The sequence below is a fragment of the Streptomyces sp. Y2F8-2 genome, assembly GCF_014905555.1.
Taxonomy (GTDB): domain Bacteria; phylum Actinomycetota; class Actinomycetes; order Streptomycetales; family Streptomycetaceae; genus Streptomyces; species Streptomyces cynarae.
The window spans coordinates 281,464-394,944 of record NZ_BNGS01000005.1; the positions used below are offsets into that span (position 1 = coordinate 281,464).

Sequence of the window (113,481 nt, forward strand, 5' to 3'; positions counted from 1 at the left end):
CATCACCAACATCAACAGCGGCACGGTCCTCGACGACAAGAACTGCGGCATCAACAACGGCACCGCCGTGCAACTCTGGTCGTCACTCGGCAACACCTGCCAGGAGTGGGACGTCACCCCGGCCGGCAGCCACTACACGATCACCAACGTCAACAGCGGCATGACGCTGGACGTGGCGAACTGCGGCACGAGCAACGGCACGGCCGTCCGCCAGTGGGCGCAGCTGGACAACGGCTGCCAGCAGTGGGACATCGCACCCTGACCTAGCCGACCGCAGAACCGATGGCCCGCCGCCCCTCCCCCAGGCGGGCCATCGGCCTGTCCGACGGCACCGCACGGGGGCGGCAGGTCCGGAGCCCCAGCGGCAAGGACCAGCGGCGGGCGAGTGGGGCCGTACGCCCGGACAGCTCACCCGCGACGATCAGCCCCAGCACCCCACCGAGAACACGACGAAACCCCCGAACCCGCAGGTTCGAGGGTTTCCGATGTCCAGAGACATCACACTGTCGGGACGACAGGATTTGAACCTGCGACCCCTTGACCCCCAGTCAAGTGCGCTACCAAGCTGCGCCACGTCCCGGTGCGGCTCCCGCGGTGTCCCGCGTGATCACGCGGACAGAACTTTACCCCACGACGGGCCCTGCCCCGAAAGGGGTCGGCGAGGCGGGACAATCGGGGTATGAGCGACGCATCGGGAGTTCGGGCGGGCCGGGGGCGCGACCGGGACACGGAGGGGCGGGCCCGCAACGCGCGGCCGCGGGACGGGCTGGGACGGCCGCTGCCGTACGGGGCGGAGGGCGTGGCACGCCAGCCGGAGGGCGTCGTGCGCACCCCGGAGGAGACCGTCACCGAGGCGCAGGCGCTGCTGGACGCCGGAAAGCCGTTCCATGCGCACGAGGTCTTCGAGGACGCCTGGAAGTCGGGCCCCGAGGAGGAGCGGGCCCTGTGGCGCGGGCTCGCGCAACTGGCGGTCGGTCTCACGCACGCGGCCCGGGGCAATGTGACCGGGGGCGCCCGGCTGCTCCGGCGCGGCGCCGGGGCCGTCGAGGCGTGGGCGTCGGCAACGGGACGGGACCGGCCGTACGGGCTTGAGGTGACCGGGCTGGTCGGTTGGGCCCGGGAGTTGGCGGCGGCGGTGGAGCGGGACGCGGCGACCGTCGACGCGCGGGCGTGGGCGCCCCTGCTGCGTGGGGCGCGGTCGTAGGGGGGCGGGCCGCGGGGACTGTCGGTGGCGTACGGCAGACTCGGGGCGTGCGAAAGATTCATGTCATCGGCATCGGGGCGGGCGACCCCGACCAGCTGACCCTGCAGGCGGTCAAGGCGCTGAAGAGCACGGACGTGTTCTTCCTCCTCGACAAGGGCGAGGTGAAGTCCGACCTGGTGCAGCTGCGCCGTGACATCCTCGAGGCACACCTGCCCGAGGGGTCGTACCGCCTGGTCGAGGCGCGCGATCCCGAGCGGGACCGGGCCGCGGGCGGTGCCGCCTACTCCCCCGCGGTCGGCGACTGGCGCTCGGCGCGCGCCGGGATCTACGAGCGGCTCATCGCCGAGGAGCTGGGCGACGACGAGAGCGGCGCGTTCCTGGTGTGGGGCGACCCCGCGCTGTACGACAGCACCCTCGGGATCCTCCAGGAGGTCCTCGAGCGGGGCGCGGTGACGTTCTCGTACGAGGTCGTGCCGGGCGTCAGCAGCGTCTCGGCGCTGGTCGCGAAGCACCGCACGGGTCTGAACAGGGTCGCCGGTCCGGTGCAGATCACCACCGGCCGCCGCCTGGCGGAGGGCTTCCCGGAGGGGGTCGACGACGTGGTGGTGATGCTGGACGCACACCAGGCGTTCCGGAAGTACGCGGACCAGGACATCGACATCTACTGGGGCGCGTACATCGGCACGCCGGACGAGATACTCGTCTCCGGTCCCCTCGCTCAGACGGCCGAGCGCATCGAGCGGCTGCGCGCCGAGGCGCGGGAGCGCAAGGGCTGGATCATGGACACGTATCTGCTGCGCAGGCGTCCCCGGGAGTAGTGGGGCGGGTGGGCTGTGGACCGCGCGGAGACCCGGGTGCCGACCGTGCCCGCGCCGTCGTCAGGACCCGCTGAGCCCCAGCCGGGCCAGCACGCCCGCCACGTCGGGCACCGCCGTCACGCCCTGCGGCAGCGGGGGGCGGCGTACGACGACGACCGGCAGGCCGAGTTCCCGGGCGGCCGTCAGCTTCGCGGCGGTCGCCTCTCCCCCGCTGTCCTTGGTGACGAGCACGTCGATGCGGTGCTCGCGCAGGAGCACCGTCTCGTCCTCGACCGTGAACGGGCCGCGCGCCAGCAGTACCCGCGTGTGCGGTGGCACGGGCGGCTCGGGCGGGTCCACCGACCGCAGGAGGAAGTGCAGGTCGGTCAGGTGCGCGAAGGCGGCGAGGCCCCCTCGGCCGATGGTGAGGAAGACGCGCCGGCCGAGCCGCGGCAGACGGTCCGCCGCGCCGGTGAGCGAGGTCGCCTCGTGCCAGCGGTCGCCGGGGCCGGCGCTCCAGCCGGGTCTGCGGAGCACCACGGCGGGGACGCCGGTGGCCGCGGCGGCGCGTGCCGTGTTGGCCGTGATGCCCGCGGCGAACGGGTGCGTGGCGTCGACCACGGCGTCCACGCGGTGCTCACGCAGCCAGGCGGCCAGCCCCTCCGCGCCGCCGAAGCCCCCGACGCGTACGTCGCCGTCGACGGTCCCCGGCCGGGACACCCGTCCGGCCAGGGACGTGGTCACGCGGACGCCGGGACGGGACGCCAGCACCGCGGCGAGTTCGCGTGCCTCGGTGGTGCCGCCGAGGATCAGGACGTGCGGGGACATGACGACGAGGGTACGGCTGCCTCGGAGCACGGTGTGCAGGAACCTTCCCGCATGCCGTACGGCCACCCGGCACCGTGCTCGTTATCGTCCTGGCATGCCCGACATCGACGCAGTGCGTGCCGTCCTCATCGACATCGACGGGGTCCTCACCGTCTCGTGGCGGCCGCTGCCGGGCACGGTCGACGCGCTGCGGCACATCCGTGAGTCCGGATACGCGGTCGCCCTCGTCACCAACACGACGTCCCGCACCCGTGCCTCGATCGCCGAGACCCTGTCCGCGGCCGGCTTCCCCGTGGCCGCCGAGGACATCCTCACCGCGCCCGCCGTCACCGCCGCGTACCTCGCCGAGCACTGCCCCGGTGCGCGGTGCTCGCTGCTCACCAGCGGTGACATCCGGGAGGACCTGGCGGACGTCCTTCTCGTCGACGACGAGGACACCGTCCCGGACGTGGTGGTCCTCGGTGGCGCCGGTCCGGAGTTCGACTACGCGGCGCTCAACCGGGCCTTCGGCCACCTTCAGCAGGGCGCGCGGCTGGTCGCCATGCACCGCAACCTGTACTGGCGCACCGACCGGGGGCTGCAGCTGGACTCGGGGGCGTTCCTGCTCGGCCTGGAGAAGGCCGCGCACATGGAGGCCGAGGTCACCGGAAAGCCGTCGCCCGCCTTCTTCGAGGCCGCGCTGACCCGTCTCGGGGTGGCTGCCGGCCAGGCGCTCATGGTGGGCGACGACATCGAGTCCGATGTGCTCGCGGCCCAGCGCGCCGGGCTCACCGGAGTCCTCGTGAGGACCGGCAAGTATCTGCCGCAGACCCACCGGGACGCCGGCGGCGAGCCCCACCACGTCCTGGACTCCTTCGCGGACCTGCCCGCACTGCTCCGATAGCTCAAGCGCGGCAGGAGCTGGAGGGGCTCCGTCAGCTCAGCGCAGCAGGAGCTGGAGGGCGCCCACCACGGTCGCCGTGATCACCAGCTGCTCGAACAGGCGCTGGTTGATCCGGTTCACCGCCCACCTGCCGATGGCGGCGCCCGGCAGCACGAACACCGCGAGCGCCGCGTCCAGCAGCAGGGAGCGGCCGTCGATCAGGCCGAGGCCGGCGCTGAAGGGCACCTTGGAGACGTTGACGATCAGGAAGAAGAAGGCCGAGGTGCCGAGGAAGCCCAGTTTGCGGAAGCCGGCGGAGAGCAGGTACATCGACATCACGGGGCCGCCGGCGTTCGCCACCATCGTGGTGAAGCCGCCGAGCACACCGTAGGAGCGGGCCTTGATGCGGCCGGCGCGTGTGGTCACCGCGTCGGGTTCGTCGTCCCGGTCGGCATGTCGGCGGCGCCACACCGTGACCGCCGCCATCAGCAGCAGGATCGCGCCGATCGAGGTCCGTACGACCGCGTCGTCGGCCCACACCAGGAACAGCGTGCCGACGACGACGCCCGCGGCGACCGCCGGGAACAGGCGCCACAGGGTGGGCCAGTGGGCGTGGCGGCGGTAGGTGAGGACGGCGAGGACGTCACCGACGATCAGGATCGGCAGCAGGACGCCGGTCGAGGCCCGGGCGGGCAGGACGGCGGCGAACACGGCGAGGCTGACCGTGTTGGCGCCGCTCACGGCGGTCTTGGAGAAGCCGACGAGCAGCGCGGCGGCGGCCAGCGCGGCGAACCCCCACGGCGATATGTCCCAGAGCGTCATCGTGTTCATGCGGGGACCGATGCTATGCCCACGCATCTGGCCACGTCAGGGGCGTCTCGCCAGATGGGCCTCCGATGAGGCGGCGCCCTGAACAACCCTGCCCGCCCCCCCGCTTCTCCTACACAGGCGGACGCTCGACGAGCACCGCGCTGCCCTGCCCCACGCCCACGCACATCGTCGCGAGCCCTCGGGCGGCGCCGGTGCGGCGCATGCGGTGCAGGAGGGTGGTCAGGATGCGGGCGCCCGAGCAGCCGAGCGGGTGCCCGAGGGCGATGGCGCCGCCGGTCGGGTTGACCAGCTCCGGGTCGAGGCCGAGCCGGTCGGCGCAGGCGAGGGCCTGGGCGGCGAACGCCTCGTTGAGCTCGGCCTCCTGGACGTCGCCGATCGTCCAGCCCACCCGTGCCAGGGCCTTCTCGGTGGCGGGGACGGGGCCGATGCCCATGACGTCCGGGTGCACGCCGGCCGAGGCCCCGGCCACGTACCGGCCGAGGGAGTCGAGGCCCAGCTCGTCGAGGACCTCCTCGCTGACGAGGAGGAGGCCGGCGGCGCCGTCGTTCATGGGCGAGGCGTTGCCCGCGGTGACGGTGCCGCCCTCGCGGAACACCGGCTTGAGGCGGGCGAGTTTCTCGTACGACGTGTCCTCGCGGACGCCTTCGTCGGCGGTGACGACGACACCGTCGGGCCGGGTCACGGGCAGGAGTTCGGCGTCGAAGAGCCCGTTCTTGCGGGCCTCGGCCGCCCGCCGGTGGCTGCGCAGCGCGAAGTGGTCCTGGCGTTCGCGCGGGACGCCGTACCGCTCGGCGACCTCCTCGGCGGTCTCCCCCATGGAGAGCAGGCCGTGCAGGTCCTTCATCTCCGGGTTGACCAGCCGCCAGCCGAGGCGGGTGTCGGCGGTCTCGATGCGCTGCGGCAGCGCCTCGTCGGGGCGGGGCAGTACGAAGGGGGCGCGGCTCATGGATTCCGAGCCACCTGCGAGCACGATGTCGGCCTCGCCCGCGGCGATGGCGCGGGCGGCCGTCGTCACCGCCTCCAGGCCGGAGGCGCACAGCCGGTTGACCGTGGCTCCCGGGACGGACTCGGGCAGGCCGGCGAGGAGGGCGGCCATGCGGGCGACGTTGCGGTTGTCCTCGCCGGCCTGGTTGGCGGCGCCCCAGTAGACGTCGTCGATGCGGGCGGGGTCGAGCGCGGGCACGTCCGCGACCAGGCCGCGGATCACGGTGGCCGCGAGGTCGTCGGGCCGCACGGTGGACAGTGCGCCGCGCAGCCTGCCGATGGGGGTGCGGCGGGCTGCCGCGAAGTGGACGGTACGCACGACGGGACTCCTGATCGGCATCGGCGATGGAGCGGAGCAGTTAATTAGCATCGCTAGTTTTGCATCGCTGGTTTTGAACTATAGACCGCCGGACGATCGCCGGGAAGCTCACCGGTGGATGCAGGAAAGGGGGTGCGCTCCCGTCGGGTTTCACCTGATCGGTCCTGGGGACCCGGGCGCGCATGGAGTGGTTGCGGCAAGCGGCGTGCGTGGGCGAGGACCCCGAGCTGTTCTTCCCCGTCGGGACGGCGGGACCCGCCGTCGAGGAGACCGCCGCCGCCAAGCGCGTCTGCCGCCGCTGCCCCGTCATGGGCGAGTGCCTGGACTGGGCATTGGGCAGCGGGCAGACGACGGGCGTGTGGGGCGGCACCGGCGAGCAGGAGCGTGCCGAACTGCTCCGTGCCACAAGAGAGCGACCGACAAGGAGAAGCGCGCGATGACCGTGGTGCACAGCACGCTGCCCGAACCCGCACGCCGGGTCACCGGGGAGGCCCTGCAGGAGACCCTGGTGGATCTGCTCGGGCTGTCCCTGATCGGGAAGCAGGCCCACTGGAACATCGTCGGACCCAGGTTCCGTTCGATCCACCTCCAGCTCGACGAGGTGGTCGGCACGGCACGCTCGTACGCCGACACGGTGGCCGAGCGCGCGTCCGCGCTCGGCGTGCCGCCGGACGGCCGCCCGGAGACCATCGCGTCCGCCTACGGCCTGCCCGGCACGAAGGAGGGCTGGCTGCGGGACACCGAGGTCGTGGGCCTGATGGTGGAGTCGCTGGAAGCGGCGATCGGGCGGCTGCGCCAGCGGATCGACGCCACCGCGGAGGCGGATCCCGTCACCCAGGACCTGCTGATCGGGATCACCGCGGAGCTGGAGAAGCAGCGCTGGATGTTCGAGGCAGAGAACTGGCCGCGCGAGGAGTGAGACCGAACGGAACCCGACCGTCGAGGGTGGAGAGGAGTACGCCATGACCGACGCCCTGGAGATGGACGCGCTGTGGGAGGACTTCCACCGGGTGGTGAACATGACCTCCCAGGAACTGGCGGCCTGGCTGCGGGTCCGGGACGCCGACGAGGAGAGCGAGCCGCTGCCGGAGGAGGCGGGCACGCCCACCGGGCGGCACGTCCTGTCGATCCTGCAGAAGCGGCGCACCGATCTCACCGACGACGACGTCCGGGTGATGCGCAAGGTGGTGGACACGGTCACCTCCGAGGTGGACGTGGAGAACGAGCCGGAGGCCGAGGACGAGCACCGGCGCCACCGGCTCATGACGCTGGGGCACGACCCGCTCAAGGCGTCACGGTGAGGCCGCCATGGGCCGGGACGACAGAGCCGCCGAGGTGATCGGGGAACTCGTCGGCGAGCACGGGCAGACCTACGCCGAGGAGGCGGGGATCCGGCTCGAGGACGCCCCGCAGCCGCTGTACCGGCTGCTGTTGATGGCCCTGCTGCTCAGCGCCCGCATCCGCTCCTCGATCGCCCTGGCCACGGTGCGGGCGCTTCAGGAGGCGGGCCTGAAGGACCCGCGCCACATGGCGCAGGCCAACTGGCAGGAGCGGGTCGACGCGCTGGGGCGGGGCGGCTACCGGCGATACGACGAGCGGACGGCGACCCAACTGGGCGACGGTGCCGTGCTGCTGACGGAGCGTTGGGGCGGAGATTTGCGACGGCTGCGGAAAGAGGCCGACGGCGACGTCTCCGCCCTGCGCCGGCTGTTGCAGGAGGTACCGGGGATCGGACCGGCCGGCGCGGACATCTTCCTGCGCGAGGTGCAGCGCGTATGGCCCGAGGTGGCCCCCTACCTGGACGCGAAGGCACTGTCGGGTGCGGAGCGTCTGGGGCTGCCGAAGGACCCGGAGAAGCTGCTGGAGCTGGCGAAGGACACCGAACCGGCGGTCCTGGCAGCGGCGTTGGTACGCGCTGCGCTCGACAAGAAGCTGGCGGAAGAGGTGCGGGAGCACGCGGCGTGAGGGCGGGCTCGGGGCGGGCGCCCCGAGGACGCAGTACCGCCCGCCCCGCGCGCGCCGGCCGCGGGCCTTCCCGCACCGGACAGCGGCGCCTCGGCGTCACCGACACCGCGACGACCGGCAGGTGAAATCTTCACCGGGAGCGGAGAAAGCGCATTCCCCCACAGACTCGCCCCGGCTAGTTTTTGACATGCGCGCAACACTTCCTTCCGTCACCCCCCAGGAGCCGTTCCCCATGCGCAGACTCCTCGCCACCCTCGCGGCGGCCGCCGCGGCGCTCGGCGGACTCACGGTCACCGCGCCCGCCGCCGCGGCGGCCGACTCGGGCACGTTCCGCGTGCTCAGCTACAACGTCGCCGGTCTCCCCGAGGGCATCTCCAGCGCCCCGACACCGCGCCAGTCGAGCACCACGACGATCGGCTCACGCCTCGGCCCGTACGACGTCGTCCAGGTCCAGGAGGACTTCAACTACCACGCGTACCTGTACGCCGCGGACTCCCACCCGTACCGCACGCCCACCAGCGGCGGCGCCGGCGTCGGCAGCGGACTCAACACGCTGTCCGCAATCCCGTACGACACCGACGACTTCGAGCGCGTGCACTGGAACTCCTGCCAGTACGACTCGGGCGACTGCCTCACCCCCAAGGGATTCACGTTCATGCGGGAACGCCTGGCCGAGGGCGTCTACGTCGACTTCTACAACCTGCACACCAACGCCGGGACGAACGACGGCGATCTGGCCTCACGGGCGGACAACCTCAACCAGCTGACGGACTTCATCAGGACCCACTCCACGGGCAACGCGGTCGTCGTCATGGGCGACACCAACACCCGCTACACGCGCTCGGGTGACACGATCGCCGAGTTCGCCGCTGCGAACGGCCTCACCGACGCCTGGGTCAAGCTGGTGCGCGGCGGCACCCCGCCCGCCAAGGGCAGCGACCCGCTGCTCTGCGACGAGAACGCGGTCACCAACAGCTGCGAGGTCGTCGACAAGATCCTCTACCGGGGCAGCAAACTGGTCTCACTGGGCGCCACCGCGTACAACAACGAGCACGCCGGGTTCCTCACCGACGACGGCAGGATGCTCTCCGACCACGACCCGATCACCGCGACGTTCAGCTGGGCGCGCAACTCCGCCTTCCAGCTCAGCGACCAGTTCGGCGGGCCGCACGGCGACTACTACGACGACATCGACAGCGTCCCGGCAGGCGCCCGGGCGACCGGCATCTCGCTGCGCAGCGGCTCCCGTGTCGACCAGGTCGGCGTGACGCTGACGGGCGGCTCCACGCTCGCCCACGGCGGCATGGGCGGCACGGCGTCCTCGCTGACACTGGGCAGCGACGAGTACGTGACGAGCGCGCAGCTCTGCGAGGGCCAGTACGACGGCCACACGAGGATCTTCTCCGCGAAGTTCACGACGAACCTCGGCCGCAGCCTGGCGGGCGGCACCACGACGTCCGACTGCGTGACCCGTACGGCGCCCTCCGGCTGGCAGATCGCGGGGTTCCACGGGCGCTCAGGTGACGAGGTCGACAAGATCGGCTTCATCTACACCCGGCGCTGACGCGCCACGACGACACATCGAGGGCCGCTGACCGACCCGGCAGCGGCCCTCGCGTACGGCTGGTTGCCGTCCTCGGGTTAGTCTTGCCGCCGTACCGGACACGGGGTGCCCCGTCTGAGGGCTGAGATCACACCCGTCGAACCTGAACCAGTTCGTACTGGCGGAGGGATGTCTTTCATGCCATCGGCGCATGTCTCGGGCGGGCTGCCCACGGGCGGCCGGAGCACCGTCTTCGACGGGCGGATGCCCGCCGCTCCCGGCGACCTCAGGGTCGAGGGCCACGGCATCGAGCCGGTCCCCGAGACGAATCGTTACGGCGGGGCGGGCCGGCTGTTCACCGTGTGGTTCGCCCCCAATCTGACCATGACCGGCGTGTTCACCGGGACCATCGGCATCGCGCTCGGCCTGGACTTCACCACCGCGCTCGCCGCCGTCGTCCTCGGCATCGTGCTGGGCGCGGTGCCCACCGCGTACCTGAGCACCTGGGGCAGCCGCACCGGAGCCGGCCAGTTGCCGCTCGCCCGGCTGGCGTTCGGGCGCGCGGTGGTGCTGCCCGGGGTGCTGCAGTGGCTGTCCTCGATCGCCTGGGACGCGCTGATCGGGCTGTTCGGCGGCGATGCGCTGGCCCGGCTCGCCGGCTGGCCGTTCTGGCTGGGCGTCCTGGTCGTGATGCTCGCCCAAGGAGCCCTCGGGGTCCTCGGCTACGAGGCGATCCACCGGCTGCAGCTCGTCATGACGTTCGTGCTGGCGGCCGCCTTCGCACTGATCGCCCTGCGCATGGCGGGCAGCGTGCACCCCGCCTGGACGGGCACCGCGCACGGCGCCGACCGGGTGGGCGCCTTCGTGCTGACCAGCACCATCGCGCTCAGCCTGTCGCTGTCCTGGGCGCCGTACGCCAGCGACTTCAGCCGCTATCTGCCGCGCGGCACCTCCCGGTCCCGGATGTTCTGGTGCACGTTGCTCGGGCTCGTGGTGTCCTTCGTGGCCGTGCAGGTCCTCGGGCTGTGGGGCGCCTCGGTGCTGACCGACCAGACGGCCGCGGGCGTGGACCATGTGCTGGGCGGCGGCGCGGCCGGTGCCTTCGGGCTGCTGGCCGTGGCGCTGGCGGCGCTCGCCAGCAACGCGATGAACGACTACAGCGGCTCCTTGGCGTTGCAGACCGTCGGGGTGCGCCTGCCGCGTCCGCTGGCCGCCGCCCTCGCGGTGGTGCTGGGCTTCCCGCTGGTGCTGTGGATGCACGCGGCGAACACCACCGCCCGCTTCCAGAACGTGCTGCTGTTCGTGAGCTACTGGATCCCCGGGTTCGTGGCGATCGTGGTCGTCGACTGGCTCGCACGGCGCGGCACCGCGGTCGACCTCGCCGCCGGGACCACCTGGCCGCACCGCGTCTGGCCGCCGCTGCTGGCGTTCGTCGGCGCCTTCGCCGCGGCCGTGCCGTTCATGGACACCGGGCTGTACGTGGGCCCGGCCGCCCACGCGCTGCACGGCGCCGACGTCTCCTACTACGTGGCGTTCCTGGTCGCGCTCGCGCTCTACGCCCCGCTGCGCGTCCGAGAGGAGAGTCGCGTGCGCGTCCGAGAGGAGGGCCGCGCATGACCGCGCCGCCCCGCGTCCTGACCATCGCCGGCTCCGACTCCGGCGGCGGCGCCGGGATCCAGGCCGACCTGAAGACCATGCTGGCGCTCGGCGCCCACGGGATGAGCGTGATCACCGCGGTCACGGCGCAGAACTCCGTGGGAGTGCAGGGAGCGTGGGAGCTGCCCGTGGAGGCGGTGCGCGCCCAGTACCGCAGCGTCGTCGACGACATCGGCGTACAGGCGGTCAAGACGGGCATGCTCGCCTCGCCCGCGCTGGTCCAGACGGTGGCCGACCTGCTCACGGACGTGCCGGCACCGGTCGTCGTGGACCCGGTGAGCGTCTCCAAGCACGGCGACCGGCTGCTCGCCGACGACGCCCTGGACGCCGTACGGACCAGGCTGCTGCCGCTCGCCACGGTGACCACGCCGAACCTGGACGAGGTCGCGGAGCTGACCGGCATCACGGTGACCGACGAGGCGGGCATGCGCCGCGCGGCCGACCGCCTGCTGTCCTACGGACCCCGGTGGGTGCTCGTGAAGGGCGGGCATCTGCCCGGCGAGGCCACCGACCTGCTCACCGACGGCCGGCAGGAGCACTGGCTGCGCGCTCCGCGCCACGACAACCGCCACACCCACGGCACGGGCTGCACCCTCGCCTCGGCCGTCGCGGTCGGTCTGGCGCAGGGCCTCACCGTGCCGGAGGCGGTGCGGCAGGCCAAGGAGTACGTCACGGAGGCGATCGCGGCGGGCTTCGCGCTCGGCGCCGGCATCGGACCGGTGGACCACGGCTGGAGGCTGCGTGCGCGCACGTGACGGTGGCCGGGGAGGAGCCCGCCTGCACGGGGGTGCCTCGGGTCAAGGCGTCACAGGCGGATCTGATGTGATGGACGGGCACCGCCGATCCTTGCGCGGAAGGACCGAACCCTGAACACCCCGCTCGCCGAGGCTCTCTCCGTCGTCCTCCTCGTCGCCGTCCTGGCCGGCGCGGTGGTGCGTCCCTTCAAACTGCCGGAGGCCGTCTGGGCGGTCCCGGCCGCCGGGATCGCCATCCTGACCGGCGCCATCTCCCTGGACCACGCACGGGCCGAGGCCGAGCGCCTGGGCCCGGTGGTCGGCTTTCTGGCGGCCGTGCTGGTGCTGGCCCACTTCTGCGACGTCGAGGGGCTGTTCCAGGCCTGCGGCGCGTGGATGGCGCGCTGGGCGGCGGGCCGTCCCGGGCGGCTGCTGACCGCCGTGTTCGCCCTCGCCTCGCTGATCACCGCGGTGCTCAGTCTGGACGCCACCGTCGTGCTGCTCACGCCCGTCGTGTTCGCCACCGCGGCCCGCATGGGCGCCCGCCCGAAGCCGCATCTGTACGCCTGCACCCATCTGTCGAACACGGCCTCGCTGCTGCTGCCGGTCTCCAATCTCACCAACCTGCTCGCGTTCGGTGCGGCCGGGCTGAGCTTCACCCGTTTCGCCGCGCTGATGGTTCTGCCGTGGCTGGTGGCGGTGGCCGCCGAGTACGCCGTCTTCCGGCGTTTCTTCCGCCACGACCTGGGGGCGGGAGCCACCGACGAGGACCACGGTGAGCCGCCGAGGCTGCCGCTGTTCGCGCTGGTGACGGTCGCGTGCACGCTGGCGGGGTTCGTGGTGGCCTCCGCGTTCGGCGTTGACCCGGCGTGGTCGGCGGCGGCCGGGGCGCTGGTGCTGGCCGTGCGCGGACTCCTCCGGCGCCGGGCCACCCCGCTGACCGTGGTGCGTGCGGCGGCGCCGTCCTTCCTGGCGTTCGTCCTGGCGCTGGGCGTCGTGGTGCGCGCGGTCGTCGACAACGGCCTCGCGAGCGCTCTCGGCCAGGTGATCCCCGGTGGCACCGGCCTGCCCGCGCTGCTCGGGGTCGCGGCCCTGGCGGCCGTGCTGGCCAACCTGATCAACAATCTGCCGGCGGTGCTGGTGCTGCTGCCGCTGGCCGCCCCGTCCGGTCCCGGAGCGGTGCTCGCCGTCCTGCTCGGCGTGAACATCGGCCCCAACCTCACCTACGCCGGTTCGCTGGCCACGCTGCTGTGGCGCCGGATCGTCCACCAGCACGACCACGGCGTCGACCTCAAGGAGTTCACGCGCCTCGGCGCGATCGCCGTGCCGACCGCGCTGGCGGGCGCGGTGGTGGCGCTGTGGGCGTCCCTCCACGTCGTCGGGACGTGAGGCTGCTCCAGGTCCCGCGCGTTCCGGCTCCCGGGCGGTGAGCAACTCCCGCCCCGTCGTCCGTACATCGGTACGGCGGTACGAGCCGTACCGAGCGACATCCGCCGCGCCCGCCCACGTGCGGGGGCGGCGGATCCGGACCCAAGGAGCACAGCATGCAGGCGACCGCGCAGATCGGCGTCACCGGGCTCGCGGTGATGGGCCGCAACCTGGCCCGGAACTTCGCGCGCAACGGGTACACCGTCGCCGTGCACAACCGCACCCCGGCCAGGACGAAGGCGCTGATCGAGGACTTCGGGCACGAGGGCACGTTCGTGGCCGCCGAGACGGCCGAGGAGTTCGTGGCGGCGCTGGAGCGGCCCCGCCGCCTGATGATCATGGTGCAGGCGGGGGCGGCGACCGATGCCGTGATCGAGGAGTTCGCCCCGCTCCTGGAACCCGGCGACATGATCATCGACGGGGGCAACGCGCACTTCGCCGACACCCGGCGCCGTGAGCGGGCGCTGCGCGAGCGTGGCATCCACTTCGTCGGCGTGGGCGTCTCCGGCGGCGAGGAGGGGGCGCTCAACGGTCCGAGCATCATGCCCGGCGGCTCACCGGAGTCGTACGCCGCACTCGGCCCGATGTTCGAGAAGATCAGCGCCAAGGTGGACGGGGAACCGTGCGCGACCCATGTCGGCATCGACGGCGCCGGGCACTTCGTCAAGATGGTCCACAACGGCATCGAGTACGCCGACATGCAGCTGATCGGCGAGGCCTACGACCTGCTGCGCCAGGTGGCCGGCTTCTCCCCCGCCACGATCGCGGAGATCTTCCGCCAGTGGAACAAGGGGCGCCTGGACTCGTATCTGATCGGGATCACGGCGGAGGTGCTGTCCCATGTGGACGCGGCGACCGGCAGGCCGTTCGTCGACGTCGTCGCCGACGCGGCCGGGCAGAAGGGCACCGGGCGCTGGACCGTGCAGACCGCGCTGGAACTGGGCTCCCCGGTGACCGCGATCGCCCAGGCCACCTTCGCCCGCGCCGCCTCCGGCCAGTCCGCGCTGCGCGCCGCGTACCGGGGGTTGCCCGGCGGCACGAACTGGGACCTGACCCCGTACGAGGCCGAGCGCTTCACCGCGCAGGTGGAGCAGGCCCTGTACGCCTCCAAGCTGATCGCCTACGACCAGGGCTGGAAGATGATCCTGGACGCGGCCAAGGAGTTCGGCTGGAAGATCGACCTGGGAGCCGTCGCCAGGATCTGGCGCGGCGGCTGCATCATCCGCGCCGCCTTCCTGGACCGCATACGTGCCGCCTACGCGGCCGATCCGCGCCTGGTCAGCCTGCTGTCGGACGCCGGTTTCGCCTCGGAGATCGCCGAGGCGCAGGTGCCGTGGCGCGAGGTGATCGCCACCGCGGCCCGTCGGGGCGTGCCGGTGCCCGCGTTCTCCGCCGCGCTGTCGTACTACGACTCCCTGCGCGCCGACCGTCTGCCGGCCGCGCTCACCCAGGGCCAGCGTGACTACTTCGGCGCCCACACCTACCGGCGCGTCGACCGCGAGGGCAGCTACCACACCCTCTGGGGCACGCCGGGCCGCACGGAGACGGAGGTCATCTGAGACCGGCGCACCACCGGGCTCCCCCGGCGGGAGCCCGCCCCGGACACCGACATGCCGAACCGGCGGGCCCGGCCCGGGCCGGGCCAAGCCGTTGCGATCAAGCGGTCGAAAACATGATTGGCCGGTAAGGTCGATCCATGAACGCAGAGTTCGATGTCGTGGTCCTGGGGGCGGGTCCCGGCGGTTATGTGGCAGCCATTCGTGCCGCCCAACTGGGCCTGAGGACCGCCGTCGTCGAAGGACGGTTCTGGGGCGGCATCTGCCTGAACATCGGGTGCATCCCTGCGAAGGCGCTGTTGAGGAACGCGGAACTGGCTCACCTCGTCGTCCACGAAGCGGACGCCTACGGCCTGAAGTTCGACGGGCAGGTGGGCCTCGACTACCGGGCGGCGTACCTCAGGAGCCGCAAGGTGGCCGACGGGCGGGCCAAAGGCGTCGGCTACCTCATGCGCAAGAACGGCATCGCGCAGTTCGAGGGCCAGGGGTCGTTCATCGACCCGCACACGATGAACGTCCGGATGTCCGGTGAAGAGGCCACCCTCACCTTCGCCCACTGCATCATCGCCACCGGCTCGACCGTGAAGCTGCTGCCGGGCACACGTCTCGGCCAACGCATCGTGACCTACGAGGAGCAGATCCTCTCCGACAGCCTCCCGGCCAGCATCGTCATCGCGGGCGCCGGTGCCATCGGGGTGGAGTTCGCCTACCTGCTGCGGGCCTACGGCGTCCAGGTCACGCTGGTCGAGTTCCTCGACCGGGTCGCTCCCCTGGAGGACGAGGAGGTCTCGGCGGAGCTCGCCCGGCAGTTCCGCCGGCAGGGGATCACGGTCATGACCTCCACCCGCGTGGAGTCCATGGAGGAGACCGCGGACGGCGTACGCGTCGTCGTCTCGCAGGCCGGGCAGGAAAAGACACTGGAAGCGGAGAAGGTGCTCCAGGCCACGGGCTTTCAGCCCCGTACGGCCGGATACGGGCTGGCGAACGCGGGCGTCCGGCTCACGGATCGCGGCGCGATCGACGTCGATGGCCGGTGCCGCACCAGCCAGTCGCACATCTTCGCCATCGGGGACGTGACGGCGAAACTGATGCTCGCGCACACGGCGGAGGCCATGGGCGTCATCGCCGCGGAGACCATCGCGGGCGCCGAGACGATGGAACTCGACTACCGCATGATTCCCCGCGCCACCTTCTGCCGGCCCCAGATCGCGAGCTTCGGCTGGACCGAGGCGGAGGCCAGGAAGGAGGGGTTCGACGTCCGCGTCGCGAAGTTCCCCTTCACCGCGAACGCCAAGGCGCACGGATTCGGCGAAACGGCCGGCTTCGTGAAACTCATCAGCGATGCCCGCCACGGCGAACTCCTGGGGGGCCACCTGATCGGGCCGGACGTCACGGAACTGCTCCCGGAACTGACGCTCGCGCAGAAGTGGGACCTGACGGTGACCGAGCTCGTGCGCAACGTGCACGCGCATCCCACGCTGAGCGAGGCCGTCCAGGACGCGTTGCACGGCTTGGCCGGGCACATGATCAACCTGTGAGAGCACGGCCCGCAACACGACTCCGGGCGCCCGGCATGGCCTTTCCCGTCGAGGGCGGCCAGTAGACGGGTGGTCGTATACTCCGTGGTATGGGACGCGCCAGTGACGCCAAGGAGAAGATCCTCACAGCTGCGCAGTCGCTCCTCGAACTGCGGGGATATTCGGCATTGGGCGTGGCCGAGATCTGCAAGACGGCCGGGGTGCCCAAGGGCAGCTTCTACTACTTCTTCGAGTCCAAAGAGGCTCTGGCACTGGCCGTCCTCGATGAACACTGGGCCGCCCAGCAGCGTGACTGGGTCCGCATCCTGCGCAGCGGGGCCGAGCCCCTGAAGCGGCTCCGGCAGCTGTTCGAGGAGACCGAAGCGGCTCAGCGTGCCGGTCAGGCCAGTTGCGGCTCCGTCTCGGGGTGCATGTTCGGCAACCTCACCCTGGAGCTGAGCAACCAGACCGAGGCGATACGTGAGCGTCTGCAGCAGATCTTCGAGGCACAGGTCGCCCTGGTGGAGGCCGTCATCTCCGAGGCTCTCGCACGCGGAGAGGTCACCGTCGCCGACACCCACGAAGCCGCCCACTCGGTTGTCGCGCAACTCGAGGGCCAGGTGCTGTTCGCCAAGCTCTACAACAACACGTCCCAGCTCAGCGCCCTGTGGCTGAACTGCCTGGCCCTGCTGGGTGCTCGCGCATCCGAGGAGCCGCAGGTCGCTGTGTGACGCGCGCCCCGGGCCGGGGACCGAGCCCGGGCGCGCGGTGAGGCGGACGGAACAGAAGCGACTCCGGCTTTGACTTTTTGTCGACCGGTCGCCCCGACGGCTGGTCCATCAGCCGCTACCAGGTGACCAAGCTCGACTGAGGGGACGGCGAAGCAGTCGACCGCCGCCATCCGGAAATGAGTCGGAGGCCGTATCGGAATCCTCCGATACGGCCTCCGACCCGCTGTTTCGCAAGTCGGGACGACAGGATTTGAACCTGCGACCCCTTGACCCCCAGTCAAGTGCGCTACCAAGCTGCGCCACGTCCCGTTGCCCGTCTGACCTGGGGTTTCCCCTGGCCCAACGTGCACAGAAACAATACCGCACTCGGGGCCGTGGTCGCGCATCCCTTTATCCGGCGTTCACTCGCGGCGCCCCTCCCCTGCCGGGAGACCCAGGTCAGGATGGAGGTCGAGGAGGCGGGGCGGCGCCGCCTGGCGCCAGGAGTCGGCGAGGATGTCGTGCAGCTCGCTCTCGTCCTCCAGGACGGCCAGGCGCACCCGGATCCAGGCGAACTGTGCCTCGTGGTCGGCGACCCAGAACTTCCCGGGCTCCGCCAGGACCAGTTCGTCCCGCTCCTCCTTGGGGCACCGCACCGCCATGGACGACTCGTCCTCGGGCAGTGTGGCGAACATCTTCCCCGCGACCCGGAACGTGGGCATGCTCCAGGCGATCTTCTCCGTGCTGTCCGGCAGGGAGAGGGCGATACGGCGTACGTCTTCGGCGTCCGACATGTCTGGCACCGTAGCCAACTCCGCTGACAATGGCGCGGTCGGTCAACGAGAGAGCGGCGCCACCTGCTTGTAGAAGATCGTCGTGGGCTGCAGGACGCCCGCCGGGGTCGCCGCGAAGTCCGGTATCGAGCCGACGCTGGTCCAGCCCACGGAACGGTACAGCGACTCGGCGGGGCTGCCGGTCTCCGTGTCCAGGTGGAGCAGGGTGATCCCGGCCTCGGCGGCGGCCCGCTCCGCGGTGGCCAGGAGCCTGCGCGCGAGGCCCTTGCCGCGGGCCTCGCGGTGCACCATGAGTTTGACCAGCTCGGCCCGGTGGCGGGCGTTCGGCTTGTCCGGGAAGGCGAGGCTCACCGTGCCCGTCGCCCGGTCTCCTGCCCGAGCCGCCCACACCGCGAGGCCGCCCGCGTCGACCGCGTCCGCCCGCGCCTTCCACCAGGCCACGGCCGCTGCCCGGTCCAGCGGCGCGAGGAAGCCGATGGACGCTCCGCTGTGCACGGTGTCGGTCAGCAGATCGGCCAGTTCCTCGGAGCGTGCCCGCACCTCTTCCCCGCCGAGTCTGTCGATCACGGTCACGGGAGCACCACCACCAGCGTGTACCGCACATCGTCCGGTCCCGGGCAGCGGAATCGCGTCGGCCCCCAGACCCGCATCCGCAGGCAGTCGCCGGCGCCGAGGCGGTGTTCGACGTCCTGTGCGGTCACCTGCAGCGTTCCGTCGAGGACCCAGATGTGCTGTTCGAGCCCTGGCACGGGTGGCCGGTCGTAGGCGATGTCGGCTCCGGCCGTGAGCCGTCCCTCGACGAGTTCGCCGCGCAGTCCGGGGTGCGGAGGGGACACGGACCGTCGCACGAAGCCGGACGCCGCGTCCTGCCACACCAACTGGTCGGCGGCGCGCACCACCTGCGCGGGCTCCGCCTCCACCTCGCTGAGCAGCCGGGACATCGTGCGGCCGTAGACGGCGCACAGCCGGTTCAACAGCGCGGCGGTGGGGCTGGTCTCGGCGCGTTCGGCACGGGACAGGGTCGAGCGGCTGACGCCGCTGCGCTCGGACAGCTCGTCCAGCGACCAGCCGCGTTCGGCCCGTAGCGCGGCGAGACGGGCCGCCAGCCGGGCGTCGACGGAGTCGACGGAGTCGATGAGATCGTTCCCCATTTCCATATCTGGGATGTTATCCCAGATATGAGAGACGGAGGGTGTCGTGGGTGGCCGGCGATCTTCCAGATCTCCCGGAGACGGGCGGCGCCCGTCAGTCCGCCGTCGCCGCCTCCGTCAGCGCGTCCAGCACCGGGCGGATCAGGGGGTGCTCCTCCGCGCCCCGGCGCACGGCCGCGAAGACCCGGCGCGTGGGCGCGACACCGTCGACCGGACGCACCACCACGCCCGTGAGGTCCATGCCACGCAGGGCCGAGCGGGGCACCAGCGCCACCCCCGCGTCCGCCGAGGCGAGGACTACGACCGCCCGGAAGTCGTCCGAGGAGTGCTCGAGGCGGGGCTGGAACCCGGCGTGCTCGCAGGCCAGGACCACCACGTCATGGCAGGGGTTGCCGGGATAGGGGCCGATCCACGGATCCTTGGCCAGTTCGGCGAGCGGGACCTCGGGGGCGTCGGCCAGGCGGTGGGTGACCGGTACGACGGCGTCGAAGGGCTCGGCGTAGAGCGGGATGTGCGTCAGCCTGGGATCGTCGGCGTCCGGCGCGCCCCGGTACTCCACCGCGACCGCCACGTCGACCTGCCGGTCGAGGACCATCGGCAGACTCTCGTCGCCCTCCGCGTCCTGCACGCGGATGCGGATGCCGGGCGCGCTGCGGGCGAGCCTGGCCAGCGCGGGGGCGACGACCAGGCCGATCCCGGTGGCGAAGGAAGCCAGCGTCACCGTGCCCGCCGAGCCCGCGCCGTAGGCCGCCAGCTCGGCCTCGGCGCGCTCCAGCTGCGCCAGGACGGCATGGGTGTGGCTGAGCAGGATCTCGCCGGCCGGAGTGAGCCGTACGCCCTTGGCGCCACGCTCGACGAGCCGGTGGCCGGTCTCCTGTTCCAGCGCGGTGAGCTGCTGGGACACCGCGGAGGGGGTGAGGTAGAGCGCGGCGGCAGCGGCCGTCACCGTGCGGTGGTCGGCCACCGCACGGAGGATGTGCAGCCGCCGCGCTTCGATCATGCGAACGATTATCGCAAGAGGTCCGGGTCGCCTCAGACGTCCAGTTCCGCCCGGGCCGCCACAAAGGCGTCGACGGCGCGGTGGACGTCGTCCGTGGAGTGCGCTGCGGACAGCTGCACCCGGATCCGGGCCTGGCCCTGCGGGACCACCGGGTAGGAGAAGCCGATGACGTACACGCCCCGCTCCAGGAGCAGCTCGGCCATGCGTCCGGCCTTCGCGGCGTCACCGATCATGACCGGGGCGATCGGGTGGTCGCCCGGCAGGATGTCGAAGCCCTCCTCGGTCATCCGGCGGCGGAAGAGAGCGGTGTTCTCGTTCAGCTTCTCGCGCAGGTCGCCCGCGGACTCCAGCAGGTCGAGCACCTTGAGGGAGGCCGCGGCGATCACCGGGGCGAGGGTGTTGGAGAAGAGGTACGGCCGGGAGCGCTGGCGCAGCAGGGCGACGATCTCGGCGCGGGCGGCGACGTAACCGCCGGAGGCGCCGCCGAGCGCCTTGCCGAGGGTGCCCGTGACGATGTCGACGCGGTCCATGACGCCGTGCAGCTCGGGGGTGCCCCGGCCGCCCGGGCCGACGAAGCCGACGGCGTGCGAGTCGTCCACCATCACCATGGCGTCGTAGCGGTCCGCGAGGTCGCAGATCTCGCGCAGCGGGGCCACGTAGCCGTCCATGGAGAACACGCCGTCGGTGACGATCAGCTTGCGGCGGGCACCACCCTCGGTGGCCTCCTTCAACTGCCTTTCCAGATCGGCGAGATCGCGGTTGGCGTAGCGGAAGCGGCGGGCCTTGGACAGGCGGATGCCGTCGATGATCGAGGCGTGGTTGAGGGCGTCGGAGATGACCGCGTCCTGCTCGCCGAGAAGGGTCTCGAACACACCGCCGTTGGCGTCGAAGCAGGAGGAGTACAGGATGGTGTCCTCCTGGCCGAGGAAGGCCGAAAGGCGCGCCTCCAGCTCCTTGTGGACCTCCTGGGTGCCGCAGATGAAGCGCACCGACGCCATGCCGTAGCCCCAGCGGTCCAGCGCCGCGTGGGCGGCGGTGATCACCTCGGGGTGGTCGGCGAGCCCGAGGTAGTTGTTGGCGCAGAAGTTGAGCACCTCGCCGGGGCGGCCGCCCGCGGTGACGCCGACGGTCGCGGACTGCGGGGTGCCGATCACGCGCTCGGGCTTGTGCAGCCCGGCGGCGCGGATCTCGTCGAGGGTGGCGCGCAGGTCGTCGCGCACGGAGTCGAACATGGAGAGGCTCCTAGAAGTGCTTACGCCGGGAGGGAGTTACGCGGTCCAGTCGAGGATGATCTTGCCGCCGCGGCCGCTCGCCGCGTCGGCGAACGCGGCCTCGTGGTCGCGGTAGTCGTACCGGCCGGTGATCACAGGTGCCAGGTCGAGGCCGCCCTCCAGCAGGACGGACATCGCGTACCACGTCTCGAACATCTCGCGGCCGTAGATGCCCTTGATGGTGATCATCGAGGTGACGATGCGCGCCCAGTCGACGGGGAACTCCTGGGACGGCAGACCGAGCATCGCGATGCGGCCGCCGTGCGTCATGTTCGCGATCATGTCGCGCATCGCCTCGGGGCGGCCGGACATCTCCAGGCCGATGTCGAAGCCCTCGCGCAGGCCGAGTTCGCGCTGGCCGTCGGCGATGGACGCCTCGGAGACGTTCAGGGCGAGGCTGACGCCGATCTTGCGGGCGAGGTCCAGGCGCTCCTCGCTGACGTCGGTGATGACGACGTTGCGGGCGCCCGCATGCCGGGCCACGGCGGCGGCCATCAGGCCGATCGGGCCGGCACCGGTGATCAGGACGTCCTCGCCGACCAGCGGGAAGGACAGGGCCGTGTGCACGGCGTTGCCGAACGGGTCGAAGATCGCGGCGACATCGAGGTCGACGGGGACGCGGTGCACCCACACGTTCGTGGCGGGCAGCACCACGAACTCGGCGAACGCGCCGTCCCGCCCGACACCGAGCCCGACGGTCGCCCGGCACAGATGGCGGCGCCCGGCGAGGCAGTTGCGGCACTTCCCGCACACCAGGTGGCCCTCGCCGCTGACCCGGTCACCGACGCCCACATCGGTGACGTCCCGTCCGGTGGCGACGACCTCGCCCACGAACTCGTGCCCGACGACCAGGGGCGTGCGGATCGTCTGCCGCGCCCAGCCGTCCCACGCGCGGATGTGCAGGTCGGTTCCGCAGATCCCGGTCCGCAGCACCTTGATCAGTACGTCGCCCGGGCCGACGGCGGGCTCCGGAACGTCCATGAGCCGGAGCCCTGGTTCCGCCTTGTCCTTGACCAGCGCCTTCAACGCTACGGCTCCTGGGAGTGAGGCCGGCGCAGGGCATGCCGAAGCGGCCCGCGCCGGGGGGGAAGGATGTGAAGTCGCTCAGAAATCTGCCGCATCGGGGATCGGCGGTCCATCGAGGATTTCTTAAGCGCGACCGCAGCTTTCCTTCACGCCGCCCGCTGCTGACCCCTTTCCTTCACGTCTCGCGCTTGCGCACCGCCCGGGTCCTGCCGTCAGGCGCGCTCGGCATCACGGGTCTCCCTGGCGGTGATCCGCTCGGCGAGCTCCGCCGCCAGCGACTTGATGGTGTCCAGGCCCGCGCGGCCCCAGGGGCGCGGTCGCACATCGAGGGCGCAGACCGTGCCGAGAGCGATGCCCGTGCCGTCCATGAGCGGGGCGCCCAGGTAGGAACGGACGCCGGCTTCGTCGACGAGCGGATTGCCGGCGAAGCGAGGGTAGTCACGGACGTCTTCCAGGACCAGGGCCTTGCGCCGGACGACCACATGCGGGCAGAAGCCGTACTCTCGGCCCAGGTGGCGGGCCGGTTCGCCGGCCGCGCCGTCCGGGTCCGCGGGCGCGGTGAGGGGGCGGTCGTCGGGCTGGTGGAGTCCCGCGAAGTACTGACGGTGTTCCTGGACGAAGGTGACCATGGCGTACGGCACCTCGGCGAGCCCCGCAAGCCGGTCCGCGAAGGCGTCGAACTCCGGTTCCGCGCGCTCCCCGAGGCCGAGTCGGCGCAGCCTGCGGACGCGCTCGGGGGCGTCCACGTCCTGAGGGGTCAGGAGCAGTCGGCTCAGTCTCATGTGCGGGCTCCACGGCTCGTGGCGGGTGCCGGTGCCTGCGCGAGCAGGTGGCGGACGAGCGTGAGCAGGGTCTGAATCCCGGAGCTGGAGATCCGGGCGTCGCAGCGCACGACGGGGACCCCGGGGTCCAGGTCGAGGGCGGCGCGCACCTCCTCCGGGTCGTAGCGGTGGGCGCCGTCGAACTCGTTGACGGCGACGATGAATCCGAGGCCGCGGCGCTCGAAGAAGTCGACGGCCGCGAAGCAGTCCTCCAGGCGCCGGGTGTCGGCGATGATCACCGCGCCGAGCGCGCCCTCCGACAGCTCCTCCCACATGAACCAGAAGCGTTCCTGTCCGGGCGTCCCGAACAGGTACAGCACATGCTTCGGGTCCAGGGTGATCCTGCCGAAGTCCATCGCCACCGTCGTCTCGACCTTGCCCTCGATGCCGTCGAGGCGGTCGGTGGCGGCGCCGGCCGTGGTGAGCAGTTCCTCCGTGCTCAGCGGCGCGATCTCGCTCACCGCGCCCACGAAGGTCGTCTTGCCGACGCCGAACCCTCCCGCCACCAGGATCTTCAGCGCGGTGGGGAAGGGATCAGAGCTGTCGTCGTAGTCCATCGAGCACTGCCTCCAGAAGGGACCGGTCGGTGGGGTTGTGGTGGTGTGCGGGGGGCTTGGTGGTGAGCGCCCCGCAGTCGACGAGGTCGGACAGCAGCACCTTCGTGACCGCCGCCGGCAGCCTCAGGTGGGCGGCGACCTCGGCGACCGGGACGGGCGAACGGCACAGGCCGAGCGCCTGGGCGTGCTCCGGGCCGAGGGGGCCGAGGGGGGTCGATCCGGTGGCCCTCACCTGTGACAGGAGGTCGAGCGCGGCGGTCGGGCGGGTGCGGCCGTTGCTGATCGTGTAGGGCCGCACCAGCCGCCCGGCCGCATCGTCGAGCCAGGGGCCGTCACCGGCCATGGTGACGCTCAAGGCCGCATCGCCGTGGGCTGTTCGGCGCTTCGGCGGGGCGCGGTCGTCAGGTACGGTCGCACACTCTTGACGAGCATCGCCATCTCGTAGCCGAGGACCGCCGCGTCGGCCTCGCGGCCGGCCAGGACGGCGAGACAGGTGCCGGAGCCGGCGGTGGTGACGAACAGCAGGGTCGCGTCGAGTTCGACGACGACCTGCCGTACGTCACCGCCGTCCCCGAACCGGACGCCGGCGCTGCGGCCGAGGGCGTAGAGGCCGGAGGCGAGGGCGGCCATGTGGTCGGCGCCGTCGGGGTCGAGGCCGTGCGCGGCCTTCACCAGCCCGTCGCAGGAGAGGAGGACCGCGCTCGTGGTGTGCGGTACGCGCTGGACGAGGCCGCTCATCAGCCAGTCGAGGTCATGAGCCTGGGCGGTCGGCGCTTCGCTCGCCATGGTGGATCGACTCCTTGGGGTACGCGGTTCTGCGGAAGCGGGAGGGCTCGGGGCGGTCATCCGGCCGGAGCGCTCCCGTCGTGACGGTCTGTCAGGTCATGTTCGGGCGGGGTCGACTCGGGCAGGGCTTCCGCGAGGCCGATGCCCCGTCGGAACGCGGCCATCAGGCCGGGGTCGTGGCCGGTGTACCGGTCGGCGTCCTGGTGGACGGGCGGGGTGGGGCCGCCGCGGAGCTGGGGCGCGAGGTGTTCCTGGGCGCGGCGGCGCGGCAGCGAGGGTCTGCCCGGGGCCGCGCTCGCAGCGTCGGGGCGCGGCACCGTCGGTCTGGTCGCGTTCTCGGCGAGGGTCGCGCGGTCGGCGGGGCGGATGCCGGGCCGGGCCTCGGCGGGGGTGGGCCGTGGTGCGTCGGTGTCGCGCACGGGCAACGGGGTCCTGACGGGGTCGGCCGGGATGCCCTCGGGTGCCGTTCGGCGCGGTTCGTGGGGTTCGGGGTGTTCGGACGCCGGGGCGGAGGGATGGGAGATGGGACGGGTGTGCGGCGGGGCAGCGACGGCCGTGGTGTGCGGGTGGGCCGCGATGACCGTGGGCCATGGGTTCCCGGCATTGGCGGTGTCCCGGGGGCCGGTCGGGGTCGCCGCACTCCGGGAGCCGGATGCGCCTCCGGTGCTCCGGGCGCCCGTAGCGACCGAGGTGCCCTGCGGTGCCACCGGCGTCATCGTCGCGGCCGCGCCCGGCGCCGGGCCGAGCAGCCCCTGCGGCAGGACGAGCACGGCTTGGACACCGCCATAGATGTTGGTCTGCAACCGGACGTGGATGCCGTGCCGGCGGGCGAGTTGGGAGACCACGAACAGGCCGATGCGGCCGTCCGCCAGCAGACCGGCGACACTGAACCGGTCCGGGTCGGCGAGCAGGGCGTTCATCTTGTTCTGCTCGGCCTGGGGCATGCCGAGCCCGCGGTCCTCGACCTCCACGGCGAGTCCCGAGGTGACGAGGCTGGCACGCAGCACCACCTGGGTGTGGGGCGGCGAGAACACCGTGGCGTTCTCGACGAGTTCGGCCAACAGGTGGATCACGTCGGCCACCGCGTGTCCGCGCAGGCTGCCGTCGACCGGCGGCACGAGCCGGACCCGCGTGTACTGCTCGACCTCGGCGGTCGCGGAGCGCAGCACCTCGGTCATGGGGACCGGGTTGCTCCACTGCCGGCGGGAGACGGCGCCGCCGAGCACGGCGAGGTTCTCGGCGTGGCGCCGGATGCGGGTGGCGAGGTGGTCGATGTGGAAGAGGCCCTTGAGCAGGTCGGGGTCCTCGATGTCGTTCTCCAGCTCGTCCAGGATGGAGATCTCCCGGTGGACGAGCGACTGCAACCGTCGTGCGAGGTTCAGGAACACCTCGAGCTTCTGTTCGCTGTCCGCCCGGCTGGAGAGCTGTGCCGCCTGGACGACCGCGGCGACGGCGCCGTCGTGGGCGCGTGCCAGCTCCGCGGCGAGCTGTTCGAACTCGTCGGCGTCGGCGGCGGGTGTGCCGCGCGGCGCACGCACGGGCGGTGCCTCGCCGTGGCGCAGCGCTTCCACGAGGGCGCGCAGGTCGGCCTCGTCGCGTGCGCTCTCGCGGCGCAACGCGTCGAGCCGGCCGGTCACGGACCGGGCGGCGCGCTCGGCGGCCACGGCGGCGATCACGATGCCCACCACGGTGACTCCGAGGGAGCCCGCGAGCACGGCCCAGAGCGCGAAGGTGGGGCGAGCGCCGGTGGTACGAACCGCGAAGAGCACGGCGGCGCAGGCGGCGAGGGCCACGGCGAGCGGCGGCAGGACGGCCAGCCGCCACAGCTGGGGCCGTATCCGGATCCCCGGGTGCGGGAGGACCGCATGGGCGGCCGGCCGCCCGTGCCGCCCGCCCTGGCGGCGGTCTTCGCGTGCGGCGGGTGCGCGAAGGTGAGACATCGGCGTCCTCGTCCTGGGTGCGTCGGGGGCGTGGGGGCTCCCGCGGGTCTGCGCGACTCGCGCCCGCGCCATCGCGGCGCCGGTCGAGAGAGCCGACGTTCCGGCCCTGCGTCGCCCGACGGACACTCAGAGTAGTCGCCCTGGAGGCAGGTGGGGTGGGCTGTTGACAAAGTCCTCCGGAGAGCTTCCCGCTCTGGTATGACCTGTCGTACGACAGACCGATAATCGTGTCGGTCGCGCGTTCCCGCTTGCCATTGAAGCGATCAGGGCTGGTCAGAAGCGGTCACATACAAAAGGTCAGCCGCTGAGGAATTTCCCGCTCCACAGCCCTCGCCCCGCTCGAACGCCGATCGAAAAGTGAGCCGGCCCGAGGGTCTTCCGCTCCCCGGGGACCCCGGACGGGGCCCCGGGATCGTCACCCGGAGTGTCGGCGACCGTCTGCCGATCGGCGGCCGCTGGGCGGAGCTGATCGAGCCGGGGGACCAGTCGGCGTCCGAGATCGCCGATCATGACGGGTGCGCTTCAGCCGAGGACGACGGCACGGGTACTGTCGTTGCCGACGAGCAGGCCGCGGGGGCGGCCGGTCCCTCGGAGAACTGACAGCACCACGGGTGGCGCGGAGGAGGACGGCTCACTCACGCCACCCTCATGTGAGGGGATACGACCATGGCTGTGGCACGCCGGCCCACGCTCAGCGACGTGGCGGAGCAGGTCGGCGTCAGCGCCAAGACGGTGTCACGGGTGCTCAACGGTGACGGACCGGTCGCCGCCCAGACCCGTGAGCGGGTGATGGAGGCCGTGCAGCGGCTGGGCTTCCGACCCAATCTCATGGCCCGGCACATCCGCCTGGGCGGCAGCGACACCGCCATCGGGCTGGTCGTGCCGGACATGAGCAACCCGTTCTTCGCCACGGTGGTGAGCGGGATCGAGTCGGTGACGCACGACCGGGGCCTCACCCTGCTCGTCGGCTCCTCGGCACAGGACGCCGAGCGGGAACGCTCCCTGGTCGGGACGTTCCTGGCCCGGCGGGTCAGCGCCCTGCTCATGGCACCGACCGTGAAAGCGGACCACGGGTACCTGAAGGCGGAGCGCTCCGCGGGACTGCCGGTGGTCTTCCTCGACCGCCCCGGCACCGGGCTGGCCGCGGACAGCGTGCTCAGTTCCAACCGGCAGGGAGCACACGAGGGCACCGCGCACCTGATCGCGCACGGCCACCGCAGGATCGGCTTCATCGGCAACACGGCCACCCATCTCTACACCCGTCGCATGCGTCTGCAGGGCTACCGGGACGCCCTCACGGAAGCCGGGCTGCCGTACGACAGGGCACTGGTGGCCGGCGGCCACGACATGCAGTCGGCGGCCGCCGACACCGAGCGTCTGCTGGGCCTGGCAGACCCGCCGACGGCACTGTTCGCGGCGAACAACTTCGCGTCCATGGGAGCCGTACTGGGCCTCGCCCGGGCAGGCCGCAAGGATGTCGCGCTGGTCGGCTTCGACGACATACCGCTCGCCGAGGTCCTCGAGCCCGCCCTCACCGTCGTCGCCCAGGACCCGGCGGCCATGGGCGCCGCGGCCGCGACGATCGCGCTGGCCCGCCTCGACGGTGACGGCTCCCGAGCCCGCACCACGGAGATACCCACCCGGCTGATCCCCCGCGGCTCGGGGGAACTGCGCCCCCGCTGAAGCCACCGGCGCGCACAACCAAGGGCGCGGCACGGGGCGAGGCGCGGCCGAGATCGGCGTTCGCCTGCGACACCCGCCGTGCGTGACCCCGTCGAATGAATGGCCGGGGATCGACCTGTTCCCCCGATGGGCGGTTGCGTACGATGCGAGCGCTCCCGGCCTTCACAACTCGCTCATGGTTTCTCCACAGACCGGGAGCCCGCGCGGGCTTTGACGTGCCCATGACTAGCTCGCGTCGTGTCCACCCCCCACCGAACGAGGGAGAACCATGGCCGGCGGACTGCTTCTGAGCGGCGCGATCGCCGCTCTTCTCACCACGACGATTCCGGCGCAGCACAGCTCACCCGTCTTCAACGACCCGCCCCCGGACAAGATCGTCATCGATATCGCCACGGTCAACGGCTCCGGCTGTCCGCAGGGCACCACCGCCGTCGCCGTCTCGGAGGACAACACCGCCTTCACGGTGACCTACAGCGAGTACCTCGCCCAGGCGGGCGGGACCTCCGACCCCACCGCCTTCCGCAAGAACTGCCAGCTCAACCTGGTCGTGCACGTGCCGCAGGGCTTCACCTACGCCATCGCCAGCGTCGACTACCGCGGCTTCGCCTCGCTCCAGCAGGGCGCGAGCGGCACCCAGCGGGCCTCGTACTACTTCCAGGGCTCCTCGAACACGGCGTACCGCAGCCACCCGTTCAACGGCCCCTACAACGACAACTGGCAGGCCACCGACAGCACGGACTGGGCGCAGCTCGTCTGGGCGCCGTGCGGAGTGCAGCGCAACTTCAACATCAACACCGAACTGCGGGTCACCGCGGGCACGTCCGCGCCCGGCAAGGTCAGCTTCATGACCATGGACTCGACGGACGGAGACATCAGCACCGTGTACCACATGGCCTGGAAGGAGTGTCCGCGCTCCTGAACTGGAGCCGGCGGGCGGGTGGGCGCGCGCTGCCCGCCCGCCGACGGCGCCGCCGCAACTGCCGCTGCCCGAAGGACGGTGGTGCCGAGGTCGAGTTCCGGGGTCACCGTCACCGGGCGTGCGCCGGGCTTGGCCCACACGCGAACGTACGGAGCATTGACGGGAGTTCCGAGGAACCCCAGCCGGCACAGGGCTGGGGTTCCTCGACGTGGTGCGTATCGGTCAGTAGGTGAACTTGCCCACGCGGTGAACCGCTCGTCTACGGGCAGGCAGACCGCACCACATTGTGATCACCGTGGATCGGGCAGGTCAGTGCTGCAGGGTGAGGACACCCGGTCGCCACGGCAGTTGGTCGTAGGGGCCGCCCGCGTTGGGGGACTTGCCCTGGTAGAGGAACTGCAGGTTGCAGGGGTCGATGGTCATGGTCTGGTCGGGGTTGTTGCGGACCAGGTCACCGTGGCTGATGTCGTTGGTCCAGGTGGCACCGCTGTTGGCCTTGCCCGCGAAGGGGTTGCTCTCGCCGGCGGCCTGCGGGGTCCACGGACCGTTCAGGCTGGTGGCGGTGAACGAGCGGAAGTAGCGCTGCTCAGTCGCACCCCGAGCCTCGACAATCATGAGGTATTGGTTCTGGCCTTGAACCTTGTAGACCTGAGGCGCCTCGAACAGGTTCTTCACCGTGTCGCTCATGACCGTGGTGTACGAGGAGCCGAAGTTGCCCGGGAAGTTCCCGATCGGCATGGTCGACTTGTAGATGTTGCCGTTGTCACCGGCGAAGAACAGGTACATGTTCTGGTCATCGGCGATCAGGGTCTGGTCGATCGGGGCGGAGCCGGGGATGCTGCCGGTGAACAGCGGCTGCGGCGCGGACCAGCCGCCCGGGTTGGTGGGGTCGCTCGACGTGCGGTAGATGAAGGGCCACGCACCCCACTGGTACGCCAGCACCCAGATCTTCTTGGGCGCGAAGTAGAACAGCGTGGGCGCCACCGTGGACTGGCTCATCCCGGTCTGGCCGGCCGACGCCATGTCCGACCAGTTCGTAAAGGGACTGAACATCATCGAGCCGTACCCCGATCCCGACACGTTCGACGCGTAGACCAGGTGCTTGCCGTTGTACGTCACGTTGGTGAAGTCCTTCAGCGAGACCCACCCGTTCGCCGGCTGCGCCAGCGGACCCGTCGAGGTCCACCGGTACGTGGACGGAAGAGAACACGTGGTGCCCGTCCCGGACAGGCCGGTCCACTTCTGGTTGCCGGCGCCGGTGCAATTCCAGAGCTGCACCGCCGTGCCGTTGGCCGTACCGCCGCCCGAGACGTCCAGGCACAGCCCGGACTCCACGCCGACGACCGTGCCGTCGGAGTTCACCCGCCACTGCTGGTTCGCACCGCCGTTGCAGGACCAGATCTCCACCTTGGTCCCGGAAGTGGTGGCGTGGCCCGGGACGTCCAGGCACCTGTTGCCGTACACCGTCAACTGGTTGCCGTCCGTCAACGTCCACTGCTGGTTGGTCCCGCCCGTGCAGTCCCAGATCTGCAGGAACGTGCCATCGGTCTGACTGGCGCCCGGCACATCGAGACACCGGCCGGAACCAACGCCGCGCAAGGCGCCGCTGGTGGCCGCCTGAGCCGGGTTGGCGACGAGCAGCGCCGCCAACGCGACCAGGGCCGCAACCGCAGCGGCGAGTACCACAGACCGATGCCTGCGGCCGAAACTTCGTCCGCGCATGGGGACCTCGTATTCCTTGAGTAAGCGGTTCCGGTTGGCCCGCTCAGGGGCTGTCCGGACGGTCGATGTGGTGCTGTTCGCAGCCGTCCGATGGCACCGGGCTGACCCCTCGTGGCTTCCCGGTCCTGCGAGAGGCTTCGGCACAGTCCTTTCTGCCGTGGAGCCACGTGCCATCGACGGTTCGCTCGCACGCTCGTGCCAGCACGGTGCCGTGCCTGGCCCCGGCGTTTCAGTTCTCCAGGCGCCAGTGCTGGTTCGCACCGCCCGTGCAACTCCACAGCTGGACTTTCGTCCCGTTGGCGGTCCCCTGGCCGTTGGCGTCCAGGCAGAGCCCCGACTGCACCGCTGTGATGGTGCCGTCGGAATTGATGTTCCATTGCTGGTCTGCCTGTCCGCTGCAGTCCCAGATCGCCGCCGGGGCGCCGTTGCCCGCCGCCTGGCCGACGCCCAGGCACTTGTTGCCGTAGACCACCAGCTGCTTTCCGGCGGTGTAGGTCCACCGTTGGTTGGAGCCGCCGTTGCAGTCCCACAGTTGTGCCTGCGTGCCGTTGGCCGTGGTGGAGTTGTTGATGTCGAGGCAGCGCCCCGACTGCTGGCCGACGATCTTCTGGTTGCCGGAGGGCGGTGGCGGATTCGAGCCGAACTGTGTGAAGAACTGCCACACCGCCGCCGACGTCCAGGTGCGCCATCCGTCACCGGTGGAACCGTCTATGGGACCGGGGTCGTGGCCCGCTCCGTCGAACGCGGCCCAGACGACGGGGTATCCGGACCGGCACCCGGAGTAGGTGGTGATGATGTGCGTCAGGCTTCCGTAGGCCGGCTCGGGCGGGTTCTGCGGGGTGCAGCCGTTGTTCCGGACGAAGGTGTCGCGCAGTTCCCGTCCCAGCGAGATCGGCAGCACGTTGTCCCTGATGCCGTGCAGACCCATGTAGGCGATGGGCTGAGTCCCGCCGTTGCACCCGCTGAGGTTCGCTCCGGAGTAGACCGCGACCGCGCGGAAGACCGTTGCCCGGGAGCAGGCGAGGGCGTACGACATCGCGCCGCCGTAGCTGAAGCCGGCGGAGAAGACCTGAGTGGTGTCGACGCACAGACCTGATTCGATCTGGCTGACCATGGCGTCCACGAAGGCCACGTCCTGGCCACCGGAGTTGGCCCAGCCGTTGCCGATGCCCTGGGGAGCGACGAAGATCGTGCTGTTGTTCGCGCTGTCCGCCAGGCGCCTGAGGCCGTAGTAGGACCAGTTGTACCCGTCCGTTCCGCCCGAGTCGACGTCGTTGGCCGTGCCGCCCCGCCAGTGGAAACCGAAGATCAGCCGGTAGGGGTGGTTGCTGTCGTAGCCGGCAGGAACCCGCAGTATGTAACTGCGGGTCTGGCCGCCGCTCTGAATCGTGTGGGTACCACTCGTGAGCGTCGGGGCCTTGCCGCAGCCGGCGGTCGCCCGGACGGCTGCGGTCGTCGTAGCCGACGCGGGGGCGCCGAGGCCGCTGCCGAACGAGCTGCCCGCGGCTGCCAGGACGAGAAGTACCGCAGCCGCGATGGACATCAAGAGGGGTGTGCGTTTCATGCGTTCCTTCTTCCGAAGTCGAGGAACAGGCAGGAAGGGGCGGGGTTCAGACGGCGGTGATGGTCCATTCGTTGTTGGTGCTGGAGTTGGGCGTCCACATCACCGTCGTGGAACCGACCGTGGTGGTGCCGCTCCCGTCAAGAGCGGTTCCGGTGCCCCGATTGACGATCTGGTAGCGGTTGCCACCGAGACTGTTGAGTGACCACTGCTGGTTGCTGCCGCCGTTCCACGCCTCCTGGCGGGCGGGAGCGCCGTTGGCGGAGTTGCCCCAGCTGTCGGCGGCCATGCCGTTGGTGCGATTCATGATCCGGTGGTAGCCGTTGCCGAGGTCGATCAGCTGCCACTGCAGGTTGGTGCTCCCGTCGTAGTTCCACTGCTTGAGGTTGGAACCGGATGCGACGTTGCCCCCGCTGTCGAGCACGAGTCCGCTCGTCACGTTGGCGATCTTCACCCACGTGGTCGAGCCGCCTGGCGCACCCAGGACGGGGATCTCACCGGAGAAGGTGAGCTTGACCGTGTACGCCAGAGCGCTGAACGGCGGGTTGGACGAGGGCATCGCTATGTGCAGGCCGGAAGCATCCTGGGTCGGGGCGGGCAGGTTGATGTAGCTGCCCGCGGCGTTGTTCAGCAGTTGCGCGCCGGTCAGACTGCTGAGGTTGATCTGGTTCGAGTTCAGCGTGGTGATGGTCATCGTCGCACCCTGCCAGCCCAGCGCGGTGGCGTAGAGGACCTTGTTGTCCTGGCTGCGGGTGAAGCGGACGTCCTGGGCTTTGCCGGCGACCGGTCCGCTGAAGGAGCCTCCGCCCATCTTGGTGGGGCCCTCGCCGTAACTGGACCAGGAGCGGGTGCCGTAGACCGCCTCGCCGAAGCGCCCGAGCCAGTCCCCCATGCCGAGCAGGATCGACTGCTGTCCGGAGGGGATGGTGCCGTCGGCCGTCGGGGCGATGTTCAGCAGCATGGTGCCGCCCTTGCTGACCCGGTCGATCAGCGAGTGCAGCAGTGCCTGCGTCGAGTAGTAGCCGATGCCCACGGTGTAGCACCAGCTGGAGGAGGAGATGCTGTCGTCGGTCAGCCAGTACGGGGTGAGCAGCCCTGCCGGGCCGCCGCGCTCGAAGTCGAAGACCTCGCCCTTGTTGTCGAGGCCGTCCTTGTAGGTCGCGACCACGTCCTTGTTCCAGGCGACGGCCTGGTTGTAGTAGTGCGCGAGGAACTGTAGCCGGTAGGACTCCTCCACCAGGCCCAGGTCGAAGTCCTGCCAGAGCAGGTCCGGCTGGTAGCCGTCGATGACCTCGACCAGCTTGTCGTACCAGAGCTTGTTCTCAGCGGCCGAGCCCTGCTGGCCGAACAGGATGCGCAGCGTCGGGTCGGACTGGTTCGGCACGTGGTCGAAGTAGCCGTTGAAGTGGTAGGCGTGGTGCAGGGACGCCATGAACCTCAGGCCCTGCGCGCGGATGGCCCGCGCGTGCAGCCCGACGAGGTCGAGTCTGGGGCCGTGCTGGACGGAGTTCCAGGGATTGGCGCGGCTGTTCCACATGGAGAAGCCGTCGTGGTGCTCGGCGACCGGGCCGGCGAACCTGGCTCCCGCGGACTTGAACAGCCGGGCCCAGGCGTCCGGATCCCAGTTGCCTCCCTGGGAGGCGAGTTTCGGGGCGAACTGCACGAAGTTGCCGGCCTTGTCGCGGGCTCCGTCGATGAAGTTGTTGTACGGCCAGACCGAGGGGTCGCCGTAGGTGGCGATGTGGTGCTTGTTTTCGTTCGAGCCGCCGATGTACATGTTGCGCGGGTACCACTCGTTGCCGAACGCCGGGACGCTGAAGACGCCCCAGTGGTAGTAGATGCCGAACTTGGCGTCCTTGAACCAGGCGGGCGCCGGGGGGTGCTGGTCCACGGACGACCAGCTGGGGGTGTAGCTCGCCGGGCCTTCGGTCGCCGCGGCCTCCGGGGCGAACCGCAGCAGGCCGAGGGCCGTGACCGCGCCGGTCGCCGCCAGCAGGCGGCGCCGGCTGATCGGATGGGGGGTGGGCTTCATGCGGGGCCTCTCAACGTCTTGACGGGGTGGTCAGTTGCGCGTCCACTGCTGGTTGCTGCCGCCGTTGCAGGTCCACAGCTCCAGCAGGGTGCCGTTGGCCGTTCCCGCGCCGGTGGCGTCCAGGCACAGGCCGGACTGGGCTCCGGTGATGGTGCCGTCGGCGTTGAGCGTCCACTTCTGGTAGCCGCCGCCGTCGCAGGTGCGAATGTCGACCTTGGTGCCGGGGCTGGTGCCGCCGCCCGCGGCGTCGAGGCAGACGCTGCCGTAGACGCGCAGTTCACCGGCGGAGGTGCTCGTCCACTGCTGGTTGCTGCCGCCGTTGCAGTCCCACAGCTCCACCTGGGTGCCGGGCGTCTGCGACTGGTTCGGCACGTCCACGCACCGGCCCGAGCCGACGCCGACGATCGAGCCGGTCGTGCCGCCGCCGGTGCCGCCGCTGCCGGGGGTGAGGGACAGGTTGTCGAACTGTGCCGTCTCACCCTGGCCGGTCGCGTAGCCGGCCTGGCCCGCGGCCCAGGTGCGGTCGCTTACGGAGCCGACCGTCGAGCCGTCGACGACGGCGGTCAGCGTGCTGCCGGAGAACGTCAGCGCCAGGGTGTGCCAGCGGTTGGTGCCCAGCGCCGTGGTGGTGCCGTGGGCGAGGGTGGAGACACTGCCGTTGGTGTTGGAGCTGAGGATCGACCAGGCTCCGGTGTCGCTCACCCGCAGGTGGTAGGCGTTCAGTTGCCCGGTGCTGCCGTAGTCCTGCGTGTTCGCGCGGCCCATCAGCTCGGCGTATCCGGGCTGTTCGAGCAGCACGTCGGACGAGACGGTGTAGTTGCTCCAGCCGACGTCACCGAGCAGGGCGTGCGGATCGGACAGCGCGTCCCAGGTGATCGGTTTCTGCGGGCTCATCTGGCGCACGCACTTGCCGGTGCGGCCGCCGCCGCAGCCGACCACCTCGAAGGCGCCCTGCCAGTCCATGAGGTACTTCGCCTCGGTGCCCGTGGTGTAGCCGTCGAACGAGTCGCTGTACGGCAGGCTCATGACGCCCTGGGCGGGGCCGGTGGCAGTGCCCTTGCCCTGGCCGGTCGTGGTGGTCAGGGTGTAGACGTGATGGGGCTGCACGGTCAGGCTGAAGCCGCCACCGGACGGGGTGAGGTCCGTGGTGTGCACGAAGTAGTCGGCCGCGCTGCCGGAGTCGACGTCGGTCGACCAGACGTGGACGGTTCCGGTGGAAAGCCCTCCGGTGACGTTGAAGTTCAGGGTCTGGGCGCTACCGGCGTCCATGGTCTCGACGACGGTCGAGTAGTCCGAGTTGTCGGTGGACTTCAGCGAGACGTAGCTGCCGTTGTTCCGGTTGCCGCCGATGTAGCCGCTGGAGGAGTCGAGGTACCGCCAGCCGGGGGCGGTGAACTGCGTCGTGTGCGCCGTCACCCAGGTGTTCTTGCCGATCGAGTAGTGCCCGGACCACGGCTGGGAGGCGAGGGCGAGGCCCATCGTGGGGTAGGGCAGGTTCGGGGTGATCGCGGCGACCACAGGCCAGTTGAGGTAGGCGGTCATCCGGCCGTCGATGTATCCGCGGTTGATGCCGCGGGCCACGGCCGGAGCACCCGCGTTGTAGTCGTCCGAGCCGTTCTCGCTGGCCCACAGCTGCTTGCCGGACGACGTGGCGGCCGACGGCACCGAGCAGTTCGACTGGGAGGAGCGGTAGCCGCAGGGATAGTGCGTACCGATGATGTTCACCGCGGCGGCGAACGCCGGGTCGGAGTCGACGTCATTCGCGACGTTCCAGTCCGAGTCGGCGGCGACGATCTTGACGCTGCCGTAGCCGTTGGCGTTGAGCGCGCTGCGCAACTGCTCGTACCAGGAGACGTTGTAGCCTCGCTCGTTCCAGCCGCCGAGGTAGTCGATGCCGAGTCCGTGCTGTTTGGCGCAGCCCAGCCACGAGATCAGGTAGTTGACCATGTCGGTGGACCAGAAGTTGCCGCCACCGATCCAGCCGGGGGCGCCCCAGGCGAGCCCGTACAGTTTGATGTTCGGGTTGCGTGCCTTGGCCTGCTCCATCAGCCACCATTCGTAGCCCCGGTTGCAGTTGAGGTCGGAGCGGGTGTGCTGGTGACTCGGCTCGGCTCCCGAGGTGGAGTTGGTGTCCCCGCCGATCTCGGCCTTGAGGATCTGGAGGGAGGCGCCGTAGCCGGGCTTGAAGAGGTAGTCGAGGATCTGACCGCGTTCGGGCTCGGGATAGTCGATCAGGAGTCTGCTGTTGCCTCCTCCGCCGCTGATCGCGCCGACGCCGTCGAAGGTCCGTCCGCCGGATGTGCCGTTGATGGTGATGGGGGTGGCGGCCTGGGCCGGAGCGGCGGTCGCGCCCACGAGGCCGACGCAGGCCAGGACGAGGCTCGTGAGCACGCCCGTCGAGGCGCGCAGGCGCCCAAACAGCCGTCCGCATGCTGTCACGGTGTTTCCTTTCGCAGGTCGGGGTCCGCGGCCGGGGCGGTCAGCGGACGATGAAGTCCTGGTTGGTGCCCGGTGCGTTCTTGCACTGCCACTGGTCCAGTTGCCGGCCCGCGTTGCCGCCGGCGCCATAAACGTCCAGGCACAGGCCGCTGTTGCGGTTCTGGAAGGCGTACGAGCCGTCGGACTGACGTACGGGCAGCCAGAGAGCGTTGGCGGCCGTGCCGGGGGCCTGCTGGACGATGTCGGGGGTGCCCGCCGTCGTGGAGCTGCCGGCGACCGCCACGTCCAGGCCGGAGTGCTGGGCGCGCAGTTCGCCGTAGCCGCCCGAGGCCGGCACGAACCGGAACTGCTGGTTGCCCTGCCCGTTGCAGGTCCACTGGTCGATCGCGGCGCCCGCGCTGCCGGAGTTGCCGTAGACGTCCAGGCACAGGCTGTCGTTCGCGACGACGAGTTGGTGGTAGCCGTCGGGGAAGCCCTCGCCGCCGGAGGAGGCGGGGGTCAGACGGACGGCGAAGGCGTCGTGCGAGGCCTGGAAGGTGAACGGCACGGTGATCGAGCCGCCCGAGGCGCTCACGTCCTGGTCGTAGACGGTCTGTGGCGCCGTCAGGGGGGCCTGGTCCGGGATGCGGTGCACGGTGACGTGCACACTGCCGGCGTTCGTCAGCCAGGGCACGGACGACAGCCCGTCGAAAGTCACGGTCGCGGCGCCGGTGTATCCGTTCGAGTCGCCGATGACGGCCACCGCGCGTTCGGCGACGGAGTCCTCGGAGGCGGCGACGGCCGTCGAGCCGACCTGGCCGGAGGTGTCGACGAGGGTGCCGGTCATGTCGGCGTAGTCCCGCAGCGCCCACCAGTTGCCGGTCGGCTGCCAGCTGCCCCCGCTCTGGGTGAGGACACCCGTCAGGTTCGGGGTGACGCAGCAGACCCAGTTGCCGCGCATCGCGTTGGTGTACCCGGACTGCGCGAACCGCGCCAGGTACCAGGCCGTCACCCCTGCGGTCTGCCGGTCGGCCGGCTGGTACTCGTTCGAGGACAACGGCAACGGGCCGATGCCGGCCGAGCCGAGGGCGGCGCGGAGGCTCTGCGCTACGGTGACCGGGTCGTCGACGTCGCCCTCGTTGTGGTTGGTGATCATGTCGGGGACGGTGCCGGCGGCCTTCACGTGCGCGAGCCAGGTCTGCCATTCACCGGGGTTGCGCTGCGGGGTGAACGCGAGCGACGGTCCCACGATCTGCGCCCCGGGGGCGATGCGCCTGATCTCCCGGTAGGCGGTGTCCCACATCTGGAAGTACTGGGCGCTGTTCACTCCCCGCGTCCAGAAGACGGAGATGTCCGGCTCGTTCCAGATGTCGTAGGAGAACGTCAGCCCGGAAGCCTGGAGCGCTCCCACAGTGGAGTCGATGAAGCTGACCCAGTTGGAACAGTCGCCGTTGTCGCACGGGTACCTCGTGTTCGACGGCTGGCCGCCGTTCGCGCCGTAGATGTCGCTGACCAGGACCTGGTACTGCGCGTGGTAGGGCGGCCGGGTGAGCCGTTTCGCCTGGGCGACGATCGAGTCGACGTCGGCGCGGGTGGCCGATCCGTACTGGTAGCCGTCCCTGATCCAGCCGCCGGAGAACCATCCGCCGCCGCGGAACGCGTTGATGCCCAGCGGCTGGAGGAACTGGTCGGCGGGCCGGCTGCCGTCTTCGCTTATGCCGTAGAGGAACCCCTCCCCCACGCCGGTCGACGGCCCCCGGGCCGACGCCAGGTGCACGCTCAGCGACGTGCCCGAGGCGGCCAGGCTCGGGGCGGCCCGGCTCGGGGCCGTCGACAGCAGCGACAGCGCGAGTGCCAGGACGATGCCCGCCAGCAGTGACGGACGGCCGGGTCTCGCTCTCGTCCTCATCCGATCCTCCTGTGGTCGGCGCCGTCGCATCGCGGCGCGGCGACATGCCGGGGCGGCGTTCGGATGCCGCCCCGGAGCCGAACGGGGTGTCTCATCGCATCAGTTGTGCGACCACTGCTGGTTGGACTGGCCGTTGCAGGTCCACAGCTCCACGGGGGTGCCGTTGGCGGTGGCGGCACCGGTCACGTCCAGGCACAGCCCGGAAAGGGCGCTGGTGACGCTTCCGTTGGCGTTGAACGTCCACTGCTGGTTGCTCTGGCCGTTGCACGTCCAGGTGATGACCCTGGTACCGGGACTGGTGCCCTGCCCGGAGGCGTCCAGGCACAGCCGGCTGCCGCCGACGGAGACGGTCAGTTCGCGGGAGGCGGTCCGGGTCCAGCTCTGGTTCCCCGCCCCGGTGCAGTCCCGGATCTGCGTCTGCGTGCCCGGGGTGGTGGAACTGCCAGGCACCTCCAGGCACTTGCCCGCGCCCACCGCGTGCAGCGCACCCGTCGTGCCGTCCCCACCGCCTCCTGTCCCGTAGCCGGCGGCGGTGATGGCGGCCTGGACGGCGTTCTCGGTGGCGTCGGAGGGGTAGCCCGCGGTCATCGCGCCCTCGAAGAACTCGCCGACGCCTGAGACGCTGTTGTCTCCCCCGGTGCCGAGCAGGACCGAGCTGTCGACCTTCATCGGTGAGTAGCCGTTGGGGAGGGGGCCGGAGAAGGTCGTGGTCAGCCCACCGCTCGTGCCATTGCCGTATTTGAGAGTGAAGTTGCTGGTGCCGTTGTTCTTCAGCCATGCACTGACGAAGGGGAAATGCACGCCCTGGTTGTTCGGGTCCTTGTTGGAGCCGGTGTCGGTGTGGAACATGCCGTTCTCCAGGTCGGCCTCGACCCATGGGCCGCTGCCGGTGCAGCCGCCGAACCAGCAGGCGTTGCCCCAGTAGATGGCGTTCATGGTGGCGTTGCCGGTGTCGGTGTGGGAGTTCTCACCGCTGCCGTAGTCGAAGCAGCACCACTGGTTCGTGTAGTTCGACGACGTCACCATGTAGATGCCTTCGGGCTGCGATCCGGTGGCCACGCCGTTCGCGTGGTCGATCCGGTAGCCGACGCCCGGGGTGACCTTGACGCCGAAGACCTGGTGGCCGGCCACCGTGACCGGCAGGGCCATGGCGTCCGCCCCGACGTCTGATCCATTGGGGCCGGGGCCCTTCCAGTAGCCGCCCCAGGAGATCGGCAGGTCGTTGTGCTTGGTGGTCTGGTCGTAGATCTTCGTGATCGTGCACGACGTGCCCGCGCAGAACGACACCTGGGACGCCCCGTCGGCGTAGCCGCCCGCGCTGAGCACTCCGATGTCGCGGTAGCTGTGATCCGAGGCCCGCTGGATCTGGTACAGCGGCCCGTTGTACGACGCGAAAAGCGCCCTGGTCGTGGCGTGCGCCGTCACACACGGCGTACCGCCCGCGGCATAGATGTCGCACGGTAGCGAGCCGTCGGCCGCGGAGGCGCTCGCCGGAAGGGCCGCCGGGTGAACGGCGGCGGTAGTACCGTTGCGCGGGGACGTGGCGAACGCCGGTGCGCCGAACGCGGCCACGGCCATCACCAGGGCGATCAGGAGCACGGCCGGGAATCGCCTTAGCCGGTGATCGGTTGCTGATCCGAGCAAGGAGACCTCCTGAGTGGCGTTGCCGCCGCACGGCGGCACCGAAGCTGCCGGTGGCCGAGGGGAGCGGAGGCTCATCCCAGCGTCCACTGCTGGCCGCTGCCGCCGTTGCAGGTCCACAGCTCCGCGAGGGCTCCGTCGGTCGTGGCCCCTCCGGTGACGTCCAGGCACAGGCCGGACTGGACGCCGGTGATCGTTCCGTTGGCGTTCAGCGTCCACTGCTGGTTGGTCTGGCCGTTGCACGGCCAGATCTCCACCTTCGTCCCCGGGGTGGTCTGGTTGTTGTAGGCGTCCAGACACATCTGGGCGCTGCCGGCGTAGACGGTGAGCTGGTTGGAGGCGGAATGCGTCCATGTCTGGTTGGCCCCGCCGTTGCAGCTCCAGATCTCCACCTGGGTGCCGGCGGTCGTGGTCGAGTTCGGCACGTCCAGGCACTTGCCCGCGCCCACCGCGTGCAGCTCACCGGTCACGCTGGTGCCGCCGCCGCTGCTGGTGCCGCCCGCGACCCGGTACATCACCGTGCCGTGCGCCGGAACCGAGGCGCTGATGGTGCCCGAGGTGGTCGAGGACGCCCCCGACCACAGGTCGGTCAGGGTATACGTGGACGCCCCGGTCTTTCCGATCGCGGCCGCGGTGGTGGTGATGGTCGCCGTCGAACCCGTCTCGTTGAACAGCGCCACCGACACGTCTCCGTTGGCCAGCGGCTTGGCGAGCACGTCCAGGCCGCCCGAGGACGACACCATGGTGCCCTGTTTGCCCAGGGGGTCCTGGTCGACCGCGATCACCCGGGAGTTGGTCAGGACGGACAAGGTGCTCGCACTGGCCGAGGGTATGTTGGTGCCCGCGATCAGCGGCGCGGCCATCTCCGCCCACAGACTGAACTCGCTGCGGCTCTCGGTGGCCGTCAGCGAGCCGTTGCCGATCTCCAGCATGTCCGGGTCGTTCCAGTGGCCGGGGCCGGCGTACGAGGCCAGTCCGACGTTGCTGTGGAAGATCGACAGCATGCTGGAGTAGTCGGCGGTGATGTCCCCGGTGGTGCGCCAGCTGTTGCCCACGTCCGCGCCCCAGGTCCACACGTTCTCCTGGCCCCAGTTGCACAGGCTGAACAGGATCGGCCGGCCGGTGGCCGCCAGGGCGTCCCGCATCGCGGTGTACCGGGTCCGCGCCGGTACCCCGGTGTTGTTGCAGTTGTCGTACTTCAGGTAGTCCACGCCCCACGACGCGAACGACTGCGCGTCCGTGGTCTCGTGCCCGAGGCTGCCCGGATATCCCGCACAGGTCGCGGTGCCCGCGTCCTCGTAGATCCCCAGCTTCAGCCCCAGCGAGTGCACGTAGTCCGCGGTGCCCTTGATGCCGTCGGGGAACTTGGCCGGGTCCGGCACCAGGTGGCCGCCGGAATCGCGGCTGTGGGTCATCCAGCAGTCGTCGATGTTGACGTACGAGTAGCCCGCCGCCTGCATGCCGTTGGTGTGCATCGCCTGCGCGGTGGACTTGATCAACGACTCGGAGACGTTGCAGCCGTACGCGTTCCAGTCGTTGAAGCCCATCTGCGGGGTCAGCGCGAGCCTGTTGTCCAGTGCGGCGGCGGGCTGCGCCGTGCCGAGGGAGATGAGGGGGGCGGTCACGGCGAGCAACACGGCCGAGAACACGAGCGCCAAGGTCCGGCGCAGGGACGGCAGCGGGGGCAGCGGCCGAAGGCCCCTGGCTCTCGCAGTGGTCATGGGCATGGGTCATCGACTCCTGGTTGGAGGTGCGGAAGAGCAGGTGCAGGACGGGGGGACGGGTCGGGTTGCGGTCCTTCGGCACCTACGGGAGGACCACCGCCTCCCGCGGTGCTGGAGGGGGCTCAGCGGTAGCCGGCCGCGGTGACGTTGGCCTGCACCGCGTTGTCGGTCGCGTCGGAGGGATAGCCGGCGACGATGGCCCCTTCGTAGAAGGTGCCGGCGCTCAGATTGGCACCGCCGCCGGGCTTGCAGCAGTCGCCGCCGCTCCCCAGGACGATGGCTCCCTGCTTCTTCATGGGGCTGTATCCGCCGGGAAGCCCGCCGTCCCAGAGGGTGGTCAGGCCGCCGGACTGCGCGTTGCCGCCCTTGAGGGCGAACCTCGACGTGCCGTTGTTCTTCAGCATCGCGGTGACGAACTTGCTGGGGAACGCCCGCTGGTTGGTGTTCCAGGACTGGCTGCCGCCGGAGTAGAGGCCCCATTCGAGATCGGCCTGCACCCAGGGACCGCTGCCGGCGCAGCCGCCGAACCAGCACTGGGTCCCGAAGTTGATCGCGTCCATCGCCCCGGCCGCGTCGGCCTTCCGGGTCGTCTCGCTGTTGCCGTAGTCGAAGCAGCAGCCGCTGTTGACGTGGGTGCCGCTGGTCACCATGTACGCCCCTTCGGGTGCGGCACCGGTCGGCACGCCCGTCAGGTGACCGTCCCGCCAGTAACTGTTCCCGGGGTTGATGTACAGCGAGTACGCCCTGGTGCCCCCGATGGTCAGCGACTCCGAGGTCGCCTTCGCGGGGCTGCTCTGACTCGACCCCGGGACCTGGGCCGATCCCTGGTACCACAGGTCGTTGCCGTGCCCGGACTGGTCGCGGACGACCGTGATCACGCACGAGGTACCCGCGCAGAACGAGTCCTGGGCCGCCGCGTCGGCGAAGCCGCCGCGGGCCAGCACGCCGATGTCCCTGGTCGTGTTGTCCGAGGCGCGCCTGACCTGGTACAGGGAGCCGTTGTACGAACCGTAGAGTGCCCGCACCGTGCTGTGCGCGGCCACGCACGGCGTACCGCCGGCGGCGTAGATGTCGCACGGCCCCGATCCGCTGGGCGGAGGCGGCGGCGGAGGTGCCGGCGTGCTCCACTTCTGGTTGCTCTGGCCGTTGCAGGTCCACAGGATGACCGCAGTGCCGTTGGCCGTGGCCGCCCCGTTGACGTCCAGGCAGAATCCGGACGCGACACCGGTGACGGACCCGTCGGAGTTCTGTCGCCACACCTGGGTCGGCTGCCCGTCGCACGGTCGGATGACCACCGAGGCCCCGGGAGCCGTCCGGTTGTCGTAGGCGTCCACGCACCGGGTGCCGTTCATCGTCCTCAGCTCGCCCGCCGACGTGAACTCGAACGCCTGATTGGGCTGGTCGTTGCAGTCCCAGATCTGCAGCGCCGTGCCCGGCGTGTCGACGTTGCCCTTGACGTCCAGGCACCGCCCCGACGCGGAGCTCACCAGGGGTGCCGCCGGCGCCGGTGCCGACCATGTCGGCGCGGTCGCCAGCATCACGGTCAGCAGCGCCATCACGCATGCGGCGGCGGCCGCCGATAAGCGGGGTCTCCGGGCCGCAGGGGTCCGGGGCGAAACAGATGAAGGCTGCATGCTGGTCCTTGATGTGTGGGGGAAGGGGACAGAGATTGCCGTGCCTGTCCAAACGCGATCACAAGGACTTACAAGGTGCGTCGACCGCTCCCGTCAGAGTGCCCGAGAGCACCCACAGAGAACACTCAGACATCCCATGTCGCATAGTGATCCCATACGCCTGACACCCTGTCAATAGAGCTGTCAGGCCGAATCGGCTCCCCGATCCATCCCATGTCTTGCGCAGGTCAGCCCGCCATGACGGCATGCCGAAACCCGCGTCCGGCGACGGCCGCCGTGCCGGGCGCGGGTGTTGTGCGGCTACTTGGGCGAGATCCGGGGCGGGAGCGCGCGCTGGGCGTCGATCACCTCACCTGAGGTTCCAGTGCTGGTTGGCGCCGCCGCCCGAGTCCCAGACCTGGACCGGGGCCCCGTTGCCGGTCTGCCCGGCGGGAATCTCCAGCGCCCGGCCGGAAGCGACGTTGGTCAAGGTGTACGAACCGTCGCCGTTCCGACTCGCCCGCCAGTGCTGGTTCGCGCCACCGTTGGCATCCCAGATCTCCATCCGCGTGCCGTTGCCCGTCTGACCGCCCGGCTCGTCCAGAACCCGGCCACTGCCGACATTGGTCAGCGTGTACGAACCATCACTGTTCTGACTCGCCCGCCACTGCTGGTTCGCAGCACCACCGTTGGCGTCCCAGACCTGCAAAGGCGTGCCGTTCCCCGTCTGGCCGGCCGGAACGTCCAACACCCGGCCCGCAGCGACATCACTCAGCGAATACACCGTGCCCGAGACGATGCCTCCTGGGTCCCCCGGGTTCCCCGCACTGCCGCCCAGCGCGGTCAGGACCGCGTCGTAGGCCGGCTTCTTGTTGCCGTTGCGGTCGAACAGCAGCGGATTGTCCCCGCTGCGCCAGGAGTCGCTGTCGCGGATGCCCCACACGGTGATGCCGGTGCAGCGGGCGACGTTCATGCACGCCTGGACTGTGGCGGCGTATCCCGTCGGCGGCGCCTGGGCGATGTCGAGTTCGGTGATCTGGACGTCCACGCCGAGGGCGGCGAAGTTGGCCAGGGTGGTCCGGAAGCTCGACGGCGGGCCGCCGGCGCCGAAGTGGCTCTGGAAGCCGACGCAGTCGATGGGCACTCCGCGCGACTTGAAGTCGCGCACCATGTTGTAGACGCCCTGCGTCTTGGCGTCGGACCAGTTCTCGATGTTGTAGTCGTTGTAGCAGAGCTTGGCCGAGGGGTCGACGGACCTGGCGGTGCGGAAGGCCTCCTCGATGAAGCCGTTGCCGAGCACGTTCTGGAAGACCGAGCTGCGGTGCTGGCCGCTGCCACCGTCGGCGAAGGCTTCGTTGACCACGTCCCAGGCGTAGATCTTGCCCTTGTAGTGGGTCATCTCGGTGGTGATGTGGTTGTTCATCACGCTGCGCAGCGTGTTCGGGTCGGTGATGGAGCTGACCCAGCCGGGCAACTGCGAGTGCCACACCAGGGTGTGGCCGCGCATCCGCTGCCCGTGCGCGGTGGCGTGGCCGACGATCTGGTCGGCCGGGCCGAAGTTGAAGTTGCCGCGGGACGGTTCGGTGGTGTCCCACTTCATCTCGTTCTCCGGGGTGATCATGTTGAACTCCCGGTCGAGAATCGTGGAGTACGTCGAGTCGCCGAGCCTTCCGGCAGCCACGGCCGTGCCGAAATAGCGGCCGCTGCCGGCCGCGGCCGCGCCCAGCGTGCCGGAAGCCGCGTGGGCGGCTGGGGACGCTGTCCCGGCCAGGGCCAGTACCGTGCCGGCTGTCAGTCCGGTGGCCAAGGCCATGGCTTTGCGGAGGCGGGGCTCCTCGTTGATCCAGAACATGAAGGATCAGTCTCCTTGTGTGTGTGGGGGGGTGGGGCACCGATCACGAGTCGGTGCTGCGGTGGGGTCGGGTCAAGGGGCCGAGGTGACCGGCAGAGCGGTCCACTGCTGGTTGGCGCCGCCGTTGCAGTCCCACAGGACCAGTTGGGTACCGTCGGTGGTGGACGCGTTGGGGTCGTCGAGGCAGCGGCCCGAGACCGGGTTGCGGTAACCGCCGTTGTACGGCTGCCACTGCTGGTTGGCGCCGCCGTTGCAGTCCCAGATCTCGATCTTGGTGCCGTTGGCGGTACCGCGGCCGGTGGCGTCGAGGCACTTGCCGAGCGCCCGCAGGGTGCCGTCGGAACGCGCGGACCACTGCTGTGCGTCGGAGCCGTTGCAGGCCCGGATGTCCGCGGCGGTACCGTTGGCGCTGCTGCCGCCTCCCACGTCGAGGCACTTCCCCGCGATTCCGGAGCGCACCTGACCGCCCACGGAAACCGGCGACTTGATCCAGCCTGCCGCGTCCGCGGCCTGGACCCCGGCGTTGAAGGCGTCCGCCATCTTGCGGTAGCCGTTGTCGTTGGGGTGCAGGGAGTCGGCCAGATCCGCGGTGGTCAGAGCGCTCATGTCCACCAGGCGCACATGCTTGCCCACAGCTTGTTCGGCCTGCACGATTCCTGGGAGCTTGGCGTTGAACGCGGGCCGGCTGGCCTCCTCGGTGCCGCTGGTGGAGACGATCAGGGTGCCGACGAGGACGGTCGCGTCGGGGGCGTCTCGCGTGATCTGGTCGATGAGCGCACGCAGCCGGTCGGTGGCCGTCGGAACCTGGTAGTTGCCGTTCAGGTCGTTGGTACCGATCTCCAGGGTGACCACGTTCGGCCGGTACCGGGCCAGCACGTTGTCCGCGATGCCGGCTATCTGGTCGATCCGCCAGCCGGAGTGGCCTTCGTTGTCCGGGTCTGACATGGTGCCGCCCCGGCCCGAGCCGACGAAGTCCAGGGCGTGCCCCTCGGCCGACAGCTGGTTCCACAGAAAGCTCCGGTAGCCGTTCCCGGACGGACTGCCGACGCCCCAGGTGATCGAGTCGCCCAACGGCATCAGCCGCAGGGGGGCGGGCGCGGCGGCCCGCACGGCGGAGGGCGGCGCCTCGGTGCCGGTGGCGGCCGCCGCGGGCAATGCGGCGCCCACACCGAGCGCGGCCGTCAGCGCGGCGGCCAAGGGTGCGCGGTACTTCTTCATCAGCGTTCCTCACTGGTGCGGGACAGTGGGTGGGGTGAACGGGCCCGCGAGCGGTCAGCGCGGGGTGAAGTCCTGGTTGCTGCCTTGCGTGTTCTTGCAGGGCCACTGGTCGAGCTGCTGGCCGAGGTTGCTGCCGCCGCCGAAGACGTCCAGGCACAGGCCGCTGTTCTTGTTCTGGAAGGAGTAGGAGCCGTCGGACTGCCGCACCGGCAGCCACAGAGTGCCGGCAGCTCCGTCCGGGGCCTGCTGCACGATGTCGGGAGTGCCGGCGGCCGTGGAACCGCCCGCCACCGCCACGACCTGCCCGGAGTTCTGCGCCCGTAGCTGCCCGTAGCCGCTGGAGACCGGCACGAACTCGAACTGTTGGTTGCTTTGCCCGTTGCAGGTCCACTGGTCGATCGCGGCGCCCGCGGCGGCGGAGTTGCCGTACACGTCCAAGCACAGACTGTCGCTGCCGATCACCATCTGGTGGTAGCCGCTGGGGAAGCCGTCGCCACCGCCGCCCGACGGCTGGATGCCTGCCTGCTGGATGACCTGCCTGGCGCCCTGCGGCCAGTTGGTGCCGCTGACCTGGACGTTGCCGGTGAGGACGTTGTTGTGCGGAGGGCCGGTGGCCACGTACGTGTTGCCGCCGTTGTACCAGTTGCCGGAGAAGGTGCTGTCGTCGGTGTGGTTGTTCCCGTTGGCATTGGTCAGCGCCCAGTTACCGGCGTCCTGCACCACGTTGTGGGACACCGTCAGGTACCGGGAACCCTCGTCGAGGTACAGCGCGGTGGTGTGCCTGTTGTCGTACATGTAGTTGTCGGAGATCACCGAGCCGGGGTTCGCGGACAGGCTGTAGATGCTGCCGCCGTCGAACATCGCGTTCTTGGTGTCGAAGACCAGGTTGTGGGAGACGGTGTTGTTCTTCAGCGTCGTGGGGGTGCTGTAGACGGGCTGGTAGGTGTACGTGCCCCGGTTGACGTAGTCCTGGCTGCCGCCCGGGTCGTTGATGCCCCACCCCCACCCGATGTCGATCCCGTCGTAGGGCAGGTGGTCGCACTGGTTGTGGGTGATCGTCGCGTTCGTGACGTAGGTGGACAGGATGGCGGCGGTCTCTTTGTAGTCGGTGCCCACGCCGCTGACCCGGTTGTTGCTGATGACGATGTTCTGGTTGGTCATCTGCGGGTTGCTCGGGTGGTGCGCGTCCGGCTGGATGCCGCCGACCTGAATGCCGCTGCCGGCGATGTCGGTGAACGTGTTGCCGGTGACGGTGACGCCGCCCGCCCCGAGTCCGGTGCCGGAGGCCGTGGCGACACCGTCGTTCCCCAAGCCCAGTCCGGCCTGCCCGAGTTCGGAGAACGTGTCGCCGGAGAACGTGATGCCGACGGCGGCGGAGACCTGCACGGCCGCGGGCATCTGCGCCCAGTGGTTACGGGTGGCCTCGAACTGCGTGCACCCCGACTTGCAGGTGCTCAGCCAGTTGGCGGGCATCGCGTAGGCTCCGGTGATGTGGGCGCCGCTCTGCTGGTCCGCGTAGCCGTCGGGTCCGCTCGGGCCGAGCCAGGAGGTTCCCGTGAACCGGATGCCGGTGAACGCGAGGCCGGTCGCCGGTGAGCCGTAGCTGCCGCTGATGTCGAGCAGGCTCTGCAGCCGGGGCAGTTCGATGTCGAGGCTGTTGGGGTTCTGCCCGGGCTGGGCCCGGTAGTAGAGGTCGCCGGTGGACGAGTCGAGGTACCACTGTCCGGCCTGCTTGAGGAACGCGTAGTTGTTCTCGAGGTACATCGTCCCGCCGGCGAACGGCGCGTTGATGGTGTCGTATCCCCAGGAGTTGTTGTTCCACGCGGGCTGCTGCATGGTGATGGTTCTGCCGCTGATCGACTGGATCGGCGCGTAGCGGTCGGTGAAGGAGTTGACGCTCTCGACTTCCATGTGGTTCTGGTCCGAGAGGCCGGCCAGGTAGTCGAGGGATGAGTCGGTGATGGTCAGGCCGGTCTCGGTGAAGACGAATCCGGAACGGGGCACCTGGATCGCCGCCCGCGGTGCCTCCTTGCCGTTCACGTACAACTGGCGCGTGTTCACGCCCGGGCCGACGTGGACCGACCAGATGTCGTTCGACTGATCATGCACCTGCCAACCATTGATCCGCTGGGCGCCGGTCACGACCGGCTGCTGCCCCGGCATGGCCTGGTAGGTGATGGTGTGGCCGTTCTGGCCGCCGTCGCCGGAACCGAATGCCAGCGGCTTGGACAGCCGGTAGGTGCCACCGGCCAGGTTGACCACGACGTCAGAATCGGCCGAGAGCCGGTGCGCGGGCTGCTGCGCCTGGTCGATGGTGGCGAACGGCTCCCCGGCGGTGCCGTTCCCGCCGGGAGCCGCATCCGGCGCCACGTACAGGACGGCGGCCGCCGTTTGGTGCTCGGCCGGTATCGCGTAGGCGGCCCCCGTCGTGGCCGGGCTGCCCGCCAGCAGGGCGAGCAGAGCCACGGGGGCGGCCCACAGACCGCGGAGCGTTCTGGCTCTGGACATGGTCATCCTCCGGTGGTGGCACGTGTGAGCCGGTGGTGTCGGGGCCGTGCGGCGTTTGTTGTCGACTGTCGCCTGCCTGCCCCGTCCGCCCGGTGCGGCGATGCCTGCATGGGGTGGTGACTGGCCCCTGGCCGACGCTGATCCGGTCAGGGGCCGGAGCCGTTCAGGTCAGTTGAGGCTCCACCGCTGGTTCGATCCACCGTTGCACGGCCAGAGTTCGGCCAGGGCGCCGTTGGCCGTGGAGGCGCCGGTGACGTCGAGGCAGAGCCCGGACTGGGTGCCGGTGACGGTGCCGTCCGAGTTCAGCTGCCACTGCTGGTTGGCGCCGCCGTTGCACGGCCAGGTCTCCACCTTGGTGCCGGCGGAGGTCTGGTTGTTGTACGCGTCGAGGCACATCTGGCTGCTGCCGCTGTAGACGGTCAGCTGGCCCGAGGCCGTACGGGTCCAGGTCTGGTTGGCCCCGCCGCTGCAGTCCCAGATCTGCAGCTGTGTGCCGGCCGTGGTGGACGAGTTCGGCACGTCCAGGCACTTGCCCGCGCCCACCGCGTGCAACGCACCGGTGCTCGTCCCGCCGCCGGAGGAATTGCTGTATCCGGCCGCGGTGATGTTGGCCTGGACGGCGTTCTCGGTGGCGTCCGACGGGTAGCCGGAGGTCATCACACCCTCGTAGAAGGTGCCTTGGGCGCCCTTGCTGTTGTCGCCGCCGATGCCCAGGATGATGGCGCCCTGCTTCCGCATCGGGTTGTAACCCGGGACGCCTGGACGCGGTCCGTCGTAGAAGGTGGACAGGCCGCCGGACTGCGCGTTGCCGCCACGGATCGCCCAGTGGTTCGGTCCGCCCTTGATGATGGCGGTCGTGTACCGGTAGTTGATGGTGGGGTCGTTCGCGTTGTAGTGCTGGTTCACCCCGGAGAACAGGCCGTTCTCCAGATCGGCCATGATCCAGGGGCCGTTGCCCGCACCGTAGCCCCAGACCTTGATGTTGCCGAAGTAGATGGCCTCCATGGTGCCGTTGCCGTCGTCGTTGCTGTCCGTCTCGGCGTTGCCGTAGTCGAAGCAGCAGCCACCGTTGTAGTGCGTGCCGTCGAAGATCGCGTACATGCCCTCGGGGTTGTCCCCGGTCGCGATGCCGTTGGTGTGGTTGTTGCGGTAGCCCGTGCCGGGCGCCACGAACACACCGTAGGCCTTGTGACCGCCCACCATGGTGGGCGCGGCGGTCGCGTTCGCGAGGTTGTCGGGGCCGCCCGCGGCACCGCCCCCGGGCGCCTGGGTGAGGTTGTTGCCGCGGCCCGACTGGTCGTAGATGGTCGTGATCAGGCAGGTCGTTCCCGAGCAGAACGAGTCCTGGGCGGCGGCGTCGGCGTACCCGCCCGCGCTCAGGACGCCGATGTTCCGGGTGGTGTTGTCCGAGGCGCGCCGGACCTGGTAGAGCGGCCCGTTGTACGAGGCGTACAGCGCTCGGGTCGTGCTGTGCGCCGCCACACAGGGCGTGCCGCCTGCCGCATAGATGTCGCACGGCCCGGACGCGGCCGCCCGGGCCGTGCCCGCCGTGGCCGTGGCGCCGGCCAGTGCCCCGGCGACGAGTGCGGCTGCGACCCCCGCCCGGGCGAACGTTTTCGACCGAGAGCGGGGCGAGCGCGCCGGCGGCGGAACGTGCGCCTGGTCCGGTACGCTCCGCGGCCCGCCACGGTGCCGTACCGCCGCGAATAATCGCCGGAGGCCACCGCGCCCGGACGGCAGGTGGCGTCCTGTACGTATGGTTCTCATCCGATCTCCCTACCGTGCCGACGCAACCCGGCCGGGCCGCGTTGGTGGCGCTGACAATCCGGAAGCGCTTCGAGGTGCCGTTTCGCAGCGAGATTACAGAGAGGTTTCGGGGGGAGACGGTGCTCCCGCTTTCCCTGGGCTGTCAAGGGTGTGGAGCCCACTGTTGCAAAGGTCGTCGCGGAATCGATTCGAAGGCTGATTTCTGCGGTTCCGAAGCTCTCGGCGCGGTCGAAGAGTCGCGGCGCGGCGGCAGGCGGACGCCGGCGTGACCGTCCGTTGCGCCGGCATGGAGGGCCGCACAGGTGTGCGGCGACCAGGTCAGGAGCATTGGGCTGATCGCCCGCCATGTCGGTGAGCAGGGACGCAGCCGCCGACCCGGGCGACGGGGACCGGTTCGCAGGGCAGGGGCCCAAGCGGCGGAGCCTCGGCTCGCGCGCCGGCTCCGCATTCCCCTCGCGGCACGCCATTGACCCCTCACACCGCCGGTCGTACCATCCCGTCGAAGCGCTTGCGTGGAATCGATTCGCTCCGCGCCTTCCGGGAATGCGTGAGACGCGGAACGTATGACGGTTCCGGCAGCCCCGCGCCGTTCCTCGCGGACTCACGGCCCTCGGGCACCCTGCGTCCTTCGTCCGCCCGGGCCCGCCACGGCGCAGCCGTCTGCGTGGCGCCGCCGGGCACCTGGCGCTCGTCCAGCACCGTCCACGACGAGTCCCTCGGGGCGTCACCCGTCAGTATCCTTGCGGCCTGGGTGCGGTCTTGAGGAGCTGCATGAACATCGGGGAGATAGCTCGACGCGCGGGGGTGTCACGGAGCACGGTGTCGTACGCGCTCAGCGGCAAACGACCCGTCGCCGCCGGCACTCGCAGACGTATCGAAGACGTGATCAACGAATTGGGATACCGCCCCAATGCGACCGCGAGGGCCCTCAAGGAGGGCCGGACCCGGACCATCGGTCTCGTCGTCCCGCCGGCCGGCAACAGGCTCACACACATGCAACTGGACTTCGTCGCCAGCGTGGTCGACGCCGCCGCCCGGGTCGACCTCGATGTGCTGCTGTCCCCTTCCGGCGGGGATCACGAGCGTTCCTTCGAGCGGTTGGTCTCGGAGAGTCGCGTGGACGGCGTCATTCTGATGGAGATCCGCCTGGTGGACCCTCGTGTGGGGCGCCTGCAGGAAGCCGGGCTGCCCTTCGTCGGGATCGGGCGCACGGCCGGCGACCACCAGATGTCCTGGATCGACGTCGATTACGCCGGCCTGGTCCAGCACTGCGTGCGGCACCTGGCCGATCTCGGGCACCGCCGGGTGGCCCTGGTCACTCGGTCCCGGGAGCTCATCTCGGCCGGCTACGGCCCCGCGCACAGGGCCAGAGAGGGTTTCGAGGCGGCCCTGGCGGAACGCGGCCTCGACGGCGTCGAAGTGCCGTGCGGGGACGATGCCCGCTCCGGTCAGGAATGCGTCGAGGCGCTCCTGCGCAGCCATCCGGACGTCACCGCTGTCACCACCATCAACGAGGCCGCCCTGCCCGGCGTCCAGCGCGCGCTGGCGGACGCCGGTCTCGAAGTGCCGTACGACTTCTCCATCACCGGTGTGGCGGCCAGGACGTGGGCCGAGGACTTCCGTCCGCCGCTCACGGCAGCGGACGTACCCGCTCTGGAAATGGGCGAGAAGGCCGTTTCCCTGCTCGTGGAACGCATCGCCGCGCCGGACACACCGCCTCGGCACATCCTGTTGACTCCCCCGATCTCGTTGCGTTCCAGCACAGCCCCCGTACCCACCGGCGGGCCGGCAGGGGCCAACGGCGCGGCGCGCTGAGCCGCGCGTACGGCAATCACGTCCGCACGACACCCCGACGCAGCAGCGCGACCCGGGCGTCCCTCTGGCGGCGTGTCGATGTGCGGCGGCGGTACGGGGCACGGCCGTCAGGCGCTGGAGCGGGTGACCAGGCGGGTGGGCAGGATCAGCGGGGTGGGGTCCTGTCCATTGATGAGCGCCACGAGCATGCGCGCCATCTCCCGTCCGAAAGCCTTTATGGGCTGATGGACGGTGGTGAGCGGCGGATCGGCGATCTGGGCGACGGTCAGGTCGTCGAAGCCGACCACGGCGACATCGGCGGGGACCGATCGGCCGGCCTCGCGCAAAGTGCGCAGCGCTCCCGCCCCCATGTTGTCGTTGGCGGCGAACACCCCGTTCACCTCGGGGTGGTTCGCCAGCAGGGCGGCCATGGCGGCGGCTCCACCGGGCTCGGTGAAGTCCCCCTCCTGCGGCGGGTACGGGTCAAGGCCGGCTGCCAGCATGGCGTCCCGGTAGCCGCGGTACCGGGCGAGCCCGACCTCGGTGTCCAGACGCCCGCAGATCGTGGCCACACGGGTCCGGCCACGGGAGAGCAGGTACTCGGTGGCCTCGCGCGCTCCGCCGGCGTTGTCGACGTCCACATACCACCGGGGAGCCGAACCGACCGGGCGGCCGCCGAACACGACGGGCATCTCCGCGTCCTGAGCCACACGGGCCAGCGGATCGCCCTCGCGCAGCGCCATCAGCATGACGCCGTCGGCGCCCCTGGACCGAAGGAGCTCCTCCACCCGCTTGCGGCCCCGGTCGGAGGCGGCCAGACACAGCATCAGATGCAGGTCGGCCTCCTCCAGGGCGGCCGAGGCTCCCACGATCACCTGGGCGAAGAACGGGTCCGCGAAGATGGACGGATCCTCTCCCGCGACGACCAGTGCCGCCGCTCCCGTCTGGCGGGTGGCCAGAGCGCGTGCAGTCGGGTTGGGGACGTAACCCAGCTGTTGGACGGCCCGCTCGACCGCCTCGCGCTTGGCGCGGCTGACGTGCGGGGCGTTGTTGAGGACGCGGGAGGCCACCGAGCGGGAGACGCCGGCGCGTTCGGCCACCTCGTCGAGCGTCGACTGCCGGCGCGGCGCATTCTCTCTCATGGACCATGAGCCTTTCCCACTCGGCCTCGCCGAAAGCGTCTCGCCCCCGACCCGGTTTCGCTGCCATCCAGCCGGTGGGCGACGGAGGGCAGATACGGGTCCTTGAGAGCCCGGGGCTGGTAGCGCTTCCAGTTCCAGGACTGCAGAGCCTTGTTCTCTTCATGTGAAGTGCAGGTTGTGCATCGCCTCTTGACAGCTTCACCAGAGCGCAACACGATACCGGCCACACACCAAAAGTCCTCCGTCCTTTTGGAAGCGCTTCCAATGGGAGCGCTCCCAAAGCCAGCCTCCGGCTCTTCGGGGCGCGCCCCCGCCCCAGCCCTTCGGTCCAAGGGGCCTCGTACCACCGCACTTCCTCAGCGCGCCGCACGCTCGGGACGAGAGCGTGCGACGCATCCCTGCCAGGAAACCGAGGTAAGTCATGCGCCGCAGACTCCGCGCCCTCGTGGCAGCGTTCTCCGCTCTGCCGCTGGCGCTCGCCCTCGCACCGTCCGCCCACGCTGCCGACCCGACCACCATGACCAGCGGGTTCTACGTGGACCCCGACTCCAGCGTGAAGCGGTGGGTCGCCGCCAACCCCGGCGACGGCCGGGCGCCCGCGATCAACGCCTCCATCGCCAACACCTCGATGGCCCACTGGTTCGGCTCCTGGAGCGGCACCATCGGCACCGCCACGGGTGCGTACGCGGGCGCCGCGGACGGTCAGGACAAGCTGCCCATTCTCGTCGCGTACAACATCTACAACCGCGACTACTGCGGCGGGCACTCCGCCGGCGGAGCCGCATCGCCGTCCGCCTACGCGAGCTGGATCGCCCAGTTCGCCGGCGGTATCGCGGGCCGCCCGGCCATCGTCCTCCTCGAACCGGACTCCCTCGCCGACTACGGCTGCATGACCCAGGCTCAGATCGCCGAACGCCAAGGCATGATCACCGGTGCCCTTGCGCAGTTCAACCGCCAGGCACCCAACACCTGGGTCTATCTGGACGCCGGCAACCCGAACTGGGCGAGCCCGGCGACCATGGCCCAGCGCCTCCATGAAGCCGGCCTCCGACAGGCCCACGGCTTCTCGCTCAACATCTCCAACTACTACACCACGGCCGAGAACATCGCCTACGGCAATGCCGTCAACAGCGAACTGGGCGCCCGCTACGGCTACACCAAGCCGTTCGTCGTGGACACCAGCCGCAACGGCAACGGCTCCAACGGCCAGTGGTGCAACCCCTCAGGCCGCCGCATCGGCGCCCCCACCCAGAAGGGCGGAGGCGCCGAGATGCTTCTGTGGGTCAAGACCCCGGGCGAGTCCGACGGCAACTGCGGCGTCGGATCCGGCTCATCGGCCGGTCAGTTCCTCCCCGAGGTCGCCTACAAGATGATCTACGGCTACTGACCCCGGACCGCCGTGACCCGGTACGTCCCTGTCCCGCGACCGGGCCACGGGCACCGTCCGCCGCAGCCCGTCCGGGTCCGCCGCTCACCCTTTCCGCCCCAGGCGGTCGACAGCCCGCCTCGGCGGCAGACGCTCCCCCGTCAATCCACCCCAGGAGCAGCAATGAAGCCACGCAGCCCACGGCGCCGCGCCGCTGCCGTCATTGCGGCGCTCACCGCCTGCGCCGCCCTCACCGCGACGCAGGCGCAGGCCACACCCGCGCAGGACGTGATCACTCCGGCCACGAAGTTCTACGTGGACCCGCACAGCAAGGCCGCGCGACAGGCCCTCGTCGACTTCCGGAACGGAGACATCGAGAACGCCGCGAACATGGCCGGACTCGCGAGCTGGCCGCAAGCCGAATGGTTCACCGAGGGCACCCCCGACGAGGTGCGCGTCAAGGTGAACAGGCTTGTCCGCCGAGCGCGGGCCGTGGACCGGACCCCCGTCCTGGTCGCTTACGACGTACCCGGCCGGGACTGCTCCCAGTACTCCAGCGGCGGAGCCGCATCCTCCGCCGCCTACCGCAAGTGGATCGACGCCTTCGCCGCCGGCGTCGGCGACGACAAGGCGGTGGTCGTCGTCGAACCCGACGGCCTGGCCAACCTTCCCAGGGACTGCGGGCCCACCACCGACCCGACCGGCGAACTCACGGCCGCCCGCGTCGCCGACCTCGCCTACGCTGTGAAGACCCTGAAGGCCCGGTCCCGCACCGCGGTCTACCTGGACGCCGGCAACGTACAGTGGCGGGCCGTCGGCGACATCGCGCAGCGACTGCTTGATGCCGGGGTCCAGTACGGCGACGGCTTCGCCCTGAACGTGTCCAACAACCACCCCACCGACCACAACGCCAGATACGGCACCTGGATCGCCAAGTGCATATGGTTCGCCACCAAGGGCCCTGGGCAGGCACGCGGCCACACCGACTGGTGCGCCAGCCAGTACTACTCGTCCGCCGCCCCCAACGACGGCGCCCCCGGTCATGCCGTCTCTCCCACGGACCCCGCCACCTGGCGGTGGACCGACGCCTGGTTCGACCAGAACGTGGGCACCCCGCCGGCCGACGACCTGGATCACTTCGTGATCGACACCAGCCGCAACGGTCGGGGCGCCTGGACCCCGGCGCCGGGCAAGTACAGCGGGGACCCGGAGATCTGGTGCAACGCGCCCGGCCGCGGTCTCGGACCGCGCCCCACCGCCGACACCGGTGTCCCGCTCGTCGACGCCTACCTGTGGATAAAGATCCCCGGTGAGTCCGACGGCAGCTGCACGCGCAGCACCGGCGGCACGATCGACCCCGAGTACGGCATCGTCGACCCTCCCGCCGGCACCTGGTGGCCCGACCAGGCCCACGCACTGGCCCGCAACGCGGTACCCCGCCTGACGTTCAACCGCTGAGTCCGGCGGACGTCTCCGTACGCGCCCGGACACACACACGACCTGCGCCGGGTGCACTGGCGCACCATCGGCTCGCCGTAGCGCGCTCGTCCACGGTCAGCCCTCGCCCACGAGGTCGAGGTCGTCACGGGATGCCACCGGGGTGATCTCCGGAACGGGCCACTTGCGGTGCAGCGGCGGGGACACCTCCCGCCACCAGGGGTGCGTAGGGAGGTCGCCGGCGGGCTCGAAGGGCCGGCCCGGAACCGGGACCGCGACCGCCTGCCCGACTGCGTCGGCCGCGGCCTTCGTCCACTCGCCGGGCTCCGCCCAGGCGTGGGGGGCGAGGTTGAAGGTGGCCCAGTGGATGGGGAGCAGCACACCGTGCGGCTCGCCGCCCTGGAGGTCGAGGTGGGCGCGCGTGCCCTCCTCGGGGGTCATGTGGATGTCCGGCCAGAAATCGGAGTACGCGCCGATCTGGATCATCGTGGCGTCGAACGGGCCGTGTGCCGCGCCGATGTCCTTGAAGCCCTCGAAGTAGCCCGTGTCGCCGCTGTGGTAGACGCGGTGCTCGTCGCCGGCCACGGACCACGACGCCCACAGCGTGTGCTGCCCGTTGCGCAGGCCGCGGCCGCAGAAGTGGCGGGCCGGGGTGGCGGTCAGCGTGAGGCCGCCGACCCGCGTGGACTCGTGCCAGTCCAGCTCGCGCAGCCGGTCCGCGGACACACCCCAGTGCTCCAGGTGGGCGCCGACGCCGAGCGGTATCGCGAACACGGTGTCCGTGCCGGCCAGGGCCTTGATGGTGGGCAGGTCGAGGTGGTCGTAGTGGTCGTGGGAGATGACGACGACATCGACGGGGCCGAGCGCGGCCAGCGGCAGCGGCACCGGGTGCAGCCTCTTGGGTCCGGCGAAGTCGAACGGCGAACAGCGCTGCCCCCACACCGGGTCGAACAGCACCCGGTGCCCGTCGATCTCCGCGAGCACGCTGGAGTGACCCATCCAGGTCAGCCGCAGCCCGCTCGCCGGGGGCTTGGCCAGGTCGGCGTAGGTCGTCGGGTGCACGGGGATCGGACCGGCCGGGGCACGGCGGGCGCGGTCCTCCTTGCGGAAGTACATCTTCGCCAGCTCCAGCGCGGACCCGCCCGAGGGACGGGTCCGGGTGCCCTCCGGGTTCACGAAGGCGCCGTCCGCGAAGTGCGGTGATCTGCGGATCCGCGTCAGGCGCTCCCCGCTGGGATCCACGCCGAAGGCGGTGGGTCGCAGCGCGCGGAGCCCGGAGCTCAGGGGACCGAAACCGGTCACGGCACCTCCAGTGGAGTGGGTGAGGTCCTCATTATGGTCGGCCCGTACGACAGTGCCGGGTCGGCCATGTCACACGGCGGCGTCCGTCCCGGACGCGGTTCGCCGCGCGGGCCGGATGTCACATCCGTGCGCGCCGGTCCGTCGTACCCGTGTGGGCGCCCACCACGGGGCGCCCGGGAACGACGCACTGGAGGTGCCCCATGGCCCGTATCTCCCTAACCCCCCGCCGCACGCTCTTCTTCCGCGTCATGGAGTGGTATTCGAAGCGGACGTACGGAAAGGTCCTCGACCCCGGCAGGGCGCTCGCCCACCAGCCGCGCGTGCTGTGGAGCGATCTGCGGTTCGAGCAGTCGGTGGCGAAGTGGAACAAGCTGGACCCGGACCTCAAGGCGCTGGCCGAGATGGCGACGGCCGCGGCGATCGGTTGCGCCTGGTGCATGGACTTCGGCTACTGGGTGAGCCGGGGGCGCGGCATGGCCCGCGAGAAGCTGGTCGACGTGCCGCGCTGGCGTGACAGCGACGCGTACACGGAACTGGAGCGCGACGTCATGGAGTACGCCGAGGCGATGACCGCCACCCCGCCCACCGTCGACGACGCCCTGGCGGCACGGCTCCTGGGCCGGCTGGGCGAGCCCGCGTTCGTCGAGCTGACGGCGATGGTCGCGGTGGAGAACCTGCGCTCGCGCATCAACGCCGCGCTCGGACTGACGAGCCAGGGCTTCAAGGACTCCTGTGACCTGCCGCCCGTGGAGCGGCGGACGAGCTCCGCACGGTAGCGGTCACTCGAACGACGAGCGGCCCCGGCTCAGGTCCTGAACCGTGAACCACGGCGGCGAGCGCCTCGACGTCGTCGTACAGCTCGGCAGTCGCCGCCGGGATCGTCGGCGCGGACGCGACCGCGTGGACGCCCCGGTCGCTGCCACCGGCGGCAGGGCACCGTCCGGGCCTGGGGGGCTCCGCCCCCGGGCCCGGCCGAGCTCCACCCCAGACTTCCGCTTCTGCCTGAGCGGCTTCCTCCTCGAACTCCCTCCGGCGGTCGAGGAGAGGAGGCCAGGAGACCTCACACCGCCTGCGCGATCCTCACCCTGATGTCGTCCGGCGACAGCGTCCCCTTGGCCACCACCCGGTCCCCCGACGACTCTCCGCGCAGCCGCCGTCCGATCCACGGCACCAGGTACTCGCGTGCCCAGTGAATGTCGTCGCGCCGTACCTCGAACGTGCCACGCGGCGGCAGGGGCGGCCACGGCTGGTCCGGGTCGGCCAGTACCTCCATGCCGAGAACCTGGCCCGCCCGCAGGGCGACGCGGGTGTGGCCCTCGGGCGAGAGGTGGAGACGGTCGTCGTCCCAGGCGCGCCGGTCCTGCACGGACTTGAGCGACCACAGGTCGAGGACCGGGCAGCCGTACCGGTCCGCGATCGCCCGCACATGGCCGTTGTAGGTGGCGATCTTGCCGCGCAGATGCTTGAGAACCGGCACGCCCCGGGTGTCGAACCCGGTGGTCACCATCACCGTGCCGACGGCGGACGTCAGGACCGCGACGGCCCGCTCGAACCGCTCGGCGACCTCGTCGGGGTCGGTGCCCGGCCGGATGATGTCGTTGCCGCCCGCGCAGAACGAGACCAGGTCCGGAGCCAGTTCGACGGCCTTGGGGACCTGGTCCTCGACGATCTGGTCGAGCAGTTTGCCGCGCACGGCGAGGTTCGTGTACCGGAAGTCGCCCTCGGGCCGCCGGTCGGCGAGGAGGACCGCGAACCGGTCGGCCCAGCCGACGAACTGCCCGTCGGGCCCCGGGTCGCCGACACCCTCGGTGAAGCTGTCCCCCACCGCCACGTACGACCCGATCACTGATCTGTTGTCATTCTTCGAATCGTCTGCCACATCGGTCCATGATTCACCTTGTGATGTGAGCTACGCGACCGTAGGCGAAGGTTGACGGACGGTGAGATAAACCACTCGCCGCATCTGCGTCGATCAGGAATAGGCCCCTGATCTGGGGTGTTGGACGAGCCTTCGGATGCTGCACCCGGTCGACACGGCCTCCGGGGCCGTGTGCGCAGGTTCGAATCTCCTCCCGGCTCTACGACAACCCCACGGCGCAGTGATCGTGGCCGTGGCACCAACGTCATGAGAGGGCGCAGTTACCGCGTCCGGGTACTTGATCCCGGTGATCACACGCGATCAGGCACGAAGGCTTCGCCAAAAACGCCAAGACCCTCATCTGTTGGCGGCGCCTTGCGCAGCGTTTCGCGCTTACGCCCTGAGCCAAGTGGCCCAGGTCGGCATCGACTCAAGCATCACGGCCATCGCCGTCACCGACTCCCTGAGTGCCTGAGCGAAGCCGGCCTGGTACTCCGGACTCCCGCCCCGGTGGCCGCAGGCCATCCACAGCTGCCAAGTCGCCGCTCCCACGCGTCCGGCGAACATACCGGTGAACGCCGACTCATCAACCGCCCCGACTGCCCCTCCCGCAGCGACATACCCGGACAGGCACGCTTCGACGATACGGCGCTCCGGCACATCCAACCCGCGGCTGAAGCCGGCGAGATGGAAAGCGGTGAAGACAAGCTCCCACCATGGGTCCTGCGCCCCAGCGGCATCGAAGTCCAACAGCACCGGTCCATCGGAGCCGGTCAGAATGTTCTGGTGCCGGATGTCGCGGTGCATGACCAACTTGGATCGCCACAACTCCTGCTGATCTTCGACCATGGCGTCGGCCTGCTCCACCGACAGCTTGAAGATGCGGACATGCTCGGCACTGAGGACCTCGAGGCGTTCGGCCTGAGCGAACCACTCCTCCCACTCTTCCTGGGAGTTCGACCGGTAGTCGCCATCGACGGTCGGGTCGGCTGGAATCGCGCACCGCGCAAGGTCGGCGACGAGCCCGCCGGCCCATTCCGCCAACGGTTCGGGTGTCGGCGCGGTCGGATGCGCGCCCTCGACGAAGCGCACTGCACGAGCGTAGAAACCGTCGCCGATCGGTCGCCACAGACCCGCTTCTCCCAGCGTCGTCGACTGCGGCTCGGGCATCGCGACACCGATCTCCCACGCGGCGGCTTCCAGCGCCCCTGCCTGGGCTGCCATGGGCAACCAGAAGTCACCCCAGAGCGGGACGATCTTCACCACCCATGAGCCGGAGTCGGTAACGGCCTTCCACACCGGGCTCTGCTCGTCATCCTTGAGCAGCACCGGGGCATCCAGCAACTGCCCCAACCCGAGCCGCTCGGCCGCTTCTGCCAGGTTCATGGCCAGTCAGTCAACCCGCCCGGCACCCCAGCGGCAATCGAATTGGTCGCCCTGCCCACAATCTCGGACATCCACAGCTTGAAAACAGTTCCAGAAGGCCCCGCACGTCGGTCGACGGGCGCACGACGACGTACGGGGCCAGGCCCGCCGGGCGCGGCCTATGACACTGCTCAGGTGCCGGTACTTCAGAAGCCCCTCACGGGGGAGGAGTTACGAGGAAACAGCCGATCCGGGCACGACGATCAGATGCGGCGCAGCCGGATGACCGTCGCATCGAAGTCACCCCGCAACGCGGGCCGCAGCCCATGATGCAGTAGAACCGCACCGCGGTGCAGTTCACCGGTTTCCCTGCATTCGTACGTCGCCGCCGGGTCCAGGCCGCGCAGCCGCAGCGGGGTGACCGGCTCGCCGTAGTGCTGTGCCTGGAGCCAGGCGAGGACGACGGTCTCGTCGCCGAGGACGTACTGCACCGCGCTCAACCCGCCCGCCGGCGGCCGCAGCCGGTACAGGTCACCGCGCTGGACCACGGGCCGGATCTCCTTGTAGAGGGTGACCCAGTCGCGCGCCTCGGCCAGCTCCTCCTCGGTCCACTGCGCGAGGTCGCCGCCGACACCGAGCACCCCGGCCATGGCGCTGACGAACCGGAAGCGCAGCGAGCTCACCCGCCCGTTGAGCATCGCGTTCGGACTGTCGGTGACCCAGGCGGCCATGACCCGGGCCGGATGGATCTGGCTGAAACCGTGCTGGATGGCGAGCCGGTCCAGCGGATCGGTGTTGTCGGAGGTCCACACCTGGTCCGTGCGGCTCATGACGCCCAGGTCGACACGTCCGCCGCCGCCCGAGCAGGACTCGAAGGCGACATGGGGGTGGGCGGCCCGCAGCCGGTCCAACAGGGCGTAGAAGGCACGCACGTGGTCGACCCACAGCCGCTGCGGATAGGGCTCGCCGGGCCAGCCGGCGTCGGTGAAGCAGCGGTTGAAGTCCCACTTCACATAGTCGATCGGGGCGCTGGAGAGCAGGGCGTCGAGCTGCTCCCAGAGATACTCCTGGACGTCCTTGCGGGCAAGGTTGAGCACGAGCTGGTTGCGGAACTCCGTCCGCTTCCGTCCCGGCTGGTACTGCACCCAGTCGGGGTGGGCGCGGTAGAGGTCGCTGTCCGGGTTGACCATCTCGGGCTCGACCCAGATGCCGAACTGCATCCCCAGGGCGTGCACGTAGTCGGCGAGCGGCTTGAGGCCGGAGGGGAAGCGGTCCGGGTTGGGCCGCCAGTCGCCGAGCCCGGCGCGGTCGCTGGTACGGGCCCCGAACCAGCCGTCGTCGACCACGAACAGCTCCACCCCCATGGCCGCCGCCCGCCGCGCCAGCGCCCCCTGCTGCTCCTCGGAGATGTCGAACTCGGTGGCCTCCCACGAGTTGTAGAGCACGGGGCGGTCCCGGTCGGCGTCCGGGACGATGTGCGCACGCTGGTAGGCGTGCCAGGCACGGCTCGCGCCACCGTGGCCGCCGTCGCTCCACAGTCCCGCGAAGACGGGGGTGGTGTACGTCTCCCCCGGCGCAAGGAGCAGCAGGCCCGAGTCGTCGTACCCGGCGCCGCCGGTGATCTGCACCCGGGCGTCCGGGAGCTGGGCCACGGCGATCCGCCAGGTGCCCGACCAGGCGAGCGTGCAGCCGTAGACCTCGCCGCTCTCCTCGGTGGCGTCCGTGTCCAGCGCGACCCACGGCAGGTGCTGGTGGCCGGTGTGGCCGCGGCGGCTGCCGATGACCTTCTCGCCGTAGGTGAGCTCGGACCGCACCAGCCGGGACTCGGCCGCCCAACGGCCGTGCAGGTGGGAGAGGCGCCAGCCCTCGCGCTCGGGCAGGGTCCAGGTGGCGGAGTCGGCGCGGAGGAGTTCGGCGGGGGCGGGGCCGTCGTTGGCGACGGTCACCCAGCGCTCCACGACATCGCCGCGCATCCGGTAGTGGAGGGTGATCCGGAGTCCGGCGTCGGTGAACCTGAGCCGCAGTTCGTCGCCGTCGGCCTCGAACGCCTCGAACGCCCACTCCGTGCCGCGGCGCTCCTCGGTACGCACTGACAGGGCGGGGCGTACGAAACGGGGGCCGCCCTCGACCGGATACTCCTCGCGACCGTCGAGCGGGGACTCGAAGGGCCGGTACGGCGGTGCCGGGAGCGCCGCGAGCGCCTCGGCGTCGGCGAGGGCGATCCGCGGGCCCCAGTGCAGGTGCAGCAGCGTGTCGTCCTCGGCGAGCCGCAGGGCGTAGCTGCTCGTGGTCCCTGACAGCAGCCAGGTGCGGCCGTCCGCGGCGATCTCCAGCATCACATGCTCCCACAGATTCGAACAGGTCCGATCAGGTCCCGACATCATCGGGTGTGAGGTGTCTCGCAGGCAACGCCTGTCCGTCAGGCGGGCGCCGGCCGGGGACGATCGCCTGATCAACGGTGCCGTATCGTCGAGGCGCGGCCCGCCGGCGAACAGCGCCGGCGGTCGGATGGGAGGAGCCCTCGTGACGCAGCAGGTCCCGTCTACCGAGCCCGAGCTGACCGGCGTACGCAACTTCCGCGATGTGGGTGGCCTGCCGACCGTGGACGGGCGGCGGGTGCGGCGCGGAGTGCTCTTCCGCAGCGGCCACCTCGCGCACGCGACGGAGCGGGACGCGGCCTTCCTCACCTCGCTGGGCCTGCACACGATCTTCGACTTCCGCAACGCGGCGGACAAGAAGCTGGAGGGCCCGGACGTCGAGCTGCCCGGCGTGCGGAACGTCAACCTGCCGCTGACCGACCCGGCCCACGGCGCCGAGTTCTGGAAGATGGTCCGCGACGGCGACCTGGAGCAGCTTCGCGGCCTGCTCGCCGACGGCAAGGCGGAGAACAGGATGATCCTGTCGTACCGCACGATCATCAAGGAGCGCACGGCCGAGCACTCCCAGGTGCTGCACGCGCTGGCGGAGGACAGCGTGCCCGCGCTGATGCACTGTGCCGCGGGCAAGGACCGCGCGGGGCTGTCGATCGCGGTGACGCTCCTCGCCCTCGGGGTCGAGCGTGAGGCGATCGTCGCGGACTACCTGGAGTCGAACGCGAAGCACCGCCGCTACAAGGTGCGCCGCAACGGCTCGTCGCCCGACGCGTACTCCCCCGAGGTGATGGAGTTGCTCAGCCCCCTCTTCGACGCGCGCGCCGAGTATCTCGCGGCGGCGATGGAGACCGTCGAGGAGACCTGGGGCGGTGTCCAGGCCTACCTGGAGAAGGGGCTGCGGATCACGCCCGCGGTGCGGGAGCGGCTGCGTGACCGGCTGCTGGACTGAGGTGCGGTCCGGGGTGGGCGCTCACTTCGCGCCCACCTGGAACAGCAGGTAGATGAAGCCGGCGAACAGGTGGCCGACCGCGATGTAGACGATCAGCCGCACCCACAGTCCACGCGGGAACTTCTCCTCCATCACCCTGCGGGGTCGGGGTTCCGGTTGCTCGGTCATGGCATCTCTCCAGGGGTGGGGCCGAGGCAGAGCGCGGTGGTCGGGCTCTGCAGCAGGGTGTGGACGAAGAGCAGCTCTGTGCCGTCGTGGTCGGCGGCGGCGAGGCGGTGCGGGGTCAGCGAGTCGAAGTGCGCGCTGTCACCCGGGGCGAGGACGTGGGTGGAGTCGCCGAGGCGCAGCCGCAGCCGCCCCTTGAGGACGTACAGCCATTCCTCGCCCGGGTGGACGCGCACGATGTCGCCCTGGGTGCCGTAGGGGATGTGCACCCGCAGGGCCTGCATGCCGCGTCCGGCCCCGCCCGCCTGCCAGTACGCCCAGCCGCCCGCCCGGGTCGGCTCCATGTCGGCGGCGCGCACGACGGCGTCCCGGTCGGCGACGGTCTCGCCGAGCAGTTCGGAGACGGTCGTACTGTAGATGCGGGCGAGCGCCAGCAGCATGGGCAGGGACGGCTGCCGCCGGCCGGTCTCCAGCCGGGACAGGTGCGCGGGCGAGAGCCCGGCGGCACGGGCCGCGGCCTCCAGGGTCAGCCCGGCGCGACGGCGCAGCGCACGCAGCTGTGGCGCGACGACGGGCAGGTCCTCGGACGGCCCGTCCTCCATCCCGGTGCCGGGATCGGTCTCAGGAGAGCTCATGCCTCCATTGAGCCGAAGCCTTGCCCCTGCGGCAAATTTCTTGCCTGACAGGCAAAAGCTCCGGTTCCCGGAGGGTCAGTGATGTCCGGAGGGTCGGGGGTTTCCCCGAAGGTCAGCGGTTCGCCACCGCCTGTTTGATCAGCGTCTTGCCGAAGTCCCACATCAGCCCGCCCCCGTGTGCGTCGTCCATCACCGCGGTGAAGGCGTCCACGAAACGGTCGACGTCCGCCTCACCGATGATCAACGGCGGGATCAGCTTGATCACCTCCAGGTGGTCGCCGGAGACCTGGGTGAGGATCCGGTGGCGCTGCAGCAGCGGCACGACGACCATCTGCGCGAACAGGCCCTTCCGGGCGGCCTGGAGCACGGTCCACCGGCTGCGCAGCTTGAGCGAGCTGGGCCGGCCGAACTCGATGCCGATCATCAGGCCCCGGCCGCGGATCTGCTTGAGCATCTCGTACTTGTCGACGAGCTCGGTGAGCCGGGACTTCAGCTGCTCCCCGACGGCCCGGGCGTTCGCGACGACCTGCTCGTTCTCCATCACGGACAGGACGGCGAGCCCGGCCGCCATCGCCTGCGCGTTGGACCCGAAGCTCGCGGAGTGCACGAGCACCCGGTCCATGGACGAGTAGACCTTCTTGAAGATCCAGTCCTTGCCGAGGGTCGCGCCGACCGGGACATAGCCGCCGGAGAGCGCCTTCGCCACGCACACCAGGTCGGGCTCGACGCCGTCCTCGTGCTGGTAGGCGTAGAAGTCGCCGGTGCGGCCCAGGCCGGTCTGCACCTCGTCCGCGATGAGCAGCGCCTTGTGCTTGTGCAGCAGCTCCTGCGCGGCGCGCAGATAGCCGGGCGGGGCCTCGTGGACGCCCTTGCCCTGGATCGGCTCGACGATGAGGGCCGCCACGTCCCCCTTCTTCAGCTCCCGGGTCAGGGCGTCGAGGTCGCCGAGCGGGACGGCGGTGTCGGGCAGCAGCGGGGCGAAGCCGTCGCGGAAGCCGTCCTCGCCGTTGACGGAGAGCGACCCGGTGGTCAGCCCGTGGAAGGCGTGGGTGCAGTACAGGATCCTGGGCCTGCCGGTGACGTACCGGGCGAACTTCAGCGCGGTCTCGACCGCCTCCGTGCCGCTGTTGCCGAAGAACACCCGGTCCAGGTGCGGGCTGTGGGCGAGCAGCTTCTCCGCCAGCAGCCCGGGCAGGGGCTGGCAGTCGAAGCGGGTGAGGTCGGCGAGCTGGGCGTCCAGTACGTCGTGCAGCGCCCTGCGGACCACGGGGTGGTGGCGGCCGAGGCCCATCACCCCGAACCCGGCGAGCATGTCCAGGTAGTCGTTGCCGTCCGCGTCCCAGAAGTGGGCGCCCTCGGCCCGCTCGTAGACCTTGTCGAAGCCGATGGTGTGCAGCATGCGCGGAAGCTGGTGGTTGAGGTACTTCGCGTGCAGCTCGTAGCGCTCGGCCCCGCGTTCGGCCAGGAGTGCGCCGAGGTCGAACTCCCGTTGCCCGGTGGGGATGGTCATTCCGCGTTCACTTTCTCCTGCGACAGCACATCCTTGGACAGCTCGTCCTTGACGGCCAGGCAGGCGCTGATCCGCCCGGCGATCTCCACGGGCGTGAGGCCGATGTCGGCGAGCACCTCACTGCGCTTGGCGTGCGCGAGGAACTGCTCCGGGATCCCGAACCGCCGCACCGGCACGTCGACGTCGGCGTCGCCGAGCGCGAGGGCGACCGCGGAGCCCACGCCGGCGGAGCGGCTGTTGTCCTCGACGACCGCGACCAGCCGGTGCTCGGCGGCCAGGCCCGGCAGGGAGGGGTCGACGGGTTTGACCCAGCGGGGGTCGACGACCGTGCAACCGATGCCGCGGGCCTGAAGCAGGTCGGCGGCCTGCAGGCAGACGGGCGCCATGACGCCGACGGCGACGAGCAGCACCTGGGGCGTCTCGTCGCGGTGCAGCACGTCCAGGCCGCCCACCCGGTCCACCGCCGGGACCGCCGGGCCCACCGACTCCTTCGGGAACCGGATCAGGGTCGGCGCGTCGTCGACCGCGACCGCCTCCCGCAGCTGGGCCCGCAGCTGGTCGGCGTCGCGCGGCGCGGCGATTCTCAGGCCCGGTACGACCTGCAGGACGGACATGTCCCACATGCCGTTGTGCGAGGGCCCGTCGACGCCCGTGACCCCGGCCCGGTCCAGTACGAAGGTGACGCCGCAGCGGTGCAGGGCGACGTCCATCAGGAGCTGGTCGAAGGCGCGGTTGAGGAAGGTGGCGTAGACGGCGACGACGGGGTGCAGTCCGCCGGTGGCGAGACCGGCCGCGGAGACCGCCGCGTGTTGTTCGGCTATGCCCACGTCCCACACCCGGTCGGGGAACCGCTCGGCGAACCTGCCGAGGCCCACCGGGTGCAGCATGGCCGCCGTGATGGCGACGACGTCCTCGCGCTCCTCTCCGATCCGGGCGATCTCGTCCCCGAACACCGAGGTCCATGACGGGGCCTTGGGCGGTGCGAGGGGCTCGCAGGTGCGCGGGTCCATCACGCCGACGGTGTGGAAGTGGTCCTCCTCGTGGGCGAGGGCGGGCTCGTAGCCGCGGCCCTTCTCGGTGAGGCAGTGGATGAGGACCGGGCCGTGGAAGCGCTTGGCGCGGCGCAGCGCCGACTCGACGGCCCGTATGTCGTGTCCGTCGATGGGGCCGACGTACTTGAGGCCCAGGTCCTCGAAGAGGCCCTGCGGAGCGAACGCGTCCTTGAAGCCCTTCTTCGCCCCGTGCAGGGCCTCGTAGACGGCGGGGCCGATGACGGGCGTGCGTTGCAGCACGTCCTTGCCCCAGGCCAGGACCTTCTCGTAGCCGTCGGTGGTGCGCAGGGTCGCGAGGTGGTTGGCGAGGCCGCCGATGGTGGGCGCGTAGGAGCGTTCGTTGTCGTTGACGACGATGATCAGTGGACGGTCCTTGGCGGCGGCGATGTTGTTGAGCGCCTCCCAGGCCATGCCGCCGGTGAGCGCGCCGTCGCCGATGACGGCGACGACGTGGCCCTTCTCCCCCTGTACCTGGCGGGCCTTGGCGAGCCCGTCGGCCCAGCCGAGCGCGGTGGACGCGTGGCTGTTCTCGATGACGTCGTGCTCGGACTCCTCACGCGACGGATAGCCGGACAGACCGCCCTTGCCGCGCAGCTTCGAGAAATCCTGACGCCCGGTCAGGATCTTGTGGACGTAACTCTGATGACCGGTGTCCCACAGGATGCGGTCGACCGGAGACTCGAAGGCCCGGTGGAGCGCGATGGAGAGTTCCACCACCCCCAGATTGGGCCCCAGGTGCCCCCCGGTCCTGGCGACCGCGTGGATCAGGAACTCCCTGATCTCCTCGGCCAGTCGGCTCAGCTCTGCCTCGGACAGCGCCTTCAGGTCGCGTGGTCCCCGGATGTTCTCCAGAATGGTCACGCCGGGCCCCCTCTCGGTCCGTGCTGTTCAACTCACGGTGACGGCCGGCGCTCCCGGCCCGACGCCGTCCTTCTCCATCCGCTCGGCGATCCTCATCGCCTCCTCGATGAGGGTCTCCACGATCTTCGACTCGGGCACGGTCTTGACGACTTCACCCCTGACGAAGATCTGGCCCTTGCCGTTGCCGGAGGCGACCCCCAGGTCCGCCTCCCGTGCCTCCCCGGGGCCGTTGACCACACAGCCCATGACCGCGACCCGCAGCGGCACCTCCATGCCCTCGAGGCCGGCGGTCACCTCGTCCGCGAGCTTGTACACGTCGACCTGGGCGCGCCCGCAGGACGGGCAGGAGACGATCTCCAGGCGCCGCTGCCTGAGGCCCAGCGACTGAAGGATCTGGATGCCGACCTTGACCTCCTCGGCGGGGGGCGCCGACAGCGACACCCGGATGGTGTCGCCGATGCCCTGCGACAGCAACGCGCCGAACGCCACCGCGGACTTGATCGTGCCCTGGAAGGCGGGACCGGCCTCCGTCACGCCGAGATGCAGCGGGTAGTCGGACTGGGCGGCGAGCTGCCGGTAGGCCTCGATCATCACGACCGGGTCGTTGTGCTTGACGGAGATCTTGATGTCCCGGAAGTCGTGCTCCTCGAAGAGCGAGGCCTCCCACAGTGCGGACTCGACGAGCGCCTCGGGGGTCGCCTTGCCGTACTTCTTCAGCAGCCGCTTGTCCAGGGAGCCCGCGTTGACGCCGATCCGGATGGGAGTGCCGTGGTCCTTGGCGGCCTTGGCGATCTCCTTGACCTTGTCGTCGAACTGCTTGATGTTCCCGGGGTTCACGCGGACGGCCGCGCACCCCGCCTCGATCGCCGCGAACACGTACTTCGGCTGGAAGTGGATGTCGGCGATCACCGGGATCTGCGACTTGCGCGCGATCGTGGCGAGGGCGTCCGCGTCGTCCTGCGTGGGGCAGGCGACGCGGACGATCTGGCAGCCGGAGGCGGTGAGTTCCGCGATCTGCTGCAGGGTGGCGCCGATGTCCGACGTACGGGTCGTCGTCATCGACTGCACCGACACCGGGGCCCCGCCCCCGACCGCCACCGGTCCGACATGGATCTGCCGCGACATGCGCCGCTCGGCGATCGGCCGGACCGGTACCTCGGGGACGCCCAGAGGAACAGCGGTCATCGCGTCACCCGTTGTTCTGCTGGACGGTCTCGCGCATGGCCCGCAGGGACTCCTTCAGGGAGCCCATGGTGGCGAGGACGGCGGTGGGCTCGTAGCCGCAGTGCGCCATGCAGTTGGCGCAGCGCGGGTCCTTGCCGCGGCCGTACTTGTCCCAGTCGGTCTCCTCGATCAGCTCCCGGTAGGTGGGCACGTACCCGTCGCTCATCAGGTAGCAGGGGCGCTGCCAGCCGAAGAGGGAGTAGTTCGGGATCGCCCAGGCGGTGCACGGGAAGTCGACCTTGCCCTCGAGGAAGTCGAGGAACAGCGGGGAGTGGTTGAGCCGCCAGCGGCCGCGGTTGCCGCCCGCGAAGGCCTTCTTGAACAGCTCACGGGTCTGTTCGACGCCGAGGAAGTGCTCCTGGTCGGGCGCCTTCTCGTAGGCGTAGGCGGGCGAGATCATCATCTCGTCCACCTTCAGGTCGTCATTGAGGTAGTTGAGCACCTCGATGACGGTCTGCGGGGTGTCCGTGTTGAAGAAGGTCGAGTTGGTGGTGACCCGGAAGCCGCGCCGCTTGGCCTCCTTGATGGCCTCCACCGCCTCGTCGAACACGCCCTCCTTCGCCACGGACTCGTCGTGCCGCTCGCGCAGGCCGTCGATGTGCACGGCGAACGCGAAGTACGGGGACGGCGTGAACTTGTCCATCTTCTTGCGCAGCAGCATGGCGTTGGTGCACAGGAAGACGTACTTCTTGCGCGCCACCAACTGCCGTACGATCTCGTCGATCTGCGGGTGCATCAGCGGCTCGCCGCCCGCGATCGACACCATCGGCGCACCGGACTCCAGGACCGCTCCCACGGCCTGCGCCACCGGCATGCGCTGCTTCAGCACTCCCGCCGGATGCTGGATCTTGCCGCAGCCCTCACACTTCAGGTTGCAGGCGTAGAGCGGTTCCAGCTCCACGATGAGCGGAAACTTGTCCCGCCTGCGCAGCTTCTGTTCGAAGAGATAGGTCGCCACCTTGATGGACTGGCGCAGCGGCATGGCCATCTGGCTCACCTCCTGGGGAGCAGCAAGGAACGGTGCCATTCAAAGAAAACAGGCAGCACGGCACGAAGAACACGGAAAGCTGATATTCCACCGCGAACAGTGCCGATACGGACGAGTTCATGTTCTGGAGCGTCCACGACCACCCGGACGGCCGCAACCGGGCGGGCGCCCGTCCGAACGGCGCTCAGGAGCGTGGCCGCGGACTCCATGTCGACCGCGATCGCTCCGGTCGCCAGCAGTTCGGACCGCTCCTGACCGCGGACGACGTGGTCCGAGCCGGTGAGCGGTCCGGTGTGGACGGTGCGCCCCGGGACGGCGCGCAGGAGTTCCTTGACGAGCAGGTCGGTGCCCTCGCACGGGGTGGTGCCGCGCGGGTCCCGGGTCTCCTCGGCGACGACCAGGTCACCGGGGTGCATCCCGGGTGCGAGTCCCGCGCAGAAGCCCGTGGCGAGGACAGCCGCGAGAGCGAAGCCCGGCTCGCCGAGCGCCCGGGTGACCGAGCGTTCGGCCGCCCGGGGTCCCATACCCGTACGGAGTACGGTGACGGGCCCGTCGGCACCGCTGTGACCGCCGCTGCGCAGGGCGAGGTGCTCGATGCCGAGCGCGCAGGCGATCAGCAACGGGGCCGGCTCGGGCTTGACGCTCATCAGCTCCCCTTGGCCTTGGCGAACGGCTCGCCGTGCACATAGCGGCCCAGTGCGGTGAGCGGGAAGACCTGCCGGTAGAGGTGGTAGTTGATGGAGAAGTCCCAGGGGAAGCCGGTGCCGGTGAAGTACGGCTCGTCCCAGGAGCCGTCCTCGTTCTGGGTCTGGGCGAGGAAGTCGACGCCGCGTTCGACGGCCTGGGACTCGCTCTCCCCCGCGGCCAGCAGCGCGAGCAGGGCCCACGCCGTCTGCGAGGCGGTCGAGGCGCCCCTGCCGCTCCACTTCGCGGCGTCCTTGTAGGAGCGCAGGTCCTCACCCCAGCCGCCGTCGTCGTTCTGCACGCTCTCCAGCCAGGCGACGGCACGGCGGATCGCCGGGTGCGCGGCGGGGATGCCGGCCGCCACCAGGGCGGGCACCACGGACCCGGTACCGTAGACGTAGTTGACGCCCCAGCGTCCGAACCACGAGCCGTCCGGCTCCTGTTCGGCCAGCAGCCACTCGATGCCGCGGCGGGTGCGCGGGTCGTGGGCGAGGCCCTCGACCGCGAGCATCTCCACGACGTGCGCGGTGACGTCGGCGGACGGCGGGTCGATGACCTCGCCGAAGTCGCAGAACGGCAGCCGGTTGGGGAACGGGCTCGTGTTGTCCACGTCGAAGGCGCCCCATGCGCCGTTCTTCGACTGCATGCCGAGGTTCCAGCGCACCCCGCGCCCGATGGCCTTCTCCATCCGGTCCGGGTCGTGGTGCTTGACGCGGCGCAGCGCGAGGACGACCTCGGCGGTGTCGTCGATGTCGGGGTAGTTGTCGTTGTGGAACTCGAACGCCCAGCCGCCCGGCGGCAGCTGGGGCCGGCGCACCGACCAGTCGCCGGGCCGGACGATCTGCTCGCCCAGCATCCAGTCGGCCGCCTTGACCAGCTGCGGGTCGTCGGCGGGCACACCCGCGTCGGCGAGCGCGATGGTCGCGAGACAGGTGTCCCACACCGGGGACTGGCACGCCTCGATCATGCGGGCGCCGTCCTCGCGCCATACGGCGAAACGGTCCAGCGACGCGAGGCCCTCGCGCATCACCGGGTGCTGGAGGTCGTAGCCGAGCAGGTGCAGGGCGATGACCGAGTACACCGCGGGCGGCTGGATCCCGCCCCAGCAGCCGTCGTTCTCCTGCCGCTCGATGATCCAGCGGGCGGCGGTGTTCATGGCGGCCCTGCGCAGTCGGCGCGGGGCGACCTTGCGGAACTGGTGCAGCGCCTTGTCGAGCCGCTGGAAGACCCCGTCCCAGCTCGCCACCGGGGCGAGGTCTCTGTCCGGGTTGGGGTGGTCCGGGTCGGTGTGCAGCTCGTCGAGCGGGAACGGCGCGGGCCGTACCGGGCGCTTGGCGGAGACGATGGTGAGCGGCACGATGGTCTGCCGTGCCCAGCAGCCGAAGTCGTAGATGTTCAGCGGCATCCACTTCGGGAACCAGATCAGCTCCGGCGGGAGTTCGGGCAGGTCCTCCCACTTCCACCAGCCGAACAGGGCGAGCCAGATCCGGGTGAAGACGCGGGCGGCGGCGATGCCGCCCTGCTCGCGGATCCAGGCGGACGCCTTCGCCATGTGGGGTTCGTCCGGCGCGTCGCCCGCCAGGCGCAGGGCGACGTACGCCTCGATGGTGGTGGACAGTTCGCCGGGCCCGCCGTAGAAGGTGGCCCAGGTGCCGTCGTCGCGCTGCTCGCCGCGGATGAACAGCGCGGCGGCGCGGGTGGTCTTCTCGTCACGGATCCCCAGGAACTGACGCAGCAGCAGGTCCTCGGCGTCCATCGTGACGTTGGTCTCGAGGTCGCCCTTCCACCAGCCCTGGGCGTCCTGCCGCGCGAGCAGGAAGTCTGTGGCGCGCCGCATGGCGCGCTCGGCGGCGTCTCGAGTGCCCCCGGCCCCGGCCGCCCCCGGGATCGGTTCGCTGGTGTCGCTGGCCGAGGCAGCGCGGGGCGGCAGGGCCCCTGGGCTTCCGTCGGTCGTCGCTGTCATGGCTTCCCCTTCGTGCAGTCGTGCGAAATCGTGCTGCTGTGGGTCCGCCGTCGGCCGGTGCGCGTGCGCTCAGGGCACCGGCCGGCGACTACGCGAGGTGTATTCGACCGATAGTGATCATCTCTTTCGTACGACGACGAAGTCGGCGAGCGCCATGAACCGGTCCCGCACCTCCTGGGGCATCCGGACGGCGTCCAGGGCCTCGATGGCGATCGCGTGCTGGCGACGCGCCTCCTGAGCGGTCCATTCCCGGCCGCCGGCCTCCTCGATGAGCGCGGCGCGCGCGGCGAACTCCTCCTCGGAGAAGTTCTCGAAGTCGCTGCTCTTGGCGTCCTCTGCGAGCAGCTCGCCGAGCCGCTCGGAGGCCACCCCGCCCGCCGCCAGCGCGGCCACGACCGGCAGGGACTTCTTGCGCTGGCGCAGATCGCTCCAGGTCTGCTTTCCGGTGGCCTCCGGGTCGCCCCAGATGCCGAGGAGGTCGTCGACGGCCTGGAAGGCGAGGCCGAGGTGATAGCCGTACTTCTCCAGCGCGTCGGCCGTCGCGTCGTCCGCACCGCCGAGAACCGCGCCGATGGAGGAGGCGCAGGCGAGCAGGGCGCCGGTCTTGTTGCCCTCCATCTCCAGGCACTCGGCGACGGTGACCCGCTCGCGGTGCTCGTAGGAGATGTCCTGCGCCTGACCGTCGATCAGGGCACGGGTGGCGGTGGTCAGCCGGCGGGTGGCGCGGCCGGCCTCGACGGTGCCGATCTCCAGCAGCACCTCGTTGGCCAGGGCGAACAGCGCGTCGCCGACCAGGATGGCCTGCGCGGGGCCGTGCACCTTCCACACGGTGTCGCGGTGGCGGCGCTGCTCGTCACCGTCCATGAGGTCGTCGTGCAGCAGGGAGAAGTTGTGCACCAGCTCGACCGCGACCGCGCCGGGCACGCCCACCTCGGGCGCCCGGCCGGCGGCCTCGGCGGACAGCAGGGCCAGCGCGGGGCGCACGGCCTTGCCGCCGTCGCCGTCCGCGGGGTTGCCCTGGGCGTCGATCCAGCCGAAGTGGTAGGCGGCGACGGTGTCCATCGGCGGCGCCAGGCGGTCGACGGCCGACCGCAGCACCGGGGTGGCCAGGGTCCGGCCGCGCTCCAGGAGCGCGGACACGTCCACCGCGGTCCTCGGGGCGGCCGTCTCGGCCGGGGGCACAGTGGGCACGGTCTCTCCTCTTGTTGCGATACCGGGGGTGCGGGGGCCCGTTTCCAGCGAATCGACGCTCATGCCGCCTCCTCGAAGAGATCGGGGAGGTGGGCGCCGGACCTGCCCAGCGCGCCGAGTGCGGCGCCCGCCGCACTGATGCCACTGCGGACCGCACTCTCCATGGTCGCGGGCCACCCGGTGGCGGTCCACGCTCCGGCCAGGCAGAGGCCGGGGGCCTTGGTGCGGGCGCCGGGCCTCAGACGCCCGACGCCAGGGCTGGGGGCGAACGTCGCCGTGCGCTCCCGGGTCACGAAGAAGTCCTTCACCCGGGCGCCGCGGGTGGCGGGCAACAGCCGCTGGAGCTCCGGCAGATAGCGCTCGCGCAGGACGGCGACCGGCTCGTCGATCTCCTCCTGGGCCGCCGACTGCGACAGCGCCAGGTACTGGCCCTCGCGCAGTCCGGAGGCCTCTGTGCGGTCGAAGACCCACTGGACCGGGGAGCCGAGGGCGGCGAAGAACGGGCGGTTGAGCACCTTGCGGTCGTAGACGACATGGATGTTGAGGATCGGCGCGGTGCCGATGTCCAGCAGCCGCTCGGGGGCCTCCAGAGCGCCGGGGGGCAGCAGATCGTGGGCCTCGCGCTGTGGAACGGCGAGGACGACGGCGTCCGTTTCGATGCGCTCGCCGGGAACCTGAACGCTCCAGACCCCGTTTTCGTCAATGGAGATGGAGGTGACGCGTGTACGGAGCTCGGTTCGGACGCCCGCGGAGTCGAGCGCCTTGCGGGCCAGCCGGTCGTGCAGTTCGCCCAGCGGGACGCGTGCCCAGCCGATGTCGGCCGCGCCGGGGTCGGACAGCAGGCCCGTCTTGAACACCATCGCGGCGAGCCCGAGCGAGGCGTCGCCGGCCACCGCGTTGAGGGTGGCGACCCCGACCAGGTCCCACAGTGCTTCGACGGCACGCGCCGACTGACCGTGCGCGGCCAGCCAGCTGCCGAAGTCCTGCGCGTCGAGCCCGGGGTCCGCGAGGTCAAGTGCTCGCAGCGCCAGTGCGGCACGCCCCACCTTGGCGCGCTCGGCGAGCGAGAGATGCGGATAGGTGGCCAGGCTGCGCCCGAGATGCAGGGGTACGGGCAGCGCGTCGCGCCGTAGTCTGCCGAGCCGCCGTCCCGGTGCGGCGTTCGCGTCGAGAACGGGCACGTCGAGACGATCCTGCAGGGGCGCGAGCGTGGAGGCGTCGATGCGGTCGAGGAACCAGCGGTACGCGGTGCAGCAGCGCAAGTAGACGTGCTGGCCGTTGTCGACGGTCAGATCGCCGCGGTGGAAGGAGAACGCGAGTCCGCCGAGCCGCGGCCGTCCCTCCAGCAGGGTGACCCGCACCCCGGCGTCGGCGAGCGCGAGCGCGGCCGTGATCCCGGCGAGTCCGCCGCCGACCACCACGGCGGACGTCCCGGGCGAGGACGGCATGCCGCGGTGACCCGGGGTGTCCGCGACCGGGTCCTCCGCATGGGTGCCGTCGCTCATCGTGCTTCCTCCCGTGCCGGTCCACCGTGGTGCTTGAACGATGCACGGCAGGCCGTCGCAGTCAGGGACGCCGCGCCGCACCGGAGGGTTGCCTGCCGCTTTTCGGAGGTGGCGGGAGACGGAACCGGGGTGTCGATCACACACGCCTCCTGACGGTCCGTCGGGACACGTTCCGCGCGTCGAGCCCCGACAGGCCGCGCACAGCGACGTACGCCTTCTCACGCCCGGGCAGCGAGACCCGGCCGCGCAGCACGGCCTCCGGCTCGCGCTCGATACGGTCCAGGAGCCGGCGGTAGATGCCGGCCATGGCGGCGACGCAGGCGCCGCTGCGCCGGTCGAGCATGGGCAGCAGCCGGTAGCCCTCGGCGAAAAGAGCGCGGGCCCGACGCACTTCGAAGTGCACGAGGCCCGCGAAGTCGGAGCCCTCGGGTGGAGTCGGTCCGTGGAACCCGGCCGAACAGCCGAACTTGGCGAGATCGTCGGCGGGAAGGTAGACACGGCCGCCCTCGGCGTCCTCACGGATGTCCCTGAGGATGTTGGTGAGTTGCAGCGCGAGCCCGAGCGTGTCCGCATACTCCGGCGCGCGCTCGGTGCCGCGCGCCCCCGGTTCGGTGCCGAACACGCCGAGCGAGAGCCGCCCGATGGCCCCGGCGACACAGCGGCAGTAGACCTTCAGATCGTCCCAGGTCTCGTAGGTCTCGCCGCGTACGTCCATCAGGACGCCGTCGATGAGTTCGTCGAGGCCGCCGAGGGGGATCGGGAAGTGCCGGGCGGCATGGGTGAGGGCGACGGCCACCGGATCGGTGTCGTCCTCGGCCACCTCCTCGTCGCGGATACGGGCCAGCAGCGCGCGGGTCTCCTCCAGCCGTGCCGTCTTGACGTCGGCCGCCAGCGCGCCGTCACCGATGTCGTCGACACGCCGGGAGAACGCGTAGAGCGCCGACATCGCGCGGCGCTTCGGCGTCGGCAGGAGCCTGATCCCGTAGGCGAAGTTACGGGCCTGCTGCCCGGTCACGGCCTCGCAGTAGCGGTACGCGGCGAGTACCGGTGGGGACACGTGTTCTTCCGACTCCACGGTCCGGATCACCCCTCTCCTCGCAGAGTCACGCCCACCTCGCGCAGCAACCGGAGCTTGCCGGGCTTGGGCGGGCCGGGAAGTACGTCGTAGTGGGCTGCGGCGATCGCGTGGATGGCCGCCCTTCCTCCCGCCACGAAGCCCGCGAGCAGCAGCTTCAGCCTGCCGTGGACGCTACCCACCAAGGGGGCGCCTTCATTCAGGAGATCGCGGGCGCGTTCTGCTTCGTACGCGACCAGTGCGCGCACCGATGCGCCCGCTGTGGGCGTGGCGAGGTCCGCCTCCTGCACGTGGAAGCGCTTCATGTCCGCGGCGGGCAGATAAACGCGGTCGCGGCCGAGGTCCTCGGCGACGTCCTGGAGGTGTTCGACGATCTGCAGGCCCGTGCAGATCGCGTCGGAGCGGCGGACGCGCTCGGGAGTGGAGGTGCCGGTCACGGCGAGGACGAGACGGCCGACCGGATTGGCGGAGAGTTCGCAGTAGGCGAGGAGGTCGTCGTACGTCTCGTAGCGCTTGACGAGCTGGTCCTGGCGGTTGGCGGCGATCAGGCCGAGGAACGGCTCGGGGGTGAGGCCGGCGCGCCGGACCGTGGGCTGCAGTCGGCGCAGGAGGGGGTGCCGGGGTGTCGCGTCGAAGACCCGGCGCAGGTCGGCCTCGAAAGCGTCCAGGAGGATCAGGCGGTCCTCGGCCTCCTCGGGCGAGACGCCGAGCAGGCGGGCGTCGGACCCACCGGGGGCGAGGTCGCCGTCACCGATGTCGTCGACCAGCCGGGCGAAGCCGTAGACGGCCATGAGGTCTTCCCGCCAGGCCTTCGGCAGGAAGAACGGAGCCACGGGGAAGTTCTCGTCCGCGGCCTTGTCGAGGGTGCCGCGCTCCAAGTCGCCGGTGCGCGCCGTCCCGGCTTGCGTCACCGCTCGCCGCCCGGCGCGGGGACGGCACATGTCCCGCGGAGCTGGAGACTTTCCGTAGCCATTGCCGTCACATCTCCCGTTCTACACCGCCGACCCAATACAACCTCTTTCGGACACGCCGCCCGGCTGTCCGTGCAGCGCGACAGGTGTGGGGGTGTATGGCATTATCGCCCCACTTGCCACGAATCAGCACTGTCACAGCTTACGTTGTACAACGCAGGGAGCTTCGGCGGGGTGTCCTGCACATCACAACAACACACCGATTGGCGCCAAGATTCCCAAGCCGTACCCGAGTTGACGTTTCCTTTGCAGACGCGGGGCTCCGCGAAAACGTTGCGACGCAGCCCCGGGCGGTGGGGATCACTTGCCCGTGAACTTCTCGTACTCCTTCAGGACCTCTTCCGTGGGGCCGTCCATCCGGAGTTCACCGCGTTCCAGCCACAGGACACGGTCGCAGGTGTCACGGATGGATTTGTTGTTGTGACTGACCAGGAACACCGTGCCCGCCTCCTTGCGCAGTTCCCGGATGCGGTCCTCGGACCGCTTCTGGAAGGCGCGGTCGCCGGTGGCGAGGGCCTCGTCGATCATGAGGACGTCGTGATCCTTGGCGGCGGCGATCGAGAAGCGCAGCCGGGCAGCCATGCCGGAGGAGTAGGTGCGCATCGGCAGGGTGATGAAGTCGCCCTTGTCGTTGATGCCGGAGAAGTCGATGATGTCCTGGTAGCGGGCCTTGATCTCCTCCCGTGACATGCCCATCGCCAGACCGCCCAGGATGACGTTGCGCTCGCCCGTCAGGTCGTTCATCAGGGCCGCGTTGACGCCGAGCAGCGAGGGCTGGCCGTCGGTGTAGACCCTGCCCTTCTCCGGGGGCAGCAGTCCGGCGATGGCGCGCAGCAGGGTGGACTTGCCGGAGCCGTTGGAGCCGATCAGGCCGACGGCCTCGCCGCGGTGGGCGACGAACGACACTCCCCTGACCGCGTGCACCCTGCGGACACCGCGCGCCGAGTCGTCGGAGCCCCGCTTGAGGATGCGGCTCAGAGCGGCGGTCGCGTTGCCCTTGCCGGTCCTGGCGCCGTTGACGCGGTAGACGATGTGCAGGTCGTCTGCGATGACGGTGGGGACCCTGGCCCCGGTGTTCTGCTCAGCCACGGCCGTACCGCTCCTCCGCCTTCCAGAAGTACACGAATCCGCCGGCGAAGACGACGACGGCCCAGAACAGCGCGATGGCCCACACGTGCGGCGGGAGGTTGGACGTGCCGTAGTCCTTGATCAGGGCGAAGCGCATCAGGTCCATGTAGACGGCGGCCGGGTTCACCTGCAGGGTGCGGATGAACCATTCAGGGCGCCCGGCGAGCATGCCGTGGATGGAGAACATGACGCCGGAGGTGTACATCCAGGTGCGCAGGATGAAGGGCATCAGCTGCGCCAGGTCCGGGGTCTTGGCACCCATCCGCGCCACGATCAGGGACAGGCCGGTGTTGAAGAGGAACTGCAGCACCAGGACCGGGACGATCAGCAGCCAGGACAGCCTCGGGTAGCTGCCGAACCCGATGGCGACGGCGAACAGCACGATCATCGAGAACAGCAGCTGCTGGAGCTGCTGCAGCGCGAACGAGATGGGCAGCGTGGCGCGCGGGAAGTGCAGGGCCCGCACCAGGCCCAGGTTGCCGGAGATCGCCCGGACGCCCGCCATGATCGAGCTCTGGGTGAAGGTGAACACGAACACGCCGGTCACCAGGAACGGGATGTACGTCCCGTGCGACATGCCCCGGCTGGCCTTCAGGATCACCCCGAAGATGAAGTAGTACACGAGCGCGTTCAGCAGCGGGGTGGCCACCTGCCACAGCTGGCCGAGCTTGGCCTGGCTGTACTGGGCGGTGAGCTTCGCCTGCGAGAAGGCGAGGATGAAGTGGCGCCGTCCCCACAGCTGGCGGACGTAGCAGACGAGTCCGGGCCGGGCACCGCTGACCGAGAGGCCGTACTTGGCTGCCAGCTCGGCCGGGCTGAGCCCGCCATCGGCGGACGGGCCTCCGGGCACCGCGACGCGCCCGTCATGCGTTGTCTCACTCACAGGTTGGCAAACTCTCCGTTTTCGGGTGGACAGTGGGCCCGTGCTCGGGCGGGAGCCGCGATGTGGGCCCCGCCCGCCGGCTTCCGGGTACCGAGCTTGTCAGATCACCGGGGGTCGGCCCAGTCGGGTAAGTCGCCAGACCGTACGCCACCGCATGGGCCGGCGGGGCCCGCACGGGGTCGTCCAGCCCTCCCGGAAGCCGCCGAACCAGGCCCTCAGGGCGGCCCGCGAGGGGCGGCGCAGCAGCGTCAGGAGCATCCACACGCCGAGGTACACCGGGACGAGGACCGCGGGCAGGTTGCGGCGGGCGAGCCACACCCGGTTGCGGGCGACCATCCGGTGGTAGACCGCGTGCCGGGAGGGCGCGGTCGTGGGGTGGTACAGCACCATGTCCGACCGGTAGTCGATCATCCAGCCCGCGTCCAGGGCCCGCCAGGCCAGGTCGGTCTCCTCGTGGGCGTAGAAGAACTCGTCCGGCAGACCGCCGACCTCGGCGAACACCTTCGTGCGGACGGCGTTGGCGCCGCCCAGGAAGGTGGTCACCCGCGAGGAGCGCATCGGGTCGGAGGCGCGCAGCCGGGGCACGTGGCGGCGCTGGGTCTCACCGGTGTCGGGGTCGGCGATGCGGAAGCTGATGATGCCGAGCCGCGGGTCGGCGGCGAAGGCCTCGCGGCACAGCTCGGCGGTGTCGGTGCGGGCGAGCAGGCCGTCGTCGTCGAGGAAGAGCAGCACGTCGACGTCCGTGCCGCCGGGGCCGAAGGCCTCGATGCCGACGTTGCGGCCGCCGGGGATGCCGAGGTTCTCGGGCAGCTCGATCGTGCGGACGCCGTCGGGGACGTCCGGGACCGGCGAGCCGTTGCCGACCACGACCACCTCGACGGGGTCGCCGTCCTGCTTGGCCACCGAGTCGAGGAGGGCACGGAGCTCGGCCGGGCGGTTGCCCATCGTGATGACGACGGCCCCGACCTTCATGGCGCCGCCCGGGGCGGCACCGCCGTGTGCGGGGCCGCTCACTTCAGCCTGCTGGAGGCCAAAATGGACACGAGGTGGAGGACCGTCTGGAGCAGCGCGATGCCGGCCAGCACGGCCACGCCGAGCCGCTCGAAGAACAGGTCGCCCCGCACCGTGTCCACGATCGCCAGGACCAGGATCAGCAGGGACGCCTCGATGCCCAGGATCAGCCGGTGGAACTTGAGCGCGGCGGCGGCCCTGCGGGCCAGGGCCATGCCGGAGGAGCGCATCTCCGAGGCGGCCTCCTTCACCGGCGGCAGCCCGCCCTGGTGCCGGGCCACGCCGACCAGGTCGGTCTCGGCCTTGATCAGGATGGCGCCGAGCGCGGCCAGCGTCCCCAGGAAGGCCCACAGCCAGTCGATACGGCCGCTGCCCCACGGGTCGGCGGCACGCAGACCGAAGCCGACGAGCACGGCGGCATCGGTGAGGTAGGCACCGACGCGGTCCAGGTACACCCCGCCCAGCGAGTACTGCTTCTTCCAGCGCGCGATCTCGCCGTCGACGCAGTCCAGCAGCAGGTACAGCTGGACGCACACCACGCCGAGCACCGCGCCCCAGATCCCCGGCACGAGCAGTGCCGGGGCCGCGAGCACGCCGAAGACGGTCATCAGGTACGTGAGCTGGTTGGGCGTGACCCTGGTGTTGACCAGGTAGCGGTCGACCCGCAGGGACACCTCTCGCATGTAGAGGCGTCCCATCCAGTGCTCACCGCTGCGCCGGTCCTTCACCCCTGCGGGGTGCACGACGGGCCGGAGTTCAGCTACCGATGGCCTTGACATAGTCGGCGTAGGTGTCCTTGATCTGTTCGGGCTTCAGGTCGAGGTGTTCGAGGATCGTGTAGCGACCGGGCCGGGTCTGCGGGGCGTACTCCACGACCCGGACGAACTCGTCCACCGTGAAGCCGATCTCCTGCGGCAGCACGGGCAGCCCGTGCCGGCGCAGCACCTGGGCCATGAACGCCGCCTCCTCGTGCGCCCCGCGCAGGTACATCGCGAAGGCGGCACCGAGGCCGCACTGCTCGCCGTGGGCGGCCGCGCGCTTGGGGAACAGCAGATCGAAGCCGTGGTTGATCTCGTGGCACGCCCCGGAGGAGGGGCGCGAGTCGCCCGACACGGACATGGCGATGCCGCTGAGGACCAGCGCCTCGGCGAGGATCTGGAGGAAGTCGTTGTCGCCGATCCCTCCGGGGTGGCGCAGCACGGCCTCGCCGGCCTGCCGGGCCATGGCCGCGGCGAGGCCGTCGATCTTCTCGCCGTTGACGCGGTTGGCCAGCTCCCAGTCCGCGACCGCGGAGATGTTGGAGATGGCGTCGCCGATACCGGAGCGCACGAAACGGACGGGTGCCTCGCGGATCACGTTGAGGTCGATGACGACCGCGATCGGGTTCGGCACGCCGTACGAGCCGCGGCCCGCGTCGTTGTCGAGGGTCGCGACCGGGGAGCACAGGCCGTCGTGCGCGAGGTTCGTGGGCACGGCGACCAGGGGCAGGCCGACGCGCGCCGCGGCGAACTTGGCGCAGTCGATGATCTTGCCTCCGCCCAGGCCCACGAGCGCGTCGTAGTGGCCGGACTTCATCTCGCCGGCCAGCCGGACCGCGTCGTCGAGGGTGCCGCCGCCGACCTCGTACCAGGTGGCGCCGGGCAGGCTGGGGGAGAGCCGCTCGCGCAGGCGGGCGCCCGAGCCGTCGCTGACCGCGACGGCGAGCTTGCCCGAGTGGGAGATGCGCTCGTCCGCCAGCACGCCCGCCAGGTCGTCGAGGGCACCCCGACGGATGTCGACGACGACCGGCGAGGGGATGAGCCTCGTCAGTACCGGCACGCGATCTCCCGTCCCCGGGCCAGGTCGTCGTGGTTGTCGATCTCGACCCACGGGACGTCGCCGATCGGCGCCACGTCGATCTTGAAGCCGCGGTTGACGAGCTCCTGGTAGCCGTCCTCGTAGTACAGCTGCGGGTCGCGTTCGAAGGTGGCCTTGAGGGCGTCGGCCAGCTCCTCGGCGGCCTCGCCCTCTATGAGGGTGACGCCGATGTACTCGCCGGTCGCCTCGGCCGGGTCCATCAGCTTGGTGATCTTCTGGACGCCCTCGGCGGGGTCGACGACGACCTTCATCTCCTCGTCGGCGAGCTTCTTCACCGTGTCGAGGGCGAGGATGATCTTCTTGCCGTCGCCGCGGGCCGCGAGCAGGGTCTTCTCGACCGAGACCGGGTGGACGGTGTCGCCGTTGGCGAGGATCACGCCGTCCTTGAGGGCGTCACGGCCGCACCACAGCGAGTAGGCGTTGTTCCACTCCTCGGCCTTGTCGTTGTCGATCAGGGTGAGCTTCAGGCCGTACTTCTGCTCCAGGGCCGCCTTGCGCTCGTACACGGCCTCCTTGCGGTAGCCGACGATGACGCCGACCTCGGTCAGGCCCACCTCGGCGAAGTTGCCGAGCGTGAGGTCCAGGACCGTGAGGCTGTCCTCCGCGCCCTCGGGCCCCACCGGCACCAGAGCCTTGGGCAGGGTGTCGGTGTAGGGGCGCAGGCGCCGTCCGGCGCCGGCCGCCAGCACGAGGCCGATCATGCGGGTTCTCCTTCATCGTGTACGGCGGGTGCGCCGCCCTTGTGTGCGGCCACCCAGAAGCGGATGCTCTCGACGAGCACCACGACGGCCACGTACCCGGCGAGGGCCGTGAGGGCGACCTTGAACTGTGCCGCGGTGAGAGTTGCGGCGAGAACCGTGACGAGCAGCGTCCGGCCCTCGTGCCCCCCGATCGCGCGCACCAGCCAGTGCGGCGGCGCGCCGGCGTCACCGCGGATGCGGTACACCGTGTCGTAGTGATGGTAGGCGACGGCCGCCACCAGTCCGAAAGCCGCCGGCAACACTCCGTTCGCCCCGGATGTCGCCGCGAGGATGAGGACAGTGCCGTATTCGGCGGCCCGGAAGAGCGGGGGGACGAGCCAGTCGAGGGGGCCCTTGAGGGGCCGGGCGAGGGCCAGAGGCGACTGAAGCACGTAGAGGACGGCTCCCAGGACGGGCCACCAGCTGCCGTATCCGGCGAGCGAGGCTGCGAGCACGACGACGGCGCCGCCGACCAGGGCGGTGCAGGCGGGTGCTCGCAAGGACACCCGACGCGCGATGCGCGTCAGCAGCTCGGCGAGCGGCCCGCTGTCCGCGAGGTCCGCCAGCGCCCGAGCCGCCCGGTCGGTGCGGCGCGCCTTGCGCGTCACCGACCGGAGCACCCGGCCCGCCGTGGTGTACGTCGCCGCGAACGCACAGCCGATGAGCAGAACGACGAAGGTGATACGGGGAGTGGCGGCGGCCGTCAGGACGGCTATCAGCGCCCAGCGCTCCCCGATCGGCAGAACGATCATCCGGCGCACCCACACCGTCCAGCCGACGCTGTCCAGGCGGTCGGAGAGGGCCGCGGTGGGGCTGGTGTTCGCGGTCGCGTCGTGGTTGGCCTCGTTGAACGCGAAGTCGACCACGTGCCGACACGTCTGCAGGACCATCGCGCCGAGCGCGAGCGCCCACACGTCGTCGCCGCCGCGGGCGGCGCCGAGGGCGAGGCCCGCGTAGTAGGCGTACTCCTTGACCCGGTCGAAGGTGGCGTCCAGCCAGGCGCCGAGCGTGGAGTACTGCAAGGAGTAGCGGGCGAGCTGGCCGTCGGTGCAGTCCAGGACGAAGGACAGGATCAGCAGGACACCGGCCGCGACGAAACCGCCACGGGTGCCGGTGGCCGCGGCGGCCGCCGCGATGAGGGCGGTGAGCAGCGAGGCGGTGGTGACCTGGTTGGGGGTCAGGCCGCGGCGGGCGCACCAGCGGGCGATGTAGCGCGAGTACGGGCTGATGAAGTGGGTGGTGAAAAAGCCGTCGCGGGCCTTGACGGCGCTGCGCAGCCGGACGGCCTCGTCGTCGACGGCGGCGACCGCCTGCCGGGCCTCGTTGCGGGACTGCGGGTCGGTGGGGACGGCGGCGACCAGGGTGCCGAGTTCGGGGCGGTGGACCGGGATGCCGTCGGCGTCGAGGGCGGCGGTGACGCGCTCGGCGAGGTTGTCGGTGACCACGGCCGCACCGCCGGACGCTGCGGAGTTCTCGCGGGCCAGAGCACGGGCCAGGGCCTGGCGGGCGGCGGGCTGGGCGGTGACGGCACCGGGCACGGCGGCGGCCGGGAAGCGGGGATCGGTCAGACCGAGGCGCAGGGCGTGCAGATGCCCCACGAAGCGGGCGTCGACGATCGCGACCCGCTGACCCGCCGGCACGGCGGCGAGGAGGGCCTCGGCGTCACCGGTGTCGGTGGCGACCCGCACGTCGAAGCCGAGGGACCGCAGATCGCCCTCGAGCGACGATCCGGGGACCGGCTGTCCGGTGAGGATGGCGGTCGACAGACGAACTCACTCCCTGAAGGCCCGACGCGCGTACGGGCGCCGGTCATGTGTGCGATGCGGTATGCCCGGGCAGGGGCCGGGCGGCATGTCGGCAGAGGCTATCGGATGCCTGGAAGCCCAGGTTCACCGGGCGTTCGCGCGCTGATCAACCCGGCCTGCGCGGCCACCGCCGCGATCATCATCGGGGATGGGACGGGCAGGTCACAAACCGCGGGTGCGGATCCACCCATTCCCGGCAGCTGGGCGGGGCCGGACGGCGTTCGCCGGACGGGCATAGGGTGAGACTCCATGACATGGCTGATCACCGGCGGGGCCGGGTACATCGGAGCTCATGTGGCGCGGGCGATGGTCGCCGAGGGTGAGCGCGTCCTGGTCCTGGACGACCTCTCGGCCGGCGTTCCCTCCCGGCTTCCGGAGGGCGTTCCGCTGGTGCGGGGCTCCGCGCTGGACGGCGAGTTGCTCAAGAGTGTCCTGGCCGAGCACCAGGTGACCGGTGTGGTGCACCTCGCGGCGCGCAAGCAGGTCGGCGAGTCCGTGGAACGGCCGACGCACTACTACCGGGAAAACGTGGGCGGTCTCGCCACGCTGCTGGACGCGGTCGCGGAGGCCGGGATCAGGCGGTTTCTGTTCTCGTCGTCCGCGGCCGTGTACGGCGACCCGGATGTGGACCTCATCACGGAGGACACACCCTGTGCCCCGATGAGCCCGTACGGCGAGACGAAGCTCGCGGGCGAGTGGCTGGTGCGGGCGGCGGGCCGGGCGCACGGCATGGCGACGGTGTGTCTGCGCTACTTCAACGTGGCGGGCGCGGCGGCGCCGGAGCTGGCCGACACGGGCGTGTTCAACGTCGTGCCCATGGTCTTCGACCGGCTGACGCGCGGGGAGGCCCCGCGGATCTTCGGCGACGACTATCCGACACCGGACGGCACCTGTGTCCGCGACTACATCCACGTCGCCGACCTCGCCGAGGCGCACCTCGCGGCGGCCCGGCGGCTGGCCGGGGGCGCGACGGGCGACCTGACGGTCAACGTCGGCCGTGGCGAGGGCGTCTCGGTACGGGAGCTCGTCACGCTCATCGGCGAGGTGACCGGAGACAGCTCGCCCGCGGTCGTCGAGCCGCGCCGCCCCGGGGACGCGCCCCGCGCGGTCGCGTCGTCCGCGCTCGCCGAGCGGGAGCTGGGCTGGAGGGCCCGGCGCGGGGTGCGCGACATGGTGGAGTCGGCCTGGCAGGGGTGGCTGCTGCACCACCCGGAGGCACGCCACGACTGACCGGGATGCGAGCCCCTCGGCGGGGGTACGCGAGGCTGCGCCACGGGTGCGCGCGCGTGCGCCGGCGCGGGTTGCCGTGGGCGCGCCCCCCGCGCGGTTCCCCGTCGGCGGCGACGGGCACGATCAGGTATCCGACCGCTTCCGGCGTCCTCTCCGTGCGGTCGCGGACCGCTTTCGATACGTCCGTGGCGGGACATGCGGGGAGGAGCGAAGTGCCGGGAGTGCCGGATTCGTACGGCAGACTTGAGGCTGGACAACCGATGCGAAGGATGGGTATGCCGATCACACCTGCCACCGCGACGCACCGTTCGTCGAACGGCACCGCCGAAGCCATCATGCTGGAGCTGGTCGACGAGAACGGCACCACGATCGGCACGGCCGAGAAGCTCGCCGCCCATCAGCCGCCGGGCCGGCTGCACCGGGCGTTCTCGGTGTTCCTCTTCGACGAGCGGGGCCGGCTGCTGCTCCAGCAGCGGGCGCTGGGCAAGTACCACTCCCCCGGCGTCTGGTCGAACACTTGCTGCGGCCACCCCTACCCGGGTGAGGCGCCGTTCGCGGCGGCGGCCCGGCGGACGTACGAGGAGCTGGGCGTCTCCCCGTCGCTGCTCGCCGAGGCGGGCACGGTCCGCTACAACCATCCGGATCCGGACTCGGGCCTGGTGGAGCAGGAGTACAACCACCTCTTCGTCGGCCTGGTGCAGTCCCCCCTGCACCCGGACCCGGAGGAGGTCGGGGCGACGGCGTTCGTGACCACGGAAGAGCTGGCCCAGCGGCATGCCGAGGACAGGTTCTCGTCGTGGTTCATGACGGTCCTGGACGCGGCGCGGCCCGCGATCAGGGAGCTGACCGGGCCGTCCGCGGGCTGGTGAAGCGGGGGTCCGTCCGGCCCGTCCGGACGGACCCGCACGGTCCGCGGATGCCGGACCGACTCGGTGGATGTCCCCGCCGGCTCAGAAGACGCCCGTGGGCTTGAGTGGAAGCGCGGCCCAGATCACCTTGCCGCCGCCGGCCGTGTGCTCGACGTCGCACACCCCGCCGGCCTCCCTCGTCACCTCCCGCACCAGGAGCAGTCCCCGGCCCCCGGTGCGGCCGTGGTCCGCCTCCAGCGCGCTCGGGCGGTAGGGGTGGTCGTCCTCCACCGCCACCCGCACCCACTCGGGGCCGACGGCGACCTCCACGGCGAGCATCGGCGACAGCAGCGCCGCGTGCCGGACCGCGTTGGTGACCAGCTCGGAGACGATCAGCAACAGCGCCTGCACGGTGTCGTCCGAGACCGGCACGCCCTGGCGGACGAGCAGGTCCCGCACCGCGTGCCGCGCCTGCGGCACCGAGGCGTCCACGGCGGCGGCGGTGAACCGCCACACCCCCTCGTACGGCAGCGGTCCCGTCGGCCGCACGCCTTCCGGCGCCCTTCCGCCGCCTTCAGGGCGTGGGCCGGACCCTCGCCCTTCGTTCTCCATCGTGCGGTCGCCACCCTTGCGCTCGATTGTCACCACACCTCGAGTGTTGGGAATGCGCTGGTCCGTCCCAAAAGACTGAACACAAGTCAGCAAGTATCGACGACATCTGACCATTGGCGTATGACACGGTCAGTTGTGTGACCGCTCCTGCTCCTTGCCGCGCCACCTTGCGAACTCTTCGGGTTGTACGCGTTCGTCGAGCCTTCGACGGCTGCGGATAGCATCCGGCGTATGGAGCCCCAGCTGCTGCACCGCGTCGCCGACGGGGTCGCGACCGTCGTCATCCACCATCCGGCCAAGCGGAACGCCATGACGGCCGCCATGTGGGAGACGCTGCCGCCGCTGCTCGACGCCCTGGCCGCCGACCCCACGGTCCGGGCACTGGTGCTGACCGGCGAGGGCACGACGTTCTGCGCGGGCGCCGACATCTCCACGCTCCAGGACTCCCCCGAGGAGGCGCAGCGCCTGGCCGTGCTCGCGGAGGAGGCGCTGGCCGCCTTCCCCAAGCCGACGCTGGCCGCGGTGCGTGGGCACTGTGTGGGCGGCGGCGCCCAGCTGGCGGCCGCCTGCGATCTGCGGTTCGCCGAGGAAGGTGCGCTGTTCGGGGTGACGCCCGCGAAGCTCGGGATCGTCTACCCGGCCTCCGCCACCCGCCGGCTGGCCGCGCTGGTCGGCCCGGCGACAACCAAGTACCTGCTGTTCTCGGGCGAGTTGATCGACGCCGAGCGGGCGCTGCGCACCGGTCTCGTCGACGAGCTGCTGCCCGAGGGCGAACTGGACAAGCGGGTCACCGAGTTCACCCGCGTCCTGGCCGCCCGCTCGCAGCTGACGCAGGCCGCGGCCAAGGAGTTCGCGAACGGCCGCACGGACCGCGAGGCGTACTGGATGGAGCAGGCGCGCGGCAGCGGCGACACCGCGGAGGGCGTCGCCGCGTTCCTGGAGCGCCGCGCGCCGCGCTTCACCTGGACTACGTCAGGCTGAAGCGGCCGGAGGCGCGGAACTCCGCGACGAGGTGCGCGGGCGCCTTCTCGGGCGACCCGGCGTCGTAGGGCGGCTGCGGGTCGTACTCGGTCAGCAGCTGCACGGCCTGGGCGTGCTCGTCGCCGGCGATCCTGCCGACCAGGGTGAGCGCCATGTCGATGCCCGAGGAGACCCCGGCGGCGGTGACGTACTTGCCGTCGAAGACCACTCGCTGCCCGGTCGGCTCGGCGCCGTACCGGCGCAACTGGTCCAGCGCGACCCAGTGACTGGTCGCCCGCCGTCCGCGCAGCAGGCCGGCGGCCGCCAGCAGCAGCGACCCGGAACAGACGGAGGTCGTCCAGGCGCTGGTCGCGTCGGCCGCGCGCAGCCACTCCGCCAGGGCCTCGTTCTCCAGCTGCGCGAGCGTGCCGGGGCCGCCGGCCACCACGACGATGTCGGGGCGGGGCACCTCCCGCAGGGCCTTGTCGGCGGTGAGGGCGAGGAATCCCGTGTCGGTGCGGACGGCGCCCGGCCGCTCGGCGACGAAGTCGACGCGCGCGTCCGGCAGGCGGCTGAGGATCTCGTAGGGCCCGACGACGTCGAGGGCGGTGAAGCGGTCGTAGACGACCATGGCGATCTGCATGAAGGTCCCTTTCAGAGGGTGGTGGCGGGGCGGAACCGGCGGCGGTACTCCGCCGGGGAGGCCCCGAGGGCCTTGACGAAGGCACGCCGCATGGCCTCCGGGGTGCCGTAGCCGCTGGCGCGGGCGATCTCCTCCACGCCGTCGCCGGTGTCCTCCAGCAGACGGCGGGCGTGTTCGAGGCGGACGCGGTCGACATAACGGCCCGGGGGCATCCCTGTCTCGGCCTGGAAGGCCCGGGCGAAGTGACGGGGCGACAGCCGGGCCCGGGCGGCGAGCGCCTCCACCGTGAGGTCGTCGTCCGGGTGCTCGCTGATCCACTGCTGGACCTCGCGCAGGGGCTCGCGCTGCGCGGTCTGGGCGGCGAGCTGAGCGCTGAACTGGGCCTGGTTGCCCGGGCGGCGCAGGAAGACGACCAGGTGGCGGGCGATGGTCAGGGCGGTGTCACGACCCAGGTCCTCCTCGACGAGGGCCAGGGCGAGGTCGATGCCGGAGGTGACGCCGGCGGAGGTGGCGACGTGTCCGTCGCGTACGTAGATGGGGTCGGGGTCGACCTCGATCTCCGGATGGTGGCGAGCCAGTGTGTCGCAGTACGCCCAGTGGGTCGTGGCTCGGCGCCCGTCGAGGAGGCCCGCGCGGGCCAGCAGGACGGCGCCGGTGCAGACGGAGACCAGACGGTCGGCGCGGGGACCGTGTTCCCGCAGCCAGTCGAGCAGGCGCTCATCGGGGTGCCGGCTGCCCTGACCGCCGGGAACGATCAGGGTGTGCGGGGCGGGCGCGTCGGAGAGGGCGTGGTCGGCCGCCAGCGTGAGGCCGCTGGAGGTGCGGACAGGGCCGCCGTCCAGGGAGGCGGTGACGAGGCGGTAGGACCCGGGACGGCGCAGCTCGGCGCCCGCGAAGACCTCCACCGGGCCGGTGACGTCAAGGCTCTGAACGCCGTCGAAGAGGACGACCAGGAGGGTGCGCATGCCGTCGATTCTTGGCGGTGGGCGACATGGCTGCAACGACGAAGATCCCACCTTTCCTGCCATGCCGGGTCGCGTGCTTCCTGACGTACCGACCAGTCGGTAACCTGCCGGTCATGACCTCTCGCCTGCCGGAGCGCGCCGCGCGGCGCTGCCACAATGTGATCAATCCGCTGCACTCGACGCACTACTTCTCGCCGGATCTGAGCCGGGAACTGACCGCCGTGGGCGTGTCCGACAACAGGGCCGCCTACTTCGCGGTGCGGGCCGCCGCCATGGGCCCCGTGGGCGCGGGCGTGGTGACGGCCGCGTTCTTCAACTTCCACCCGGGGCTGGTGGCACGGCACGTGCCCGCCGTGTGGGAGACGGCGTCCCCCCAGGTGGTGCTCGCGGCACGCGCGCGTGCCGTCGACGCGACGCTGCGGCGGCTGCTGGGCGAGGAGACCGTCGCCGCCAAGGAGACGGCCGAGGCGGCGGAGCTCGCGCTGCGCGCGACGGAGGCGTGCACCCGGCACGCGCGCCCCCTGTATGCCGCGCACGCCGATCTGCCGGTGCCCGACGAGCCGCACCTGGCGTTCTGGCACGCGGCCACACTGCTGCGGGAGCACCGCGGCGACGGCCATCTCGCGGTGCTGCTGGCGGCGGACCTCGATCCGGTGGAGGCACTGGTGACCCACGCCGCGACCGGCAAGGGCATGTCCCCCAAGTGGGCACTCGGCACGCGCGGCTGGAGCCGGGAGGACTGGGACGCGGCGTGCGGGCGGCTGCGTGAGCGTGGACTGCTCGATGCGGACGGCGAGTTGACCGAGGCGGGCACCGCGCTGCGCGGGGAGATCGAGGCGGAGACCGACCGCCTGGACCGGGCCCCCTACGAACACCTCGGCGCCGCAGGCGTCGAACGGCTGACGGATCTCGCGGGCGCGCTGCTGACCAGGGCTCTCGCGGCCGGGGCCTTCCCGGAGGGCATGATCGGCAAGGGATGAGGTACCCGGTCGTCACCCGATGGTCCACACCGGGAGACGAAAGGGGAAGCTTGTGTTCCGTGCGATCGCAGACGTACTGCGCCAGATCGGCGGCGCCGTCGCGACCGTCGTGACGCTGCCGTTCCGGGCACTGGCCCGGCTGTTCGGCGGGGCTTCGGGCTCCGCCCGCCGGGCCTGAACCGGCCGAGGACTCCCAGCCCACGGGGCGGCGCGGACGGCGCCGCCCCGTCCTCGTGCCCTTGCGCCCCCGTTGTCGGTGCGACCTGCCACAATTGCCGCGCAACCTCAGTGGAGAAGGCGGTACGGGATCGTGACGACACCCGGGTCCCTCGGAGCAGGGTCCATCGAAGGCAGGATCGCCGAGGAGCTCGGCGTACGGGAGCGGCAGGTGAAGGCCGCGGTCGAGCTGCTGGACGGCGGCTCGACGGTGCCCTTCATCGCCCGCTACCGCAAGGAAGCGACCGAGATGCTCGACGACGCGCAGCTGCGCACGATCGAGGAGCGGCTGCGCTATCTGCGTGAGCTCGAGGAGCGGCGCACGGCGATCCTCGAGTCGGTGCGGGAGCAGGGCAAGCTCACGGAGGAGCTCGAGGCGCGGATCCGGGGCGCGGAGACCAAGGCGCGCCTGGAGGACATCTACCTCCCCTACAAGCCGAAGCGGCGCACCAAGGCGCAGATCGCACGCGAGGCGGGACTCGAGCCGCTGGCCGAGGGCCTGCTCGGCGACCCGACGGTGGAGCCTGTGGCCGCCGCGGCCGCGTTCGTCGACGCCGACAAGGGGGTGCCGGACCCGCAGGCCGCGCTGGAGGGCGCGCGGGCGATCCTCACCGAGCGGTTCGCGGAGGACGCGGACCTGATCGGAGAGCTGCGCGAGCGGATGTGGGTGCGCGGACGCCTGGCGTCCAAGGTACGGGAGGGCAAGGAGGAGGCGGGCGCCAAGTTCGCCGACTACTTCGACTTCGCCGAGCCCTTCACCGAGCTGCCCTCCCACCGGGTCCTCGCCCTGCTGCGCGGCGAGAAGGAGGAGGTCCTCGACCTCGTCCTGGAGCCGGAGCAGCCGACGGACGGCCCGTCGTCGTACGAGGGGATCGTGGCGCACCGCTTCGGGATCGCCGACCGCGGCCGCCCTGCCGACAAGTGGCTGCTGGACACCGTCCGCTGGGCCTGGCGCACCCGCATCCTGGTGCACCTGGGCATCGACCTGCGGCTCAGGCTGCGTACGGCGGCCGAGGACGAGGCCGTCAAGGTCTTCGCGGCGAATCTGCGCGACCTGCTGCTCGCCGCCCCGGCCGGCACGCGCGCGACGCTGGGCCTGGACCCCGGTTTCCGTACGGGCGTGAAGGTGGCCGTGGTGGACGCGACCGGCAAGGTGGTCGCCACGGACGTCATTCACCCGCACGTCCCGGCCAACAAGTGGGACGAGGCGATCGCCAAGCTGGCCCGGCTGGCCAAGGAGCACGCGGTCGAGCTGATCGCGATCGGCAACGGCACGGCGTCCCGCGAGACGGACAAGCTCGCCGGTGAACTCATCTCCAAACACCCCGAGTTGGGGCTGACGAAGGTGATGGTGTCCGAGGCGGGCGCGTCGGTGTACTCCGCCTCCGCGTTCGCCTCGCAGGAGCTGCCGGACATGGACGTGTCGCTGCGTGGCGCGGTCTCCATCGCCCGCCGTCTGCAGGACCCGCTCGCCGAACTGGTGAAGATCGACCCGAAGTCGATCGGCGTCGGCCAGTACCAGCACGACCTGTCCGAGGTGAAGCTGTCCCGCTCGCTGGACGCGGTCGTGGAGGACTGTGTGAACGGCGTGGGCGTGGACGTCAACACGGCGTCGGCTCCGCTGCTGGCCCGGGTCTCCGGCATCTCCTCCGGGCTCGCGGAGAACATCGTGGCGCACCGCGACACCAACGGCCCGTTCACGTCCCGCGCCCAGCTGAAGAACGTGGCGCGGCTCGGGCCCAAGGCGTACGAGCAGTGCGCGGGCTTCCTGCGGATCCGGGGCGGTGACGACCCGCTGGACGCCTCCAGCGTGCACCCGGAGGCGTACCCGGTGGTCCGGCGCATGGTGAAGACGACGGGCCAGGAGGTGGCGTCGCTGATCGGGAACACGGCGGTGCTGCGCTCGCTGAAGGCGTCCGACTTCGTGGACGAGACGTTCGGTCTGCCGACGGTGACCGACATCCTCAAGGAGCTGGAGAAGCCGGGGCGCGACCCGCGGCCCGCGTTCAAGACGGCCAGCTTCAAGGAGGGCGTGGAGAAGATCTCCGACCTGTCGTCCGGGATGATCCTGGAGGGCGTCGTCACGAACGTCGCCGCGTTCGGCGCCTTCGTCGACGTCGGCGTCCACCAGGACGGTCTGGTGCACGTCTCCGCGATGTCGAAGACGTTCGTCAAGGACCCGCGGGACGTGGTGAAGCCGGGTGACATCGTCAAGGTGAAGGTCCTGGACGTCGACATTCCGCGCAAGCGGATCTCGCTGACGCTGCGGCTGGACGACGAGGCGGCTCCGCAGGGGCAGCCCTCCGGCGGCGCCCGGCAGCGCGGCGGGCGTCCCCCGCAGCAGCGCCAGGGCCGCCAGGGCACAGGCTCCCGCCAGGCGCCCCCGCCGGCCAACAGCGCGATGGCGGACGCACTGCGCCGGGCCGGTCTGCTCGACCAGAAGCCGGGCCGCCGCTGAGGTGCCGGGCCCGGCCCTGCTCCGTCGCGGGGACCGGGCCCGGGTTCCCTCCGGCCGAGCCGTACGGGATCAGGTCGTCACAGGATGTCGGCCAGGCGGTCCACCTGGGCCGGGTCGAGGCCGTAGCAGTAGAGCATCACCTCGTCGGCGCCGAGGTCGGTGAGGGCGGTGATCGCCTCGCGGATCTCCGCCGGCGTGGTGAGCATCCCGGCGACCATCCGGTCGGCCATGCCGGTGAAGGTGTAGTACGTGTGCATGGCGGTCCGTGCGTCGTCGATGACGTCCTGCGGGCCGAGCGCCACATTGACCTGCGCGACGAGGCGGGGCTCGCCGTCGCGGCCGTACTGATGCCAGAACCCGCGGACGGTGTCGAACAGGCCGCCCGCCCAGGAGGGCGGCGCGGCGGCCAGGAAGCCGTCGCCCCACCGCGCGACGCGTTCGAGCGCGGTGGGCTTGAACCCGCCGAAGAGGACCTCGGGGCCGCCGGGGCGAGCGGGCGCCGGCCCGATCGGTCCGACGCCTTCGCCGTACGGCTCGCCGGACCACAGGCGCCGCATGACCTCCATCTGCTCGTCGAGGCGCCGGCCCCGGGTGCGCGGGTCGGTGCCCGTGGCCCGGTGGTCGTCGTCACGTCCGCCGATGCCCAGGCCGAGGACCAGCCGCCCACCGGTCATACGGTCCAGGGTGGCGGCCTGTTTGGCGAGCAGGGCGGTGTCGCGCAGCGGGGCGAGCAGCACCTCGGTCTGGACGCGGATGCGGGAGGTGGCGCCCGCGAGGACGGAGAGCGCGACCAGGGGTTCGGGGTTGTCGTAGACGAGCCGGTCGAGCAGGCCGAGGGTGCTGAAGGGCCCGGCGTCCGCGTGCCGCGCCCAGGTGAGCAGGGTGGTCGGGTCGCCGATGGGCAGACCGATACCGATGTTCATGCGGAAGACCTCCGACAGGAAGGGTCGACAAGGACAGCTGCCGCCCCTCCGGCACCTCGGTGAGGTGGGACGCTCCCGCTCTGCGGCGCACTTCGGGGGAACGTCTCTTCGGATCAACTCACTCTAGGACGAGGGCAGTTCGGAGAACAAGCCGATTACGCGAAGCGGTCACGGGTGTTCCGTCACCTTGCCGTCCGCCACCTGAAGGCGGCGTGTCACCCGCACCGCGTCCAGCATCCGGCGGTCGTGCGTGACGAGGAGCAGGGTGCCCTCGTAGGAGTCCAGGGCCGACTCCAGCTGTTCGATCGCCGGCAGGTCCAGATGGTTGGTCGGCTCGTCCAGGACCAGCAGGTTGACGCCCCGGCCCTGGAGGAGCGCCAGCGCGGCACGCGTGCGTTCGCCCGGGGAGAGGGTCGCCGCCGGGCGCAGGATGTGGTCCGTCTTCAGGCCGAACTTGGCGAGCAGGGTGCGGACCTCGACCGGCTCGGTGTCGGGGACCGCGGCGCGGAACGCGTCCAGCAGGGATTCCGGGCCGTGGAACAGCTTGCGGGCCTGGTCGACCTCGCCGACCAGGACGCCCGAGCCGAGGGAGGCGTGGCCCGCGTCCAGCGGGACACGGCCGAGGAGCGCGCCGAGCAGCGTGGACTTGCCCGCGCCGTTCGCGCCCGTCACCGCCACCCGGTCCGCCCAGTCGATCTGGAGGGACACCGGGCCGAAGGTGAAGTCGCCGCGCCGTACCTCCGCGTCCCGCAGCGTGGCGACGACCGCGCCCGAGCGGGGGGCCGACGCGATCTCCATGCGCAGCTCCCACTCCTTGCGGGGCTCCTCGACGACCTCCAGGCGCTCGATCATGCGCTGGGTCTGCCGGGCCTTCGCGGCCTGCTTCTCGCTGGCCTCGCTGCGGAACTTGCGGCCGATCTTGTCGTTGTCGCTCGCCTTGCGGCGTGCGTTCTTGACGCCCTTGTCCATCCAGGCGCGCTGCATCTGGGCGCGGTCCTGGAGGACGGACTTCTTGTCGGCGTACTCCTCGTACTCCTCGCGGGCGTGCCGGCGGGCCCACTCGCGTTCCTCGAGATAGGCCTCGTATCCACCGCCGTAGAGGTTGATCTGCCGCTGCGCGAGGTCGAGTTCCAGGACCTTCGTGACCGTGCGGGTGAGGAACTCCCGGTCGTGGCTGACGACCACCGTCCCGGCGCGGAGCCCGCTGACGAACCGCTCCAGCCGCTCCAGGCCGTCCAGGTCGAGGTCGTTGGTGGGCTCGTCGAGCAGGAAGACGTCGTAGCGGGACAGCAGCAGGGAGGCGAGGCCGGCGCGGGCCGCCTGCCCGCCGGACAGGGACGTCATCGGCTGGTCCAGGCCGACGCCCAGGCCCAGGGAGTCGGCGACCTCCTCGGCGCGTTCGTCGAGGTCCGCGCCGCCGAGGGCGAGCCAGCGCTCCAGGCTCGCCGCGTACGCGTCGTCCGCGCCGGGTGCCCCGTCGACGAGCCCCTGCGTGGCCTCGTCCATCGCGCGCTGGGCGTCGGCGACGCCCGTGCGGCGGGCCAGGAACTCCCGTACGGTCTCCCCCGGCCGGCGCTCCGGCTCCTGCGGCAGGTGCCCGACCGTGGCGGTGGGCGGGGACAGCCGCAGCTCGCCCTGCTCGGGGGTGTGCAGCCCGGCGAGCATGTGCAGCAGGGTGGACTTGCCTGCGCCGTTGGCACCGACGAGCCCGATCACATCACCGGGCGCGACGACGAGGTCGAGCCCGGTGAAGAGCGAGCGGTCGCCGTGCCCGGCGGCGAGGTTCTTGGCGACGAGGGTGGCAGTCATCAGACCGCCGATCCTAACGGCCGCCAGGTGCCGCGCGCGCCCGGATTCTCACCGCGTCACGGCCTCCACCAGGACACTTCCCGAGGTCCGCGCCACGAGGAACGCCTCGCCCTTCACCGCCTTGGGGTCAAGGGCGATCCGGTGACGGCCCGGCTCCAGGATGCCGTCGAAGACCTCGCTGGTGTGGGTGCGGTAGAGGCGGTCGAGGCGGTGGGCGGTGAGGCGGACACGGCAGGCGGAGGTGACCTCCACGTACGCCGCGCCGTCGGTGGCGGCCAGTCCCGTCAGGCGGCGGTGCTGCACCGGGGCGTGGTCCAGCGCCTGTTCGATCTGGGCGACGAGCAGCGGGACGATCGGGGCGAGTCCGTCGACGTGGGCCACGTCGAGCCCGGCGTCCTCGAAGGAGCGGCGTACGGCGGCCCGTTCCTCCGCCGTGACCGCCCGGCCGAAGGCGACGGCACTGTACTGGCGCAGTTCCTCGGTGGGGACGCCGGTCGCGTCGCGGGTGATGTCGGCGCCGATGCCGATGGTGCGCAGGGCGGCGGCGAGCTTGGCGAGCACGGCGACACGGGCGCCGATCAGCAGCACGCGGCGTCGGGACGCGGGGGCGCCGTCGTGCAGCAGCGCGCCCAACGCGGCACGGTACTGGGCGCCTTGGAAGCGGAAGGGGCCGATGCCGTGGTAGCCGTTGAGTTCGAGATCGGCGGTGTCGTCGGTCTGCCAGGCGAAGTCCCGCCAGATGTAGTCGTCGCCGTCGCGTGCGATGACCGCGGTGACCACTCCGCACGCCAGGTCCTCGCACTCGGGGCAGCCGTACAGGACGTACCGGTCGCCCGGCAGCGGCGCCCCGGTCTCCAGCAGCAGCCCGCGCACCTGCGCGGTGAAGATCGCGGGCGGTATGTCGGAGGCCAGCGGGGAGACGGCGTCGAGGTCGGAGAGCCGGTGCAGCAGCGGGCGTCCGTCGACGACGAAGTCCACGAAGTCCCGGTGCGCTTCGTAGTCACCACCGGTGCGGACGGCACCGGCCCGCATGGCCGGTGCCAGGCCGAAGGTCGCGTATTCGGCAGACATGCCGTGAGTATCCCCACGCGGGGAGTGATGTGAGCACGGCAGGACGGATTCGGTCGGCGTACCGGGCCGGCAGGGGGCGGCCGGGCCGTGGACCCGGCCGCCCCCCAAGTGGGTGTCGGATGCCGTGCGCCGCCGTCAGCTGCCGTCAGGGATGCGGTGGCTGTGCGGGCTCCGCAGGCCGTACGGCGTGGTGGGCGCCGCAGTTGCCGACGTCGCCCCGGAGGTGGCGCCCGCGAACGCCGCGGCCCCTCCGACGAGCGGCACCCGGGCCGCCGTGCGGGACAGGTCCACGGTCAGGGTGGGCGTGGTGGACGGAGGGTCGATGAGGTCCTTGTCGGTGCCGGCGACGATCAGGGCCAGCCGGTGGCCCTTCGGGACGACGTGGTCGGTCGCGGCCAGGTCGAGCGTGATCGTGTAGGGCCTGCCCGGGGTCAGCGGGACGCCCTTCGCGTCCGAGGCGTAGTGGCCGAGGTCGGCCCAGCCGCGGCTGAACACCGTGGAGGTGACGTCCGTCTTCTTGGCCTGGGTGACCTTGAAGCAGGCGCTGTCGCCGGCCGTGCTCGCGCCCCAGCAGGTGCGTTCGGTGAGTGTGGTGATGCCCTCCGCGGAGTCGGCGTAGTCGCGGATCGTGGCGGGACCGAGGTCGACGAGCACGGCGGACAGGTGGGCCGAGGAGGTGGTGGGCGTGACGGTGACGGTCACCGTGGAGGAGCCGGAGATCCGCAGGTCCTTCGACAGCGTCGGGGTGACGAACCCGGCCTTGTCCGGGGTGGACCGGTCGATGTGCGCTGCCCAGTCGGTCTCGCTGAGCCGCGGGTCGTCGGTGAACGTCTCGGTGCCGGTGCCGGAGCGCAGTGCGAGGGTGCCGACGCCGGCCCGGTCGCCGTGGCCGGGACGCAGCGTGGCCGTGGCCGTGTCGCGGGGCGGCCAGGCGGTGGAGGTGACCCACTGGTCGGGGTGGCGTTCGATGTCGGCCACGGGCTCGCGGTCGATGCCGTTGTCGTAGCCGAGGAGTTCGTGGTCGAACCAGCGGTGCAGGGTGTCCACCCACTGGGCGCGCCGGTAGTCGAAGGGGTCGACGTGTCCGGTCTGCGAGAGCCAGATCTTGCGCTTGACGCCGTGCTGGGCGAGGGCGTTCCACCACTGGCCGAGGTGCTTGGTGCGCACGTTGAGGTCCTGCATGCCGTGCACGAGGAAGACGCTCGCGCGGACCTTGCCCGCGTCCTTCACGTAGTCGCGTTCGGTCCACAGCGGTGTCCAGTCACCGGTGCGCGGCGCGCCGTCGACGAGTTCGTGCTGCACGGCGGCGCACTTGGCGCGGGCGTCGGGGTTCTCGACGTAGTCGGACAGCCAGTTGGGGCCGGAGTCGTACAGGGGTGCGCCCTTGGCGAAGTAGTAGTCGTACCAGGAGGAGATGGCGCTGATGGGCACGATGGTCTTCAGGCCCTTGACGCCGGTGGCGGCGACTCCGTTGGCGATGGTGCCGTCCCAGCTCTTGCCGATCATGCCGGTGGCGCCGTTGGTCCAGGACGCCTTGGCGGGCGTGGTGCCGGTACGGGTGGTGTAGGCCCTGGCGCGGCCGTTCAGCCAGTCGATCACGGCCTTGGCGGACTGGATGTCGGAGCGGCCGCCCACGTCCACGCAGCCGTCGGAGCGATCGGTTCCGGCCAGGTCGACGCCGACGAAGGCGTAGCCGCGCGGTACGAAGTAGTTGTCGTAGAAGAGCGGCATCTGGACGACGTGGCCGCTCGCATCGTAGGTCTTCTTCTGACTCTCGTTGCCGCGCCCGCAGCAGGAGTAGTAGGGGCTGGCGTCCATGATGACGGGCACCTTGCGGCCCTTGGCCGCGGGTTCACGGGGCCGGACGATGTCGGCGGCGACACGGTCGGGCTTTCCGTCGCCGTCGCCGTCCAGGCCGGTGTCCACCCAGACCGACTCACGGATGGCGTTGTCGTACGAGTAGACGGGCCGGCTCTCCCGGGGCGCGCTGTGGGCGGCCGACGGGGTGAGGAAGACCGCCAGGAGCGCGGCGGTGGCCGTCGCCGCGAGCGGTCTGAAGGCTCTGAGGGGGGTGCTGATCCGCATGCGCGGGACGGTACCTGGGTCAACTCGCCTGCAGAAGGGGGCATCTGAGGGACTGTCCGGTTCCGGCGGGGCCGGTGAGGCCGGATGGACGGGATGGCTCGTGTCGGCCGGATGGCGATCGTGTGACAGAGGGTGCCATGGACATGCCGGGGAACGGTGGGTCTGAATAGGCTCCGGACACAACAGACCTCGTGCCCCTACGACTTGGAGTTCTCGTGCACCGCAGACTCATCGCCCCGGGCGCACTCGCGGCGGCTTCCCTCTTGCTGGCGATCCCGGCATCGGCGGCCGCCTACCAGCCCGGTGCCCCGGGTATCGGCGATCCCTACTACCCGTACTACGGCAATGGCGGATACGACGTCTCCCACTACGACCTGCGACTGACGTACCAGCCGAAGACGGACGAGCTGCAGGGCACGGCGACGATCCTGGCGCGGACCACACAGGACCTGTCGCGGTTCGACCTGGACTTCCTGCTGGATGTGAGCGAGGTGCGGGTGAACGGGGCGAAGGCGTCCTTCACCGCCTCGGGCCAGCACGAGCTGGTGGTCACACCCGCGAGCCCGCTGCCGAAGGGCACGCCGGTCACCGTCGTGGTCCGCTACAGCGGCGTGCCGTCCACCAAGAGCGCCTACGGCTTCACCACCTGGCACCGGACCCCGGACGGCGCGGTCGCCGCGGACGAGCCCGAGTCGGCGTGGTGGTGGTTCCCGAGCAACGACCACCCGAGCGACAAGGCGACGTACGACGTGTCGGTGGCGGTGCCGGACGGCACGCAGGCGATATCCAACGGCACGCTGCAGTCGACGAGTTCCAAGCTGGGATGGACCCGCTACAACTGGCGGGAGAACAAGCCTCAGGCGACCTATCTCGCCACCCTCGCGATCGGCAGGTTCGACATCACGACGAGCACCTCGGACGGCGGTGTCCCGGTCGTCAACGCCTACAGCAAGGACCTCGGCGACAACGACGGGGCCGCGCGGGCGAGCGTGGAGCGCACCGGGGAGATCGTCGACTGGCTCAGCGGCTACTTCGGGCCGTATCCGTTCAGCTCGGCGGGCGGCTATGTGCCGAACACGACCACCGGGTACGCGCTGGAGACGCAGACCCGGGTGTACTACAGCCCCAAGCAGTTCGCGAATGGCTCCAACACGTCCGTCGTGGTGCACGAGCTGGCGCACCAGTGGTACGGCGACGACGTGTCGCTGAAGGGCTGGAAGGACATCTGGATCAACGAGGGCTTCGCGCGGTACGCGCAGTGGCTCTGGTCGGAGCACGAGGGCGAGGGCACGACGCAGGAGCTGGCGGACTACGTGTACGCCTCGCACCCGGCCGACGACGCCTTCTGGACGGTGAAGCCGGGTGACCCGGGGCCGGACGACCAGTTCGACATCGCGGTCTACGACCGGGGTGCGCTGGCCGTCCAGGCGCTGCGGAACGAGATCGGCGACGACGCGTTCTTCGCCGTCCTGAAGGGCTGGCCGAAGGAGCACGCGTACGGCAACGCCTCGGTCGCCGACTTCCAGGCGTACGCGGAGAAGGTGTCCGGGAAGCCGCTGGGGGCTCTTTTCGACACCTGGCTGTTCCAGCCCTCGAAGCCTGCTGCACCGGCGGCGCGCACCGCGTCCGTCGCACCGGCTCCGGCTGCCGTGACGCAACCGAAGTCCTGGAAGAAGATCGAGGCGACGAACGCCGTGCACTCCGGCTGATCGGCGGCCCCCACCGGGGCCCGACCGGCTCGCCGGGTAAGAGGCCGGCTCCGCGACGTGGACGTACGCGGAGCTCGGCCTCGGGCACGGCGCGCGACGCAGGCGCCGCTCCGGCCGCCGACCGGTTACTTCGTGAGGTCGGTCAGTTCCTGGTTCGCGGCCTGATCGATGCGGCGGCGCAGCGCGAACCAGCCGCCGACGAGCAGGGCCGCGATCACGGGGATGAGCAGCAGGGTCTTCCGGCCCACCTCGGGGTCGTTCCACATCAGGCCCAGGCAGACCAGCAGGAAGGCGATCGTCGCGATCTCCGTGACCGGGCTGCCGGGCAGCCGGAAGGACGGCCGGGTGAGGTGGCCCGCCCGGGCGCGGCGGACGAAGACCAGGTGGCAGACCATGATGATCACCCAGGTGCTGACGATCCCGAGGGAGGCCACGTTCAGCACGATCTCGAAGGCCTGGCTCGGCACGAAGTAGTTCAGGCCGACGCCGATCACGCAGACCGCGCAGGTCAGCAGGATGCCGCCGTAGGGCACCTGGCTGCGGTTCATCCGCGCCGTGAACTTGGGCGCCGAGCCCGCCATCGCCATGGAGCGCAGGATGCGGCCGGTGGAGTACAGGCCGGAGTTCAGCGAGGACATCGCCGCGGTGAGCACGACCAGGTTCATCACGTCGCCCGCGCCCTGGACACCGATCTTCGACAGCACGGTGACGAAGGGGCTCTCGTCCCCGGAGTAGACCGAGCCCGGCAGCAGCAGTGCGAGCAGGACCACCGAGCCGACGTAGAACAGACCCACACGCCACATGATCGAGTTCACGGCGCGCGGCACGACCTTCTCGGGTTCCGCGGTCTCGCCCGCGGCGACGCCCACCAGCTCCAGGGCCGCGTAGGCGAAGATCACGCCCTGCATCACCAGGACGACGGGCATGAGCCCGTGCGGGAAGATCCCGCCGTGGTCGCTGATCACGCCGAGACCGGGCGTGCGGCCGTCCACCTCGTGCCGCGTGGCCAGCAGGAAGATGCCGACGAACATGAAGGCCACCAGGGTGGCGACCTTGATGATCGCGAACCAGAACTCCATCTCGCCGAAGATCTTCACCGAGATCAGGTTCACCGCCAGCACGACCGCGAGGGCGATCAGGGCGAGCACCCACTGCGGGATGGAGGTGAAGAAACTCCAGTAGTGGGTGTAGAGCGCGATGGCGGTGATGTCGGCGATACCGGTCGTCGACCAGTTCAGGAAGTACATCCAGCCGGCGACGTAGGCGCCCTTCTCGCCGAGGAACTCGCGCGCGTACGAGACGAACGACCCGGACGACGGCCGGTACAGGACCAGCTCGCCGAGGGCGCGCACGACGAAGAAGGCGAAGACGCCGCAGACCAGGTACGCCAGCGCGAGGGCGGGACCCGCGTTGTGCAGCCGTCCTCCGGCACCGAGGAAGAGTCCGGTGCCGATCGCCCCGCCGATCGCGATCATGTTGATGTGGCGGGGTTTGAGGTCCTTGCTGTAACCGGCGTCGCCCGCGTCCGCGGGCGCCCGGGTCGCATCGGTGTGGGATGCGACCGCGGCCGTGTTCACGGCGTCCTTGCTCACGAGTGGATCTACTCTCTGGTACGCCCGGCGCTGGGGTGGTGCGCGGGTTTCCGGATGGGGCTCGGTCCGGCCACCCCTGACGCGGCACAGACCAAGGCCTCACCTTCTCGCAGAGGCCGATTTCCATGCGATGGCGCACGTCACAGAGCGGGACTTCTCACAGGTTCACCACATGGGCGTCCCAAAGTGGTCATACAAGCACGGCGGGGGACCCGTGCAGGGCTCCTGGCCCCGGGTCCCCCGGCCGTCTCAGCGGGTGTCGTCCACCGTCTCAGTGGGCGTCGGTGAACCGCTCCCCCCTCTCCGCCTTCTGCACCAGCAGCGCGGGCGGCGTGAACCGCTCGCCGTACCGCTCGGCCAGCTCCCGGGCGCGGGCCACGAAGCCGGGCAGGCCCCCCTCGTAGCCGTTGATGTACTGCAGGACGCCGCCGGTCCAGCCGGGGAAGCCGATGCCGAAGATCGACCCGATGTTGGCGTCGGCCACGGAGGTCAGCACGCCCTCCTCAAGAAGCCGGACGGTGTCCAGCGCCTCCGAGAACAGCATGCGCTCCTGCATGTCCCGGAACGGGATCTGGTGCCCGGGCCTGGTGAAGTGCTCCCGCAGCCCCGGCCACAGCCGGCCGCGCCTGCCGTCCTCGCCGTACTCGTAGAACCCGGCGCCGCCGCTGCGCCCGGTGCGGCCGAACTCGTCGACCATGCGGTCGATGACGGCCTCCGCCGGGTGCGGTGTCCAGGTGCCGCCCGCCTCCTCCACGGCCCGCCTGGTCTCGTTGCGGATCTTCCGGGGCAGGGTGAGCGTCAGCTCGTCCATCAGGGACAGCACCTTCGCCGGGTAGCCCGCCTGGGCCGCCGCCTGCTCGACGGACGCGGGCTCGATGCCCTCGCCGACCATCGCCACGCCCTCGTTGATGAAGTGGCCGATGACCCGGGAGGTGAAGAAGCCGCGCGAGTCGTTGACGACGATCGGCGTCTTGTTGATCTGCCGCACCAGGTCGAAGGCGCGCGCCAGCGCCTCCTCACCGGTCCGCTTGCCCTTGATGATCTCGACGAGCGGCATCTTGTCGACCGGCGAGAAGAAGTGCAGCCCGATGAAGTCGGACTGCCGCTCCACCCCCTCGGCGAGCGCGGTGATCGGCAGGGTGGAGGTGTTCGAGCACAGCAGCGCGTCGGGCTCGACGACGTTCTCGATCTCCTGGAACACCTTGTGCTTGAGCGCCGTGTCCTCGAACACGGCCTCGATGACGGCGTCACAGCCCGCGAGGTCGGCGGCCTCGGCGGTGGGGGTGATGCGGGCGAGCAGCGCGTCGGCCTTCTCCTGGGTCGTACGCCCCTTGGAGACCGCCTCGGCGCACAGCTTCTCGGAGTAGCCCCTGCCCTTGACGGCCGCCTCCAGGGAGACGTCCTTGAGGACGACCTCGATGCCCGCGCGGGCACACGCGTAGGCGATGCCCGCGCCCATCATCCCGGCGCCGAGGACGCCCACCTTGCGGACCTGGCGCGGCTCGATGCCCTTCGGGCGGTTGGCGCCGGAGTTGACGGCCTGGAGGTCGAAGAAGAACGCCTGGATCATGTTCTTCGCGGTCTGTCCGGTGACCAGCTCGGTGAAGTAGCGCGCCTCGATGGTCAGGGCGGTCTCGAAGTCGACCTGGGAGCCCTCGACGGCCGCCGCGAGGATGTTGCGCGGGGCCGGGTAGGGGGCGCCGTTCAGCTGCTTCTTCAGGTTGGCCGGGAAGGCGGGCAGGTTGGCGGCGAACTTCGGGTTGGACGGCGTACCGCCCGGGATCTTGTAGCCGGGCCGGTCCCAGGGCTGGTGGGACTCGGGGTTGGCGTCGATGAAGGCGCGGGCCTTGGCCATCATCTCCTCGGGGGTGGCGGCGACCTCGTGCACGAGACCGTTCTCCAGCGCGCGCCGGGGCGAGTACTGGGTGCCCTGGAGCAGCACCTTCAGCAGGGCGTCGGCGATGCCCATCAGGCGCACGGTGCGGGTGACGCCGCCGCCCGCCGGCAGCAGACCCAGGGTGACCTCGGGAAGGCCGATCTTGGAGCCGGGGGCGTCGAGGGCGATGCGGTGGTGGGAGGCGAGGGCGATCTCGTAACCGCCGCCGAGGGCGGCGCCGTTGAGGGCGGCGACGACCGGCTTGCCGAGGGTCTCGATACGGCGCAGGGAGTTCTTGATCGCCACACCGGTCTCGAACGCCTGCCGGGCGTCCTCGGGGCCGGCCTTGATCATGTCCTTGAGGTCGCCGCCCGCGAAGAAGGTCTTCTTCGCGGAGGTGTAGATGATGCCGCGGATGGAGTCCTTCTCGGCCTCGGCGCGTTCGGCGATCGCCGCGATCGACTCCTTGAACGCCTGGTTCATGGTGTTCGCGGACTGGTTCGGGTCGTCGAGGACGAGGGTGACGACGCCGGCGTCGTCCTGCTCCCAGCGGATGGTGGTGGACTCTGTGTTCATCGGGGTGCTCCGTAAGGTCCGTTCGATCCGTTCGATCCGTTGGGGAAGGTCAGACGCGCTCGACGATCGTGGCGATGCCCATGCCGCCGCCCACGCACAGCGTGGCAAGGCCGTACCGCTTGTCCTGCCGCTCCAGTTCGTCCACCAGCGTGCCGAGGATCATCGCGCCGGTCGCGCCGAGCGGATGGCCGAGCGCGATGGCGCCGCCGTTGACGTTGACCTTGTCCAGGGACAGCCCCATGTCCTTGGCGAAGCGCAGCACGACCGCGGCGAACGCCTCGTTGATCTCGACGAGGTCGATGTCGTCGATCGTCAGCCCGGCCTTGGCGAGGGCCTTGCGGGTGGCGGGCGCAGGCCCGGTCAGCATGATCGTCGGCTCGGAGCCGGAGACCGCCGCGGACACGATCCTGGCCCGGGGCCGCATCCCGTACCGCTCGCCAGCCTCCTTGGAGCCGATGGCGACGAGGGCCGCGCCGTCGACGATGCCTGAGGAGTTGCCCGCGTGGTGGACGTGGTCGATCTGCTCGATCCAGTGGTACTTCTGCAGCGCCACCGCGTCGAAGCCGCCCAGTTCGCCGATGTCCGCGAACGACGGCTTCAGCTTGGCGAGAGAGTCGGCGGTGGTGCCGGGCCGCATGTGCTCGTCGTGGTCGAGGACGACGAGACCGCTGCGGTCCCTCACCGGGACCACGGAGCGGTCGAAGCGGCCGTCCTTCCAGGCCGCCGCCGCACGCTCCTGGGACAGCGCCGCGTACTCGTCGACGTCCCTGCGGGAGAAGCCCTCGATGGTGGCGATGAGGTCGGCGCCGATGCCCTGCGGCACGAAGTTGACGGTCATGTTGGTCATCGGGTCGGCGAACCAGGCGCCGCCGTCCGAGGCCATCGGAACCCGGGACATCGACTCGACGCCGCCCGCGAGCACCAGGTCCTCCCAGCCCGAGCGGACCTTCGCGGCGGCCAGGTTGACCGCTTCGAGACCGGACGCACAGAAGCGGTTCTCCTGGACGCCGGCCACCGTGTCGGGCAGTCCGGCGGCGATCGCGGCGATCCGGGCGATGTCGGAGCCCTGGTCGCCGACCGGGCTCACCACACCCAGCACGATGTCGTCGATCGCGGCGGGGTCGAGATCGGGAAAACGCCGCCGTGTCTCATGGATGAGCCCGACCACCAGGTCGATGGGCTTGGTGCCGTGCAGGGCGCCGTTGGCCTTGCCGCGTCCGCGCGGGGTGCGGATCGCGTCGTAGACGTACGCTTCGGTGCTCAACTGTCAGCCTTTCGAGGAGGGTCGGCCGGGCAGGCGCGGCTCGGGAGGGTCGAAAGCTTCGTCGGTCGCCGCCCCGAGGAGCCGCGGCACGCCCCAGTCGCGGGCGACGTCCTCGGTGTCGGCGCCGGGCTGCGCGGGCCCGCCGTGCACCGCCGTATGGGTGACCGAGAAGCGGGGCGCGGGCGCCGGCTGGGTGATGCCGCCGTGGTCGGTGAAGGTGCCGCGGGCGGCGAGGTGGGGGTGTGCCGGCGCCTCCCGGAGCGACAGGACGGGCGCCACGCACGCGTCGGAGCCTTCGAAGACGGCGGTCCACTCGTCGCGCGTGCGGGTCTTGAAACGGGCCGCGACCAGCTCCCGGAGTTCACCCCAACGGGCGACGTCCTTGCGGGCCGGAGCCCGGTCCGCGATCCCCAGCAACTCCACGAACTCCTCGTAGAACTGCTGTTCAAGGGCACCCACCGCCATGTACCGGCCGTCGGCCGTCTCGTAGGTGCCGTAGAACGGGCAGCCTCCGTCGAGCAGGTTGGCGCCGCGCCGGTCCTGCCAGCCCCCGGCGGCGAGCATGCCGTGGATCATCGAGGCCAGGTGGGCGGCACCGTCGACGATGGCCGCGTCCACCACCTGGCCGGTTCCGGTCGCGCGGGCGTGGTGGAGGGCGGCGAGAACACCGACCACGAGGTAGAGCGCACCTCCCGCGTAGTCGCCGACGAGGTTCGCGGGGATCGCGGGCGGCGCGTCCGGGGCGCCGATCATGCCGAGCGTGCCGGTGAGCGCGATGTAGGCGATGTCGTGTCCGGCGCGGGGGGCGAGCGGGCCCTCCTGGCCCCAGCCGGTCATCCGGCCGTAGACGAGCCGGGGGTTGCGGGCGTGGCAGGTCTCGGGGCCGACGCCGAGGCGTTCCGCGACGCCCGGGCGGTAGCCCTCGATGAGGATGTCGGCGCGCTCGGCCAGGTCCAGGACGCGGGCCGGGCCCTCCTCGGTCTTCAGGTCGACGATCACCGAGCGTTTGTTGCGGTTGGTGACGTCGTACTCCGGGTCGATGGCCAGTCCGGAGCCGTTCGGCCGGTCCACGCGGACGACGTCGGCGCCGAGGTCGGCGAGGAGCATGCCGGCGAACGGGCCGGGCCCGATACCGGCCAACTCGACGACGCGCACGCCGGCGAGGGGCCCCTGCCCCGGCGTCCTTGCCACTGCCATCCGGCCCCCAGCTCCGTGAGACGCCCGATGCGAGATCGGCGTTGTCGAGAACATGTTCCAGTACGGGCACTATCCGATCGAGCAAGCGCTTAGTCAAGCGCGGGCCTCGACCGCATACTCTCCGTATGGACATTCTCGCCTCACGGTAATCGCGGCCACCGACAACGGCGCGAGGGGCAATCGTCGGCCGGCGTCAGGACCTCCACTCCAGGACCGTGACGACCATCCCGACGATCCAGGCGAGCCCCGCGAGAGCGGCGAGCAGCAGAGCTGCCGTCACGGCACGCTCGACGGGCTGGGCGGGGTGGCTCACGGTCTTGGGCGCACGGTGTGTCGTCATGTGTCCCACCCTGCCGATCACGGCGGTGCGGCCACATCCGTACACGTACTCAGCCGCCGTACTCAGGCCGCGGACCCGACGGCCTCCTTCAGGGCGCGCCTGCACAGCCTGTCGGCGCGCCGGGTGGACTCGGGGATGCGGTACACCGGGGCGAGCGCGAGGGTGTGCGCGCAGGCGGTGTCGAGGCCGACCCGGTGCCCCACGGAGACGAACACCGGTTTGACGCCCGCCTGGGTGCGCAGGGCGCTGCCGACCTCCTCGCTGCCCGCGAGGAGCGGGCTGCTGCTGCCGCGTTCGGTCCCCGGCTCCGCGTAGGTGAACGTGAACGGGTTCTTGGCGACGCCGATCGTGGGCAGTCCGGTGAGGACGCCGAGGTGGCTCGCCAGACCGAACCGGCGCGGGTGGGCGAGGCCGTAGCCGTCGCAGACGACCAGCCCGGGATCGCGGTCCAGGGCCTCCAACGCGGCCAGGACGGTGGGGATCTCCCGGAAGGCGAGCAGACCGGGAACGTACGGGAAGGAGACCTCACCGACGGCCGTGGCCTCGGCGAGAGGGGTGAGCGTGGCCGCGTCCAGGACGACGGCCGCCGCCGCGACCACGCCACGCTCGTCGTCGTAGGCGACGTCGACCCCCGTCACGGGGCCGGTCCCGGGCGGCGGCCCCGATTCGTCGAGGATCACCCGGCCGCACAGCTCGTCCTGCACGGCACGGGCCTCTTCTTCGGTCGCGGGCCAGCCCGCGGGGGTGCGTACGGTGGTCATGGTGGTGACGAGCGTACGACCCCGCGGCCCGCCGTCACTTGCCCAGCGCGCGCTGCAGCTCGCTCTTGTTCATGTCCGAGCGGCCGCGGATGTTGCGCCGCTTGGCCTCCTCGTACAGCTGGTCGTACGTCTGCCCCTGGGAGCCCTTGCCCGAGCGCTGTCCGCCGCGCTTGGCGGACGACTTGTCCTGGGTGGACGTGCGGCTCGCGGTCTTGGACTCACCGGAACGGGCGCGCTCCTTGTTCACGGTCCGCGCCGCGATCTCCTTGGCGCGCCCCTCGCTCTCCCCGCGGTCGCGCGCGCTCTCCTTGATGTGCTCGTACTGACGTTCCCGCTTGGGGCTCGAGCCGCGTGGCATGACCGTCACTTCCTCTCAGAATGCGTGTTCCCCGAGTACCCCTTTCGCCGCGGTTCACCGCCACCGCCCGACCGGGAACCGAACTCGCGTGCGCGGTGTCCTCTCCGGTGTCCGAGACCGCGGGACACCGGAGTGATCGCCCTCACCGTGCGCCGTCCGATGGCATGGACTCGGTGACAGAGGTCACTCGCATTTCATGTGCACGGATTGGCCGATTCCATCGTCTCTTCAAGTGCCTGGCCTCATCCGCCCGAAGTCCGTCCAGCCGTCACAAGGGAGCAAGGCGTTGTCAACCGTCATCGAGCAGCCCGTGGAGGCCCGTCTCGTCGCTGCCGCGCCACGCATGCAGAGCATTCCGGCCGTGCTCCACTACGACCGGAGCGACCCGTTCGCCGTCCGCATGACCTTCCCCGCCCCCGCCACCCTGGAGGGTGTGGACGTGTGCTGGACCTTCGCCCGCGAACTCCTCTCCGCCGGCCTGGAGGGCCCGGAGGGGCACGGGGACGTCCGGGTGCGGCCGTACGGCTACGCGCGCACCGTCCTGGAGTTCCACGCCCCGGAGGGCACCGCCGTGGTGCACGTCCACTCGGACGAGATCGAGCGCTTCCTGCAGCGGACCACCGAGCTGGTGCCGGTGGGTCTGGAGCATCTTCAGGTCGACCTGGACCACGACCTGGCGGAACTGATGCGGGACGCGTGCTGAACTCCTCGGTGCGCCCGCTCGCCGTCCTTCGCTTCGACGTCGCGTGCGGGTCGTCCGTGGCCGGTCGCGCCCAGTCGGCGGTGCCGGACACGGTCACAACCCCGCATCCCTTCAGGCCTTCTGGCGGTCCCCGCCCAGCAGCCCGTTGAGCTCCCCGTAGTCGAGGCCGTCGGCCAGTGCGTCGTACGTTCCCGCGTCGAGCAGCTCCCGTGCGGCGCGGCGGACCAGGGCGTGGGCGGCCTGCGCGATGCCCGAGCCGACGCTGACCCGGGCGACGCCGAGGGCGGCCAGTTCGGTCACCGCGGGCGCGCCCGGGCCGGCCATCACGTTCAGCGGGCCCTCGATGCCCTCGGCGAGCGCCTTCACGGTCACCGGGTCGACGGCCCCGGGGACGAAGACGCCGTCCGCCCCGGCGGCGAGGAACGCTGCGGCCCGCTCCAGGGTCTCCTCCAGACCTCCTGCACCGCGCAGATACGTGTCCACGCGCGCGTTGACGAACACAGGCACCCCGGCCGCCTCGGCGGCCTCGCGCGCGGCGGCGATGCGCGCCGCCTGCTCGGCGACCGGGCGCAGCGGGGCGCCGCCGCCGTACAGGCCGTCCTCGATGTTGACACCGACGGCGCCCGCCGCCAGCACCGCCCTGATCGTGTCGCCGACGCCCGCGGCGTCATCGGCGTACCCGGTCTCGATGTCCGCGCTCACCGGCACGGTCACCGCCTCCGCGATCCCGGTCAGGGCCGCGAGGGCGTCGCCGCCGGAGAGCCGGTCGCCGTCGGCGGCGCCCAGCTCCCAGGCGAGCCCGGCGCTCGTCGTGGCGACGGCCGCGGCCCCCGCGTCCTCGACGAGCCTCGCGCTGGCGACGTCCCAGACGTTGGGCAGCACGAGCGGACGACCGGGCACGTGCAGGGAACGGAAGGCGAGGGCCTGCTCGCGCGGCGAGATCTTGTTCGTCATACGGACGAGTCAACCAGCGGGCGGGGGCCGGTGGCTGGCGGAAATCCGACATGCGGGTAGGGCGGACGACCAGGGCGAGGGACAGGGGGCGGACTCCGCGCATTTAAATGCGTTGACGCCCTCCCGGGCCCCTCGTACGGTGTTGAACGCTTCTGTTGCCGCCGGGAGGAGAAGGACGTTGCTCGTCTGAGGTCTTGAGACACCGCGTCACACAGCACTGCCCGTGTCTGTGTGCGTCGCGTGCGACCTCGGCGTTCGAGCCGTCCTTCAGGTGCGGAGCTTCCTCTTCCCTCCGTCGCGGACCGTCGCCTCATGCGGTGTCTCACACGCGTTGCCCGACACCCGCCCCTGAGCAACCGCGAGGCCTGTATGTCATCTTCCATCACCTGCACCTCCCTTTCCTTCTCCTGGCCCGACGGCACCTCCGTCTTCGAGGACCTCCAGGTCGCCTTCGCCTCCGGCAGGACCGGACTCGTCGGAACGAACGGGTCCGGGAAGTCCACCCTGTTGAAGCTGATCGCCGGTGAACTCACCCCGGCTTCGGGCACCGTGCGCGTCGCGGGAGAGGTCGGCCATCTGCCGCAGAACGTGACGCTCGACACCGCCCTGCGGGTCGACGAGGCCCTCGGCATCGCCGCCCAGCGCGCCGCGCTGCACGCCATCGAGGCGGGCGACGTGGCGGAGGAGCACTTCACGACCGTCGGCGACGACTGGGACGTGGAGGAGCGCGCCGAGGCGACGCTCGGTGAACTCGGCCTCGGTCACATCGGGCTGGACCGCACCATCGGCGAGGTCTCCGGTGGCGAGTCCGTCCTGCTGCGGCTGGCCGCACTGCTGCTGCGCCGCCCGGACGTGCTGCTGCTCGACGAACCCACCAACAACCTCGACCTGTACGCGCGCAGACGGCTGTACGCCGCGGTCGAGTCCTGGCCCGGGCTCATGGTCGTGGTCAGCCACGACCGGGAACTCCTCGACCGGGTCGACCAGATCGCCGATCTGCGCGCCGGGGAGGTCACCTGGTTCGGCGGCACCTTCTCCGCGTACGAGGAGGCACTGGCCGTCGAACAGGAGGCGGCCGAGCGCATGGTGCGCGTCGCCGAGGCCGATCTGCGCAAGCAGAAGCGCGAACTGGTCGACGCCCAGGTGAAGTTGGCGCGCCGCAAGCGGTACGGGCAGAAGATGTGGGACAGCAAGCGCGAACCGAAGATCGTCATGGGGGCACGCAAACGGGCCGCACAGGAATCGGCGGGCAAGCACCGTCTCCTGCACGAGGAGCGGCTCGCCGAGGCCAGGGAAAGACTGGACGAGGCGGTCGAGGCGGTCCGGGACGACGACGAGATCCGCGTCGACCTGCCGTACACGGCGGTACCGCCGGGGCGGTCCGTCCTGACGCTCCTGGACCTGGAGCTGACGTACGGCGCCCGTGTGCAGGGCGGCCTGGAACTGCGCGGTCCCGAGCGGATCGCACTGATCGGGCGCAACGGCGCGGGCAAGACCACGCTGCTGCGCACCATCGCGGGCGAGTTGGACCCGGTGGCGGGCGAGGCGACGGCGCATGTGCCGCTGCGCTTCCTGCCGCAGCGGCTCGACGTTCTCGACGACGGGCTGACGGTGGTGCAGAACGTGGCCCGGTTCGCACCCGCCGCCACCATCAACCGGATCCGGGCACGC

At 70.8% G+C, this 113,481-nt stretch carries 97 protein-coding genes, 2 tRNA genes, 2 pseudogenes and 1 riboswitch (2 of these 102 cut by a window edge); of the genes and pseudogenes, 32 read left to right on the forward strand and 69 right to left on the reverse strand.

The window, feature by feature from the left end:
- Window positions 1–262: the 3' portion of an arabinofuranosidase catalytic domain-containing protein gene (locus tag SY2F82_RS18945; protein ID WP_236041622.1), read on the forward strand. The gene continues 1,235 nt to the left of window position 1, outside the view; the window shows 262 of its 1,497 coding nt (coding positions 1,236–1,497); its start codon lies beyond the left edge, outside the window; its stop codon occupies window positions 260–262.
- A 244-nt stretch (window positions 263–506) separates the two neighbouring features.
- Here SY2F82_RS18945 and SY2F82_RS18950 read toward each other — a convergent pair.
- Window positions 507–580: transfer RNA gene (locus tag SY2F82_RS18950), tRNA-Pro, on the reverse strand.
- A gap of 99 nt (window positions 581–679) precedes the next feature.
- Here SY2F82_RS18950 and SY2F82_RS18955 point away from each other — a divergent pair.
- Together SY2F82_RS18955 and cobF are read left to right on the forward strand one after the other, a co-directional pair.
- On the forward strand, window positions 680–1,204 hold the full coding sequence (locus SY2F82_RS18955) for a DUF309 domain-containing protein (protein ID WP_200420281.1): 525 nt from the start codon (window positions 680–682) through the stop codon (window positions 1,202–1,204).
- A 47-nt stretch (window positions 1,205–1,251) separates the two neighbouring features.
- Window positions 1,252–2,022, forward strand: a complete 771-nt coding sequence (gene cobF / locus SY2F82_RS18960) for a precorrin-6A synthase (deacetylating) (protein WP_200420282.1) — start codon at window positions 1,252–1,254, stop codon at window positions 2,020–2,022.
- A 60-nt stretch (window positions 2,023–2,082) separates the two neighbouring features.
- On the opposite strand, the gene SY2F82_RS18965 is transcribed toward cobF, so the two are convergent.
- Complete coding sequence (locus SY2F82_RS18965; RefSeq protein ID WP_200420283.1) at window positions 2,083–2,829, reverse strand: cobalt-precorrin-6A reductase; 747 nt, start codon at window positions 2,827–2,829, stop codon at window positions 2,083–2,085.
- A 103-nt stretch (window positions 2,830–2,932) separates the two neighbouring features.
- Between SY2F82_RS18965 and SY2F82_RS18970 the strand changes: the two genes are divergently transcribed.
- Window positions 2,933–3,712 carry an HAD-IIA family hydrolase gene (locus SY2F82_RS18970; RefSeq protein WP_200420584.1) on the forward strand — a complete coding sequence of 260 codons (780 nt, stop codon included), beginning with the start codon at window positions 2,933–2,935 and terminating at the stop codon, window positions 3,710–3,712.
- Between the two features lie 36 nt (window positions 3,713–3,748).
- Here the strand turns inward: SY2F82_RS18970 and SY2F82_RS18975 are convergent, their stop codons facing one another.
- Together SY2F82_RS18975 and SY2F82_RS18980 are read right to left on the reverse strand one after the other, a co-directional pair.
- On the reverse strand, window positions 3,749–4,522 hold the full coding sequence (locus SY2F82_RS18975) for a sulfite exporter TauE/SafE family protein (protein ID WP_200420284.1): 774 nt from the start codon (window positions 4,520–4,522) through the stop codon (window positions 3,749–3,751).
- 109 nt (window positions 4,523–4,631) lie between these two features.
- Complete coding sequence (locus SY2F82_RS18980; RefSeq protein WP_200420285.1) at window positions 4,632–5,825, reverse strand: thiolase family protein; 1,194 nt, start codon at window positions 5,823–5,825, stop codon at window positions 4,632–4,634.
- Window positions 5,826–6,007: 182 nt separating this feature from the next.
- Here SY2F82_RS18980 and SY2F82_RS18985 point away from each other — a divergent pair, with 182 nt between their 5' ends.
- The 11 genes from SY2F82_RS18985 (at window position 6,008) to SY2F82_RS19035 (ending at window position 16,955) form a co-directional block, all read left to right on the forward strand.
- A complete protein-coding gene (locus SY2F82_RS18985) occupies window positions 6,008–6,265 on the forward strand; it encodes a WhiB family transcriptional regulator (protein ID WP_200420286.1) in 258 nt (85 codons plus the stop codon).
- Window positions 6,262–6,744 carry a Dps family protein gene (locus tag SY2F82_RS18990; RefSeq protein WP_200420287.1) on the forward strand — a complete coding sequence of 161 codons (483 nt, stop codon included), beginning with the start codon at window positions 6,262–6,264 and terminating at the stop codon, window positions 6,742–6,744. Before SY2F82_RS18985 ends, SY2F82_RS18990 begins: the two co-directional genes overlap by 4 nt.
- Window positions 6,745–6,787: 43 nt before the next feature.
- Window positions 6,788–7,126 (forward strand): DUF3140 domain-containing protein, encoded by a 339-nt coding sequence (locus SY2F82_RS18995; protein ID WP_200420288.1) that lies wholly within the window; start codon window positions 6,788–6,790, stop codon window positions 7,124–7,126.
- A 7-nt stretch (window positions 7,127–7,133) separates the two neighbouring features.
- Window positions 7,134–7,790, forward strand: coding sequence for an endonuclease (locus SY2F82_RS19000; RefSeq protein ID WP_200420289.1), 657 nt, complete (start codon window positions 7,134–7,136; stop codon window positions 7,788–7,790).
- A 232-nt stretch (window positions 7,791–8,022) separates the two neighbouring features.
- Window positions 8,023–9,354, forward strand: a complete 1,332-nt coding sequence (locus SY2F82_RS19005) for a jacalin-like lectin (RefSeq protein WP_200420290.1) — start codon at window positions 8,023–8,025, stop codon at window positions 9,352–9,354.
- A gap of 91 nt (window positions 9,355–9,445) precedes the next feature.
- Window positions 9,446–9,540: riboswitch (TPP riboswitch) on the forward strand.
- Entirely contained in the window at window positions 9,532–10,950 is a 1,419-nt protein-coding gene (locus SY2F82_RS19010) for a cytosine permease (protein WP_200420291.1), read from the forward strand. (Overlaps the previous riboswitch by 9 nt.)
- Window positions 10,947–11,744 carry a bifunctional hydroxymethylpyrimidine kinase/phosphomethylpyrimidine kinase gene (thiD, locus tag SY2F82_RS19015; protein WP_200420292.1) on the forward strand — a complete coding sequence of 266 codons (798 nt, stop codon included), beginning with the start codon at window positions 10,947–10,949 and terminating at the stop codon, window positions 11,742–11,744. The genes SY2F82_RS19010 and thiD overlap by 4 nt, the downstream gene beginning before the upstream one ends.
- Window positions 11,745–11,855: 111 nt before the next feature.
- Entirely contained in the window at window positions 11,856–13,112 is a 1,257-nt protein-coding gene (locus tag SY2F82_RS19020) for an arsenic transporter (RefSeq protein WP_200420585.1), read from the forward strand.
- A gap of 155 nt (window positions 13,113–13,267) precedes the next feature.
- Window positions 13,268–14,710, forward strand: a complete 1,443-nt coding sequence (gene gndA / locus SY2F82_RS19025) for an NADP-dependent phosphogluconate dehydrogenase (RefSeq protein ID WP_200420293.1) — start codon at window positions 13,268–13,270, stop codon at window positions 14,708–14,710.
- A gap of 137 nt (window positions 14,711–14,847) precedes the next feature.
- On the forward strand, window positions 14,848–16,245 hold the full coding sequence (lpdA, locus tag SY2F82_RS19030) for a dihydrolipoyl dehydrogenase (RefSeq protein WP_200420294.1): 1,398 nt from the start codon (window positions 14,848–14,850) through the stop codon (window positions 16,243–16,245).
- An 89-nt stretch (window positions 16,246–16,334) separates the two neighbouring features.
- Window positions 16,335–16,955 (forward strand): TetR/AcrR family transcriptional regulator, encoded by a 621-nt coding sequence (locus SY2F82_RS19035; protein WP_200420295.1) that lies wholly within the window; start codon window positions 16,335–16,337, stop codon window positions 16,953–16,955.
- Between the two features lie 235 nt (window positions 16,956–17,190).
- On the opposite strand, the gene SY2F82_RS19040 is transcribed toward SY2F82_RS19035, so the two are convergent.
- From SY2F82_RS19040 to SY2F82_RS19095, 12 genes are all read right to left on the reverse strand, one after another.
- A tRNA-Pro gene (locus SY2F82_RS19040) sits at window positions 17,191–17,264 on the reverse strand.
- Window positions 17,265–17,356: 92 nt separating this feature from the next.
- Window positions 17,357–17,728 carry an MmcQ/YjbR family DNA-binding protein gene (locus SY2F82_RS19045; protein WP_200420296.1) on the reverse strand — a complete coding sequence of 124 codons (372 nt, stop codon included), beginning with the start codon at window positions 17,726–17,728 and terminating at the stop codon, window positions 17,357–17,359.
- A gap of 42 nt (window positions 17,729–17,770) precedes the next feature.
- On the reverse strand, window positions 17,771–18,301 hold the full coding sequence (locus SY2F82_RS19050; RefSeq protein ID WP_374707180.1) for an N-acetyltransferase family protein: 531 nt from the start codon (window positions 18,299–18,301) through the stop codon (window positions 17,771–17,773).
- The gene (locus SY2F82_RS19055) at window positions 18,298–18,885 is read right to left on the reverse strand and encodes a helix-turn-helix domain-containing protein (protein ID WP_236041623.1); all 588 of its coding nucleotides are present in this window, start codon (window positions 18,883–18,885) and stop codon (window positions 18,298–18,300) included. Before SY2F82_RS19055 ends, SY2F82_RS19050 begins: the two co-directional genes overlap by 4 nt.
- 88 nt (window positions 18,886–18,973) lie before the next feature.
- Window positions 18,974–19,879 (reverse strand): LysR family transcriptional regulator, encoded by a 906-nt coding sequence (locus tag SY2F82_RS19060; protein ID WP_200420297.1) that lies wholly within the window; start codon window positions 19,877–19,879, stop codon window positions 18,974–18,976.
- 32 nt (window positions 19,880–19,911) lie between these two features.
- Entirely contained in the window at window positions 19,912–21,111 is a 1,200-nt protein-coding gene (locus SY2F82_RS19065; protein ID WP_200420298.1) for a glycine C-acetyltransferase, read from the reverse strand.
- Between the two features lie 36 nt (window positions 21,112–21,147).
- Window positions 21,148–22,176, reverse strand: coding sequence for an L-threonine 3-dehydrogenase (gene tdh, locus SY2F82_RS19070; RefSeq protein ID WP_200420299.1), 1,029 nt, complete (start codon window positions 22,174–22,176; stop codon window positions 21,148–21,150).
- A gap of 212 nt (window positions 22,177–22,388) precedes the next feature.
- Window positions 22,389–22,958, reverse strand: coding sequence for a GAF domain-containing protein (locus tag SY2F82_RS19075; RefSeq protein ID WP_200420300.1), 570 nt, complete (start codon window positions 22,956–22,958; stop codon window positions 22,389–22,391).
- Window positions 22,955–23,554, reverse strand: a complete 600-nt coding sequence (locus SY2F82_RS19080) for an ATP/GTP-binding protein (RefSeq protein ID WP_200420301.1) — start codon at window positions 23,552–23,554, stop codon at window positions 22,955–22,957. The genes SY2F82_RS19075 and SY2F82_RS19080 overlap by 4 nt, the downstream gene beginning before the upstream one ends.
- Window positions 23,532–23,897, reverse strand: a complete 366-nt coding sequence (locus tag SY2F82_RS19085; protein WP_200420588.1) for a DUF742 domain-containing protein — start codon at window positions 23,895–23,897, stop codon at window positions 23,532–23,534. The genes SY2F82_RS19080 and SY2F82_RS19085 overlap by 23 nt, the downstream gene beginning before the upstream one ends.
- Before the next feature lie 8 nt (window positions 23,898–23,905).
- A complete protein-coding gene (locus SY2F82_RS19090; protein ID WP_200420302.1) occupies window positions 23,906–24,340 on the reverse strand; it encodes a roadblock/LC7 domain-containing protein in 435 nt (144 codons plus the stop codon).
- Between the two features lie 56 nt (window positions 24,341–24,396).
- The gene (locus SY2F82_RS19095; protein WP_200420303.1) at window positions 24,397–26,280 is read right to left on the reverse strand and encodes an ATP-binding protein; all 1,884 of its coding nucleotides are present in this window, start codon (window positions 26,278–26,280) and stop codon (window positions 24,397–24,399) included.
- Between the two features lie 357 nt (window positions 26,281–26,637).
- Here SY2F82_RS19095 and SY2F82_RS19100 point away from each other — a divergent pair, with 357 nt between their 5' ends.
- The 3 genes from SY2F82_RS19100 to SY2F82_RS19110 all read left to right on the forward strand — a co-directional run bounded on the left by SY2F82_RS19100 (window position 26,638) and on the right by SY2F82_RS19110 (window position 28,882).
- The gene (locus SY2F82_RS19100) at window positions 26,638–26,880 is read left to right on the forward strand and encodes a hypothetical protein (RefSeq protein ID WP_200420304.1); all 243 of its coding nucleotides are present in this window, start codon (window positions 26,638–26,640) and stop codon (window positions 26,878–26,880) included.
- Window positions 26,881–26,946: 66 nt separating this feature from the next.
- The gene (locus tag SY2F82_RS19105) at window positions 26,947–27,963 is read left to right on the forward strand and encodes a LacI family DNA-binding transcriptional regulator (RefSeq protein ID WP_200420305.1); all 1,017 of its coding nucleotides are present in this window, start codon (window positions 26,947–26,949) and stop codon (window positions 27,961–27,963) included.
- Between the two features lie 268 nt (window positions 27,964–28,231).
- Window positions 28,232–28,882, forward strand: a complete 651-nt coding sequence (locus SY2F82_RS19110) for a DUF4360 domain-containing protein (RefSeq protein ID WP_200420306.1) — start codon at window positions 28,232–28,234, stop codon at window positions 28,880–28,882.
- 77 nt (window positions 28,883–28,959) lie between these two features.
- Here the strand turns inward: SY2F82_RS19110 and SY2F82_RS38995 are convergent.
- The 13 genes and pseudogenes from SY2F82_RS38995 to SY2F82_RS19170 form a co-directional block, all read right to left on the reverse strand.
- Window positions 28,960–29,052: pseudogene (locus SY2F82_RS38995) on the reverse strand (DUF4232 domain-containing protein); the annotation flags it as partial.
- Window positions 29,053–29,191: 139 nt separating this feature from the next.
- Window positions 29,192–30,604, reverse strand: coding sequence for a non-reducing end alpha-L-arabinofuranosidase family hydrolase (locus tag SY2F82_RS19115; RefSeq protein WP_200420307.1), 1,413 nt, complete (start codon window positions 30,602–30,604; stop codon window positions 29,192–29,194).
- A 229-nt stretch (window positions 30,605–30,833) separates the two neighbouring features.
- A complete protein-coding gene (locus tag SY2F82_RS19120) occupies window positions 30,834–32,147 on the reverse strand; it encodes a ricin-type beta-trefoil lectin domain protein (RefSeq protein ID WP_200420589.1) in 1,314 nt (437 codons plus the stop codon).
- 67 nt (window positions 32,148–32,214) lie between these two features.
- On the reverse strand, window positions 32,215–34,197 hold the full coding sequence (locus tag SY2F82_RS19125) for an alpha-L-fucosidase (RefSeq protein ID WP_200420308.1): 1,983 nt from the start codon (window positions 34,195–34,197) through the stop codon (window positions 32,215–32,217).
- Window positions 34,198–34,227: 30 nt separating this feature from the next.
- The gene (locus tag SY2F82_RS19130; protein ID WP_200420309.1) at window positions 34,228–36,636 is read right to left on the reverse strand and encodes a ricin-type beta-trefoil lectin domain protein; all 2,409 of its coding nucleotides are present in this window, start codon (window positions 36,634–36,636) and stop codon (window positions 34,228–34,230) included.
- Between the two features lie 40 nt (window positions 36,637–36,676).
- The gene (locus SY2F82_RS19135) at window positions 36,677–38,524 is read right to left on the reverse strand and encodes an RICIN domain-containing protein (RefSeq protein ID WP_200420310.1); all 1,848 of its coding nucleotides are present in this window, start codon (window positions 38,522–38,524) and stop codon (window positions 36,677–36,679) included.
- 99 nt (window positions 38,525–38,623) lie between these two features.
- Window positions 38,624–40,102: an arabinofuranosidase catalytic domain-containing protein gene (locus SY2F82_RS19140; RefSeq protein ID WP_374707189.1), complete on the reverse strand. Its 1,479-nt coding sequence runs from the start codon at window positions 40,100–40,102 to the stop codon at window positions 38,624–38,626.
- A gap of 137 nt (window positions 40,103–40,239) precedes the next feature.
- Entirely contained in the window at window positions 40,240–41,886 is a 1,647-nt protein-coding gene (locus SY2F82_RS19145; protein ID WP_374707181.1) for a ricin-type beta-trefoil lectin domain protein, read from the reverse strand.
- A 125-nt stretch (window positions 41,887–42,011) separates the two neighbouring features.
- A complete protein-coding gene (locus SY2F82_RS19150) occupies window positions 42,012–43,445 on the reverse strand; it encodes an arabinofuranosidase catalytic domain-containing protein (RefSeq protein WP_200420312.1) in 1,434 nt (477 codons plus the stop codon).
- A gap of 430 nt (window positions 43,446–43,875) precedes the next feature.
- A pseudogene (locus SY2F82_RS19155) lies at window positions 43,876–45,315 on the reverse strand (endo-1,4-beta-xylanase); the annotation flags it as partial.
- A 111-nt stretch (window positions 45,316–45,426) separates the two neighbouring features.
- Window positions 45,427–46,572, reverse strand: coding sequence for an SGNH/GDSL hydrolase family protein (locus tag SY2F82_RS19160; RefSeq protein ID WP_200420314.1), 1,146 nt, complete (start codon window positions 46,570–46,572; stop codon window positions 45,427–45,429).
- A gap of 54 nt (window positions 46,573–46,626) precedes the next feature.
- Window positions 46,627–49,080, reverse strand: a complete 2,454-nt coding sequence (locus SY2F82_RS19165) for an RICIN domain-containing protein (protein WP_236041626.1) — start codon at window positions 49,078–49,080, stop codon at window positions 46,627–46,629.
- A 168-nt stretch (window positions 49,081–49,248) separates the two neighbouring features.
- Window positions 49,249–50,847, reverse strand: a complete 1,599-nt coding sequence (locus tag SY2F82_RS19170) for an arabinofuranosidase catalytic domain-containing protein (protein WP_200420315.1) — start codon at window positions 50,845–50,847, stop codon at window positions 49,249–49,251.
- Window positions 50,848–51,618: 771 nt separating this feature from the next.
- Between SY2F82_RS19170 and SY2F82_RS19175 the strand changes: the two genes are divergently transcribed.
- Entirely contained in the window at window positions 51,619–52,662 is a 1,044-nt protein-coding gene (locus tag SY2F82_RS19175; protein WP_200420316.1) for a LacI family DNA-binding transcriptional regulator, read from the forward strand.
- 107 nt (window positions 52,663–52,769) lie between these two features.
- On the opposite strand, the gene SY2F82_RS19180 is transcribed toward SY2F82_RS19175, so the two are convergent.
- Window positions 52,770–53,783 (reverse strand): LacI family DNA-binding transcriptional regulator, encoded by a 1,014-nt coding sequence (locus SY2F82_RS19180; RefSeq protein ID WP_200420317.1) that lies wholly within the window; start codon window positions 53,781–53,783, stop codon window positions 52,770–52,772.
- 421 nt (window positions 53,784–54,204) lie between these two features.
- Here SY2F82_RS19180 and SY2F82_RS19185 point away from each other — a divergent pair, with 421 nt between their 5' ends.
- Together SY2F82_RS19185 and SY2F82_RS19190 are read left to right on the forward strand one after the other, a co-directional pair.
- Window positions 54,205–55,170, forward strand: a complete 966-nt coding sequence (locus tag SY2F82_RS19185) for a glycoside hydrolase family 6 protein (protein WP_200420318.1) — start codon at window positions 54,205–54,207, stop codon at window positions 55,168–55,170.
- A gap of 162 nt (window positions 55,171–55,332) precedes the next feature.
- Window positions 55,333–56,607 (forward strand): glycoside hydrolase family 6 protein, encoded by a 1,275-nt coding sequence (locus tag SY2F82_RS19190; protein WP_200420319.1) that lies wholly within the window; start codon window positions 55,333–55,335, stop codon window positions 56,605–56,607.
- A 96-nt stretch (window positions 56,608–56,703) separates the two neighbouring features.
- On the opposite strand, the gene SY2F82_RS19195 is transcribed toward SY2F82_RS19190, so the two are convergent.
- Window positions 56,704–57,888, reverse strand: a complete 1,185-nt coding sequence (locus tag SY2F82_RS19195) for an MBL fold metallo-hydrolase (protein ID WP_200420320.1) — start codon at window positions 57,886–57,888, stop codon at window positions 56,704–56,706.
- Window positions 57,889–58,088: 200 nt separating this feature from the next.
- Here SY2F82_RS19195 and SY2F82_RS19200 point away from each other — a divergent pair, with 200 nt between their 5' ends.
- Window positions 58,089–58,664, forward strand: a complete 576-nt coding sequence (locus SY2F82_RS19200; protein ID WP_200420321.1) for a carboxymuconolactone decarboxylase family protein — start codon at window positions 58,089–58,091, stop codon at window positions 58,662–58,664.
- A 284-nt stretch (window positions 58,665–58,948) separates the two neighbouring features.
- Here SY2F82_RS19200 and SY2F82_RS19205 read toward each other — a convergent pair whose 3' ends face one another.
- The 3 genes from SY2F82_RS19205 to SY2F82_RS19215 form a co-directional block, all read right to left on the reverse strand.
- Entirely contained in the window at window positions 58,949–59,734 is a 786-nt protein-coding gene (locus tag SY2F82_RS19205; RefSeq protein ID WP_200420322.1) for an SGNH/GDSL hydrolase family protein, read from the reverse strand.
- A gap of 405 nt (window positions 59,735–60,139) precedes the next feature.
- Complete coding sequence (locus tag SY2F82_RS19210; protein ID WP_200420323.1) at window positions 60,140–61,132, reverse strand: phosphotransferase; 993 nt, start codon at window positions 61,130–61,132, stop codon at window positions 60,140–60,142.
- A gap of 242 nt (window positions 61,133–61,374) precedes the next feature.
- Window positions 61,375–63,447, reverse strand: a complete 2,073-nt coding sequence (locus tag SY2F82_RS19215; protein WP_200420324.1) for an alpha-galactosidase — start codon at window positions 63,445–63,447, stop codon at window positions 61,375–61,377.
- A gap of 187 nt (window positions 63,448–63,634) precedes the next feature.
- Here SY2F82_RS19215 and SY2F82_RS19220 point away from each other — a divergent pair, with 187 nt between their 5' ends.
- Window positions 63,635–64,432, forward strand: coding sequence for a tyrosine-protein phosphatase (locus SY2F82_RS19220; protein WP_200420325.1), 798 nt, complete (start codon window positions 63,635–63,637; stop codon window positions 64,430–64,432).
- Window positions 64,433–64,453: 21 nt separating this feature from the next.
- On the opposite strand, the gene SY2F82_RS19225 is transcribed toward SY2F82_RS19220, so the two are convergent.
- From SY2F82_RS19225 to SY2F82_RS19315, 20 genes are all read right to left on the reverse strand, one after another.
- Complete coding sequence (locus tag SY2F82_RS19225) at window positions 64,454–64,600, reverse strand: DUF6126 family protein (RefSeq protein WP_200420326.1); 147 nt, start codon at window positions 64,598–64,600, stop codon at window positions 64,454–64,456.
- On the reverse strand, window positions 64,597–65,232 hold the full coding sequence (locus SY2F82_RS19230; protein WP_200420327.1) for a helix-turn-helix domain-containing protein: 636 nt from the start codon (window positions 65,230–65,232) through the stop codon (window positions 64,597–64,599). The genes SY2F82_RS19225 and SY2F82_RS19230 overlap by 4 nt, the downstream gene beginning before the upstream one ends.
- A gap of 112 nt (window positions 65,233–65,344) precedes the next feature.
- Entirely contained in the window at window positions 65,345–66,742 is a 1,398-nt protein-coding gene (locus SY2F82_RS19235) for an aspartate aminotransferase family protein (protein WP_200420328.1), read from the reverse strand.
- On the reverse strand, window positions 66,739–68,655 hold the full coding sequence (gene dxs, locus SY2F82_RS19240; RefSeq protein ID WP_200420329.1) for a 1-deoxy-D-xylulose-5-phosphate synthase: 1,917 nt from the start codon (window positions 68,653–68,655) through the stop codon (window positions 66,739–66,741). Before dxs ends, SY2F82_RS19235 begins: the two co-directional genes overlap by 4 nt.
- A 27-nt stretch (window positions 68,656–68,682) precedes the next feature.
- Window positions 68,683–69,840, reverse strand: a complete 1,158-nt coding sequence (gene ispG / locus SY2F82_RS19245) for a flavodoxin-dependent (E)-4-hydroxy-3-methylbut-2-enyl-diphosphate synthase (RefSeq protein WP_200420330.1) — start codon at window positions 69,838–69,840, stop codon at window positions 68,683–68,685.
- Window positions 69,841–69,844: 4 nt separating this feature from the next.
- Window positions 69,845–70,867, reverse strand: coding sequence for an adenosyl-hopene transferase HpnH (hpnH, locus tag SY2F82_RS19250; RefSeq protein WP_200420592.1), 1,023 nt, complete (start codon window positions 70,865–70,867; stop codon window positions 69,845–69,847).
- 5 nt (window positions 70,868–70,872) lie between these two features.
- Complete coding sequence (locus SY2F82_RS19255; protein WP_200420331.1) at window positions 70,873–71,514, reverse strand: 1-hydroxy-2-methyl-2-butenyl 4-diphosphate reductase; 642 nt, start codon at window positions 71,512–71,514, stop codon at window positions 70,873–70,875.
- Complete coding sequence (gene shc, locus SY2F82_RS19260) at window positions 71,514–73,514, reverse strand: squalene--hopene cyclase (protein ID WP_200420332.1); 2,001 nt, start codon at window positions 73,512–73,514, stop codon at window positions 71,514–71,516. Before shc ends, SY2F82_RS19255 begins: the two co-directional genes overlap by 1 nt.
- A gap of 117 nt (window positions 73,515–73,631) precedes the next feature.
- Complete coding sequence (locus SY2F82_RS19265; RefSeq protein WP_200420333.1) at window positions 73,632–74,768, reverse strand: polyprenyl synthetase family protein; 1,137 nt, start codon at window positions 74,766–74,768, stop codon at window positions 73,632–73,634.
- Window positions 74,765–76,210, reverse strand: coding sequence for a hydroxysqualene dehydroxylase HpnE (gene hpnE, locus SY2F82_RS19270; RefSeq protein WP_200420334.1), 1,446 nt, complete (start codon window positions 76,208–76,210; stop codon window positions 74,765–74,767). Before hpnE ends, SY2F82_RS19265 begins: the two co-directional genes overlap by 4 nt.
- Window positions 76,207–76,350, reverse strand: a complete 144-nt coding sequence (locus tag SY2F82_RS39930; RefSeq protein WP_374707182.1) for a DUF6380 family protein — start codon at window positions 76,348–76,350, stop codon at window positions 76,207–76,209. The genes hpnE and SY2F82_RS39930 overlap by 4 nt, the downstream gene beginning before the upstream one ends.
- Window positions 76,347–77,297, reverse strand: coding sequence for a presqualene diphosphate synthase HpnD (hpnD, locus tag SY2F82_RS19275; RefSeq protein WP_200420335.1), 951 nt, complete (start codon window positions 77,295–77,297; stop codon window positions 76,347–76,349). Before hpnD ends, SY2F82_RS39930 begins: the two co-directional genes overlap by 4 nt.
- Entirely contained in the window at window positions 77,294–78,196 is a 903-nt protein-coding gene (gene hpnC / locus SY2F82_RS19280; RefSeq protein ID WP_200420336.1) for a squalene synthase HpnC, read from the reverse strand. The genes hpnD and hpnC overlap by 4 nt, the downstream gene beginning before the upstream one ends.
- Before the next feature lie 360 nt (window positions 78,197–78,556).
- A complete protein-coding gene (locus tag SY2F82_RS19285; RefSeq protein WP_200420337.1) occupies window positions 78,557–79,345 on the reverse strand; it encodes an ABC transporter ATP-binding protein in 789 nt (262 codons plus the stop codon).
- Window positions 79,338–80,267, reverse strand: a complete 930-nt coding sequence (locus tag SY2F82_RS19290; RefSeq protein ID WP_200420338.1) for an ABC transporter permease — start codon at window positions 80,265–80,267, stop codon at window positions 79,338–79,340. Before SY2F82_RS19290 ends, SY2F82_RS19285 begins: the two co-directional genes overlap by 8 nt.
- Before the next feature lie 99 nt (window positions 80,268–80,366).
- Window positions 80,367–81,239 (reverse strand): glycosyltransferase family 2 protein, encoded by an 873-nt coding sequence (locus SY2F82_RS19295; protein WP_200420593.1) that lies wholly within the window; start codon window positions 81,237–81,239, stop codon window positions 80,367–80,369.
- A gap of 38 nt (window positions 81,240–81,277) precedes the next feature.
- Window positions 81,278–82,057 (reverse strand): CDP-alcohol phosphatidyltransferase family protein, encoded by a 780-nt coding sequence (locus tag SY2F82_RS19300; protein WP_200420339.1) that lies wholly within the window; start codon window positions 82,055–82,057, stop codon window positions 81,278–81,280.
- Window positions 82,035–83,096: an iron-containing alcohol dehydrogenase family protein gene (locus tag SY2F82_RS19305; RefSeq protein ID WP_200420340.1), complete on the reverse strand. Its 1,062-nt coding sequence runs from the start codon at window positions 83,094–83,096 to the stop codon at window positions 82,035–82,037. The genes SY2F82_RS19300 and SY2F82_RS19305 overlap by 23 nt, the downstream gene beginning before the upstream one ends.
- On the reverse strand, window positions 83,084–83,836 hold the full coding sequence (locus SY2F82_RS19310; protein WP_200420341.1) for a sugar phosphate nucleotidyltransferase: 753 nt from the start codon (window positions 83,834–83,836) through the stop codon (window positions 83,084–83,086). Before SY2F82_RS19310 ends, SY2F82_RS19305 begins: the two co-directional genes overlap by 13 nt.
- Window positions 83,833–85,641 (reverse strand): DUF5941 domain-containing protein, encoded by a 1,809-nt coding sequence (locus SY2F82_RS19315; RefSeq protein ID WP_200420594.1) that lies wholly within the window; start codon window positions 85,639–85,641, stop codon window positions 83,833–83,835. The genes SY2F82_RS19310 and SY2F82_RS19315 overlap by 4 nt, the downstream gene beginning before the upstream one ends.
- A 288-nt stretch (window positions 85,642–85,929) precedes the next feature.
- Between SY2F82_RS19315 and galE the strand changes: the two genes are divergently transcribed.
- Window positions 85,930–86,910, forward strand: coding sequence for a UDP-glucose 4-epimerase GalE (gene galE / locus SY2F82_RS19320; protein WP_200420342.1), 981 nt, complete (start codon window positions 85,930–85,932; stop codon window positions 86,908–86,910).
- 275 nt (window positions 86,911–87,185) lie between these two features.
- A complete protein-coding gene (gene idi / locus SY2F82_RS19325) occupies window positions 87,186–87,779 on the forward strand; it encodes an isopentenyl-diphosphate Delta-isomerase (RefSeq protein ID WP_200420343.1) in 594 nt (197 codons plus the stop codon).
- An 81-nt stretch (window positions 87,780–87,860) separates the two neighbouring features.
- On the opposite strand, the gene SY2F82_RS19330 is transcribed toward idi, so the two are convergent.
- Entirely contained in the window at window positions 87,861–88,370 is a 510-nt protein-coding gene (locus SY2F82_RS19330; RefSeq protein WP_200420595.1) for an ATP-binding protein, read from the reverse strand.
- Window positions 88,371–88,601: 231 nt separating this feature from the next.
- Here SY2F82_RS19330 and SY2F82_RS19335 point away from each other — a divergent pair, with 231 nt between their 5' ends.
- A complete protein-coding gene (locus SY2F82_RS19335; protein WP_200420344.1) occupies window positions 88,602–89,351 on the forward strand; it encodes an enoyl-CoA hydratase/isomerase family protein in 750 nt (249 codons plus the stop codon).
- On the opposite strand, the gene SY2F82_RS19340 is transcribed toward SY2F82_RS19335, so the two are convergent.
- Complete coding sequence (locus SY2F82_RS19340) at window positions 89,338–89,973, reverse strand: DJ-1/PfpI family protein (RefSeq protein WP_200420345.1); 636 nt, start codon at window positions 89,971–89,973, stop codon at window positions 89,338–89,340. The genes SY2F82_RS19335 and SY2F82_RS19340 overlap by 14 nt on opposite strands.
- 11 nt (window positions 89,974–89,984) lie before the next feature.
- Window positions 89,985–90,938, reverse strand: coding sequence for a GlxA family transcriptional regulator (locus tag SY2F82_RS19345; RefSeq protein ID WP_200420346.1), 954 nt, complete (start codon window positions 90,936–90,938; stop codon window positions 89,985–89,987).
- 113 nt (window positions 90,939–91,051) lie between these two features.
- Here SY2F82_RS19345 and SY2F82_RS19350 point away from each other — a divergent pair, with 113 nt between their 5' ends.
- The 3 genes from SY2F82_RS19350 to SY2F82_RS19355 all read left to right on the forward strand — a co-directional run bounded on the left by SY2F82_RS19350 (window position 91,052) and on the right by SY2F82_RS19355 (window position 94,592).
- Window positions 91,052–91,918, forward strand: a complete 867-nt coding sequence (locus SY2F82_RS19350) for a hypothetical protein (RefSeq protein WP_200420347.1) — start codon at window positions 91,052–91,054, stop codon at window positions 91,916–91,918.
- 52 nt (window positions 91,919–91,970) lie between these two features.
- On the forward strand, window positions 91,971–92,096 hold the full coding sequence (locus SY2F82_RS39520; RefSeq protein WP_258053467.1) for an LPFR motif small protein: 126 nt from the start codon (window positions 91,971–91,973) through the stop codon (window positions 92,094–92,096).
- Between the two features lie 132 nt (window positions 92,097–92,228).
- A complete protein-coding gene (locus tag SY2F82_RS19355) occupies window positions 92,229–94,592 on the forward strand; it encodes a Tex family protein (protein ID WP_200420348.1) in 2,364 nt (787 codons plus the stop codon).
- Between the two features lie 77 nt (window positions 94,593–94,669).
- On the opposite strand, the gene SY2F82_RS19360 is transcribed toward SY2F82_RS19355, so the two are convergent.
- The 4 genes from SY2F82_RS19360 to SY2F82_RS19375 all read right to left on the reverse strand — a co-directional run bounded on the left by SY2F82_RS19360 (window position 94,670) and on the right by SY2F82_RS19375 (window position 100,480).
- Window positions 94,670–95,515, reverse strand: coding sequence for an LLM class flavin-dependent oxidoreductase (locus SY2F82_RS19360; protein WP_200420349.1), 846 nt, complete (start codon window positions 95,513–95,515; stop codon window positions 94,670–94,672).
- 168 nt (window positions 95,516–95,683) lie between these two features.
- On the reverse strand, window positions 95,684–97,324 hold the full coding sequence (locus SY2F82_RS19365; RefSeq protein ID WP_200420350.1) for an ABC-F family ATP-binding cassette domain-containing protein: 1,641 nt from the start codon (window positions 97,322–97,324) through the stop codon (window positions 95,684–95,686).
- 48 nt (window positions 97,325–97,372) lie between these two features.
- Window positions 97,373–98,395 (reverse strand): oxidoreductase, encoded by a 1,023-nt coding sequence (locus SY2F82_RS19370; RefSeq protein WP_200420351.1) that lies wholly within the window; start codon window positions 98,393–98,395, stop codon window positions 97,373–97,375.
- A 135-nt stretch (window positions 98,396–98,530) separates the two neighbouring features.
- Window positions 98,531–100,480: a Xaa-Pro dipeptidyl-peptidase gene (locus tag SY2F82_RS19375; protein ID WP_200420352.1), complete on the reverse strand. Its 1,950-nt coding sequence runs from the start codon at window positions 100,478–100,480 to the stop codon at window positions 98,531–98,533.
- Between the two features lie 215 nt (window positions 100,481–100,695).
- Here SY2F82_RS19375 and SY2F82_RS19380 point away from each other — a divergent pair, with 215 nt between their 5' ends.
- Window positions 100,696–102,189, forward strand: coding sequence for a M1 family metallopeptidase (locus SY2F82_RS19380; protein WP_200420353.1), 1,494 nt, complete (start codon window positions 100,696–100,698; stop codon window positions 102,187–102,189).
- Window positions 102,190–102,314: 125 nt separating this feature from the next.
- Here the strand turns inward: SY2F82_RS19380 and SY2F82_RS19385 are convergent, their stop codons facing one another.
- From SY2F82_RS19385 to SY2F82_RS19415, 7 genes are all read right to left on the reverse strand, one after another.
- A complete protein-coding gene (locus tag SY2F82_RS19385) occupies window positions 102,315–103,781 on the reverse strand; it encodes an amino acid permease (protein ID WP_200420354.1) in 1,467 nt (488 codons plus the stop codon).
- A 271-nt stretch (window positions 103,782–104,052) separates the two neighbouring features.
- Window positions 104,053–106,233 carry a 3-hydroxyacyl-CoA dehydrogenase NAD-binding domain-containing protein gene (locus tag SY2F82_RS19390; protein ID WP_200420355.1) on the reverse strand — a complete coding sequence of 727 codons (2,181 nt, stop codon included), beginning with the start codon at window positions 106,231–106,233 and terminating at the stop codon, window positions 104,053–104,055.
- Window positions 106,234–106,282: 49 nt separating this feature from the next.
- Window positions 106,283–107,497 carry an acetyl-CoA C-acetyltransferase gene (locus tag SY2F82_RS19395; RefSeq protein WP_200420356.1) on the reverse strand — a complete coding sequence of 405 codons (1,215 nt, stop codon included), beginning with the start codon at window positions 107,495–107,497 and terminating at the stop codon, window positions 106,283–106,285.
- A 3-nt stretch (window positions 107,498–107,500) separates the two neighbouring features.
- Window positions 107,501–108,694, reverse strand: coding sequence for a CaiB/BaiF CoA-transferase family protein (locus SY2F82_RS19400; protein ID WP_200420357.1), 1,194 nt, complete (start codon window positions 108,692–108,694; stop codon window positions 107,501–107,503).
- A 193-nt stretch (window positions 108,695–108,887) separates the two neighbouring features.
- The gene (gene mmpA, locus SY2F82_RS19405; RefSeq protein WP_200420358.1) at window positions 108,888–109,034 is read right to left on the reverse strand and encodes a morphogenic membrane protein MmpA; all 147 of its coding nucleotides are present in this window, start codon (window positions 109,032–109,034) and stop codon (window positions 108,888–108,890) included.
- A 62-nt stretch (window positions 109,035–109,096) separates the two neighbouring features.
- Complete coding sequence (locus tag SY2F82_RS19410) at window positions 109,097–109,795, reverse strand: endonuclease V (RefSeq protein WP_200420359.1); 699 nt, start codon at window positions 109,793–109,795, stop codon at window positions 109,097–109,099.
- 34 nt (window positions 109,796–109,829) lie between these two features.
- Window positions 109,830–110,153: a plasmid stabilization protein gene (locus tag SY2F82_RS19415; protein ID WP_200420360.1), complete on the reverse strand. Its 324-nt coding sequence runs from the start codon at window positions 110,151–110,153 to the stop codon at window positions 109,830–109,832.
- Window positions 110,154–110,439: 286 nt separating this feature from the next.
- Here SY2F82_RS19415 and SY2F82_RS19420 point away from each other — a divergent pair, with 286 nt between their 5' ends.
- A complete protein-coding gene (locus tag SY2F82_RS19420; protein ID WP_200420361.1) occupies window positions 110,440–110,856 on the forward strand; it encodes an SsgA family sporulation/cell division regulator in 417 nt (138 codons plus the stop codon).
- A gap of 111 nt (window positions 110,857–110,967) precedes the next feature.
- On the opposite strand, the gene SY2F82_RS19425 is transcribed toward SY2F82_RS19420, so the two are convergent.
- Window positions 110,968–111,810 (reverse strand): isocitrate lyase/phosphoenolpyruvate mutase family protein, encoded by an 843-nt coding sequence (locus SY2F82_RS19425; RefSeq protein ID WP_200420362.1) that lies wholly within the window; start codon window positions 111,808–111,810, stop codon window positions 110,968–110,970.
- A 369-nt stretch (window positions 111,811–112,179) separates the two neighbouring features.
- Here SY2F82_RS19425 and SY2F82_RS19430 point away from each other — a divergent pair, with 369 nt between their 5' ends.
- Window positions 112,180–113,481, forward strand: partial view of an ABC-F family ATP-binding cassette domain-containing protein gene (locus tag SY2F82_RS19430; RefSeq protein ID WP_200420363.1) — the 5' portion only. Its footprint extends 327 nt past the window's final position; only the first 1,302 of its 1,629 coding nucleotides appear in the window; the start codon lies at window positions 112,180–112,182; its stop codon lies off the right edge, out of view.

What these genes read in the sequence shown, in the direction of transcription:
- SY2F82_RS18955 (WP_200420281.1), top strand. Translation starts at nt 680, where the DNA reads ATGAGCGACGCATCGGGAGTTCGGGCGGGCCGGGGGCGCGACCGGGAC.
- SY2F82_RS18965 (WP_200420283.1), bottom strand. Translation starts at nt 2,829, where the DNA reads ATGTCCCCGCACGTCCTGATCCTCGGCGGCACCACCGAGGCACGCGAA.
- SY2F82_RS18975 (WP_200420284.1), bottom strand. Translation starts at nt 4,522, where the DNA reads ATGAACACGATGACGCTCTGGGACATATCGCCGTGGGGGTTCGCCGCG.
- SY2F82_RS18985 (WP_200420286.1), top strand. Translation starts at nt 6,008, where the DNA reads ATGGAGTGGTTGCGGCAAGCGGCGTGCGTGGGCGAGGACCCCGAGCTG.
- SY2F82_RS18990 (WP_200420287.1), top strand. Translation starts at nt 6,262, where the DNA reads ATGACCGTGGTGCACAGCACGCTGCCCGAACCCGCACGCCGGGTCACC.
- SY2F82_RS18995 (WP_200420288.1), top strand. Translation starts at nt 6,788, where the DNA reads ATGACCGACGCCCTGGAGATGGACGCGCTGTGGGAGGACTTCCACCGG.
- SY2F82_RS19000 (WP_200420289.1), top strand. Translation starts at nt 7,134, where the DNA reads ATGGGCCGGGACGACAGAGCCGCCGAGGTGATCGGGGAACTCGTCGGC.
- SY2F82_RS19005 (WP_200420290.1), top strand. Translation starts at nt 8,023, where the DNA reads ATGCGCAGACTCCTCGCCACCCTCGCGGCGGCCGCCGCGGCGCTCGGC.
- SY2F82_RS19010 (WP_200420291.1), top strand. Translation starts at nt 9,532, where the DNA reads ATGCCATCGGCGCATGTCTCGGGCGGGCTGCCCACGGGCGGCCGGAGC.
- thiD (WP_200420292.1), top strand. Translation starts at nt 10,947, where the DNA reads ATGACCGCGCCGCCCCGCGTCCTGACCATCGCCGGCTCCGACTCCGGC.
- gndA (WP_200420293.1), top strand. Translation starts at nt 13,268, where the DNA reads ATGCAGGCGACCGCGCAGATCGGCGTCACCGGGCTCGCGGTGATGGGC.
- lpdA (WP_200420294.1), top strand. Translation starts at nt 14,848, where the DNA reads ATGAACGCAGAGTTCGATGTCGTGGTCCTGGGGGCGGGTCCCGGCGGT.
- SY2F82_RS19035 (WP_200420295.1), top strand. Translation starts at nt 16,335, where the DNA reads ATGGGACGCGCCAGTGACGCCAAGGAGAAGATCCTCACAGCTGCGCAG.
- SY2F82_RS19045 (WP_200420296.1), bottom strand. Translation starts at nt 17,728, where the DNA reads ATGTCGGACGCCGAAGACGTACGCCGTATCGCCCTCTCCCTGCCGGAC.
- SY2F82_RS19055 (WP_236041623.1), bottom strand. Translation starts at nt 18,885, where the DNA reads ATGGAAATGGGGAACGATCTCATCGACTCCGTCGACTCCGTCGACGCC.
- SY2F82_RS19060 (WP_200420297.1), bottom strand. Translation starts at nt 19,879, where the DNA reads ATGATCGAAGCGCGGCGGCTGCACATCCTCCGTGCGGTGGCCGACCAC.
- SY2F82_RS19065 (WP_200420298.1), bottom strand. Translation starts at nt 21,111, where the DNA reads ATGTTCGACTCCGTGCGCGACGACCTGCGCGCCACCCTCGACGAGATC.
- SY2F82_RS19075 (WP_200420300.1), bottom strand. Translation starts at nt 22,958, where the DNA reads ATGAGACTGAGCCGACTGCTCCTGACCCCTCAGGACGTGGACGCCCCC.
- SY2F82_RS19080 (WP_200420301.1), bottom strand. Translation starts at nt 23,554, where the DNA reads ATGGACTACGACGACAGCTCTGATCCCTTCCCCACCGCGCTGAAGATC.
- SY2F82_RS19085 (WP_200420588.1), bottom strand. Translation starts at nt 23,897, where the DNA reads ATGGCCGGTGACGGCCCCTGGCTCGACGATGCGGCCGGGCGGCTGGTG.
- SY2F82_RS19090 (WP_200420302.1), bottom strand. Translation starts at nt 24,340, where the DNA reads ATGGCGAGCGAAGCGCCGACCGCCCAGGCTCATGACCTCGACTGGCTG.
- SY2F82_RS19095 (WP_200420303.1), bottom strand. Translation starts at nt 26,280, where the DNA reads ATGTCTCACCTTCGCGCACCCGCCGCACGCGAAGACCGCCGCCAGGGC.
- SY2F82_RS19105 (WP_200420305.1), top strand. Translation starts at nt 26,947, where the DNA reads ATGGCTGTGGCACGCCGGCCCACGCTCAGCGACGTGGCGGAGCAGGTC.
- SY2F82_RS19110 (WP_200420306.1), top strand. Translation starts at nt 28,232, where the DNA reads ATGGCCGGCGGACTGCTTCTGAGCGGCGCGATCGCCGCTCTTCTCACC.
- SY2F82_RS19115 (WP_200420307.1), bottom strand. Translation starts at nt 30,604, where the DNA reads ATGCGCGGACGAAGTTTCGGCCGCAGGCATCGGTCTGTGGTACTCGCC.
- SY2F82_RS19120 (WP_200420589.1), bottom strand. Translation starts at nt 32,147, where the DNA reads ATGTCCATCGCGGCTGCGGTACTTCTCGTCCTGGCAGCCGCGGGCAGC.
- SY2F82_RS19125 (WP_200420308.1), bottom strand. Translation starts at nt 34,197, where the DNA reads ATGAAGCCCACCCCCCATCCGATCAGCCGGCGCCGCCTGCTGGCGGCG.
- SY2F82_RS19135 (WP_200420310.1), bottom strand. Translation starts at nt 38,524, where the DNA reads ATGAGGACGAGAGCGAGACCCGGCCGTCCGTCACTGCTGGCGGGCATC.
- SY2F82_RS19140 (WP_374707189.1), bottom strand. Translation starts at nt 40,102, where the DNA reads ATGGCCGTGGCCGCGTTCGGCGCACCGGCGTTCGCCACGTCCCCGCGC.
- SY2F82_RS19145 (WP_374707181.1), bottom strand. Translation starts at nt 41,886, where the DNA reads ATGACCACTGCGAGAGCCAGGGGCCTTCGGCCGCTGCCCCCGCTGCCG.
- SY2F82_RS19150 (WP_200420312.1), bottom strand. Translation starts at nt 43,445, where the DNA reads ATGGCGCTGCTGACCGTGATGCTGGCGACCGCGCCGACATGGTCGGCA.
- SY2F82_RS19160 (WP_200420314.1), bottom strand. Translation starts at nt 46,572, where the DNA reads ATGAAGAAGTACCGCGCACCCTTGGCCGCCGCGCTGACGGCCGCGCTC.
- SY2F82_RS19165 (WP_236041626.1), bottom strand. Translation starts at nt 49,080, where the DNA reads ATGTCCAGAGCCAGAACGCTCCGCGGTCTGTGGGCCGCCCCCGTGGCT.
- SY2F82_RS19170 (WP_200420315.1), bottom strand. Translation starts at nt 50,847, where the DNA reads ATGAGAACCATACGTACAGGACGCCACCTGCCGTCCGGGCGCGGTGGC.
- SY2F82_RS19175 (WP_200420316.1), top strand. Translation starts at nt 51,619, where the DNA reads ATGAACATCGGGGAGATAGCTCGACGCGCGGGGGTGTCACGGAGCACG.
- SY2F82_RS19180 (WP_200420317.1), bottom strand. Translation starts at nt 53,783, where the DNA reads ATGAGAGAGAATGCGCCGCGCCGGCAGTCGACGCTCGACGAGGTGGCC.
- SY2F82_RS19185 (WP_200420318.1), top strand. Translation starts at nt 54,205, where the DNA reads ATGCGCCGCAGACTCCGCGCCCTCGTGGCAGCGTTCTCCGCTCTGCCG.
- SY2F82_RS19190 (WP_200420319.1), top strand. Translation starts at nt 55,333, where the DNA reads ATGAAGCCACGCAGCCCACGGCGCCGCGCCGCTGCCGTCATTGCGGCG.
- SY2F82_RS19200 (WP_200420321.1), top strand. Translation starts at nt 58,089, where the DNA reads ATGGCCCGTATCTCCCTAACCCCCCGCCGCACGCTCTTCTTCCGCGTC.
- SY2F82_RS19210 (WP_200420323.1), bottom strand. Translation starts at nt 61,132, where the DNA reads ATGAACCTGGCAGAAGCGGCCGAGCGGCTCGGGTTGGGGCAGTTGCTG.
- SY2F82_RS19215 (WP_200420324.1), bottom strand. Translation starts at nt 63,447, where the DNA reads ATGCTGGAGATCGCCGCGGACGGCCGCACCTGGCTGCTGTCAGGGACC.
- SY2F82_RS19225 (WP_200420326.1), bottom strand. Translation starts at nt 64,600, where the DNA reads ATGACCGAGCAACCGGAACCCCGACCCCGCAGGGTGATGGAGGAGAAG.
- SY2F82_RS19230 (WP_200420327.1), bottom strand. Translation starts at nt 65,232, where the DNA reads ATGAGCTCTCCTGAGACCGATCCCGGCACCGGGATGGAGGACGGGCCG.
- SY2F82_RS19235 (WP_200420328.1), bottom strand. Translation starts at nt 66,742, where the DNA reads ATGACCATCCCCACCGGGCAACGGGAGTTCGACCTCGGCGCACTCCTG.
- ispG (WP_200420330.1), bottom strand. Translation starts at nt 69,840, where the DNA reads ATGACCGCTGTTCCTCTGGGCGTCCCCGAGGTACCGGTCCGGCCGATC.
- hpnH (WP_200420592.1), bottom strand. Translation starts at nt 70,867, where the DNA reads ATGGCCATGCCGCTGCGCCAGTCCATCAAGGTGGCGACCTATCTCTTC.
- SY2F82_RS19255 (WP_200420331.1), bottom strand. Translation starts at nt 71,514, where the DNA reads ATGAGCGTCAAGCCCGAGCCGGCCCCGTTGCTGATCGCCTGCGCGCTC.
- shc (WP_200420332.1), bottom strand. Translation starts at nt 73,514, where the DNA reads ATGACAGCGACGACCGACGGAAGCCCAGGGGCCCTGCCGCCCCGCGCT.
- SY2F82_RS19265 (WP_200420333.1), bottom strand. Translation starts at nt 74,768, where the DNA reads ATGAGCGTCGATTCGCTGGAAACGGGCCCCCGCACCCCCGGTATCGCA.
- hpnE (WP_200420334.1), bottom strand. Translation starts at nt 76,210, where the DNA reads ATGAGCGACGGCACCCATGCGGAGGACCCGGTCGCGGACACCCCGGGT.
- SY2F82_RS19295 (WP_200420593.1), bottom strand. Translation starts at nt 81,239, where the DNA reads ATGAAGGTCGGGGCCGTCGTCATCACGATGGGCAACCGCCCGGCCGAG.
- SY2F82_RS19300 (WP_200420339.1), bottom strand. Translation starts at nt 82,057, where the DNA reads ATGTCAAGGCCATCGGTAGCTGAACTCCGGCCCGTCGTGCACCCCGCA.
- SY2F82_RS19310 (WP_200420341.1), bottom strand. Translation starts at nt 83,836, where the DNA reads ATGATCGGCCTCGTGCTGGCGGCCGGCGCCGGACGGCGCCTGCGCCCC.
- galE (WP_200420342.1), top strand. Translation starts at nt 85,930, where the DNA reads ATGACATGGCTGATCACCGGCGGGGCCGGGTACATCGGAGCTCATGTG.
- idi (WP_200420343.1), top strand. Translation starts at nt 87,186, where the DNA reads ATGCCGATCACACCTGCCACCGCGACGCACCGTTCGTCGAACGGCACC.
- SY2F82_RS19330 (WP_200420595.1), bottom strand. Translation starts at nt 88,370, where the DNA reads ATGGAGAACGAAGGGCGAGGGTCCGGCCCACGCCCTGAAGGCGGCGGA.
- SY2F82_RS19335 (WP_200420344.1), top strand. Translation starts at nt 88,602, where the DNA reads ATGGAGCCCCAGCTGCTGCACCGCGTCGCCGACGGGGTCGCGACCGTC.
- SY2F82_RS19340 (WP_200420345.1), bottom strand. Translation starts at nt 89,973, where the DNA reads ATGCAGATCGCCATGGTCGTCTACGACCGCTTCACCGCCCTCGACGTC.
- SY2F82_RS19345 (WP_200420346.1), bottom strand. Translation starts at nt 90,938, where the DNA reads ATGCGCACCCTCCTGGTCGTCCTCTTCGACGGCGTTCAGAGCCTTGAC.
- SY2F82_RS19350 (WP_200420347.1), top strand. Translation starts at nt 91,052, where the DNA reads ATGACCTCTCGCCTGCCGGAGCGCGCCGCGCGGCGCTGCCACAATGTG.
- SY2F82_RS19360 (WP_200420349.1), bottom strand. Translation starts at nt 95,515, where the DNA reads ATGAACATCGGTATCGGTCTGCCCATCGGCGACCCGACCACCCTGCTC.
- SY2F82_RS19365 (WP_200420350.1), bottom strand. Translation starts at nt 97,324, where the DNA reads ATGACTGCCACCCTCGTCGCCAAGAACCTCGCCGCCGGGCACGGCGAC.
- SY2F82_RS19370 (WP_200420351.1), bottom strand. Translation starts at nt 98,395, where the DNA reads ATGTCTGCCGAATACGCGACCTTCGGCCTGGCACCGGCCATGCGGGCC.
- SY2F82_RS19375 (WP_200420352.1), bottom strand. Translation starts at nt 100,480, where the DNA reads ATGCGGATCAGCACCCCCCTCAGAGCCTTCAGACCGCTCGCGGCGACG.
- SY2F82_RS19390 (WP_200420355.1), bottom strand. Translation starts at nt 106,233, where the DNA reads ATGAACACAGAGTCCACCACCATCCGCTGGGAGCAGGACGACGCCGGC.
- SY2F82_RS19400 (WP_200420357.1), bottom strand. Translation starts at nt 108,694, where the DNA reads ATGGCAGTGGCAAGGACGCCGGGGCAGGGGCCCCTCGCCGGCGTGCGC.
- mmpA (WP_200420358.1), bottom strand. Translation starts at nt 109,034, where the DNA reads ATGACGACACACCGTGCGCCCAAGACCGTGAGCCACCCCGCCCAGCCC.
- SY2F82_RS19410 (WP_200420359.1), bottom strand. Translation starts at nt 109,795, where the DNA reads ATGACCACCGTACGCACCCCCGCGGGCTGGCCCGCGACCGAAGAAGAG.
- SY2F82_RS19415 (WP_200420360.1), bottom strand. Translation starts at nt 110,153, where the DNA reads ATGCCACGCGGCTCGAGCCCCAAGCGGGAACGTCAGTACGAGCACATC.
- SY2F82_RS19425 (WP_200420362.1), bottom strand. Translation starts at nt 111,810, where the DNA reads ATGACGAACAAGATCTCGCCGCGCGAGCAGGCCCTCGCCTTCCGTTCC.